Raw genomic sequence first — 114,859 nt, forward strand, 5'->3', positions numbered from 1 at the left:
GCGTGGCGGTGTGGCTGCTGTCCCGCGCGCCGTCCGGCTCCGATGCCGGCCGGACCGCCGCCCCCTGCCCGCGTACACGATCGGTGTCCAGACCGATCTCAGCGGACCTCGTGCGGCGGACGGCCGCGCCCAGGAGCGCGGCGCCCGGCTGGCCGTCGAGCAGTTCAACCGCCGCGCCGACCGCGCCTTCGACCTGGCGTTGAAGGTCCGCGACGACCGCGGTGACGCCGGCGCCGCCGGCGCGGCGGCGCGCGCCCTGGTCGACGAGGGTGCCGTGGCGGTGCTCGGCCCGACCTCGCGGGAGACCGTCGCCGCCGTCGCCGGCACCTACCACAGCCACCACGCCGTGCTGATCAGCGTGGCGACCGGCATCGAGCAGGGCGACGTGTCGCAGGATCTCAACGACCCCAACTACTTCGAGATGCGTCCGCTGCACGACACGTTGGAGGTGCCGTACGTGCGCTACCTCGCGCTGCGCGGGGTGGGGCGGGTCGCCATCGTGGAGGACCGGCACGCCGGCGAGTATTCCTGGCGCATCCTGCGCGGCCGGCGCATGCATCCGCCCAACGGTGCGGCGGTGACCGGTCACCGGATCGCCGCCGGCAGCGAGGACTTCGCCTCCGTGGTGCGCGAGGCCCTGGCCACCCGCCCGGACGGCGTGCTGTACGCCGGCATCTCGCAACGCCGCGCCGCCCTGTGCGCGCGGGCTCTGGCGGCGCAGGGCTTCACCGGCTACCGGGGCGGCGTCGAGTACGCGCTGGGGCCGCAGTTCCTGGCGGAGGCCGGCGAGGCGGCGGAGGGCTGGTTCTTCGGCACCAGCTACGTCGATCCGGCGCGGCTCGACCCGGCACGCCGGTTCGCGGCCGACTACCGCGCCCGGTGGGGGCTCGCGGCGGACGCGCCCGTCGACCGCTTCGCCGCGGAGGCGTACGACGCGGTCCTCGCGGCGGCCGAGGCGATGCGGCAGCTGGCCGAGGAGCACGCGGACGTGGCGGCGGGCGGGCTGCGCAGGAAGCTCCGCCGCATCTCGTACCGGGGGATCACCAAGACGATCGCCTTCCATCAGGGCACCACGGCCTTCGAAGGCACGGGCGCGTTGTTCCTGTGGCAGATCAAGCAGGGTGTCCCGTACTTCCGCGGCCACTTCGAGGAAGCCGCCAAGGCTCCCTGACAGCCGGGCGGCGCACCCGGCGGGAACCCTCACCCGTGCTCCCGGGGCGGTCGTGCCGGAGCGCGGGCGGACACGCGGGGCGTCAGCCCGCGACCATCTCCGCCTCCGGCTCGCGCAGCGGCCACACGGGGTCGACGACGGCGTCCGGTGAGCCCTTGCGGCGCAGGAACGCCTGGAAGTCCGCCGCCCACGCCGCGTACCACGCGACCTGCCGGGTGTGCAGCTCCCCCGGGCTGAGGGCGGCCACCGCGCGGTGCCGCTCGGCTATGGCGCAGGCGACGAGCACCGCGGCCTGCGCGTCGGCGGCCGCCTCGTGGGCGCCGTCGAGCACGACGCCGTACTCCGCGCACACCGCTTCCAGGTTCCGCTTGCCGCGCCGGTAGCGGTCCACGGCCCGGTCGATGGTGTACGGGTCGATGACCGGGCCTATGGCGGCGCCGCCCAGCCGCTCCCCCAGCGACGGCAGGCCGTGCCGCCGCAGTTCGGCGGCGAGCAGGGTCAGGTCGAAGGCGGCGTTGTAGGCGACGACGGGCACGCCGCGCTCCCAGTGCGCGGCCAGGGCGGAGGCGACCTCGTCGGCGACCTCGCGGGCCGGCCGGCCCTCGGCGGCGGCGCGCTCGCTGCTGATGCCGTGGATGGCGGACGCCTGCGCGGGGATGAGGACGCCGGGGTCGGCGAGCCACTCGCGGCGGGCGAGGACCGCGCCGTCCCGCATCTCGACGACCGCGGCGGTGACGATGCGCGCCTCCCCCGGGTCGGTGCCCGTCGTCTCCAGGTCGAAGCCGACCAGTGCCTGCCCATGCCAGCGCATGCGAACCTCCTTCGTGGTGCCGCTCTCCACGCGGCGCCTCCCCCAGTGGGTCTTCACCCTCGCACGCGCCACTGACATCGCCCGGCGGCGATGCTGCGGCACCGTCACGACACAGGGCGCGAATCCACCCAGAACGACTCGAACTCCTCCCGATATGTCTCGAACAGACCGTGTTCGGTGTCGCTGCCCGACGTGACGACCGGGCGCCGCCCGCCCCGCAGCACCAGGACCGGCGCCTCCATACCGCGGGCCCGCCGCAGGTACGACTGGACGACGCCGACGCCGTCCGGCCCGTCACCGTCCACGAGGTAGGCGGTGAACCGGGGCGTCTCGTCGAACACCTGGATCTCGAAGGCGCCCGGGTCGCGCAGCCTGGCGCGGACGCGCCGCATGTGCAGGATGTTCATCTCCACGGACCGGCTCAGCTCGCCCTTCTTGATGCCGAGCTCCCGCTCCCGCCGCTTCACCGCGCTGCTCGCGGGGTTGAGGAACAGCAGCCGCACGCGGCACCCGGACTCGGCGAGGCGCACCAGCCGCCGCCCGGAGAAGTTCTGCACGAGCAGGTTGAGTCCTATGCCGATGGCGTCCAGCCGCCGCGCCCCGCCGAACAGGTCCTCGGCGGGCAGCTGCCGCTGGAGCCGCACGCGGTCGGGGTGCACCGACACCACGTCCGCGTACCGGTCCCCCACGAGGTCCTCGACGGCGTCGACCGGCAGCCGGTGCGCCGACGGCACGCCCGTGCTGCTGCCCAGGATCTCCAGCAGCCGCGCGGAGGCCCGCTCGGACTGGTCCAGGACCGTCCGGGACAGGGCCCGGTTGCGGGAGACCACGTTCCTGGTGACCTCCAGCTCGTCCAGGGCGAGCTCGACCTCGCGGCGCTCGTCGAAGTACGGCGCGAAGCACGGCCAGTGCTGCACCATCAGCTCGCGCAGCTGCGGGAGTGTCAGGAAGCTGAGGACGTTGTCGTCCGCCGGGTCCAGCAGGTAGCCCTTGCGGCGGGACACCTCCCGCACGGCGACCGCCCGCTGCACCCACTCCTGGCCGGCGGGCCCCGCGGCGGCCACCACCCAGTCGTCGCCGTGCATCGGTTCGTAGATGGGCCGCAGCACGGCGGCCACCACCGCCCGCAGCCGCTGTTCGACGAGATTGAGCCAGATGTAGGCGCGTCCCGCCCGCTGGGCGCGGGTGCGGACCTCGCTCCAGTCCTCGGCGTCCCACTCCAGCTCCGCGCCGATCTCCAGGGGCCGGGCGAGGAGACCGCGCCGGGCGGGACATCAGCGGGTTCTGCGGAGTTCCCCTCTTGACCTGCGTCGCCGTGGTCTGCGTCGCCGTGGCCCGAGTCGCCATGACCCGAGTCGCCTGGGGGCAGCTCCAGCCCTCCCGAGCTCACCCGCGCACCGCCTTCTGCTTCTTTCACACAACCGGTCTCCAACGATCAAGGAGAGTACTCCGGGAGAGGGAGCGCGTGCAGCCGGATGGGTGGCCCCACTTTCCCAACATCGTTTCCGGAGGCCGGTGTTCCGGGCCGTACCGGGGGTCGGAGTGAGCTGATTCATAGTGGTGGGGCCGCCCTCCGAGGGGCCGGCCGGCGGAGGGCGCGGGCCGCCGGGCGGCTCGCCCGGGACGTGCGGCCGTTCCGCGCCGCGAGGGACCCGGTGGAACGCGGGATTGACCGGGCCGCCGCCCCCGGGTCACCCGGTAGCACCGTCCGGCATGCTAGGCGGCGGGCCGACTTTGGTGGAGGATCGAGCGGAACCGAGTCGCCGGATCGAAGTGGAAGAGACGCGCCTATGCAGGTCTGGCCGGGACAGGCGTACCCCCTCGGCGCCACCTATGACGGCGCCGGGACGAACTTCGCGGTCTTCTCGGAGGCCGCCGACCGCATCGAGCTGTGCCTGCTGCACGAGGACGGCTCGGAGACCGCGGTGGAGCTGCGGGAGACCGACGCCTTCGTGCGCCACGCGTACCTGCCCGGGGTGATGCCGGGCCAGCGGTACGGCTTCCGGGTCCACGGCCCGTACGCCCCGGAGAGCGGGCTGCGCTGCAACTCCGCGAAGCTGCTTCTCGACCCGTACGCGCGTGCGATGGCGGGGACCATCGACTGGGACGAGGCGGTGTACGGCTACCACTTCGGCCGCCCGGACTCGCGCAACGACCTGGACTCCGCGCCGCACACCATGTCGTCCGTGGTGGTCAACCCGTACTTCGACTGGGGCGACGACCGGCCGCCCCGCACCGACTACCACCGGACGGTGATCTACGAGGCCCATGTGAAGGGCCTGACGATGACGCACCCGGCGCTGCCGAAGGAGCTGCGCGGCACCTACGCGGGCCTCGCGCACCCGGCGATCGTCGAGCACCTCACGGAGCTGGGCGTGACGGCGATCGAGCTGATGCCGGTGCACCAGTTCGTCCACGACCACCGCCTGGTGGACGCCGGGATGGCGAACTACTGGGGGTACAACACCATCGGCTACTTCGCCCCGCACAACGCGTACGCCTCCTGGGGCGACCGCGGCCAGCAGGTGCTGGAGTTCAAGTCGGCGGTCAGGTCGCTGCACAAGGCGGGCATCGAGGTCATCCTCGACGTGGTGTACAACCACACGGCGGAGGGCAACCACCTGGGGCCGACGCTGTCCTTCCGCGGCCTGGACAACCCCTCGTACTACCGGCTGGTGGAGGACAATCCGCGCTACTACATGGACACCACCGGCACCGGGAACTCGCTGCTCATGCGGTCCCCGCACGTACTGCAGCTGATCATGGACTCGCTGCGCTACTGGGTGACCGAGATGCACGTCGACGGGTTCCGCTTCGACCTGGCGGCGACCCTGGCCCGGCAGTTCCACGAGGTGGACCGGCTGTCGTCGTTCTTCGACCTGGTGCAGCAGGACCCGGTGGTCAGCCAGGTGAAGCTGATCGCCGAGCCCTGGGACGTCGGGGAGGGCGGCTACCAGGTGGGGAACTTCCCGCCGCTGTGGACCGAGTGGAACGGGATGTACCGGGACACCGTCCGCGACCTGTGGCGCGGCGAGCCGAGGACGCTCGCCGAGTTCGCGTCCCGGCTGACCGGCTCCTCCGACCTGTACCAGGACGACGGGCGGCGGCCCCTGGCCTCGGTGAACTTCGTGACCTGCCACGACGGCTTCACCCTGCGGGACCTGGTCTCGTACAACGAGAAGCACAACGACGCCAACGGCGAGAACAACCGCGACGGCGAGAGCCACAACCGGTCGTGGAACTGCGGGGTGGAGGGCGAGACCGACGATCCGGGCGTCCGGGCGCTGCGGATGCGGCAGATGCGCAACTTCATCGCCACGCTGATGCTGTCGCAGGGCGTGCCGATGATCAGCCACGGCGACGAGTTCGGCCGGACCCAGCACGGCAACAACAACGCCTACTGCCAGGACGGCGAGCTGGCCTGGGTGCACTGGCCGGGCGCCGCGGCGGCCGAGGCGGAGGAGGACGGGACCGAGGCGGCAGAGGCGGCCGAGGCGCGGGCGCTGCTGGAGTTCACCCGATCGATGGTGTGGCTGCGCCGCGACCACCCGGTCTTCCGGCGCCGGCGCTTCTTCCACGGCCGCCCGGTGGAAGGCACCCACGACGACCTGTCGGACATCGCGTGGTTCACCCCCGAGGGCCGCGAGATGACGGCCCGGGACTGGCAGGCGGCCTCCGCACGGGCGCTGTCGGTGTTCCTGAACGGGCACGCGATCTCGGAGCCGGGGCCACGCGGGGAGCGGATCTCGGACGACTCGTTCCTGCTGCTGTTCAACGCGAGTCCGGACGAGAAGGAGTTCGTCGTGCCGGTCAACCACGGCCGGCAGTGGCAGGTGGTCGTCGACACCGCCGTCCCCGAGGGCGTCGCCCCCGGCCAGGGCGACAAGGTGGCGGCGGGTGACCGGGTGACGCTGGTGGGCCGCAGCCTGGTGGTGCTGCGCCGCCCGGCGTGACCCCGCGCCGCCGGCCGCGGTCCGATCGGCCGCGCCGCAGGGTTGGCCCGTTCGGCGCAGTGGTCGGATGAGAGGATGAGAGACCCGCCGCGCAGCCGGGTACGTACGTCCGCATGACGCCTCACGCGCCTGTCGCCCCCTCGTCCACGTACCGGCTCCAGCTCCAGCCGGAGTTCCCGTTCGCCGCGGCCGCCGGCGCCGTGCCGTACCTGGCCTCGCTCGGGGTCACCCATCTGCACCTGTCGCCCGTGCTGGAGGCCGTGCCCGGTTCCACGCACGGGTACGACGTCACCGACCACAGCCGGGTGCGCGAGGAGCTCGGCGGCGAGGCGGGGCTGCGGGCGCTGGCGGCCACCGCGCGGGCCCACGGGCTGGGCCTCGTCGTGGACCTGGTGCCCAACCACATGGCCGCCGCGCTGCCGCACAACCGGCCCCTGTGGGAGGTGCTGCGGGACGGCCCGGCCTCCCCGTACGCCCGCTGGTTCGACATCGACTGGGACGCGGGCGGCGGCAAGGTGCTGCTGCCGGTGCTGCCGACCCGCATCGGGGACCTCCTCGGCGACCTGCGGGTGGACGCCGGGGAAGGGCTGCTGCGCCACGGCACGCAGGTCTTCCCGCTGCGGGAGGGCACCGCGGGGCTGCCCCTGCCGGAACTGCTCGACGCCCAGTGGTACCGGCCCGTGTGGTGGCGGCTGGCCCGCACGGAGCTGAACTACCGGCGGTTCTTCACCATCTCGGACCTCATCGGGGTGCGGGTGGAGGACCCGGAGGTGTTCGCGGCCACCCACGCCAAGGTGCTGGAGCTGGTGCGGGACGGGGTCGTGGAGGGGCTGCGGATCGACCACCCGGACGGGCTCGCGGACCCGGACGGGTACCTGGAGGCGCTGCGGGAGGCGGCGGGCGGGTCCTGCTGGATCGTGCTGGAGAAGATCCTGACCGGGGACGAGCGGCTCCCGGCGGACTGGCCGGTGGCGGGCACCACCGGGTACGACGCGCTGCGCCGGATCGACGGGCTGTTCGTCGACCCGGCGGGCGCCGAGGAGCTGGCGGAGCTGTACCGGCACGTCGCGGCCCCGGCCGGGGACCGCGGGGGCCACTGGGACGCCACGGCGCGCCGGGCGGCGTACAAGGTGGTGACGCACGAGCTGGCGGCGGAGGTGGCCTGCCTGACCCGGACGGCGGGCCGGGTCTGCGCCGCCTCCCCGGCCCTGCGCGACCACGCGCCGTGGGCGCTGCGGGCGGCGGTGCGCGAGCTGCTGATCCGGGTGCCGGTGTACCGGCCGTACCGGACGGGCGGGGAGCAGGTGCTGACCAAGGAGGCGGCGCTGGCGGCGAAGGGCACCTTCGCGGTGGCGGAGGAGGCGGCGGCGGTCGACGTGGTGCGGGACCTGGCGCTGGGCCGGCTCGGGGACGGGCCGGACCAGCGGGCGTTCCGCGCGCGGTTCGCGCAGACGGCGTCGGCGCTGCGGGCGAAGTCGGTGGAGGACACGGCGTTCTACCGGTACGTGCCGCTGCTGTCGGCGAACGAGGTGGGCGGGGACCCGGGGCGGCCGGCGGTGGCGCCGCGGGAGTTCCACGCCTACTGCGAGCGGATCGCCCGGGACTGGCCGCTGACCGGGACGGTGCTGTCGACGCACGACACCAAGCGCAGCGCGGACGTGCGGGCCAGGATCGCGGTGCTGTCGGAGTGCCCCGGCCGGTGGGCGAAGCTGCTGGGCGACGTGGCGCGGGTGCCGGCGCCCGACGGGCAGCTCGGCTGGTCCGCGTGGCAGACGGCCCTGGGGCTGGGCGGGCCCGGCGGCGACCGGTTGGCCGGTGCGCTGCTGAAGGCGGTGCGGGAGGCGGGGCTGCACACGAGCTGGACGGAGCAGGACCCCGGGTACGAGCGGGCGGTGGCGGAGTTCCTGGCGGCGGGCCCGGCGGGGGCGCTGCAGCACACCGTGGCGGAGCTGGCGCGGGAGCTCGCCCCGCACGTGCGGGCGAACGTGCTGGGCGCGGCGCTGCTGCACCTGGCGATGCCGGGCGTGCCGGACCTGTACCAGGGCACGGAGGCGGTGTACGAGGCGCTGGTGGACCCGGACAACCGGGCGCCGTTCCGGCAGGTGCCGCCCGACGAGAAGACGGCGCTGACGCGGGCGGCGCTGACGCTGCGGCGCCGGCGCCCGGAGGTGTTCGGGGCGGCCGGCACGTACGTGCCGCTGGCGGCGGACGGCCCGGCGGCGGAGCACTGCGTGGCGTTCTGCCGCTCGGGCGGGGTGGTCGTGGCGGTCACCCGGCTGTCGCTGCGGCTCGCGGAGGCGGGCGGCTGGGCCGGTACGGCGCTGGCGCTGCCGCCGGGGCGGTGGCGTGACGCACTGGCGGAGCCGGACGGCGGGGTCCATGCGGGCGGGCGCCCGGTGCCGCTCGCGGAGCTGTTCGCGACCCGGCCGGTGGCGCTGCTGGAAGACACCGAGTGAGCGGGCCTCCCGCCGTACGGCGGGACCGGCGGCGGCACCACCGGGCGACGCGCGGTGTGGCGGGGGCGGTCGGCGTGGCGGGTTCAGTCGGCGCGGCCGAGGCGGGCGGCGCGACGCAGGCGGTCGGCGCGGCGCAGGCGGTCGGCGCGGCGGCGGCCGGCGGTCAGGTACCGCCGAGCGGCCCCGGAGGGGACGGTCCGGCCTGCGGCCGGGAGTCGCCGGGCGCGGCCCGTACGGCGGCGGCCGGCGGTCAGGGGGTGTCGGGGCCGGGGAGGGCCTGGCGGGCGTCGAGGCGGAACGCCATGCGCCCGAAGGAGACCTCGTCGCCGGGGCGGACGACGACGGTGCCGGTCACCCGCCGCCCGTTGACGGTCGTGCCGTTCGTGGAGTTCAGGTCGCGCAGCATCCACAGCCCGCCCTGCCGGCTGAGTTCGGCGTGCAGCCGGGACACCGTCTCGTGGCTGAGCCGCAGTCCGTTCACCGGGTCGCGGCCTATGCGCAGCGGGTGCGGCCCCGGTTCCGGCAGGAGCAGCTTCGGCAGGCGCTCGGCCTGCCAGGCGCGCCCCAGCCGCGCCGTGAACGCGGACATGGCCTCGACCGCGCCGAACAGCCGCCGCGACCAGGGGCCGCCGCCGTCCGACAGATCCGCGGTGAGGGCGTGCAGCTCCTCGGAGTGGCGGGCGACCAGGGCCAGTTCCATGCGCCGCAGGAACGTGTCGTGCGACAGCTTGCCCTGCACCGCGCCCTCGCGCAGCAGTTCCACCGCGCGTTCCCGCTCGGCGTCCGACAGCCGCCTGGCGGGATGGGTCCGGGGCTCGAAGGGCGAGGTCACAAAGGTGATTGTCGGCCGGACACGCCGGAAGTGTCCAGACGAGGCATCGGGCTGTTGCCTGATCGGCGCATAGCCGTGGCCCGCCGATCCCGGTCTTGCCAGGATGGGGGGAGGGAACGCGGGGCGTGTCCGCGCGCCCCGCCGCACACGGGCATGCCGCACGTGCCGGGACTGCCGCAACCGGCAGAGCCGCCGGAGATGCCGGGACCGCAGGGGACCGGCCGAGGACGAGGGGATCGCCAGTGCTGTTCGAGGTGTGGGCGCCGAACGCGCGGGAGCGGGTCGAACTGGAACTGGACGGCGCGCGGCACCCGTTGGAACGGGACCCGCTGCGGGACGGGTGGTGGATGGCGGCGGTGGGCGCGCCCGCCGGGGAGCGCGGTGTGCCGGACGGAGCCCGGTACGGCTTCGCGCTGGACGGCGGCCCGGTCCTGCCGGATCCCCGCTCGCGCCGCCAGCCGGACGGCCCGGACGGGCTGAGCGCGGTCGTGGACCACGCCTCCCACACCTGGCGGCACACGTCTCCGGGGCGCGGTCTGCGGGCCGCCGTCCTGTACGAGCTGCATGTGGGGACGTACACCCCCGAAGGCACCCTGGACGCGGCGGCGGAGCGGCTCGGGCATCTGGTGGAGCTCGGTGTGACGCACGTGGAGCTGATGCCGCTGTGCCCGTTCCCCGGCCGGCACGGCTGGGGGTACGAAGGGGTGTCGCTGTGGGCGGTGCACGAGCCGTACGGCGGCCCGCAGGCGCTGAAGCGGTTCGTCGACACGGCGCACGGTCTGGGGCTCGGCGTGGTGCTGGACGTGGTGCACAACCACCTGGGCCCCTCGGGGAACCACCTGCCCGCGTTCGGCCCGTACTTCACGGACACCCACCACACCCCGTGGGGAGCGGCGGTGAACCTGGACGCGCCCGGTTCGGACGAGGTCCGGGCGTACCTGCTGGGCAGCGCCCTGGCCTGGCTGCGGGACTACCGGGTCGACGGCCTGCGGCTCGACGCGGTGCACGCGCTGGCGGACACGCGGGCGCTGCCGTTCCTGGAGGAGCTGTCGGCCGCGGTGGACGAGCTGGCGGAGGAGCAGGGCCGCGAGCTGTTCCTGGTCGCCGAGTCCGACCTGTGCGACCCCCGCACGACGCGGCCCCGCGCGGCGGGCGGCCTGGGGCTGCACGCCCAGTGGAACGACGACTTCCACCACGCGCTGCACACGGCGCTCACGGGTGAGGCGCAGGGCTACTACGCGGACTTCGCCCGGGCTCCGATGGCGGCGCTGGCCAAGACGACGAGCCGGGTCTTCTTCCACGACGGCACGTACTCCGCCTTCCGGGGCCGGACGCACGGCCGTCCCGTGGACCTGGCGACCACGCCCGCGCACCGCTTCCTCGGCTACGCGCAGACCCACGACCAGGTGGGCAACCGTGCGCAGGGCGACCGGCTTTCGGCGTCGCTCTCCCCCGGGCTGCTGGCCTGCGCGGCGGCGCTCGTCCTGACGGGGCCGTTCACGCCGATGCTGTTCATGGGCGAGGAGTGGGGGGCGGGCACGCCGTGGCAGTTCTTCACGGACCACACGGACCCGGAGCTCGCCGACGCGGTGCGGCGGGGCCGGCGGCGGGAGTTCGCGGAGCACGGCTGGCGGGAGGAGGAGGTTCCGGATCCGCAGGATCCGGCCACGCGGGACCGGTCCTGCCTTGACTGGGCCGAGCGGGAGAGGGAGCCGCACGCCCGGCTCCTGGCGTGGCACCGGCGGCTGATCGCGCTGCGGCTGTCCGAGCCCGATCTGACGGACCCCGACCTGACGGCGGTGCACGCGGTGTTCGACGAGGAGGCCCGCTGGTTCGCGTTCCGGCGCGGCGACGTGCGGGTCGCGGTGAACCTGGCGGACCGCCCGGCCCGCATCCCGCTGGGCGGCGACGGGGTGCGCGTGCTGGCCGCCTGGGAGCCGGTGTCGGTGCCGGACGGCGGGGCCGGCGAGCTGGTGCTGCCGCCGGAGTCGTGCGCGGTGATGGGCCGGGTGGACTGACGGGCCGACCGCGCCGTGCCCCCGCGCCCCACGTCCGGGGGACGGAGCGGCGGGGCTCGCGGGGCATGTCGTTGTGGCCGGGCAGCGGCTCGCGGGGGCTCCGGCACTGCGGCCGGGCAGCGGGCCAGGGCAGCGGCTCGCGGGAGCACCGCCGCCGCGGCCACAGCGACGGTGCTCCCGCGAACCCCGCAGCGGCTTGAGGAACACCGCGCGGCCGGGCAGCCGGGCGAGGCGCCGGGTCAGCTCATGGGCACCACGAGGTCGGCGCGGTCGCGGCCGGGGGCGACGAGCCGGGCGTTGGCCTCGTCGGACTCCCGGACCCAGCGCTCGGCGCAGGCGGGGTCCTTGCCGAAGCGGACGTGGCGCTCGACGAGCCGGCGGACCCGGTGGCGGTCGTCGAGCTCCAGGAACCAGGTCTCGTCCAGAAGGGACCGGACCGGCGCCCAGGCGGGGTCGTCCAGCAGCAGGTAGTTGCCTTCCGTGACGACGAGGGGGACCTCGGGCGGTACGGGGACGCTCCCGGCGACCGGCTCCTCCAGGGCCCGGTCGAAGGCGGGCGCGTACACCGTGACGCCGGGCTGCGGGGCCCGCAGCCGGGCGAGGAGGGCGGCGTACCCGGCGGCGTCGAAGGTGTCGGGGGCGCCTTTGCGCCCTGCGCGTCCGAGCCGGTCGAGTTCCGCCCGGGCGAGGTGGAAGCCGTCCATGGGCACCAGCGCGGCGAGCCCCCGAGCCGGTCCACGAGGCGGGCGGCCAGCGTGGACTTGCCCGCGCCCGGTGCGCCGGCGATGCCGAGCACGCGGCGGGTGCCGGGGGTGGCGAGGCGGCGGGCGCGGGCGGCGAGCGCGTCGAACTGCGGGGCGTCCATGGGCCCATTGTCCCGCCCGCACCGGCCGCCGCCCTCGGGTTGCGGCCGTCTCCGTGCCCATCCGTCCGCGGCGGGCGGTCCGGCGGGCCCACTCGTCCAGTCCTCAATTGCCAGCTACCGACCAGTAGTCGGAATGCCGCCCTCCGTCCACCATGTGACGCGAGCATGCCGAATCGCACCGCTCGCCCCCACGGAGGAGATCCCATGCACGGACGCAGCACCGCCCGACGCGGCACCGTCGCCCTCGCCGCCACCGCCGTCCTCACGATGGCCTGGCCCGCCCAGGCAACCGCCGCCGCGCCCGCCGCGCCCGCGGCCGCCCGGCGTCGCTCGCCGCGACGCACGGCGGCCTCGCCCAGCTCAAGGGCGTGGACTACGCGACCTGGCAGCGCGACGTGCAGGCCGCCGTCGCCCCGGCCCGCCCGTACATCGAGGATCGCACGGCCCGCGCTGCCGGGACCGGCGAGAAGCTCGCCCTGGTCCTGGACATCGACAACACGTCGCTGGAGACGGACTTCCACTTCTTCTGGGAGTACCCGACCCCGGCCGTCGCCCCGGTCCGCGACCTGGCGCAGTACGCCCACGCGCGCGGGGTGGCCGTCTTCTTCGTGACCGCCAGGCCGGGCATCATCCAGCACCTGACGGCCCACAACCTCGGAGCGGCCGGCTACCCGGTGGACGGCCTGTACGTCCGCGACCTGCCGGACCTCTTCGAGGAGGTCTCCGCGTACAAGACGGAGAAGCGCGCCGAGATCGAGGCGAAGGGCTACACCATCATCGCGAACATCGGCAACCGCCCCAGCGACCTCGCGGGCGGCCACGCGGAGCGCACCTTCAAGCTCCCCGACTACGACGGCAAGCTGTCCTGACCACCCCCTGATCCCGGACGGCCCCGGGGCGCGGCCACCGCGCCCCGGGACCCGCGCATCCCACCCGGCGCACACCTGCCGCGCTCCACCCGCATCCGGCCCACGGCGGGGCCCACCGCGGAAGGCCGGGCCGCCGGGCTCCCCGGGACGGCCCTGGCCGCCTGCGCGAGGAGGCGCGGGCGACGTGTCGTCCCCGGGTGCAGTCGTCCCGCCGCCCTCCGCCAGAAGCGGTCGGCCGGTCGGCTCAGGCCCCGCCCCGAGACGGCGCGCCCCTGAGCGCCGGCCCGGCCGCCGTCCTGTCGCCCCGTCAGGAGGCGGCCGCCGCCGGCCCCGCCCCGTGGCGGCGCGTCAGCGGGTTGGAGTCGATGGAGTTGTGGATGGCGAAGCTCACGGCGTCCGGGCGGTAGCGGTCGTCGGAGCACTCGACGGGGCGTCCCTCACGGGTCGTGGTCACCCGCCACACCCGCAGCAGCGGGCTCCCCCGCCGGATCCCGAGCAGGTCGGCGTCCCGTGTGCCCGCGGCGGTCGCGTCGATGGTGTGCTCCCCGTACGCGAAGACCAGCCCCGCGTCCTCGCGCAGCCGCCGGGTGACGGACGGGCAGTCCGGCTCGATCCGCTCGACCGCATCCGCGATCCAGTCCGCGTACACGGTCCGCTCGACGAGCACCCGCTCCCCGTCGAGCCCGCGCACCCTCAGCACGTACAGCACGGGCGCGCCGGTGCGGACGTGGAGGGCCGCGGCCTCCTGGGCGGTCGCCGGGCGGCGCTCGCTCCCCACCACCTCGCCGGTCGCGGTGCGCCCCATGGCGCGGGCCCACTCGGCGAAGCTGCGCAGCTCCGCGAAGCTCTGGCTGCGGCGGCTGGCCAGCACCACGCGCCGGGCGCCCTGGCGGGCACCGACCAGCCCCTCCGCGGTCAGCGCGGCGACCGCCTGCCGCACCGTGCCGCGCGACACCCCGTACCGGGTGGCGAGTTCGGCCTCCGAAGGGAGCCTCGCCCCTACCGGGTACTCCTGGGCGTCGATCGCCTTCCTCAGCTCGTCCGCGATCCGCTCGTGCCGCGCCGCCACGACCCTCCGTCCCCACACCTGCTGTTGTGCGCACCGATGTCCTCGATCGACCAGCGTAGACGAGCCATCACCCGGATGGACGCCGTTCGCGACCGCTCGCCGCCGTCCTGCCGTACCCCCTGTCCCGCCGCCGGTGATACGGGTGCCCGAGTGTTCATCGAGGGCGTTCCGCCCTTCTCTCCATGTTCACTTTCCCGCCATTCCCGGCGGGCCTACTGAGGCCGACTTGTTCAAACAAGTGGCCGTCTTCTTCCCCCAGGAGAGATCGTGAGCGTGTCCGTCCCCAGAGCCGCCCTCCTCGTCAGCGGCCTCACCGCCGCGGCCCTCGGCCTCACCGCCTGCGGCAGCGCACCCGAAGCGAAGGCACCAGCCGCGGGCGCCGGCGGCAAGAGCGCCGCCACCGCCACCTCCGCCGCGGAGTTCGGCGGCATGGAGGCGCTGATCGCGGCCGCCAGGAAGGAAGGCACCCTCCACGCGATCGCCCTCCCCCGCGACTGGGCCAACTACGGAGCCGTGATCGACGGGTTCACCGCGAAGTACGGCATCGAGGTCAAGGTCGAGAACCCGGACGCCAGCAGCCAGGACGAGATCAACGCGGTCACCTCCCGCAAGGGCCAGGACCGCGCCCCCGACGTGCTCGACCTCGGCCAGTCCTTCGCGATCAGCGCCGCGCAGCAGGGCCTGCTGGCCCCGTACCGGGTCGAGGCGTACGACAGGATCCCCGAGGGCCAGAAGGACGCCGAGGCGCGCTGGTACAACGACTACGGCGGCTACGTCTCCATCGGCTGCGACGCCAAGCGCGTCAAGGAGTGCCCGAAGACCTTCAAGGACCTGCTCGAGCCGGTCTACAAGGGTCAGGTCTCGCTCAACGGCAACCCCACCAAGTCCGGTTCGGCCTTCGCCGGGGTGTACGCGGCGGCCCTCGCCAACGGCGGCTCCTTCGACGACATCCAGCCGGGCCTGGACTTCTTCGCGAAGCTGAAGGAGAACGGCAACTACACCCCGGTCGAGGCCACTCCGGCCACCGTCGAGAAGGGCGAGACGCCCATCACCATCGACTGGGACTACCTGAACGCCGGGTACGCCGAGGAGTTCCGGAGCAAGGGCGTCGACTGGCAGGTGCACGTGCCCGCCGACGGAAAGTTCTCGCAGTACTACTCGCAGGCCGTCAACAAGGACGCCCCGCACCCGGCCGCCGCACGGCTGTGGCAGGAGTACCTCTACAGCGCCGAGGGCCAGAACCTGTGGCTGAAGGGGTATGCCCGTCCCGTGCTGCTCCCGGCCATGGAGCAGGACGGCACCGTCGACAAGGCGGCCGCCGCGAAGCTGCCGAAGGTCGACGGCACGCCGTCCTTCCCGACCGAGGCCCAGCAAGCCGCCGCCAAAAAGGCCCTCGCCCAGGGCTGGGGCGCGGCGGTCGCCGGCTGACGACGCCATGACCGACCCCATCCCCACCGCACCGGGCGCCGCGGGCCCCCCGGCGGCCCCGGCGCCCGCCCGGACGGGCTCCGTCCCGTCCGCGGCGGGCCCGGCACAGGCCGCGACACCCCCGGCCGCCGCTCCCGCGCCCTCGGCTCCCGCACAGGCGGGCCCGGCTCAGGTCCCGGCGCCCGGGGGCCGCGGGCCCGCCGCGGCGGCCCCACTCGCCCCGACCGACCCGGCCGTCCCCTGTACCACGACCGACACCGCCGGCTCATATGCCTCCGACACGTCACTCACCGCCACCGCAGCGGCCTCACACAGGCAGGCGGCTGCCGCGGCTTCCGCCGCCGCCCTCAGCCGGTCCACGGTCCCCGCGGCCCGTCCAGGCGGGGCGCAGGGGCCCGCGGTCGCCGCGAGCGAGCCTGCCGACGGCGTGACCGCCCCGCACGGCGGTCCCGCGGACCGGTCGGCTCCGTCCGGGGCGCCGCCGAGGCCGCCCCCTCCCCCACCGCACCCGCCGCGGGCAAGGCGCGGGGGCGGCGGGGCCGGGGCGGAGGGCTCGCCGTGCTGCCGCTGCTCGTGTTCGTCGCCGTCTGCTTCGGGCTGCCCGCGTTCGCCATGGTCACCGGCGCGTTCACCGCCGAGGACCCGGCCACCGGCGCCACCGCCTTCACCACGGGGAACCTCACCGCCTCCTGGGAAGGGGCGTACCTGACCGCGCTCACCGGCAGCGTCAAGCTGTCCGCCACGGCGGCCGTCGTCGCCGGGGTCCTGGGGCTCGTCCTCGCCCAGGCGGTGGTGTCCAGCGGCAGCAGGGCCCTGCGGGACGCGGTGTCCACCGCGTCGGGCGTCCTCGCCAACTTCGGCGGCGTCCCGCTCGCGTTCGCGTTCGTCGCCACCCTCGGCAACTCCGGCGTCCTCACCCGCCACCTGCGCCTCGGAGAGCACGGCTGGAGCCTCTACAGCTTCTGGGGCCTCACCCTCACCTACCTGTACTTCCTCGTGCCGCTGATGGTGCTCGCCATCACCCCCGCCCTCGACGGCCTGCGCACCCAGTGGCGCGAGGCCGCGCGCAGCAGCGGCGCCACCGGGGCGCAGTACTGGCGGCACGTCGCCCTGCCGGTCCTCACGCCCTCCCTGCTCGGCGGGCTGGTCCTGCTCTTCGGCAGCTCGTTCGCCGCGCACGCCACCGCTGCCGCCATCGTGGGCAGCTCCGTGCCCCTCGTCACCCTCCAGATCGCGGACGCCCTCTCCGGCAACGTCCTCGTCGGGCAGGAGAACGTCGCCCTGGCCCTCAGCCTGGACATGGTGGCCATCGCGGGGCTCGTCATGGCCGTGTACATCCCCCTGCAACGACGGAGCACCCGATGGCTGCACTGACGACGACCCGCCCCGCGGCCCGGCGCCCGGCAGCCCGGCGCCCGGCCCTGTGGCGGCTGCTCGTGCTCGGCTGCGCGGGGGTGTACTTCCTGCTGCCGCTGGCCTCCTCGGTGGTCTTCACCGTCGACGTGCCGGGCCGCGGCTTCACCCTGGAGGCGTACGAGCGGATCGCCGGCACCGAGGGCTTCGCCTCCAGTCTGTTGCTGTCCCTGCAACTGGCCGCGGCCACCATCGCCGTCGTCCTGCTGCTGATGGTGCCCGCGATGGTGGCGCTGCGGCTGGGCGCGCCCCGGCTGCGGCCGGTGGTGGAGGCGGTGTGCTCGCTGCCGCTCGTCGTGCCGCCGATCGCGTTCGTGGCCGGGATCGGCACCGTGCTGCGCTGGGGGCCCGACCACCTGGCCGCCACACCGCTGTTCCAGACGTTCGTAGCGGTCCAGAACCCGGACTTCCCCGTCGTCCTCGTCCTCGCCTACGCGGTCATGGCGCTGCCGTTCGTCTACCGGGCGCTGGACGCGGGGCTGCGCGCCGTCGACGTGCGGACCCTCGCCGAGGCCGCCCGCAGCTGCGGCGCCGGATGGCCCCGGGCCCTGGTCGCCGCGGTGCTGCCGAACCTGCGGACGGCGCTGCTGAACGCCTCGTTCCTGACCCTGGCGCTGGTGCTCGGCGAGTACACCGTGGCGCAGCTCCTCGGCTTCGCGCCCTTCGCCGTCTGGATCGTGAACGTGTCCGGCTCGCAGGCGCAGCTGTCCGTCGCGGTGTCCGTGATGAGCCTGCTGGTCACCTGGGCGCTGCTGCTCGCGCTGGCGTTCCTCGCCGGGCGCCGCCCCTCCTCTCGTACGACCCCTCAGGAGTGACTGACCGTGGCAGACACCATGGCGACCCCCACCGCCCCCACCGCGACGGCGGGCCGTTCGGGCCCCGGGCCCGCCTCCGTCGAGTTCCGCGCCCTGCGGCGGGACTTCGGCGGCACCGTCGCCCTGGACGGGCTGGACCTGTCCGTGCGGCCCGGCGAACTCCTCGCCCTGCTCGGGCCGTCCGGCTGCGGCAAGACCACGGCGCTGCGCATGCTGGCCGGCTTCGAGCACCCGGACTCCGGTGAGGTGCTGGTCGACGGAGAGAACGTCACGCGGGTCCCCGCCCACCGCCGGGACACCGGGATGGTGTTCCAGTCGTACAGCCTCTTCCCGCATCTGAACGCGGTGGGCCGCGTCCCGATGGCCGGCCCGGAGCTGCTGCTGCTCGACGAACCGTCGCTCGGGCTGGCCCCGCTGATGGTGGAGCGGATCGCGGACGTGGTGCGGCGCATCCACGCGCAGGGCACGTCCGTGCTGCTGGTGGAGCAGAACGCCACGATGGCCCTCGGTCTCGCCGACGCGGCCTGCGTCCTCGACGTCGGGGAGGTCCGCCTGGCGGGCCCCGCGCGGGAGCTCGCCAGGACCGGCGCCGTGCGCCGCCTGTACCTGGGGGAGCCGCTCGCCGCCGACGCCCCGTCCTCCTCGGGCCGGGGGCGGCGTGACGGGCCCCGCACCGGCGGCCGCGACCGCCGCCCCGCCGCCCCTGCACGTACGCGGCGTGACCGTGCGCTTCGCCGGGCTCACCGCACTGGACGCGGTGTCGTTCACCGTGGCCCCCGGCTCGGTGCACGCCCTGATCGGCCCCAACGGCGCCGGGAAGTCGACGTGCTTCAACGTCCTGTCGGGGCTGTGCCGCCCCGCCGCGGGGTCCGTCCTGCTGGGGGACGCGGACCTGACCCGGCTGGCCCCGCACCGCAGGGCCGCGCTGGGAGTGGCCCGTACGTTCCAGAACATCGTCACCACCGCCGGCACGGTCGCCGACAACCTGCTCCTGGGGCGCCACGCCCTGTCCCGGACGGGGTTCGCCGCGGCCGCGCTGCGGCTGCCCCGGGTGGCCCGCGAGGAGCGCGCCCAGCGCGAGCGGGCCCGCGAGATCGCCGAACTGACCGGGCTGGGCGGGCATTTCCACAGTCCGGTGGCCTCACTGCCGTACGGCGACCGCAAACGGGTGGAGCTGGCCAGGGCACTGTGCCTGGAGCCCCGCGTGCTGCTCCTCGACGAACCGGTCGCCGGGATGAACGCCGCCGAGCGGGCGGCCGCCGTGGAGGTGATCGGGGAGGTGCGCGAGCGGCTCGGCCTGTCCGTGCTGCTCGTGGAGCACGACATGGGCCTCGTGATGCGGCTCGCCGACGAGGTCACGGTGCTGGACTTCGGGCGGCGCATCGCCTGCGGCACCCCGGACGCCGTACGCCGGGACCCTGAGGTCCTGCGCGCCTACCTGGGCGGCGCGGCGGCCGAGGCGGAGGGGACGGCCGCAAAGGACAGTGCCCCTGCGGCAGACGCGATGGAGGCGGAAGCCGCTGCGGAGGCGGCGGACGCGGCACAGGCGGCGGACGCGGCACAGGCGGCGGACGCGGCACAGGCGGTGGACGCAGCAGACGCGGAAGCCGCGGTGGCGGCGGACCGTACGGCGGAGACCCGCGGGACCGCCGGGACGCAGCAGGCCGCCGGGACGCACCGGCACGCCACGGCGCACCGGGCCGCCGGAGCGGACGGAACGCTCCCGGCGGCCGGGGCCGGCGAGGCGGACGGAGCGGCCCGGGCGGACGGCTCCGCCCCTGCGGGCAGGCCGACCGGCGAGGCGGCCGGGGGGCGGCGAGGCGGACGGGGCGGCAGACGCAGCCGGGTCCGCCGAGACCGAGGGGGCGGGCGGATGAGCGGCATGCTGGACATCGTCGTCACGGGACTGTCCCTGGGCTGTGTGTACGCGCTCATCGCGCTCGGCTTCGTGCTGGTCTTCCGGGCGTCCGGCGTCCTGAACTTCGCCCACGGCTCCTTCCTGCTGCTCGGCGGCTACCTCGTGGCCGTGCTGCGGCCCGCCCTCGGGTTCGCCGGCGCGCTGGCGGCGGCCGCCGTGGCGACAGCGGCGGTGGCCGGGGCGGTCGACCTGCTGCTGCGGTACGGGGACGACACGCGGGCCGCCCACGTGCAGACCATCGCCACGATCGGGATCGACATCCTGCTGGTGACGGAGCTGACCCGGCGCATCGGCGGCGACCTGCTGCCGCTCGGCGACCCGTGGGGCGGCGCCGTCCTCACCGCCGGGCCGGTGGGCATCGCCCACAGCCGGCTCGCCGCGATCGCGGTGTGCGCCGCGGCGATCGGCGCGGTGTTCGCGGCGTTCCGCTTCACCCGCTGGGGCCTGGCGCTGCGGGCCGCCGCGGAAGAGCCCGAGGCTGCCGCCCTGATGGGCGTCAGGCTGGGCAGGGTCCGGGCCGCCGCCTGGTGCGTGGGAGGCGCCCTCACCGTGCTGGCGGTGGTCTTCCTGGTCGCGTTCCCCGCGCCCGGACTGGACCGTACGACGGGGCAGATCGCCCTCAAGGCGTTCCCCGCCGCGATCCTGGGCGGTCTCGCCTCGCCGCCGGGGGCGCTGGTGGGCGGGCTGCTGATCGGGCTGACCGAGGCGGCAGCGGGGGGCTACCAGACCGAACTGAGCGCGCTGGGCGAGGGCTTCGGGGACGTCGTGCCGTACGTGGTGATGCTGCTGGTGCTCCTGGTGCGGCCCTCCGGGCTGCTCGGCGGGAAGGGGACGGCCCGTGTCTGAGCTCCGCATCCGGCCCGCGCGGGCCGCGGCCCGGACCGCCGGCGTGGTCGTCCTGTGCGCCCTGCCGTTCTACGCCGACGCGTACTGGCTGCGCACCGGGGTGTTCGCCATGGCCGCCGCGATCGGCGCCGTCGGCCTGACCCTCCTGACCGGCACGGCGGGGCAGCTGTCGCTGGGGCACGCCTTCTTCCTCGCTGTCGGGGCGTACGGCTACGTGTGGCTGGCCGGCGATCCGGGGGCCGGGCTGCCGCCGATGGCGGCGATGGTGCTGGCGGTGCTGCTCTCGGGGCTCGCGGGCGGGCTGTTCAGCCCGGTCGCGGGGCGCGTCAAGGGCGTCTACCTCGGTGTGGCGACGCTGGCACTGGTCTTCGTCGGCCACCACGTGCTGCTGACGGCGGACTCGGCGACGGGCGGCTTCAACGGCCGGTCCGTGCCGCCGATGTCGGTCGGCGGGTTCGCCTTCTCGGCGGACGGTCCGGAGCTGGTCGTGCTGGGCGTGCCCTTCGGAGCCGAGGAGCGGCTGTGGTACCTGGGCCTGGCGCTGCTCGCGGTCACCTGGGTCACCGCGCGGGGCGTCCTGCGGTCCCGGCCGGGCCGCGCGCTGGCCGCACTCCGCGACAGCGAGACCGCGGCCGCCGTGATGGGGGTCGCCGTCGCCCGGCACCGGGCGGCCGCGTTCGTCCTGTCGTCGATGTACGCCGGGCTCGCCGGGGTGCTGCTCGCGCTCGCGTTCCGCCGGGTCGTGCCGGACCACTTCGGGCTGGTGCTGTCCGTGGACTACCTCGCGATGGTGGTGCTCGGCGGCCTCGGCTCCGTGGGCGGCGCCACCGCCGGGGCGGTCTTCGTCACGGCGCTGCCCCTGGTCCTCGCGCGCTACGCGGACGTGCTGCCGCTCGTCGGCGCGGAGGGCACGGACGCCGCGCTCGGCCCGACGGAGGCGGGCCGCTACCTGTACGGGGCGGCGATCGTGCTGGTCCTGCTGTACGCGCCGGAGGGCCTGCGCGGACTCGCGTACCGCCTCCGGTCGCGCCTGTCGGCCGGCGGGGCCGCCGGCCGCCGGAAGGCGGGGCGCAGGCCGTCCGGCACCCCGCCGACCGGGCCGCCCTCCGACCGCGCCGCGCCCGGATCGGGCCCCGATCCCGAACCGTCCACCGCACACGCCAAGGAGCAGCTGCCGTGACCCTCACCCGCTTCCTCCACCGCACCACCGGGACCGCCGCGGCCGCGACCGCCGCCCTGCTGCTCCTGGCGTCCGCCGGGTGCAGCAGCAAGGCGGGCGGCGGGGACACCGGGGACCGCACCGGCGCCGACGGCGTCAGGACCGGCCCCGGTGTGACCTCGACGACCCTCACCCTGGGCGCGCTCACCGACCTGACGGGGCCCTACGCCACCCTCGGCAGGAGCGTCGTGCAGGCGCAGCAGCTGTGGGCGGACGAGGTCAACGCCAAGGGCGGGATCTGCGGCCGGAAAGTCGAGATCCGGGTGAAGGACCACGGCTACGACGTGCAGAAGGCGGTCGCCGCCTACGCCGAGCTCTCCCCCGAGGTGGTCGCGCTGCCGCAGGTCATCGGGTCGCCGGTGATGGCCGCGCTGCTCGACGACCTCACCCGTGACAGCATGCTGACGTTCCCCCAGGCGTGGGCCGGCTCCCTGCTCGGCAAGGAGCCGGTGCAGGTGCTCGGCACCACATACGACGTCGACATGATCGCCGCGGTGGACTTCCTGACCCGCGAGAAGGGCCTGCGGGCCGGCGACACCATCGGCCACGTGTACTTCGAGGGCGACTACGGAGCGGGCGCCCTCGAAGGCTCCTCCTGGGCGGCCGGGAAGGCCGGGCTGAAGGTCACCGGCCTGAAGATCAAGGCGACCGACACCGACCTGTCCGCGCAGGTGTCGGCGCTGCGCACGGCGGGCGTCAAGGCCGTGCTGGTCAGCGCCGGTCCCGCGCAGACCGCCTCCCTGGTGGGCGTGGCGGCCTCCCGGGGTCTGGACGTCCCCGTGGTGAGCAGTGCGCCCGGCTTCGCGCCGCAGCTGATGCGGACCCCCGCGGCGCCCGCGCTCGCCGGGTCGCTCCACGTGGTCAGCGCCGCCCCGCCGGTCGGCTCGGACCTCCCCGGGGTGCGGGCGATGGCCGCCGCGTACGGGAAGGAGTTCCCCGACTCGCCGCTCGACTCCGGTGTCCTGTCCGGCTACAACGCCGCCCGGCTGATGGGCACCGGGCTGGCGGCGGCGTGCGAGGCGGGCGACCTCACCCGGGCCGGTGTGGTGCGCGCGCACCGCGCGCAGAGCAGCGCCGACGCGGGTCTCGGCATGCCGCAGGACTTCTCGGACGTGGCGCGCCCCGCGAGCGTGAAGACGTACGTCCTCAAGCCCGACGCCGAGGTGCCCGGCGGCCTGGTGACGGTCGAGGACGCCCGGGAGGCGCCGGGCGTGCGCGCGTACCTGGACGCGCGCGCGGGCTGACCGCGCCCCCTGGGAGGGGCTGCCCCCGCCCCCGCTGCCCCGCGCGGGGACGCGCGTACGGGCTCGGGCCCCGGCGGCGGCACGGGCCGGCGACCGGCTCCGGGAAGGCTCCGGGGCCGGTCGCCGGCCTTCCTGCGGGCTCGGGCCCGGCCGGCTGCGGCGGCACGCCGTGGAGCCTTCTCCACACCGGCCGCACCCCGGGCAGGGGTGGGTGGCGCCTTCCTGCGGACAACGCGCATGCGAAAATGCCGAGTTGTTCATGCAGGGCGCACGGGCGGGGGACGGCAGTGGAGGAACTGGACGCGCAGGATCCGCGGCGGGTGGGTCAGTACCGGGTCCTCGGGCGGCTCGGCGAGGGCGGGATGGGCCGGGTGTACCTCGCGCGGAACGCGGGCGGCCGGTCGGTGGCCCTGAAGTTCATCCACACCGGGATGGCCGCCGTTCCGGGGTTCCGGGACCGGTTCCGCCGCGAGGTGGAGGTCGTCCGGCGCATCGGCGGCGCCGGCACGGTGCCGGTGGTGGACGCGGACGTCGACGACCGGCATCCCTGGTACGCGGCCCAGTACGTGCCGGGCCCCTCGCTCCAGGAGGCCGTGGACGCGTTCGGGCCGCTGCCGCCCGAAGCGCTCTGGCGGTTCGCGGCCGGTCTCGCCCGCACACTGGAGCACGTCCACCGCCACGGCCTCGTCCACCGGGACCTGAAGCCGTCCAACGTGCTGCTGTCCGCGGCCGGGCCCCGGCTCATCGACTTCGGCGTCGTGCACGCGGCCCTGGACACCGCGCTGACGGTCAGCGGCGCGCGGATCGGCACGCCCCTGTACATGTCGCCCGAACAGGCCTACGGGGAGGCCGTCACGTCCGCGAGCGACATCTACAGCTTCGGGCTGACCGTGGCGTTCGCGGCGAGCGGGCAGGTGCCGCACCGCGGCACCCTGGCGGCTCAACTCCCCGGCGCGGAACCGGCGCTGACCATGCTCGTCCAGCACTGCCTGGACCCCGACCCGGCCCGCCGGCCGGACGCGGCGCAGCTGGTGGTGCAGGCGTCGGTGCACGACACGGCGGGCGACGCGTGGCTTCCCGCGCCTGTGGCGTCCCTCATCGCGCGCCGCTCCGAGGAGCTGCTCAACCTGGAGGCGGGGCGGGAGGGCGGCCCCCGCACCGACCGGGCGGACCCCCGCCGCGCACCGAGACCGACCCGGACCCGCAGGGCTCCGGTGCGGCCGGTGCGGCCGGTGCGGCCGGTGCGGCCGGTGCGGCCGGTGCGGCCGGTGCGGCCGGTGCGGCCGGTGCGGCCGGTGCGGCCGGTGCGGCCAACGAGACCAGCGGGGCTGGCGGGGCCTTCCATGACGCTCCCACCCAGGGCCCGGGCAGGAGTGGCCCGGCCTCGCCCCCGCCGCCCCCGACGCCGCCTCCGCCCCGGCCGTCCGCGCCGCCCCGGACACCGCACGACTCCAGGCAGGGGCCCGCGGCGCCGGCCCCCCGGTCGTCGGACTGGATCCACACGGGGCTCCTCGGGCGTCCCGCCATCGGAGCGGCGTGGCTCGCGCCGCCCACGTTCGCTTCCCTGCTGATCGCGCTGGCCCTTCCCGGCTTCTTCACCTGGCTCCGGGTCCTGGTCGCGGTGGGACTGGCGGGGGTGATGGCCTGGCTGTCGACACCGCACAGCCGCCGGGACGCGGCGCGCTGGTTCCACACCGCCCAGGTCTACTGGACGGTGGTCGCGCTCCTCTGCGTGCAGTGCTGGTTCGCGGCCGGGCAGTACCGCACCGACATCTCCTACGCGCGCCTCCGGCAGGGGCCGTCCGTGTTCCAGGAGGTGGCGGGCGCCGCGCTCGGCTTCCTGGAACTGTTCCTGCTGCTGGGCTCGTTCGGCGCGATCTACCTCCTGCCGGCCGCGGCCGGGCGGTGGATGCGGGCGCGGCGGGAGGGCCTCTGACCGGAGGCCGCCGTCCGTTCCCGGGAGGGCAGGGCCCGCCACCGGGCAGGTGCGTCGCCGGGAGGGCCACCCCGCGCAGACGTGCCACCACCCCCCGCAGGTCCGCCCCGCGCGGACGTGCCGGCGCGGGGCGGACCTGCGGGGAGGCGTCAGAGGTCTGAGCCGGGGGGCGGGGCGCGGTGGCATCCCGCAGGGCCGGGCAGGGCGCAGTCAGGGGGCCGTGTGGCGGCCCTGTCGGCGCTGCTGCGGCTCAGGGCGCTGGGTGGCGGGACCCAGGGGGCTGTTCTGTCGTCTCGGGGGGTTCGGGAGTGCCGGCGATGAGTCTGCGCTCCAGCTCCGTGCGGAGTGCCGGGGGCAAGTTGCCGGTGCGCGCCCATTCCAGGACCAGTTCGGCGACGATGCGGAGCTTGGTGTTGGTCCGCATCGACGCCTCGCGCAGGGCGTCCCACGCCTCCGCGGAGGAGCATCTGCCCACCGCCATTAGGACCCCCATGGCCTGGTCGATCACGGCATGCGACTCGACGGCCTGCTCCAGCTGCGCGATCTCGGACCTGAGGCTCTCCACCAGGAACTCACCGTCTGCCGGTCCGGCGTCGCGGTGTGCGCTCTCCTGCCCTGTCACGCTCGCCTCCGTACTCGTCATGGGATGGTCATCAGCAGAAAACACTTTTCGCCTCGTGCCCGCCATACGCACCCCCATACGTCGTCTTCACCACACTGGCGCGGAACGCGCACACGCGCACCCCGTCCGCGCCGACCCGGTGGCACCGGCAGGAACCCGCACGTCGGAGCGGCCAAAGTGAACGGGTCGGCGCGGATCACCCGCCGCGGGTGATCCGCGCCGACCGGTGGGGCGGTGAGCTGGATCCCACGGCGCGCGGCCGGCCCGGTAGCGGGCACCGGCAGCGCGGCGGGAAGGGCACGAAGGTGCGGAAGGGGAGGTGCGATGCCCGAGTCGGCCCCGGGCAGGGCCCCGGGAGGACCGTTCCGGCGTGCCGGGCGGTTCCGCGGCGGCCGGAGGTCCGCTCTGGGCGCGCTCCTGCGCACGGGCCTCGTCGGAACGTGCGTCGTCACCGCGTACTACCTCCTGCCCATGGCCGGTCCCACCACGGTCCGGACAGCGGCGCTGCTCGTGGGCGGGCTCCTCGCGGTGCTGCTGGTCTTCGCCTGGGAGGTGCGGACGATCATGCGCTCGCCCTACCCCCGGCTGCGGGCCGTCGAGGCGCTCGTCACCACGCTGGCGCTGTTCCTGGTGGTCTTCGCGAGCGCCTACCACCTTCTGGAGTACTCCTCCCCCGGGTCGTTCAGCGAACCGCTGACGCGGACGGACGCCCTGTACTTCGCTCTCACCACGCTCGCCACGGTGGGGTACGGGGACATCGTGGCGCGCTCGCAGGCGGGGCGGGCGGTGGCGATGCTGCAGATGACCGGGGGGCTGCTGTTCGCGGGTGTCGCGGTCCGCATCCTGACCGAGGCGATACGGAAGGGGCTGCGGCAGCAGCCGGACCGCCGGGCCGCCGGGGCCGGCCGACACGGCGGCTCCGAGCCGGAGGACCGCCCCTGACACTCAGGCCGCCGGGACCGCCGCCTCGACGCGCGGGCCGCCCTGAGGCGGGGGCCGCCGGGACCGCCCCCGCCCCCGACGCAGGGGGCCGCCGTGACCGGGGAAGGCGGGTGCCCCCGCCGGGAGCGCGCTCGCCCTGCGCAGTCGGGCTCTCCCCGCAGGAGAGGACTGAGGCCCCGCCCGGTCGCGCTTCCCCACAGGAGACGGCTCAGGCCCCGCCCGGTCGCGCTTCCCCACAGGAGACGGCTCAGGCCCCGCCCGGTCGCGCTTCCCCACAGGAGACGGCTCAGGCCCCGCCCCGTCGCGCTTCCCCACAGGAGACGGCTCAGGCCGCTCAGGGGGCGGTCCCGCCAGGTGGTCGGCGGGGCGGTGGCGGGCGCGGACGGCCGGCGCGGCGACGTCGTCCTCGGCGCGGTCCGCGTCGAGGCGGTCCGGCACCTCCCCCAGCAGCTCCTGGACCGTTCCCCACCGTCGCGTCCTCGCGACCTCGGGGAACGCTCCGCCCGTCATCGGGCGAGCCGCGCCCGGGGGCTCGTCGACCCGTCCCGGCCGCGCCGCCCGGGGCGCGGCCGGCCGCCCTGGCCGCTCGCGGGCCGATGTGCCCAGAATGGTTCAGGAGCAACAGCTTTCCGGCCGCGTTCCAGGACGGTGTCCGCCATGAGCAGTCCGGTGATCGTGGGGGTGGACGATTCGCGGTGCGGTCTGGACGCGGTGGACCTGGCGGCGTACGAGGCGTCCCTGCGGTCCGCCCCGCTGCGGATCGTGCACGCCTTCGGCCGCTCCCCCGCCCACCCGTACTCCGGTGCGGCTCCGTGGCACACGGCCCACCAGGGGCTGGCGCCCATGGTGCACGGCGTGCCGGCCCGCGCCGAGGAGCGGGCGCACGCGGTGGCGCCCGGTATCGAGGTCAGCAGGTCGGTGGTGGCCGGTGACGCCCGGGAGGTCCTGCGGATCGAGTCGCGCAGCGCGGCGCTCGCGGTGGTGGGCGGCGGGGGCCGCTCCGGGCCGGCCGGGCTGCTGTCGGAGTCCACGGCGGTGTACCTGGCGGCCCACGGGCACTGCCCGCTGCTGGCGGTGCGCGGGCGACGGGAGCGTACGGGGCCTGTGCTGCTGGCCCTGGACGGCTCCCCGGCGGGGGCCGCGGCGGTGGAGTTCGCGTTCGCCGAAGCCGCGCTGCGCGGGGCGCCGCTGCTCGCCCTGCACGTGTGGAACACGTGGAGCGAGCGCGCCTACCGGCACCCGAGCGACCCGCTGTCCGCCGCGGTGTCGGACGTCGACCGGCTCCGCACGGCCGAGGAGGACCTGCTGTACGCGACGGTCGCCCCCTGGGAGCGGGCGTTCCCCGGCGTCGTCGTGGAGCGCCGCCTGCTGCGCTCCCGGATCCGGCCCGCCCTGACCGCAGCCAGCGGCGACGCGCAACTGGTGGTGGCCGGTGCGCGGGGGCGCGGCGGTGTGAGGGGGAGGCTGCTCGGCTCGGTCAGCCAGGGCCTCCTGCGCCATGCCCGGTGCCCCGTGGCCGTCGTGCGGGGCGGGGACGGGACGCCGGTGCACCCGGCGCCGTCCTGAGCCCACCGGTGCGGCACCGCGGCGGGCGCGGGCACGGGGGTGCGGCCCGCCGGGCGCCGCGCCGGGCCCCGGGTCAGGGGCGGGCGGGGCCGCGGACCAGGGCGGCGCACTGGTCCGCGATCAGGTCGAGCAGTTCCTCTGCGCGCTCGGGGTCGCCCAGCACCAGGTGGTTGAGCGTGAGTCCGTCCGTGACGACGGCCAGGTAGCGCGCCAGCGTCGCCACCGGCACGAGGAGTTCCAGCCCGGCGGAGTCGCGGAGCCTTTCCACGAGCTGCACGTGGGCGGCGGCGTAGCGCTCGTACTGGCGGCGGGCGAGGTGCTCGAAGCCGGGGCGGCGCAGCGCGTACTGGGTGAGCTCGTAGGTGAGCATGTGCTCGCCGGGGTGGGCGGCGACGTGGTCCCAGTAGGCCCGCAGTCCGGCGCGGATCGTGGCGCGCACGGTGCCCTCCATCCGCACCGAGGGGTCCACCCCGGCGACGGAGTGCTCCGTGATCGTCTCGATGACGGATTCGAACAGCTCCTGCTTCGACGCGAAGCAGTAGTGGAAGACGCTCAGCGACACGCCGGCCTCGGCGGCGATCGAGCGGGTGGTGGCACGGGCGACGCCGTCCCGGGTCATCACCCGGATCGCGGCCTCCACCAGCTGCCGGCGCCGCTCGGCCGACGGCATCCGCCCCATACGTCCCGCGCCTCCTCTCGCCGTCCGGCGCCCCGCAGCCCGGCGGGTCCGCGCCGGCCTCGACCGTGCCCGTTTCCAGGGCAACGGGGGCCCCGGCGGTGCGGAGCGGGTACGGAGCGGCCTCCCTTCCCGTGCCGCTCCGTACCGCCCGGCGGGCCGCGGGCGCCCTGTCCTCATCGGCTCCGGTAGACGCCCATCTCGTGGACCGAATAACCCCAGTCGGTGGCGCGGCGCAGGCCGTGCAGCCGGACGAAGCGGGCCGCGGTGGCGTCGAACCGGGCCGTGTCGAGTCCTCCGTCGCCCTCGGTGGTCGACCACACGGTGCGCCAGTCGGACCCGTCGGTGGACACCTCGACGCGGTACTCCCTGGCGTGGGCCCGCTCCCAGTCGACGACGACCCGGTCGACGCTGCGGACGGCGCCCAGGTCGACCCGGAGCCACTGGTCGTCGCTCCACTCGCTGGCCCAGCGGGTCGCCCTGTCCCCGTCGAAGGCCCGGCCGGCCCGGTGGTCCGCGAAGGGGTTCCACCACTGCGTGGAACTGGCCGTGGCCGGTGCGCCCGCGGCCAGGTTCGTGCCAGCGTGATGCCGTTCTGTGGCCCGCCAGGTGCCGAGGTAGGACTCGGCGCCGCGCAGCAGGTCGTCCACCACGTCCTGCGCGCCGCCGCCGCTGAGGCGGATCTGCTCGATCCAGTCGGGCAGGAGGCCGTTGTGGGCGAGGCCGTCGGTGTTGAGGTCCCAGATGCGCTCGCCGGTGACCTGGCGCTCCAGGACGGAGCCGCCGTCGGCGCTGGTGAACGGGTAGCGCACCGCGTTCGCGGCGTCCTCGCCCACGGGACCGGGCCAGCCGCCGACGCCGTTCATGTCGCTGCCGTAGCCGTAGCCGGCCCCGTAGGTGTCGCGCAGCGCGGCGGTGCGCCGCGCCTCCTGCACGAACCCTTCGGCGGCGTTGGCGTACTGGGCGACGAAGCCGCCGAGCCGGTAGAGGCGCTCGGTCCAGTCGAGGTCCATCCAGCTGTGGCTGGAGATGACTCCGGGGTACGACTCCGACTCCAGGATCTCGAAGGCCCGTCCGGCGGCCTTCACGCTCATGTGGTCGATCTCCAGCATCATGTTGCGCTGCATCATGCCGCGCAGGGCGTACTCGCCGAGGCGGGTGAGGCCGCGGGTGTTGCAGCGGGCGTCGTTGTCGTAGGACGGCATCGCCACCCCGTCGGGCAGCAGGGACGCGGCCTCGGCCGAAGCGGTCAGGCCGATGGGGTTGTCGGTCTGCGGCCCGGTGCACCGCTCCGTCGTCCAGAACGTGCCGGTGGAGAGGAACTGCCCGGCGTTGACGGCGGCGCCGATGGTGCCCGAGTCGAAGCGGACGCCGCACAGCGCGTTGTCGAACTTGTGGCAGAGGAACATGCTGCGCACGCCGAGCGCGTACAGCTCGTCGAGGCCGCGGTCGATGTCCTCCTCGTCGCACTGGGCGATGTCGAGGACCTGCTTGCAGCCGAAGGGTTCGGACGTCTCCACGCCGAGCACCACGGCGAGCCTGCCCTGCCGGACGACGTCGCGGGCCTGCTCCGCGTCGGTGACGACGCGGAACCAGCCTTTGCCCGGGCCGCCGTGCATGCGGTCGATGTGGTCCTGGAGCTCGTAGGTCTTCCGCGCCTGGAGGCGGATGGAGGCCATCTCGTCGCAGCCGCGGTCCTTGTACGGGTAGAGCGAGCACAGCAGGCCGTTGGTGACGAGGTCGTTGACGAGGATGCGCTGGCCGCCGCGCCAGGCACGCTCGACCCACGCGTAGTAGTTCTGCTGGTGGCTCAGCGAGTCGTGGGCCGGCCAGTCCCGGAAGGTGGGCCAGCCGACGGGGTCGTGGTGGCCGTCGGCCCCGCCGGTGACGTTCTCGAAGAGTGCGCGCGCCCCGTCGGGATAGTGCTCGGGGCAGTCCTTGAGGGCGTCGGCGACGCCCTTCTCGGAGAAGACGGAGCCGCAGATGAGGCGGCCTCCGAAGCCCTGGTCGGACATCAGGTGGTTGTGGGCGTCGACGAACCCGCGCACCTTCCCGTCCGCGTCGGTGCCGCCGAAGGGCTCGCCCGTCACGTTGACGCCCGAGTCGGGGCGGGGGCGGGCGGCCGGGTCCCACCAGTCCCCTCCGGTCGCGGCGGAGGAGCCGGGTCCCGCACCGAGGAGGGTGGCGGCCACGGCGAGGACCAGGACGAGGACACGGGTCCGTACGGGTCTTCGCGGTGCGTTTCCGGTCATGGTCACACCTCCGGGGCGTGGGGGAACGTGCCGGCCCGCAGCCCGGCCCGCCGCCGAAGGGCTCCAGGGCAGCGGCGGTGCAGGGCAACTCACTTGCGGGCGGGGCGAGTTCACCGCAGGATCGCGACCGGTGCCGGCAGAGTCAAGGGTCCGGGACGGGTGACCTGCTCCGGTGCTCGTGCCGGAGCAAGAAGCGGGGTGGGCGGGCAGCCGGGTCGTGCGGGCGTGCCGTTCCGGCCGGACGAGGGGCCGCGCCGTCGTATCGCTTGTGCAGCGCCTCGCGCGCACGACGAGGGTTGGGAGCCGATTGCCGGTGTGCCGCCCGAGCGCCCCACGGGCCGGCCTTGACGACAGCACGTGCCGCCGCGACCGCCCTGGCCGCACCACGCCACTTGCCACCGCAGCGGCGGGGCACACGCCGTCGCAGCCCGTGCACGCGGCGGCGCGGACGTCGGCGCGGGAGAGGCGCCCCGTACGGACCGGCCTGCGGGCCCCGCCCGACCCGCCCGCACGGCAAGAAGTTTCGCAAGGAGACAGCAAGATCTTGCCGAGCCGGGGCGGCGCCTGCTTGACTCGGCCGCTGCCGGCGGTGGCCGGCAGCCCGCCCGCGCCCGAGAGGAACAGCCATGAGCAGCGAGTACGACGTCCTCGCCCTGGGAGGCTCGGGCGTCGACACCATCGTGTACGTGCCGGAACTGCCCCTCCCGTACGCGGACAGCTATCTGGTCCGCCCCGGCATCGAGACCCGCGCGGGCCAGACGGGGGACTTCGTGGCGCTGGGGCTCAGCTCCCTCGGGCTGCGCACGCACCACATCGACATGGTCGGGGACGACCACGCCGGGGACCTCGTGCGCGCCTTCCACCGCGACCGCGGCATCGACTTCACCGAGGTGCCGCAGCCCGCCGGCACCAAACGGGCCGTCAACCTCGTCGGCCCCGACGGCCGCCGCCTCTCCCTCTACGACGACACCCGCTCCCGGGAGTCGGACCGCCTCCCCGAGGACCGGGTCCGCGCGCTCGCCGCGGTCAGCCGCCACGCGCACGTCTCGATCACCCCTCCGTGCGCGTTCGCCCTGCCGCTGCTCCACGAGGCGGGCCTGACCGTCTCCACGGACCTGCACGACTGGGACGGCGAGAACCCGTACCACGAGCCCTTCGCCTTCGGCGCCGACCTCGTCTTCGTCTCCGCCACCGCCCTTGCGGACCCCGAGCGGACCATGCGGCGCGTCCTGGAGCGCGGTCGCGCCGAGACGGTCGTCGCCACGGCCGGGGCCGAAGGCTCGTACCTCCTGACCTCCGGCGGTCCGCTCGTCCACGTCCCGGCCGTCGCGCCGCCCGGTGCCGCCGTGGACTCCAACGGGGCGGGCGACGCCTACGCCGCCGGTTTCCTCTTCGGCCGCCTGTCCGGCGAGGATCCCGCACGGTGCGCCCTGTACGGTGCCGTGGCCGGCGCCTACGCCTGCACGGTGCCCGCGACCGGCGGCGACGCCATCGACCGTACGGCCCTGCTCGGACAGGTCGCCGCCCTCGCCGGCGCCGCCGAAGCCGTGGAAGCGGGCGCATGACCGGCTCCCCCGGGCGGGGGTCCGCCGCACGGAGCCGCCCGCGCACCGCCGCCCCGAGGCGGTGGGCGGTGCGACGGCCCGCGGGTTCCCGCCGACGCGGGGCTCCGGAGCGCCGGACCCCTCGGAGGGCGGCGGCCCGCCGCCCGGCGCGGCCTTCGGCGGACGGAACGGCCTTCGGCGGACGGAACCGGCACACCGGCCCCGCCGCCTCCACCACCACAGACACACAGCACGCCGCACACACCACACACCACGCACCACGCACCACGCACCACGCACCACGCACCGAAGGAGCAACGCTCATGACCCCGACCGCCCGCCCGGCCGGCGGACGCCTCATGTACGGCTGCATGGGGCTGGGAGGCGCCTGGGACACCCTCCCCTACGGTGCGCAGGACATCGCCCGCGCGGAGGCGGCCGTCGAAGCGGCGCTCGGCATCGGCGTGACGGTCTTCGACCACGCGGACATCTACCGGCACGGCAAGTCGGAGTCCGTGTTCGGCGAGGTGCTGTCGCGGTCGCCCGGCCTGCGCGAGCGGATCACGCTCCAGACCAAGTGCGGTATCCGGCTGCCCGAAGGCGGCGGGCCGGGGCTGTACGACCTGCGGGGTGCGAGCGTGCTGCGTCGGGTCGAGGAGAGCCTGACCCGGTTGCGCACGGACCGCGTGGACGTGCTGCTGCTGCACCGGCCCGACCCGCTGGCCGATCCGGCGGAGCTCGCCGGGGCGCTGTCGTCCCTGCACCGGCAGGGCCTGGTCCGCCGCTTCGGCGTGTCCAACATGCACGCTGCCCAGATGGCGCGCCTCCAGTCCTTCCTGGACGTCCCGCTGACCGTGAACCAGCTGGAGATGAGCCTGCACCGGCGGGACTGGGTCGAGGAGGGGGTGCTCGTCAACACCGCGGCGGGGGCCGGTGTGGGCTTCCCCTCGGGGACCGTGGAGTACTGCGTCGAGCGGGGCGTGCAACTCCAGGCGTGGGGTGCGCTGGCCGGCGGGCGCTTCTCCGACCCGGAGAACGGCCCGGCCGCCGCCGTGGTGGCGCGGCTCGCGGAGGCCCGGGGCACCACCCCGGAGGCGATCGTGCTGTGGTGGCTCCAGCGCCACCCGGCCGGCATCGTGCCGGTGATCGGCACGTCCCGCCCCGAGCGGATCCGCGCCTGCCGCGACGCCGTGTCGCGTGAGCCCGAGCTCGGCCACGAGGACTGGTACGAGCTGTGGACGGCGGCCCGCGGCGCGCCGCTGCCCTGAGCGGCCCGCCGCCCCCGCGCCCCGGCGGATCCACTGCGCCGGGGCGGCCGGCGGGCGGGACCGGTCGTCGCTGTCCGCGCCGAAGGAGCGGGGACTGGTCCGTATGGTCATGTTTCGCCGGCATGAGTGCGGATAGTCGGTCCTGCGTGAAAGGCCCCTTGGGGGAGGTCCGAGGGGCGAAGGCGCCGAACCGCCGCAGCATGGCGGACCCGGCGCTCCGCCCCCGGGCCCGGCCCGCGCGCGGGGCCGGCGCAGCGAGAGACGAGGAGACACATGACCACGGGAAACGCTCCTGTCCTGAAGAAGATCAGCGAGACCGATCAGACGGTGGCCGCGGCGGACGAGGACGTGCGCGGCCGGAAGGTCGTCAACGGCGAGGGCGACGAGATGGGCAAGGTCGACGACCTGCTCGTCGACGAGCAGGAGGGCAAGGTCCGGTTCCTGCTCGTGGAGCACGGCGGCTTCCTCGGGCTGGGCGAGAAGAAGACGTTCGTTCCGGTCGACGCCGTCGTGGACGTGCGGGACGACGTCGTGGTCGTCAGCCAGTCGCGCCGGCAGATCGCCGACGCCCCTCCCTACGACCCGGAGCTGGTCGACGAGTCCCAGTACTCGGAGGACGTCTTCCGGCACTTCGGCATGGCCCCGTACTGGGGCGCCGGATACGTGTACCCCCCGTACCCGTACTACCGCTGACACCGGGCGGGGGCACTGCGGGCGCCGACCGGCGGACGGTGCGGCCCGGCGGTGCCCGGCGCGGCCCGTACGCACGGACGGCGGGCCGCGCCCCTGCGGCGGGCGGCCCGGCCGCCTCAGTACCCGATGTCGTGGCCGCCGACTTCGACGAGTCCGCTCTCGTACGCGAAGATCACGACCTGGGTGCGGTCGCGGAGCCCGAGTTTGGCGAGGATGCTCGACACATGTGACTTCACGGTGGCCGGGCCGATGTCGAACCGCTCGGCGATCTCGCCGTTGCTGGCTCCGCGGGCGACGGCGGCCACCATGTCGCGTTCCCGTCCGGTGAGCCGTTCCAGGCGGGCGGCGACGGCGGGATTGACGGTGCGCCCGTCGGCGAACCGGCCGATGAGGCGCCGGGTCACGGACGGCGCGAGCAGCGCCCCGCCCTCGGCCACGGTCCGCACCGCGTCGGCGAGTTGCTCCGGCGGCGTGTCCTTGAGGAGGAAGGCGCTGGCACCGGAGCGCAGCGCCCGGTAGACGTACTCGTCCGGGTCGAAGGTGGTCAGGATGAGGACCCGCACGTCCCAGTCCGCCTCCTCCAGGATCCGGGACGTCGCTTCCAGTCCGTCCATCTCCGGCATGCGGATGTCCATGAGGACCACGTCGGGCCGGTGCAGTCGCGCCGCCCGCACCGCCTCCGCCCCGGTGCCCGCCTCGGCGGCCACCTCGATGTCGCGGGAGACGCGCAGGATCATCGCGAAGCCCCGGCGGACCAGCGCCTGGTCGTCGGCGACGACGACGCGGATGGTCACTGCGCCTCACCCCCCAGCGGCAGCCGGGCCACCACGCGGAAACCGCCGCCGGGGAGCGGCCCGGCGTCCAGGCCGCCGCCGAGCAGCAGGGCGCGCTCGCGCATGCCGACGATCCCGTGGCCCGGCGCCGACCGGTCGGGGTCCGGTGCGGACCCGGTTGCGGCGGCGCCGCGGCCGTCGTCGCGGACCTCGACGGTGAGTCCCCCGCCGGACGGCTCGCGGCGGACGACGACCTCCGCACGCGCGCCCGGGCCGCTGTGCTTGAGGACGTTGGTGAGCGCCTCCTGCACGATGCGGTACACCGACAGTTCCACGCGGGCCGGGAGCGGTTGCTGCGGGCCGCATCGCACGGACACCTCCAGGCCCGCTTCCCGTACCTGCTCGACCAGCGGCCCCAGGTCGGCGAGGCCGGGCTGCGGGCCGAGGCCGTCGCGGTCGGCGCTCGGCCGCAGGACGCCGAGCAGGTGGCGCAGTTCGTCCAGGGCCTGCCGCCCGGCGTGCTCCACGGCCGCCATCGCTTCGAGCGCCTCGCGCGGGTCGTCGGCGGCCACCATCCGGGCCGCGCCCGCCTGCACCGTCATCATGCTCACCCGGTGGGCGACGACGTCGTGGAGTTCGCGGGCGATGTGGGTGCGTTCCTCGGCGACGACCCGGCGGGCCTCCGCGAGCTGCTGCCGGCGCCTCCGGTCGGCGCGCTCCGCACGCATCCGCAGGCGCCGTCCCACGTACCAGGCGCCGGCCATGACGGCGGCGCCGAAGGCGGTCTCCCCAGGGCGCCGGCTGCAGCAGGCCGTCGAGCACGAGCGCGCCGATCGCCGCGGCGGCGCCGCCGCCGTGCCGCCCGGCCGCGCCGGGTGTCCGGGGCGTACCGCCCCGCGCCGTACAGCGCCACGAGCACGCAACCGCCCGCCGTGGCGTAGCTGCTGCCCAGCGTGGGGAGCCAGGCCGCGACGACCAGCGCCAGCGTCAGGAGCGGTCTGCGGCGGCGCAGGAGCAGGGCGCCGCCGGACACGGCGAAGAGCAGCAGGACCGGCAGCGGAACGGCGGTGAGCGGGCGGAGGGCGAGCGCGTCGCCCTCCGCCTCCTCGACGAAGACGGTGAGCAGGAACATGACCGCGGCGAGGACGGCGTCCGCGCTCCTGGGCCAGCGGGTGAAGGGGCCGCGCGGCCGTCCGGGCCTGGCGCGGGCGGCGTCGGCGCGGGCGGGTCCGTGCGGTTCATCGTCGCTCCGTCAGGAAGTTCGGGCGCCCTGTGCCGGGGGCCCGGCGGCCGGGCAGGCCATCGTAGGCCCGGCTCGGCAGCACGGTCACCCGCCCTGCGGCGGAGCGCCCCCTCCCCGCCGGGAGGAGGCGCCGCGGCCGTCGCCCCGTCCGGCGCGGGGGCCGCGGGCCCGTCCCGCGCCGGGAGACGGCGGGGCCCTGCGCCACCACGATGGGACCCCTCACTCGTCCGCCCCGGCGCTTCGCGGCCACCCGGCGGATCCCTCGCCTCTCATGGGAGCCCACTCGTCATGAACCGATTCACGCGCCGCGTCGGCGGTGCGAGCGCTCGCCGCCCCTGGGCCACGATCGCCGCCTGGGCGGTGATCCTGCTCCTGGTGCTGCCGTCGGCCGGGGCGGTCGGCGGCCCGTTCGTCGACGACCTCGTCGCTCCCGGCAGCCAGAGCGAGGAGGCGGGACGGCTGCTGGAGGAGCGCTTCCCCGAAGCGTCGCGGGGAAGCGCCGTCGCCGTGTTCGCGGCTCCGGAAGGGCAGCGGCTCGAACGCTACCGGCCCGCGGTGGAGGCCGCGGTGGCCCGTGCCGTGGAGGTGGGCCATGTCGCGGCGGTGACCGGCCCGTTCACGGACGGCGGGCTGTCGGCCGACGGGCGCATCGGACTCGCCCGGATCACCTTCGACGTGCCGTCGATGGAGGTGGGCCCCGAGGAGATCGGCGCCCTGGCCGACGCGGTGCGGCCGGCCCCCTCCCAGGGATTCACCGCCGAACTGGGCGGTGACGCCGTGTTCGTCAACGCGGACTCGCAGACCTCGGGGGCGGAGGCGGCGGGGCTGGTGGCCGCCGCGGTGATCCTCGTCGTCGCGTTCGGCACGATCGTGGCCGCGCTGGTGCCGATCGTGCTGGCCCTGGTGGCCATCGCCGCGGGCCTGGGCGGCATCGCGCTGCTGGCGAACGCCATGGACGTGTCCACGGCGGCCCCCACGATCGGCGCGATGATCGGTCTGGGCATCGGCATCGACTACGCGCTGTTCATCGTGGCCCGGTACCGGGAGAACCGTGCCGCCGGCCAGGAGGGTTCCGCGGCGCTGGCGGACGCGATGGGTTCGTCGGGTGCGGCCGTCCTCTTCGCCGGGGGCACCGTCGTCGTCGCGATGGGTGCACTGGCGCTGACCGGACTGGGCTTCCTGACGTCGATCGGCCTCGGCACGGCGCTGATCGTGCTCGTCGCGGTGGCGGCCGCCCTGACCCTGCTGCCGGCCCTGCTCACGCTGCTGGGCGACCGCGTGCGGCCGCCCGTCGACCGGACCTTCCGCGGCCGACGCCTGCGCAGGCCGGTGGCCGGCCTCGTCCGGAAGGCCGCGGGCACGGCGTGGTCGCGTCCCCCTCGGGCGGGGGCGGGGGCGCACCGGGAGCCGACCCCGCCGGGACGCCGGACGGCACACCGGAAGTGGCGCCCGCGGGAGGGGCCGGGGTGCTCAGGGCGAGGCTCCCGCAGGGAAGGCCGCGGGCGCGCCGGGCGTCGGGCGCGCGGCGAAGGCGGACGGCACGGTGTGGTCGCGTTTCGCCCGCCGCGTGTCCGGTCGGCCGCTGCGCCATCTGCTCGCCGCGACCGCCGTGCTGCTCGCCCTGGCCGCGCCGGCGCTGGACATGGAGACCGGCTTCCCCGACGCGGGCAACGACTCCGCGCACACCACCCACCGGCGTGCCTACGACCTGGTCGCCGAGGGCTTCGGTCCCGGGGCCAACGCCCCGCTGCTGCTCGTCGCCGACCTCACCCGGCCGGGGGTGGGCGCGGAGGGGATCACGGCGCTGGCCGAGCGGGTCGCCGCCGATCCGGGCATAGCCTCCGTGGGCGAGCCGCGGACCTCCCGGTCGGGGGACACCGTCGTCCTGCCCACCCTGCCCACCACCGCGCCCGCCGACGCAGCGACGTCGCGGACCCTCGCGCGCGTCCGCGGGCTCGTGCCGGGGAACGTCTCGGTGTCGGGTCTGACCGCGATGACCGACGACCTCACGACGCAGCTCGTCAGCACCCTGCCGGTCTTCGTGGCCGCGACCCTCGGGGCTTCGTTCCTGCTGCTGCTGGTGGTGTTCCGCTCGGTCGCGCTGCCGCTCAAGGCCGTCGCCGTGAACCTGTTCTCCATCGCGGGGGCGTACGGAGTGGTGGTGGCGGTCTTCCAATGGGGCTGGTTCGGTGGGCTGTTCGGCTTGGAGGAGACGCTTCCGATCGCCTCTCCGCTGCCGACGGTGTTCTTCGCGGTGCTGTTCGGCCTGTCCATGGACTACGAGGTGTTCCTGCTGTCGCGGGTCCGCGAGGAGTACGACGCCACGGGTGACACCACCGAGGCCGTGGCGCGGGGGATGGCGGCCACGGGCCGTGTGATCACCTCTGCCGCGCTGATCATGACGGTGGTGTTCCTCGGCTTCGTGGGCAACCCTTCGCCGCTGGTGAAGATGATGGGCCTGGGGCTGGCGACCGCCATTGTGCTCGACGCGACGATCGTGCGCCTGGTGCTTGTGCCCGCGTCGATGGCGCTGCTGGGACGCGCGGCCTGGTGGCTGCCGCGCTCCCTCGACCGCCGGCTGCCCCGATGGGGGCTGGGGCACGACACCGCCGCGGGGCCGACCGCCGACCCGGCCCCCGTGAGGGGCGCGGGGGCGGCATGGAGCCGAGCCCCGGCACGGCGCACGCGGAGGCGCCACGAGGGGCATGACGAGGCAGGCTCCGCCTCGTCCCGGGGGGCCCGTCCGTCCGGGGCCGCGCACCCCGCGGTCCCGGCCTCCGTCCACCTGCGCCGACTCTCTGCCGACGGCCGGCCGTTACGCGCGGCTCAGGGGCCTCCCCCTCCCCGGCTCCCGCACCCGAATGCGGTCACCTCACGCACACCAACGATCACACTTGATCCGATCATCTGCTTTTTCGATCTTCTGCGGTCATCCCTAGAACAAGCCGACCATACGTCCGACGACAGTGCGTAAGGTCCACGTCACGGATTGGGGCCGTACGCCCCGGACGGAACCGGCACTGGAGGACATACCGATATGGCCAACGTGGAGATCTCGCTCAAGGAGACGCTGACCTCGATCGAGGGGGCCCTCGGCGTCGCCCTGGTCGACTACACGAGCGGGATGGCGCTCGGCACCCTCGGCGGCGGCAAGGACCTGGACCTGGCCGTCGCGGCCGCGGGCAACACCGACGTGATCCGGGCCAAGGCCCGCACCATGGAGCACCTCGGCCTGAAGGACGAGATCGAGGACATGCTTATCACGCTCGGGAGCCAGTACCACCTGATCAGGCTGCTGACGGGCCGAGGCGGCAACGGGCTGTTCCTCTACCTCGTCCTGGACAAGGCGAAGTCCAATCTGGCGATGGCCCGGCACCAGCTCAAGCGCATCGAGGCGGAGCTGGAGATCTAGACGCGCCGCCGTCCGGGCCCTCGCACACCCATGAATTGAAGATTTCTTCATGTAGCCACATACAGATCGACCCAATCCATGAGGTGTGCGGGGCCCGGACCAGGGAAAATCGTGGTGAACGACGTCGCCGCAGCGGTCGGCCGCAGGCCGCCGCTGAGGACGCAGCCCGTCAACCGCGGCAGGGAGCGAGCAATCCACCATGCAGGTGCCCCTCTACCAGGCCAAGGCCGAGTTCTTCCGCATGCTCGGACACCCGGTGCGCATCCGGGTCTTGGAGCTACTGCAGAATGGGCCCGTTCCCGTGCGCGACCTGCTGGACGACATCGAGATCGAACCCTCCAGCCTGTCGCAGCAGTTGGCCGTGCTGCGCCGCTCCGGCATCGTCGTGTCCATCCGCGAGGGCTCCACGGTCAGCTACGCCCTCGCCGGCGGCGACGTCGCCGAACTCCTGCGGGCCGCCCGCATGATCCTGACCGACCTCCTGGCCGGGCAGACCGAACTGCTCGCGGAGCTCCGGCAGGCAGAGGGGGTGTGAAGCGCGGCGCCGCGCAGGGCGGCCGAGGGCTGCAACACGGCGGTGCAAAGGGCGGACGGGCTGCGGCCGTCCGCCCTTCTGCACCGCGTGCCCGACCGGCGCCCCGCCGCGGCACCGTCGACCGTGCCTGGTTCTGCCGCGACCGGATAGTGGTACGCGGACGACCGCCCGGCGGACGAAAGACCCGGCGGACGACCGCCCCGGGCGTGAGTGGTCCGCCCTCCCCGCGGCCCGCCGGCCGCGACTCGCGCAGCTCCTGCGGCTCCTGCGGCTCCCGCGGTTCCCGCGGCGGGCGGCGGCACCGGTCCGTAGGCAGGCCGCGTAGGCGGCGCCGCTCCCCGCGGCGCGTCGGCCGCGGCTCGCGCAGCTCCTGCCGCCCCTGCCGCCCCCGCCGCTCCTGCGGCCCCTGCGGCTCCTGCGGCTCCTGCGGCTCCTGCGGCTCCTGCGGCAGCAGCCTCTGACCTGCACCGGCGCCAGGCGGCGCGTATACGGTCCCCCTTGCGGCCCAGGCGTGCCCCGCTCAGGCCACGCCCAGTCCCCCCGTGCCGACCCGCCGACTCCGCGCCGGGGCGGGGCCGTGCGGGTCCCCGCGGGTCCGCCGCCTGCGGTCCGCCCCCACCGGCGTCGGCCTCAGGGCGCGCTGTGCAGGTCGGCGGCGCGCCGCAGCACCTCCCCGCGGCGTCCAGGGCCGCTTCCCGGTCGTGCGGCACGAGCCCGATGCGGGTGCGCCGGTCCAGCAGGTCGCTCTCGTCGAGGGCCCCCTCGTGGCGTACCGCCCACAGCAGTTCGGCCCCGGTGACCGGGTGCCCCGGCACCACGGGCCGGGCCAGGTCCGGGTCGGCCAGGCCGAGCGCATGGACGGGCGGGGCCTCCGTGCCGTAGCGGCGCACGAGGCGGCGGGGCGCCTCCAGCGTGGCGAGCCGCGACGGGCGCGCCGCGCCGACCAGGGGCAGGGATGCGGTGCGGCAGGGCCCGGCGGGCAGACCGCGGGCGCGGACGGCGGCGTCCACCGCGTCCTGCGCCATGCGCCGGTACGTGGTGAGCTTGCCGCCGACCACAGTGACGACGCCCTCCGCGGACGTGAGCACCGCGTGCTTGCGGGAGATGTCCGCCGTCCGGGCCCCGTCCGCGTCCGCCGCGGTGTCGAGGAGGGGCCGCAGTCCGGCGAAGGCGCCGATGACGTCGTCGCGGCCGAGCGGGACGTCCAGGGCCGAGCACAGGACGTCCAGGAGGAAGCCGATGTCGGTCTCGGGGACCTCCGGTACGTCGGGGATGCCGCCGTCCACCGGCTCGTCGGTCAGGCCCACGTAGACCCGCCCGTCGCCCTGGGGCAGGACGAGGACGAACCGGTTGGCCTCGCCGGGGATCGGGATGTGCAGGCCGGCGGTGAGGGACCCCAGGTCCTCCGAGCGCAGGACGAGGTGGGTGCCGCGGGAGGGCCTGAGCCGGATGTCCCCGGCCAGGCCGCCCGCCCAGACGCCGGTGGCGTTGACGACGGTGCGGGCGCGCAGGCGCATCTCGGCGCCGGTGAGCTCGTCCCGTACGAGGGCCCCGTCGCCGTCGAGCAGGAGGGCCCGGGCGCGGGTGACGACGCGCGCCCCGTGGGCGGCGGCGGTGCGCGCCAGGGCGGTGACGAGGCGGGCGTCGTCGCTGAGTCGGCCGTCCCAGGACAGCAGGCCGCCGCGCAGCCCGGTGGGCCGCAGGGCGGGCGCCATGTGGCGGGTCTCCACGGACGACAGGGTGCGGGGGGCGGGCAGGGTGGTGCGGGAGGTGCGGGCGGCGGCGCGCAGCACGTCGCCGGCCCGGAAACCGGCGCGGGCGAGGGCTGCTTGCGAGCGGGTCACCAGGGGGGTGAGCGGGAGGACGAAGGGCTGGGCCGCCACGAGGTGGGGGGCGGTCCGCTCCATCAGGACGCCCCGCTCGACGGCGCTCTCGTAGGCGACGTCGAGCTCTCCGGTGGCGAGGTAGCGCAGCCCGCCGTGGACCAGTTTGGAGCTCCAGCGGGAGGTGCCGAACGCCAGGTCGTGCGCGTCGATCGCGGCGACGCTCAGACCGCGTGAGGCCGCGTCCAGGGCGGCGCCCGCCCCGGTGGCGCCGAGGCCGACGACGAGCACGTCCACCACGGTGCCGTCGGCGAGTTCCGCGAGGTCGCGGCGGCGGCGGGAGGCGTTCAGGGAGGAGGCGGCCCCGGCAGGCGGGGCGGAGGTGCTCGGGCGGCTCATGGGGTGAGGGTCCTTTCCAGGATGGTCCGCAGCTCGCCGAGGAAGGCGGCCTCGCCGAGTGCTGCCGCCGCGTCGGACCCGGGACCGGCGTCCGCGCCGGACCCGGTGGCGGCGTGCGGGCCGGACCCGGTGGCGGCGTGCGGGCCGGGCCGGGAGGCGGCGCCGGAGCCGTTCCCGGTCGGCGCGCCGGGGCCGTCCTCGGGTTCCTCGGTCATGGTGCGCAGCGAGAGCGTGAAGGACTGGACGACGAGCAGCAGCGCGCGGGCCTGGAGCTCGGGGTGGACGCGGCGGACGGAGCCGTCCGCGTGCCCCTCCTCCAGCGCGTCGCGGAGGAGGGCCAGCAGCGCGTCCTGGCTGGCGCCGCGGCGGTCCAGCACGTACGGCAGCAGCAGTTCGGGGTCCACGTCGAGGATCTTGTGGAAGAGCGGGTGGGCGCGGAACGCGGCCACGCCCGCGACCAGGCCGTCGACGATCCTGGGCCGCGCGGGTGCGCCGGGGCGCCGCTCGGGCATCGCGGAGAGCGCCACGCCGACCCACTCGCGGGTCATGAGGTCGCCGACGAGGGTGCGGACGTCCGGCCAGCGGCGGTAGAGCGTCATGCGGGAGACACCGGCGCGGCGGGCCACGTCGGTGAGGGTCGTGCGGCGCACGCCGACGGCCAGGACGCAGTCCCGGGCCGCGTCGAGGACCGGGTCCGCATCCGAATGGTTGTGACGAATGGGCGTCATCTGTCACAGTGTAATGCCTGCGGGGCCCCGGGCGCCGGGAACACCCGTGAAACCGACGGTGAGGACGAAGCCACGTGGACATGTTGTGGAGCGGCTGGGGCGACCCGGCCAAGGCGGCACCGCTGCCCGACACGGTGATCGGACTGCTGCGCGACCTGCTGGGGGTCACCCCGCGCGAGGACGGGCCCGCCGCGCTGGACGAGATCGCCGTCCCCGAGTCCACCCTCACCGCCGCGGCGCACCGCGCCCTCGCCGGGTGCCTCGGCGGCAGCGCGTACGTCCGCACGGACGCCGAGAGCCGCATCCGCCACACCCGCGGCAAGTCCACCCCCGACCTGCTGCGCATCCGCGCAGGGGACGTGGACGACATCCCCGCGGCCGTGCTGCTGCCCGCCGGCCACGACGAGGTCCTCGCGGTGCTGCGGGTCTGCACCGAACACCAGCTGGCCGTCGTGCCGTTCGGCGGCGGCACCTCCGTGGTCGGCGGCCTGGCGCCGGAGCGCTCCCGGTTCGTCGCCCTGGACCTGCGGCGCATGGACGCGCTGCTCGACGTGGACGAGGTCTCCCGCACCGCCACCCTCCAGCCCGGGCTCAGGGCGCCGCAGGCCGAGGCACTGCTCAACGCGCGGGGCTTCACGCTCGGCCACTTCCCGCAGTCCTACGAGTGGGCGACCATCGGCGGCTTCGCCGCCGCCCGCTCCAGCGGCCAGGCGTCCGCGGGCTACGGCCGCTTCGACGAGATGGTCCTCGGCCTCACCGTCGCCACCCCCGAAGGCACCTGGGAGACCGGCCGCGCGCCCCGCTCGGCGGCGGGCCCCGACCTGCGCCAGCTCGTCCTGGGCTCCGAGGGGGCGTTCGGCGTCATCACGTCCGTGACCGTCCGCGTGCGGCCGCTGCCGGCGACCAGGGTCTACGAGGGCTGGCGCTTCCCCTCCTTCGAAGCGGGCACCCGCGCCCTGCGCGCCCTGGCGCAGGACGGCCCCCGCCCGACGGTGCTGCGCCTCTCCGACGAGACGGAGACCTTCATCGGCCTCGCCCACCCCGACCGCATCGGCGGCACCGACGGGGCGGCCCCGGCCGGCTGCATGGCCGTCGTCGGGTACGAGGGGACGGAGGCGGACACGGCGCTGCGCCGGGCCGGGGCCCGCGAGGTGCTGCTCGCCGCCGGGGGCGAGTACGCCGGGGAGGAGCCGGGCGAGCGCTGGGCGCGCGGCCGCTACGACGCCCCCTACCTGAGGGACGCGCTGCTCGACGCGGGCGCCTTCGCGGAGACCCTGGAGACCGCCGCGTTCTGGTCGCGGCTGCCCGGGCTGTACGCGGCCGTGCGCGAGGCCCTGACCTCCGCGCTCACCGATGCGGGCACACCGCCCCTGGTCATGTGCCACATCTCCCACGTGTACGAGAACGGCGCCTCGCTGTACTTCACCGTGGTCTCGGCCCAGGGCGACGACCCGGTCGCCCACTGGGAGCCCGCCAAGCACGCGGCGAACGAGGCGATCACCGCCGCGGGCGGCACCATCAGCCACCACCACGGCGTGGGCACCGACCACCGCGACTGGTTCGCCAGGGAGGCGGGACCGCTCGGCGTGCGCGCCCTGCGGGCGGTCAAGGCCGGCCTCGACCCGGCGGGGATCCTCAACCCCGGCATCCTCATCCCCCTCCCCTGACCCGGCCGCCGGCCCCGGTCCCCGACCCCCTCACGGAGGCGCGCCCATGAGACAGTTCACCGCCGTCGTCAATCCCGCCGCGGGAAGCTCCAGCGGCACGGCGGCCCTGCTGCCCGTCGCCCGACTCCTCAGGGAGGCCGGGGCCCGGCTCGACACCCGCTACAGCCGCAGCCTCGACCACGCCCGCGCCCTGGCGCGGCAGGCGGCCTCCGACGGGCGGACCGTCCTCGCGGTCGGCGGGGACGGATGGCCGGCGCCGTCGGCGGGGAACTGAGCGGCACCGGCGCGGTGCTGGGCCTCGTGCCGTCGGGCCGCGGCAACGACTTCGCCCGGGCGCTGGGGCTGCCCGGCGACCCGCGGGCCCTCGCCGAGGTGCTCCTGCACGGCTCGCCCCGCAGGGTCGACACCATCGCAGTCGCCTCCGCGGCGCACGGCGGGGTGTCGGTGCTGGGCAGCGTCTACGCGGGCGTCGACGCCGTGGCGAACCGGCACGCCAACCGCTCCCGGCTGCTGCGGGGCTCCGCTTCCTACTACGCGGGCGGCCTGCGGGCGGTGGCCGCCTGGCGGCCCGCCGCCTACCGGATCACCGTCGACGGGGCGCTGCTCGAACGGCACGGCTACACGGTGGTCGCCGCCAACTCCGGCTTCTACGGCTTCGGCCGGCTCATCGCCCCCGACGCCCGCGTGGACGACGGGCTGCTGGACGTCGTGGTGGTGCGCGACGCCCCGAAGCGGCTGTTCTTCACGATGATGAACGAGCTCAAAACCGGTGCCCACCTGGCCCGCCCGCAGGTGGAGGTGGTGCGCGGCAGGGAGATCCGCATCGAGGCCGACCGCGGACTGCCGTACGGCGCGGACGGCGAGGTCGACGCAGCGCTGCCGGTCACCGTACGCGTCCAGCCGGGCGCGCTGAACGTCCTCGCCTGAACCCCGCCGGCCGCACGTCCCCGCTTGCACGTCCCCGGGGAGGTCGGAACGTACGGGGCGTCCCGGCCCGAGGCGCGCAGCCGCTCCAGGACCGCCGGGAAGTCCGTCGCGGCAGCGTCCGCGGCCCGCGGTGCGCCCGTCTCGCCGACCGCCTCGGGGCGCCAGGTCGCCCATGAGCGGGTCGCCCGGCTTGCTGCAAGGCGGGGGCGGCCTGGTGCCGGCCGCGGGTGCAACCTCTCTGCCTGGTGGGTGCGTCGGCCGCCGCGCCGGCGGCGCCGCGGACTCGGGGGTCCCGGTCGCGCGGTCGCGGGTACGTCCGCGGGACGCGCGGCGATCGACCCGGCAGGTCGCCGACCGACCGGCCACCGCAACCGTTTTGCCCCCTTGTATCCGGATAGCCATTCCCCATGGACAGTCTGAGAAGCCGGTCCGGACGGCCGCTGCTTACGGCAGCGGTGGTGCTGCTGTCCGCCGCCGTGCTCACCGGATGCCAGAGCGGGGGCGACGTGCCGCCCGACGCCTTCGAGGGGGTCGAGGTGGACTACCGGCAGGCGGTCCGGGCCTCGGCGGCGGAGGTCGCGGGCGGCGAGGTCGTGGCGACCGAGCTGACACGGCCCGAGTCCGCGGACCCGGTGTGGGTGACGCACGTGGCGGCTCGGAGCGGCCGGACGCACGCCGTCCGCGTGGACGCAGCGACCGGCAACGTCCTTCACACGGCCCGGGCGCAGCGCGCCTGGGAGGGGATGGCGCCCGAGGAGCTGCGCGCCCTCCTGGACGAGGCGGCGGTCCCGGTCGACGAGGCGGCCCGTGAGGCCCGCGGTGCCGTCGAGGGTCCGGTGACGGCCATCCGGCTCGACGCGCACGACGGTGACCCGCTGTGGGCGGTCGACATTGTCAGCGACGTGCCGGGCGGCGAGGTCACCACTCGCCTCGTGGACGCCCGCACCGGCGAGGTGCTGGACCGGCCGTGAGCTGCGGCGCGCGGCGGCGGGCCCCGGCCGACCGCGCCCCGATGCCCGGCCCCGAGACCGGACGCGTTCCGCTTCCCGTGGAGCGGCGCTTCAAGGGGGCGCCGCTCCATGCGCCGTCCCCAGCGGCCGGCGGGCGCTTCGCAGCAGGGCGCGCCCAACCGCCTTCCGCGGGCCCGGTACCGCGCGGGCGGGCGGCGCAGTACCGTGCCCGCTCGCGATCCGGCCTCCGGCCCGGCCTCACGCCGTACGGACGGAGCGGGGCGGCATCAGCCCGTCACCGGTCGGAAGCGCCGGGCTTCCCCCGTGCCAGGGCCAGGGAAAGGAACGACAGGGCGATGAGCGCGCTGCCCACCGCGATCAGGAACGTGACCGGCCCGTCCCGCAGGCCGCGCCGAGGTCCCTGCCCGGTGGGCGGACTCGTCAGGGCGGTGACGTGGAGTCGGTACGGGACATGACGGCCTCCTTCCCGCGCGTCTCCCCGCCGCGTGGGCTCGTACACCGTGCGGGCCCCCCGTCAGCGCGCTTCGGACAGCGAACGGCGGTGCTTTGCCGGAGCGGCACTGATCCCGCGCGCCCCGCCCGACCGGGGTGCGGGGGCTCGGCCGTGCGGCGGGCGGGGGCGCGCGGCCGTGCGGCGGGCGGGGGCTCGGCCGTGCGGCGGGTCACTGCTCCGGAGAGGGCGGGGTGAGACCGGGTGTCGCGTCCTCGTCGACGTACGTGGGTGTTTGCGCGTGCATCTGGAGCGCCACCTCCCCGGCCCGCTCGAACCGCAGCGTCACCCACGCGTAGTCGCCGCCCCGCAACTCCTCCTTGACCCCGCGCAGCAGCAGGTGCGGCTGCCCCTCCGACAACTCCACCAGCTGCCGCGGCGGCACGTCCAGCGCGCCCCGGGGGGACCCGTCGGCGGTGACGATGTCCACCGACTCCGCGATCGTCGTCGCACCGCCGAGGAGCCGGTCGGCGGTCTGCGCCTCGTTGTAGAGCCACAGGTGCACGGGGACGTCGGCGCCCACCTCCCACGGGCCGTTCGGCGGCTCGGCCATGTGGGCGTAGCGGATCAGCATGGCCCCGACACGGGCATGGGCACCGGGCGGGTGGTACTCGCCGGACGTGGAGTCGCAGCCGACGAGCACCGCGGCGGCGAGACAGCCGCTCACCAGCCCGCAGGCCGCCCGACGCAGACGGAGACCGAGACGTCCGCGGCTCTTCATAGAGTGGTCCTCACCTTGGTGCGCGGGTACGGATTCGCCTGCACGTATGCCCGAGCGCCCGCCCGGGCTGTCGGCGGTTGGGCCGGATGGCGGGCAGAGGCGCCACGGAGGTGGCAGCCGACCCACCGCGTCGCGCGCCCCCGGCGGCGCGGACTCGACCGAGGCCCGGGCGGCGGTGGCCGCCGGCGGGCACGGGCCGACCGGCGGACCGCCGCGCGGGGCGGCGCCGGCGGTCCCGCGGAGGCGTCCGAGCAAGCGGGCCGGAGGAAGGCCCGGCGCCGCCGCCCGGAGGCTCCTTCCGGCCGGCGCGGAGCCGCGCGCGGCTGCGCCCGGCTCAGGGTTTCCCTCACCGGGCGCAGGAAAGGTCGAAGGGCATGCACGCGGTGGCGCGGCCGGCCCGCCCAGGAGGTGCCGCAGGCCGACCGCGCCGCGCGTGCCCGCGCTGCCGGGCGGAGCGGCGCCGGCCTGCGCGGCCTGCGTACGGACCGGTGCCGCCGCCCTACCCGGTTGCGCTGCGGGCCCTGAGGGCTCACGCCCGCTCGGGGGTCACGCCCGCTCGTCGGGGTCGTCCTCGAAGTCGGCCTCGATGCGCTCCTTGCGCACCCGGCCCTCCACCGTCTCCTCGTCGGTGTACTCGTCGGTGGTCAGCCGCACCCGCTCGACGGGCTCGGTGCGCTTCTCCACGACCGGCCGCTCCTCGTGCAGGGTGACCTCGTGCTCGGCCTCGGAGATCTCCGGCCCGGACAGCGCCGCGTCACGGTTGCCCTCCGTGATGGGCTCGCGCTCCAGGCGGACCTCCTCGTGGCGCACCGGGATCGTCTGCTGCACCTCCTCGGTCACGACGTACTTCCGCAGCCGCGCCCGGCCGGCTTCCCGGCGCTCGACGCCCACGTGCATCGACTCCTCCGAGAGGGTCATGGCGTCGTCGCGGCCGCCCCGGCTCTGCTGCCCGTCACCCCAGTCGACCTCGAAGTAGTCGTACAGGCGGCGCTCCTCGTCGGCGGAGAGGTGTCCGCCGGCTTCGACGTCCGTCTTCGGGGCGCCCTTGACCTTCTCCTTGTCGTACGGCACCTCCAGGTGGTCTTCCACCACGTCGGCGTCGTGCACGGGGACGAAGGACTCACGCGACCCGAAGAGCCCGGTCGAGACCGTGACCCACTCCGGCCGGCCCGTGGCGTCGTCGAGGAAGACGTGCTTGGCCTCTCCGATCTTGCTGCCGTCCCGTGCGTAGACGGGCCGGTCCAGAACTGCTGGTACCTGTTCGCGGGTAAGCACGATGGCTCTCCTCAGCATCGGTGTCTTCAGGGTCTCTGCGACGCGTATCCCCGCCCAAAGCCGACGAACAGGATGAAATCCGTACATCTAAGCACTTCAAGACGAGGTGTCAGGGGCACGCGTCGGCCGGCGGCCGCCCTGTCGCGGACCCGCCGCGCCCGCCCGCGCGGGAGGCCGGCCCGCCACCCGTACGGCCCTGGCGGCCCCAGTCGCCCGACTTGCGCCTTCCCGCAGGTCAGAGCGTCCGCGGCACGTGCGGTCGAGGGCCTGTTCGCGTGGCGTGCCGGTGTGCCGCGTGTGCCCGACGTAGCGTCGGAGGCGGCGTCCCGGGCAGTTGGGCCGGGGGCGTTCGGTGATGGCACGAGGAGCAGCAGATGCCGACGGGAACGGTGAAATGGTTCAACAGCGAGAAGGGCTACGGCTTCATCGAGCAGGACTCGGGGGCGCCTGACGTCTTCGCCCACTACTCGGAGATCAACGGCAGCGGCTTCCGCGAGCTGCAGGAGGGCCAGAAGGTCTCCTACCAGGTCGCCCAGGGCGACCGCGGGCCGCAGGCGACGGATATCACCGGGCACTGACCCGGTCCTCCCGGCGGGGCGCCGTGCCGGTGGCCCCAGCGGGAGAAAGGGGTGACGGCTCCGCTTCCGGAGCCGTCACTTCGCAGGTCACCGCGGTGCCGACCGCCTGACCGCGACCGTCGCCCCGGCGGCCGCCATACCGAACACGCAGACGGCGGCACCCGTCGCCACGTTGTTCCAGATGACGCCCGCGCCGGCCCCGTGGTCCACCGTGGCCACCCACGGCGCGATGATCAGCCAGATGCCCAGCGGGACGGCCGCCCAGGCGACCCTGGCCATCCGCTCCGGTGCAAGCGCCAGGCACAGGCCGAGCAGTGCGACGGCGATACCGGCGATCAGGTTGTTGACCGCGAGGCTCGCCTCCGTACCGGAGAAGTGCACCACCCACGGTGAGACGGCCGCATAGACACCCGCCAGCATCAGAAGCCCCTCGGCGGCCGCGGCGGTCCCGCGCGCGGCGGTCTCCTCCCTCGGAGCCCGCGTCTCCGCGTGCTCGTAGTGCCTTCCTGTGTCAGCTGACTGCCGCGAGTACGCCATGTCACTCGCATCCTTCCGCGACTCGACTGACCGGTTCTCCACACCGGACGGGGTACCCGCGCGGGCACGGTCCACCCGCGGCGGCGCGTCGTCGCGGCTGCGGGGCCCGCCTCCGTGCTTCACCGCCGCCGGCGGGCGTCGTCGCGCCGCCGGCGGGCACGCAGGCCGTTCAGCTTGGCCGTGCCGCAGTGGACCTGCCGGATGACGCCGCTCTCCCGCAGGACCCGGAACTGGTGCGTGCTCGTCGACTCGGCGACGGGCTCGCCGTGGCGGGGGCCGGCCCCGAACCGCAGGTCCACCCGGCCCGGCAGGCGCCTGGAGCGGCTACGGCCCATCGGCCTGCCGGGCCGCGGCGGACAGGACGGCGTCCAGCAGGCCGGGGAAGAGCGCGTCCAGATCGTCGCGGCGCAGGCCGTTCAGCTTGGCCGTGCCGCAGTAGGTCTGCCGGATGACGCCGCTCTCCCGCAGGACCCGGAAGTGGTGCGTGCTCGTCGACTTGGCGACGGGCAGTTCGACGTGCGAGCAGGAGACCTCCGACCCGGCCGCCGCCAGTTCGCGGACCACGCGCAGCCGCATCGGGTCCGAGAGGGCGTGGAGCACGCCTTCGAGGCGGATCTCGTCACGGGCGGGGTGCGCGAGCTCGCGCGGACCGGTCGCGGCGGGTGTCATGCGGGCTCCAGGGGGGTCGACTCCCCACCATTGTACGAAACTCATCGTAGTTTGACATCTGCCGTACTACGAGGGCTATCGTACAAGCCCTGCACCGGTCCCGCCCGAATGGAGTCCGCCGTGAGCGCGCTGTTCGAACCCCGCACCCTGCGGTCCCTGACCGTCCCCAACCGCGTCTGGATGGCGCCGATGTGCCAGTACAGCGCCGACGCCGCCGGACCCGGCACGGGCGCCGCCAACGACTGGCACTTCGCCCACTACGCCGCCCGAGCGGCGGGCGGCACCGGACTGATCCTGCTGGAGGCCACGGCGGTGTCCCCGGAGGGGCGGATCAGCCCGTACGACCTCGGCCTGTGGAACGACACCCAGGCCGAGGCGCTGCGCCGGATCACCGCGTTCCTCAAGGACCAGGGCACCATCCCGGGCATCCAAATCGCCCACGCGGGCCGCAAGGCCTCGACCGACCGGCCCTGGAAGGGCGGCGCTCCCGTCGGCGAGGAGGCACACGGCTGGCAGCCGCTGGCCCCCAGCGCGGTGCCCTTCGACGAGGGCCACCCGGTCCCCGCGGAGCTGGCGCAGGAGGACATCGACCGCGTGGTCGCGGATTTCGCCGCCGCCGCGCGGAGGGCGCTCGCCGCGGGCTTCCAGGTCGTCGAGATCCACGGCGCCCACGGCTACCTCATCGGCGAGTTCCTCTCCCCGCACAGCAACCACCGCTCCGACGCGTACGGAGGATCCTTCGAGAACCGCACGCGGTTCGCGCTGGAGGTCGTGGACGCCGTGCGGCAGGTGTGGCCCGACGACCTGCCGCTGTTCTTCCGCATCTCGGCGACCGACTGGCTGGAGGACCGGCCGGGTTGGACCGCCGACGACACCGTGCGGTTCGCCGCGCTGCTGCGGGAGCACGGCGTCGACCTGCTCGACGTGTCCAGCGGCGGGAACGCCCCGCGGGTCCGCATCCCGGTCGGGCCGGGCTACCAGGTGCCCTTCGCGGCCCGTGTGCGTGCCGAGACGGGCATGCCGGTCGCCGCCGTCGGCCTGATCACCGAGGCCGAGCAGGCCGAGAAGATCGTGTCCAACGGAGAGGCGGACGCGGTGCTGCTCGGACGGGAACTGCTGCGCAACCCGTCGTGGGCGCAGCAGGCGGCCCGGCGCCTGGGTGCCGAGCCGCACGTCCCGGACCCGTACCACCGGATGGTGTGACCACGGCGCCCCCGCCGGCATGCGGAGGACCGCGAGGGCGGGGGCGAACCGCGGCCTGAAGTGGCGACTGCAAAGCTGCAGGAGCGGGCCGTCGCCGGCGGCCCGCGGAACGCGCGGCGCACCCGGCGTCCGCGGTGCGGCGGGGGTGCGCGGCGACGGGCGCGGAAGCCCGTGCGACCGTCACCGCGCCCTGCGCGCCGAGGGCGCGAGGGAAGGGGTGCCGCGGAGGACAGCCGGACGCCGCGACGCGCCGCAGGTGGCGGGGGTGCGGCGTACGTCACGGGGCGCCCGGAAGCGGCTGCGGGCTGCGGTCGGCCGGGCCGGACGGCGAACGGAACCCCGGCAGGCGCCGCCAGGGCCGACGGCGGTGCCTCCGGCACGGGGGATTCCGGCCAATCCCCGGATGCCGCTGCCTGGTCATCGGTGAAGAACACCCCCGCGCGGTCGCCACGGGGCGTTGACATCGCGTGAGCGAAGTGTGAAGGAGCGGCCTCCGCCCTCCACCGACCCTACGAAGGACTCCACGGGCGCGGGGGGTTCGCGGCGCCGGTCGACTCTTCGCGCGGGCGGGGAGAGACGGCCGCCGCGCGGTGGTGACCCCTCCCGCGGCACCCTGCCCCCTCCCGCGCCCCAGCGGCCCGGTCCCCGCGGGCGCATCGGCCTCAAGCCGCAGCTCACGCAAGGGTGGGCGCCTTGCCGGTGCGGGCTCTGGAGGGGCCTCCTTCGCCCGCCGCACCGGCGCGGCCGGGCCGTGCGCGGCGGGTGGTCGCCCGATGCCGACCACCCGGCGGCGAGCCGCATCCCGGACGGTGCCGCATCCTCGGGGGACGTGCGGGCCCGAGCCGCTCCCGCACCCCTGCCGGCATGGCCGGATCATGTCGGCCGAGAACTCTCCTCACGCAATAGCGGAAAACTTTTGCGCATGATTCGGCGTGAGCGGGTAAGCGGCCCCATGTCCCCCTGGGGCGTCCGCGAAACGAGCGCAACCGAGAGGAGTCGAGGTGAGCCCGACCATCACGGCGACGGCGGAGACCAGTGTCGGCGAACTTGCGGAGGCGCCCGGACTTCCGGAAGTAGCCGACCCGAGTGCGGTCAGCCCCCGCGACGCGCGGGAGCTGTCGAGACTGTTCTTCGACCGGCTGGCCGAGCTGGAGGAAGGGACGCCGGAGTACCAGTACATCCGCAACACCCTCATCGAGATGAACATGTCCCTCGTCCGCTACGCCGCCGGGCGGTTCCGCAGCCGCGGCGACGAGATGGAGGACATCGTCCAGGTCGGCATGATCGGGCTGATCAAGTCGATCGACCGGTTCGACCTGGCGCGGGGCGTGGAGTTCCCCGCCTTCGCCGTTCCGTACATCGTCGGTGAGATCAAGCGGTTCTTCAGGGACACCACCTGGGCCGTGCACGTCCCCCGCCGGCTGCAGGAGGCGCGGGTGACGCTGGCCAGGGCCACCGACGAGCTGACCACCCGGCTCGGCCGCAGCCCCACGGTGCGGGAGATCGCCGAGCTGACCTCGATGAGCGAGGAGGAGGTCATCGAGGCACGCGTGGCGTCCAACGGCTACAACTCCGTCTCGCTGGACGCGCCCCTCGGGGCCGACGGCAACGACGACGACTTCGCCCTCGCCGACTACATCGGTGTCGAGGACACGACGATGGAACTCGTGGAGGACTTCCACTCCCTGGCTCCGCTCATGTCCACACTGGACGACCGCGCCCGGCGCATTCTGCACCTGCGTTTCGTGGAGGAGAAGACGCAGGCGGAGATCGGCAAGGAGATCGGCATCTCGCAGATGCACGTCTCCCGCCTGCTCTCCCGCACGCTCGCGCACCTCCGCTCCGGTCTGCTCACCACCCGCTGAGAACCGGCGGGACGGGAAGGCGTCCGGCCTTCCGCATCCCTGCACGCACCCTTCCGGGTGGTGTGCGCCCCCTACGGCCCATCAGAGCCATGGGCACGCGGTCCGCGGCCGTGCGGCGCATCCGCCGTGGACTCCCCCGGCGCATCCCCCCGCCCTCAGGTCGGACCCCGTCCGTCGTCCGTGCGGACGAGAGGACCCGGGTCGCACACCCCACACGCTCGCGTCCCGTTGTCTCCTTGCACCTTCGCGACGCGTGGAACGGAGACAGACGCGTGGAACGAAGACAACGGAGAAGGGGCCCCGAGCGGGCCGGGCGGCGTCCCGGCCGCGGGCCCCGGTGACGTGGCCCCCGGGGCGGTGGCGGGCCCGGCACGGGGACCGCGGGCCTCGAACCCGCGGCCCCCTAGCCGGACGGCCCCCACCGACCGGCGCCCCTGTCGGTCGGCGCGGACCGTCGGCACGACAGCGAACGACGACACGGAAGGACCAGGCTGTGCGGAAGATCGGCGTCGAGGAGGAACTCCTGCTCGTGCATCCGGACACCGGCGAGCCCAAGGCCGTGGCCGGGGCGATCCTGGCCGCGAGCGGCCCGGCGGACGCCTTCGAGGCGGAACTGCACCGCGAGCAGCTCGAGTTCGCCACTGAGCCGCACACCCGGATGCGCGCCCTGGAAGCGGAGGTGCGCAGGTGGCGCGCGTCCGCCGCGCGGCACGCCCTGGAGGCCGGTGCCCGCCTCGCGGCCCTGGCCACCTCCCCCATGGAGGTCGCCCCCACGATCGGTTCGGACAAGCGGCACCGGTGGCTGGCGGAGGAGTTCGGGCTGACCACGCAGGAGCAGCTGACCTGCGGCTGCCACATCCACGTGGAGGTGGAGTCGGACGAGGAGGGCGTGGCGGTCATCGACCGGGTCAGGCCGTGGCTGGCCACGCTGCTGGCGCTCAGCGCGAACTCCCCGTTCTGGCAGACCGTGGACAGCGGCTACAGCAGCTACCGGAGCCGGGTGTGGGCCCGCTGGCCTTCGGCGGGGCCGGTGGAGGTCTTCGGTTCGGCCGAGCGGTACCACGAGCGGGTGCGGGCGATGCTCGACACCGGGGTGCTCCTGGACGAGGGGATGGTCTACTTCGACGTCCGGCTGTCCCACCGCTACCCCACCGTGGAGTTCCGGGCCGCCGACGTGTGCCTGGAGGCCGATGACACGGTCCTGCTGGCCATCCTGGTCCGCGGGCTCGTGGACACGGCGGCGCGCGAGTGGCGGGCCGGCGAGGCGCCGCGGCCGGTGGGCGTGAGCGAACTGCGGCTGGCGTCGTGGCGGGCCGCGCGCTCGGGTCTGTCCGGACCGCTCCTCCACCCGGAGTCAGGCGTCCCTGCCCCGGCGGAGGTGGTGGCGCACGCCCTGCTCCAGCATGTGTCGGACGCGCTGTCCGACACGGGTGACCTCGGTGAGGCGCGGGAGCGGCTGTCCGAGCTGCTGGGCCGGGGCAACGGAGCCGACCGCCAGCGGCGCGTGAGGGAGCGGGAGGGCGACCTGTCCGCCGTGGTGGCGGACGCGGTGTCCAGGACGGTGGCGTGAGCCGGGGCCGCCCCGCCCCACCGCACACGCCCCGCACCGGCTCCGGGTCCGCACCCGGCCCCGTCGCCGGTTCCGCCTGCGCCCCAGCCCGGGGCCGCTCCGACGCCCGTCCCGGCTTCCCGCCGGGGTTCGGTTCCCGCAGCGGCCACGGCTACCGGCCCTGGTGCGGGCCTGGCGCCGCCGCGGAACCGGCCCGCGGGCCGGGCCCCGGCGCCGGTTCAGCGGCGGATCCCCACTGCTCCCTGCGCCCCGACCGCCGGTGTGCACGCCGCCGCGTCGGGGCGCCGGCGTCCGCACGGCACCGCGTGGATGCCGGCAACGGGCCGGGCGCACCGCGGCGGCCCGCTGCCCGGCGCCGCCGCGGCCCGTTCAGGCACATGGGCGCCTCCACGGCCCTTCAGGCGCACGGGCGCCGCGCGTAGCAGAAGAGGTGCTCCTCCGGGTGCCCCGCGGGCGCGTCCGGGCGGAACTCGGACACGGCGTGGTGCAGCACGTCGAGGCCGCAGTCCTCGCGCAGCAGGCGCACGTACTGCTCGGCCGGGAAGCTGGAGACCCGGGCCCGGCGCCCCATCCACACGATCTCCGCGTCCTCGACGTCCGCCGGCACGGTCGCGCTCACCAGGTAGCCGCCCGGGGCGAGCCAGCCGGCCATGCGCCGCAGCGCCGAGGACGCCTCCGCCCGGGTCATCATCAGCAGCGGGAAGAACGCGCACACCGCGTCGAACCCGCCTTCCGGCGCCTGGTAGTCCCGCACATCGCACTGCTCGAACCGCGCGGCGGGCACGCGCTGCCGGGCGAGGGCCACCATCCGGCCGGACACGTCGATGCCGGTGACCTCGTGACCGGCCCGTGCGAGGGCCCCGGCCACCGGGAGCCCGGTGCCGCTGCCCACGTCCAGGATCCTGGCGGCCGGACGCAGCCGCGCGGCGAGCCACTCCACGGCCGCCCGCTGCTCCGGCAGGTGGCCGAAGGCCCTCTCGTAGTCAAGGCCGAGGTCGTCGAAGAGTTGCGCTGCCGACAGGGCCCGCTGGGCGGGACCGCCTTCCCCCATGGCTGCTCCTTCCGCAGGACCGGCCGTGCGCCGGTGCCGGACGACCTACCCGCGGGGCGGCGCCGCCATGTCGGCGGCGAGGAGCGCCGCGCTCCGGTGCGCAGGCGGGGGACAGCCGCGGGGTTGGATCGGGCAGCAGGGGCTACCCGCCGCGTATGGGAGCACACGACAGCAACGCACACGGCAAGCCTCCGGAAGAACGTCCGGAGCAGTACGGTCCCGGGCCCGAGGTCGAGCGCCGCGCGCCGGACGGGCTCAGCGACATGCCGAAGCGGTCCTGGCGCGAAGTGCTGCGCGGGACGCTGAAGGAGTTCAAGAAGGACGAGCTGACCGATCGGGCCGCCGCCCTGACCTACTACGGCATCCTGTCCGTCTTCCCCGCGATCCTCGTGCTCGTCGCGGTGCTCGGCCTGATGGGCAGGTCGACCACCGACGCCGTGCTGGACAACATCCGAGAGCTGGCGCCCGGCCCGGCACGGGAGGTCCTCACCGAGGCGGTGCAGCAGCTCCAGGGCAACGCCGGGTGGGGTTCCGCCATGGCGATCCTGGGCGTGGCGCTGGCGGTGTGGGCCGCGTCCGGCTACGTGGCCGCGTTCATCCGCACCTCCAACGCCGTCTTCGACGTGCCGGAGGGCCGGCCCGTGTGGAAGGTCCTCCCGCTGCGGCTCGCGCTGACGGTCCTGCTGCTGGTGCTCGCGGTGATCAGCGCCGTGATCGTGGTGTTCACCGGTGGGCTGGCGCGCCGGGCCGGTGAGGTGCTGGGGCTCGGCGACGCGGCGGTGACCGCGTGGTCGATCGCGAAGTGGCCGGTGCTCGTCCTGCTCGTGGCCCTGCTGATCGCCCTCCTGTACTGGGCGTCCCCGAACGCCAGGCTCCAGGGCTTCCGGTGGGTGACCCCGGGCAGTCTCCTCGCGCTGGCCCTCTGGCTGCTCGCGTCCGCGGGGTTCGCCCTCTACGTGGCGAACTTCGGGTCGTACAACAAGACCTACGGCACCTTCGCCGGTGTGATCATCTTCCTGATATGGCTGTGGATCACGAACATCGCCATTCTCCTCGGCCTGGAGTTCGACGCGGAGACGGCGCGGCAGCGCGTCATCGCGGGCGGGCACCCGCCCGAGGACGAGCCGTACACGGAGCCGCGCGACACCGCCAAGTGGGACGAGGACGACCGGCGGCGGCTCGAATGACGGCGGCCCGCGCGGCACCGCGCGGGCCCAGGCCGTGGCCTGCGGGCCCAAGCCGTGACGCGCGGGCCCAAGCCGTGGCCTGCGGGCCCAAGCCGTCACGCGCGGGCCCAAGCCGTCACGCGCGGGCCCAAGCCGTCACGCGCGGGCCGCCCCGGGCGGCCCGCGACGGACCGGAAACGCGGGCGGCCGGGCCGCAGCCCCGTGCCGCAGCCGCCGCTACGCCGGGGTGATCATCCGTGCGAGTTCGTCGCCGAGCTCGTCGAGCCGGCGGCGTTCGGTGGCGGGGAACTCGTGGCGCGCGATCACCGTGCGGATCTCGCGGTGGTAGCCGTGCAGGAGCGGGTGGTGCTCCGGCGCCACGATCCAGGCGAGCTCCTGGAGCAGCCGCAGCAGCCGCGCCAGCACCTCCGGTTCCGCACCGCCGTAGCGCAGGGGCTGGTGCACGGCGAGGTCCAGCAGGTCGGAGAGGCGGGGGCGGTGCAGCACGGCCCGGAGGCGGTGGTCGTCGTCGTACAGGAGCCGCGGCCCCAAGGGGCGGCCCGCGAGGTCGCACAGCAGGGCCGAGGAGTGCGACAGGGCGTGCACCGCGGTCGTCGGGTCGTTGACGCCGGGCGACAGCGCCCGGACGGCGACGTCGGTGAGCTGGCGCAGGGGGAAGGCGATGTCCTGCCGGTCGGTGCGCTCACGCGCGGTGGAGACGGCTTGTGCCGCCTTGTGCAGGATCCGCTCCTGCTCGTCGGCGGGAAACGGCGTGCCGTCCCGCCGCCAGACGCGCCCGATGGCCGTGCCGGCGATGATCGAGCTGCCGGGGAGCCGGTCCACGACCACGATCCCGTCCGCCTCGGCGGCGGCCTCCAGCAGCGACCGCTCGTGGACCCGGTCCAGGAACCCCGACCGGGCGGCCGGCAGCGGCACCGCGTGGGGCGGCGGCTCGGGGACCTCGCCGCCCGACTCGGCCCGCGGGCCGCCCTTGAAGACCCGGGCGGCGGTCTGCTCGGCGTCGTGATGGACGCGGGCGATGAGGGTCTCCACCCGCAGTTCCAGCGCCAGGTGGGACAGGAACTGCACGAGAGCCACGACACTGGCCAGCGCCAGGACGAAAGCGAGCGTCACCGACGCCTGCGGCACGAAGGGCTGCTGCCCCTCCTCGGCGGTGCGCACCGTGCGCAGCACGGTGAGCGCGTACGTGAACGTCGCGAGGAACAGCGCCAGGGTGACCTGCACGTTCCGGTCGGCGGAGAAGGTGCGCAGCAGCCGCGGTGAGTACTGGGAGCTGGCCAGCTGGAGCGCCACCACGGTCAGCGAGAACGTCAGCGCCGTGACGCTGATCAGCGACCCGGCGATCGCTTCGAGCACCGTGCGGGCGGCGGCCGATCCCCCGCCGAACAGGTAGGTGGCGGCGTCCCCGGTCCCGGTGCCGATGCGCTTGTCCAGCTCGGGCAGGGCCACGCCGACGACGACGGCGAGGACCACGCCGACCGCGGGCAGCGGCCACAACTGCGTCCGGAGGGCCTCACGCATGGCGGCGGGGGTGCCGTGCGCGCCGTGTGCAGCGCCCGCGCGGGACGGGGGCGTGCCATGCGGAGACGTGCCCTGCGGAGACGTGCCGTGCGGGGGCGCGCGGTCCGCCGCGGGCGGCTGCGGGAGGGCGCTCCGCGCGGGCGGGCGTCCTATGGGGTACGGGGCGGCGGGCCGTGCCGGGTTTCCGGTGCTCCATGGAAGGCCACTATGCAGCGGCGCCGTGTGCGCGGCGGTGTTCGACCCGCCGGGTACGTCGAACAGACTCGGACGGCGCCGGACCGCACGCCGCGTGGATGCGCGGCCGTGACGGCACGCCGTCCGGCGCGTTCATCCGCCGGCTCGGTCGGCCCGGGAGGGTCGGCCCCGCGGCTCAGTCCGTCACGACGGTGGCGTACGGGCCCACTTCGAGGAGGTGGTCCCCGGGGATCCGGCCGTCCGTCGTGATGAGGTGGCGGACCTCTCCGGTGGCCTCGTCGAAGTCGATGTCCACGAGCGTGCCGCCGCCGACTCCCGTCTCGGCCAGGACCGGCTTGTCGAGCGGGTCGTGGCGGAAGTGGGCGGGATCGGCCGGTTCGATGTCGCGCTCGTCCCTGATGCGGTCGGAGGCGTCGACCGTGACGGCGTCGGAGCCGAACGCGTGGATCCGGTCCCACTCGACCTCCGGCCGGGCCCGCCCCTTCGCCTTGAGGCGCAGGCCCGTGATCCGTGCGGGGGATCCCGCCACGGTGCAGGTGCTGACGGTGCCGACGGCCTCCGCCGTGGTGAGGTCGACGACGGGTCGCCCTTGGGCTTCGCTGAACAGCATCGCTACCCCTCCTGTCCGGCGTCGTCGGCGCCGGTGCGCCGCAGTGCTTCGGCGGCGGACTCGAACCCGTCGAGGTCTCCGGCCCTGTGCCGGGCCGCGGCGTCGGGCACGACGATCCGGTCGCCCGACACGGCGACGGGGCCGGCCACCGGCACCAGGACCCTGCGCCGCTCCCGCGTCTCGACCTCGTAGCCCGCGACCACCGGGTCCCGGCCCGTCTCGATGATGACGTCGGTGACCGTGCCCATGAGCGTGCCGTCACGGGTGATCATCGTGGCGCCCAGCACGCCGACGCCGGAGCCGCTGCGGGACGCCTTCTTCCTCGTCTTCCTGTTGTCCTCTTCGAGCGTGTCCTCGTCGCGGACCATCACCGCGTCAGGGCCGAGGCCGTGCACGTCGGCCCAGGACAGGGTGCGGTGCAGCGGTCCGGCGAGGAGGCCGCGACCCGACAGCGTGAAGGCCGACACGGAACCGCGGGCGGGGTCGAAGACGACGTCCTTGACCTGCCCGACGTCCTCGCCGTGCAGGGTGACGACCGGGGTGCCGCTGATGTCCCGCGCCCTCGTGTACGTGGTCATCGCGGGCCTCCTTCCTTGCCGTCCCCCGACCCTCCGCGGGCGATCACCCCGCCGGCGCGGCGCCGGGCCTGTACGGCGAGGGCGGCCGCGGCGACCACCAGGAGGACCGCCGCCGCGATGACGAGCCAGATCCACCACTCCATTGCCAGCTCCCTCCGGCCGTCGGGCCGGCCCCGCGTGCGCAGCGGGCACCCGACCGCGTGATGCCCACCGGGTACCCGTCCGGGGCCGCCCACACCTGCCCCTTGCCCGGTCCCGTCCGGGCGAGGGGCGGCCGGGGCACGCCCCGGCGGCCAGTGGGCGGCGGCCGGGCCCCCTCAGCGCGGGCCCGCAGCGGGGGCCTGCCGCAGCCGCGGAACGCCGGCAGGTCGGGACAGCGGCCGCCGGGACCACCGCGGGCGCCACGACCGTACGCGGCTCCGGCTGCCACGACCGTACGCACGTACGCACGGTGCCGCCGCCGAGGACCGTGCGGCCTTGGACCGCGCCTCAGCGCCGGATGGTCGCGGCCACGCGCGCGGACGACGGCACCGTGGAGGCCCTGGAGTACGCGGACGTGCGGTTCGCGCTCTCAGCGGTGCCAGCCGGCGAATCGGCTACGCCAGTGTGACGGCGGCCGGCGCCCAGCGCAGCACGGCCGCGCAGAGGGCGGCTCCGAGCAGGAGCGAACCGGCCGCGAGCGCGGCGGTCTCCGTGCGCACCCGCGCCCTGGAGGGCGGCGCGGGGCGGGGCCGCCTCCGCGAGCGGAACGCGGAGCGGCCCCGCCACTCCACGCGGACCTCGGGGGCGTACCGCCGCACCGCCGCGGCCAGTTCCTCCCCCCTGGTGCGCCACACCTGGCCCGGTACCCGCACGGTTCCCGAGTCCGTGCCGATCACCACGTGGTAGGCGCGGAACGTGGGCCTCCCTTCGGCGTTGCCCTCCAGTCCGGCCTCGACGGCCTCATAGCCGAGGGCGACCGTCCGGACGGTGCCCCACGGATGGGTGTCGTCCCCGACCGCGAGGCCTTCGGGGGTGCACCGGACGAGCACCCGGTCCGCGTCCCATCCGAGCATCAGAGGCACCAGGACGCCCACCGTGAGCATGGCCCCGGCCAGGATGTACAGCGCCCCGAAGAGGAGCAGCCCGAACCAGTCGTCCACGGAGCCGGCGGAGCGGACGGCGGCGAACAGCACCACCGTCCCCAAGGCGCCCACGAGGACGGCGGCGGCGACGGACCCGCGGGAGTGGAGCCAGTCGTCCCAGAACTCCGCCGCGCCGCCGTGCGCCCCGGTGCCGTCGGCTGCCGCCCGCTCCCCGTGCCTCTCCGCGCCCATGTGCTCCCCCTCGCCCTGCCGGACAGGCACGGCCCGGCGCCCACGTCGATGGTGCGGCTGCCCCGGGCGTCCGGTCAATGCCCGACCGGACCGGCGTGCGGGGCGGCGGACGGCGGGCGCTTCCCGGCGTCGCGCGCCGGAGAGACCGCCGGCCGTGCCTGACTGACGGCTCGTCAGAATATGGTCTCCGCAGGTGAGTCGAGCGGAATCCCGGCCACCTCTGTCCTCTGTCCGAAGCCGCCCCTACACTTCTGCTCCCTGCACCTGACCCCGTCGCAGGTGCCTCGCGCTGTGGGGGTGGTCGGATTGAGTGGCGGAGCGTTGCCGCGGGAGTACCGGGTGGGTGCCGGGCGAACGGTCCCGGTGGTCGTCGCGGTGGTCCTCGCGACGATCGGCGTGCTGTTCCCCGTGTGGACGGACGAGGAGATCGCGGGCTGGGTGAAGTGGCTTGTCACCCTCGGCCTCGTGGCCTTCTTCGCCTGGCTGGTCATCGGATCCGCGCGGGCGGCGACCGTGGCGGACGCCGCCGGCCTGCGGGTGCGCGGCCTCGTGCGCGTACGCCGCCTGGCCTGGACGGAGATCCAGGACATCCGCGTGGAGGTCAACCACGGTGCGGCGATGAACCGCAACGCGCCGGGCCTCGTGTCGTACGCCTACGGCCCGCGCGGCAGGCAGGTGCAGTTGATGTACGTGGACGACGCTCACGTGGACCTCGACCGCGAGATCGGGTTCCTGCGGCGCGTGTGGGAGGAGCGGCGCGGCGACGCGTGGGCCCCGGACGCAGGGGCCGCGGACCGGATCGGCCGGGGCGAGGCCAGGCGCCTCGCGGTGATGTCCGGCATCTCGTGGGCGATGCTGTCCTTCATCCCCCTGACGCTGCTCATGCTGCTGGCGCTCTTCACGAAGGTGCCGGACGCGCTGAAGGACGTGCTGACGCCGTGGATCATCATGGGCGTCGGCGTGCCGGTGGCGTTCCTCGTCGGCACGTGCCTGTCGTACCTGCGGGAGCGCCGGACCGGCTGAGTCCCCGGGCGTCCACGAGGTGGCCGGCCCCGCGGTCGGCCGTCTTCCCGGCGGGGCAGGGCGGGGCTGCGCTGCCCTGGGTCCGGTGCGGGGCCCGTGCGCGGACGGCCCGGTGCGTGGACAGCCCGATGCCCGGACAGCCCGGTGCGTGGACGGTCCTCCGGCTGGCGGGTGCGGGGCGGCGCGTCTGCCAAGCAGTCGCAGGTGGCAGGCGGGTGCAGGACGGCCGTGGCTGCAACGCCGCCGGTATGCGACGGTGGGCCGCATGGGCACCGAGCACGCATCCGGCCGCGGCCGGGACCGGCGGCACGAGCACGGCCAGGGGCGGCCGCGGCGGCAGCACAACCAGGGGCGCGGACACCCTGAGCATCCGTCAGGCGGCGGCCGGGCGGGGCTGCGCCACCGCGCGGTGCACCTGTTCAGGCCGCACTCGCACGCGACGGCGGACAAGGTGGACGGGGCGCTGGAGTCGTCGGCACAGGGCATGCGGGCCCTGTGGGTGTCGCTCGCGGTGCTGGGGGCGACCGCGGGTGTGCAGGCGGTGGTCGTGGCGCTCTCGGGGTCCGTGGCGCTGCTGGGCGACACCGTGCACAACGCCGCGGACGCGCTGACGGTGCTGCCGCTCGGGGTGGCGTTCGTGCTGGGCCGGCGGGCCGCCACACGACGCTTCACCTACGGGTACGGCCGGGCGGAGGACGTGGCGGGCATCGTCGTCGTCCTGGTCATCGCGGCGTCGGCGGCCTTCGCCGCGTACGCCGCGGTGGACCGGCTGTTCGCCCCCCGGGAGGTCGGCCACCTGCGGGCGGTCGCCGCCGCGGCGGTGGTCGGCTTCCTCGGCAACGAGTGGGTGGCGCGCTACCGCATCCGGGTCGGGCGGCGGATCGGCTCCGCGGCCCTGGTCGCCGACGGGCTGCACGCCCGCACCGACGGGTTCACGTCGCTGGCGGTGCTGCTGAGCGCGGGCGGCACGGCGGTCGGCTGGTCGCTCGCCGACCCGGTGGTGGGCCTGGCCATCACCGCCGCGATCCTGCTGGTGCTGCGCGACGCGTGCCGGGAGGTGTTCCGCCGGGTCATGGACGGCGTGGATCCGGCCCTGGTGGACCAGGCCGAGCAGGCCCTGCTCACGGTCCCCGGGGTACTGGCGGTGGGAGAACTGCGGCTGCGGTGGATCGGGCACCGGCTGCGCGCCGAGACAGCCGTCGTGGTGGACGGCGCGCTCTCGTTGCGGGAGGCGCACGCGGTGGCCGTCGAGGCCGAGCACGCGCTGCTGCACGCGGTGCCGCGGCTCACCGCCGCACTGGTGCACGCCGACCCGGCACCGGAGCCGGGCGGTCCTGACGCCCACGCCGCACTCGCGCACCACATGCCCTGACCCGCGCGCGTCCGGCGGTGTGCGGGCGCGGGAGCGCCGGAGGGCGGACGGTACGGCCGCGGTGTTCCGCCAGGCGGCACAGCCGGTGGCCGGCAGGCGGGCGGTACGGCACGGGGCACTGGTGCGGCGACCGGTACGGGCCCGGCGCGGCGGGCGGTACGGTACGGGCCCGGCGCGGCGGGCGGTACGGGGACCGGTGCGGCGGCCGGTACGGGCCCGGCGCGGCGGGCGGTACGAGGACCGGTGCGGCGGCCGGTACGGGCACTGGTGCGGCGGCCGGGCACGGCGGCGGGCCGCCGATCCGCCGGGGGGCCGACCCGCCGCCGTGCGCTGCGCCGCTCATGCCGCATTCGCGAAGGCCGCGGCCGCGATGGCGATGTCGGCGCGGGCGTTGATCACCAAGTGGACGCCGCTGAGGGCCGCTTGGGCTTCCAGGGCCCGCCGCACCGGCGCGCTGCGGGCGGTCACCGTCATCAGAATCCCCAGGCGCCTGCACAGGCGGTGGGCCCGCAGGACCACGCCGGTCGCGGCCGCGTCGGCTTCCGCTCCGTCGAATGCGATGACGACGGGGGCCGGGCTGTGGCCGCGGGCCAGGTCGCCGATCTCCTTCACGAGCGCGGCGCGGTCCCGTACGTCCGGTTCGCGCTCCAGCCTGATGACGAGCACACCGTGCTCCCACGCGTGGGTGAGCATCCGGCTCGCCCCCCTTCCGAGGCCTGTGCCGTGCCCTCTCCGGCTACCCCGTACGGAGCAGGGAATGCGGCCGGAGCAGCCTGCCGCCGCTGCGGCAGGGCCCGGCCGGGCCGCCGCCCCGGCGGACGGGAGGCGGCGGGCCCGGTCGGCCGCCGCCGTCATGCGGCGGCCGGCGGCGGGGGCGCACAGCTGACGGCCCCCGCAGCCGCGGCGCGGGCGCGCCGGGCTGCGCGGGGCCGCGGTTCGAGGTCAGCGCGCGGCCTTGCGGGCCACTCCGACCGTCATCCCGGCTGCCGCGAGACCGACCAGGCACACCACGGCTCCGGTGACCACGTTGTTCCAGATCATCCCCGCGTCGGCGCTGTGGGTGGCCGTGGCCGTCCACGGGGAGATGATCAGCCAGATGCCCAGCGGGACCGCCGCCCAAGCGAGCCGGAACAGCCGGTCGGGCGCCGCGGCCAGACCGAGGGCGAGGACCGCCACGGCGATGCCCACGATCAGGTTGTTCAGGGTGAGGTTCGGTTCCGTACCGGAGAAGTGGACGACCCAGGGGGAGATGGCCGCGTAGACGCCTGCCAGCATCAGCAGCCCCTCGGCCGCCACGGCGCCTCCGCTGGACGCCGTGCGTTCCAGACGCGCCCGCATCTCGGCGAGCTCGGGGTGGCCTCCGATGTCGGCCGGCTGTCGCGAGTACGACATGGTCCTCGCTTCCTCTCACAACGGGGTTTACGCGCTTCTTACACCCCGCCGGGTTACCCGCACCGCCCGCCCCACGCGTCCGCCACACCCTGAATATGCCTGCGCACGATGCCGTGCGCCCGTCCGGCGTCGTCGAGGTGCGGACGGAGAGGCCCACCCGGTCGCCACCGACCCGGCGGGATGGTCCCGCGACCACCTGCGGCCCCTCGCCGAGACGGGCGGCCGCTGCGGCGTCGACCTCGCCGGCCCGCCCGGCGGCAGCTCCGGTGGACCTCTGGCCTCGCTGAGGTAGAAGGCATCCGATCGGGTGGGCAGCCGCCCGGAACCGGCCCTGCCGCTCCTGCGGGACCTGCGCGAGGCCCACCTGGCGGCCGCGCGCGTCGCTGCACTGGGAGACGCCCGCCCAGGCGCCCAGGCGCACCCGGCTTCCCGGCCCCGCCTCCTCCTGCCACCCGCAGGCCCCGCGGCAGCTGCGCTGGACCAACACCATGCCCAAGAACCTGGCGCCGCAGGCACTCACTTCCCTGGAGCCGGCCCCGCGGAAGCACCGACCAACCGCTCGCGGTCCGGGCGGTAGAGTCGGTGCACAGCAGGCGGGACATACGGAGAGGTGCGGCGTGAAGCGGCCGACGATGGCGGACATCGCGCGCCGCGCGGGCGTGTCCAAGGTGGCGGTCTCGTACGCGCTGAACGACCTGCCGGGGGTGTCCGAGGCGACCCGTGCCTCCATCAAGAGCATCGCGGCGGAGCTGGGCTGGCGCCCCAACAGCGCCGCCCGCGCGCTGACCGGGGGCCGGGCGCAGGCGGTGGGGCTGGTGGTGCGCCGGCCGGCCAGGACGCTCGGCGTCGAGCCGTTCTTCATGGAGTTCATCAGCGGTGTCGAGGGCGTGCTCTCCGAGCACGGGTACGCGCTGATGCTGCAGATGGCCACCACGCAGGAGAACGAGATCGAGGTGTGCCGCCGGTGGTCCGGTGAGCGCCGGATCGACGGGGTCCTCCTCATGGACCTGCTCACCGACGACGCCCGACTCCCCGCGATCCGGGCGCTCGACCTGCCCGCCGTCGCGATCGGCCCGCCGCACGCGTCCGGCGGGCTGCCCGCGGTGTGGTCGGACGACGCGGCGAGCGTCCACGAGATCGTCCGGTACCTCGCGATGCTGGGGCACCGGCGGATCGCCCGCGTCGCCGGGCCGGCGGAGCTGGCCCACACGGCGGTGCGGGACGCCGCCCTGCGCGACGCGTGCCGGGAGGCCGGCATCCCCGAGGCAGCGGTGGTCCACACCGACTACACCGGTGAGGAGGGAGCACGGGCCGCGCGGGCGCTGCTGATCGCGCCCCGGCGGCCGACGGCGCTCGTGTTCGACAACGACATCATGGCCGTGGCGGCGCTGTCCGTGGCGCAGGAGCTGCACCTCTCCCTGCCCGCCGACCTGTCGATCGTGGCGTGGGACGAGTCGCCGCTGACCCAGGTGGTCCGCCCGATGCTGTCGGCGGTCACCCGGGACATCGCCGCCTACGGCGCGCGTTCGGCGGCCGCGCTGCTCTCCCTCATCGCCGGCGAGGAGGTCGGCGACATCCGCGCGGGCTACGCGCACTTCGTGCCGCGCGCCAGCACGGGCCCGCCGCCCGGCGAGCCCCCGGCCGGGCCCTGACCGGTCAGGGCAAGGGAGGAGCCGGCTTCCCTTCCTGGGCGCGGACCCTGCTCACCAGCGGTCCTGCTCCCCGGGGGGTCCTGCACCTCGGGGCCCTGCCCGCCGCGTCGGGTCCCGCCGGGACTGGACACGCCTACTTGGTGGCGCCCTGGGCGAACCCGTTGTAGATCCAGCGCTGGAGCAGCAGGAAGATCACCAGTGTCGGCAGGATGACGAGGACCGCACCGGCCGAGATGGCCTCCCAGTGCGCTCCGAAGGGCCCCTTGAAGCGGAAGAGCGCGGTCGAGATCGTGCCGAGGTCCTCGGAGTGCATGTAGAGGAACGGGATGTAGAAGTCGTTGTAGGTGGTGATCCCCTTGATGATGACGACGGTCGCGATCGCCGGTTTGAGCAGCGGAAAGATGATCTTCCGGTAGATCGTGAAGGCGTTGGCCCCGTCGAGGCGTGCCGCCTCGTCCAGCGACACCGGGATGCCCCGGATGAACTGGAGGAAGATGTACACGGAGACGATGTCCGTGCCCATGTAGAGCAGGATCGGCGCCCACCGGGTGTCGACCAGCCCGAAGCTGTTGATGACCTGGAAGGTCGCGACCTGGGTGGTGACGCCGGGCACCAGCGTGGCGACGAGGAACAGCGCCATGACGGCCTTCTTGGCCCGGAAGTCGAAGCGGTCCACCGCGTAAGCGGTCATCGACCCGATGAGCACGGTGCCGCCGATGGAGAAGAAGAGGATGAACGCGGTGTTCCCGAAGGCCATGAGCATGTTGCCGTCGCGGAACGCGGTCACGTAGTTGTCGAGGTGCAGCCAGTCCCCGGGCAGCGAGAGCGCGCCGCCGTCGGCCACCTCCTGGGAGGTCTTGAGCGACGTCAGGAACACGACGGCGAGCGGCAGGAGGACCACCGCGGCGGCCGCGAGCAGCGACAGGTAGGTCAGCGCGGTGCCCACGGGCAGGCGGCGGCGCGGGGCGGGACGGCCGCCGCGTGCCGCGTGGGGAACGCCGGCCGCCCGGGAGGAGTGGGGCGGAGCCGGGGTGGCGGTGAGGTCGGAGGTCATACGAGGTCCACCTTGTCGTCGGGCACGAGGCGGCGCTGGATCCAGGTGATCAGCAGGATGATCAGCAGCAGCACCACGGCCGCGGCCGAGGCCAGGCCGGTCTTGTTGAACTGGAAGGCGAGCTTCACCGTCTGGATGACGAAGGTCGAGGTGCCGGTCGCGCCGCCGGTCATGATGTACGGGATCTCGAAGACGGACAGGGAGCCGGAGATCGCCAGGATGACGCTGAGGCTGAGGACGGGCTTGATGCTCGGCGCGATGATGTGGCGGAACTGCTGCCACTTGCTCGCGCCGTCCAGTTGCGCGGCCTCGTACAGCTCTCCGGGGATGGACTGGATGGCCCCGAGGAAGAGCACGAAGTTCAGTCCGGTGAAGCGCCACACCGAGACGCCGGCCAGCGACATGTTGGCGGAGGCGGGGTCGCCCAGCCAGGCGTGGTCGGTGGTCACGCCGAGCCAGGACAGGACGGAGTCGAGGGTGCCGCCGTCCTGGAAGAAGTAGAGGAAGACGAACCCGATGGCGACACCGTTGATCAGGTAGGGGAAGAACAGGATCCCCTTGAAGAGGTTGCGGAAGCGCAGGTCGAAGCTGAGGACGGTGGCGAAGTAGAGCGCGACGGCGATCTGCACCACGGACGCGGCGAGGTAGTAGCCGCTGACGAGGAACACCCGGAAGAGCTCGGGTCGGGTGAAGATCTGCACGTAGTTGTCGACGCCCACCGCGTTCCGGTCCGGGCTCACCCCGTCCCAGTCGGTGAAGCTGTACGAGACCATGCTCGCCACGGGAACGTACGTGAAGGTGATCAGCAGCGCCAGGGGTCCCGCCAGGAAGAGCCACGGGGTGATCCTCCGCAGCGGCGATCGCCTCCAGGACGGGGGCGCGGCCCCGGCGGGCGCGCGGAGCCGGCCCGCCGGGCGGCTGCCGCCGTGTTCCGGGGCGGGCGGTCCCTTCATGGCGGCGCTTCCGGGTGTGGGATCGGTGTTCGCGTTCATGTCGGCCTTTCGTGTCCGCGGCTGCGGAGAGGTCGTCGAGGCTGCCGGACGTCGTCACGGCAGCGGAAGGTCATGGCGACCGCCGGACGGACGTCGTCACGGCAGCGCAAGTCATGGCGACCGCCGGAAGCCATCGCGGCTGTGCACGCCGTCGCGGCTGCGGCGGTCGTCGCGGTCGCCGGACTGCGCCGGGCTCCGGGACGGCGCCACCACGGCGGGCACCGTCCCGGCACCGGGACCGCGCCACGACCGCGGGTCTCGTGGCGGCTGCCGGAACCGTCCCGGCTGCGTGACGCCGTCGCGACTGCGGGACGTGATCGCCGCTGCGAAACGTGATCGCGGCCGGTCGGCGCTGTCGAGCTTGCCGGCGCCGTCTCGGCCGCCCGACCCCGTCACGGGGCAGGCAGCCGACCGCAGCACCGCCGCCTGATGCCGTCACGGATCACCGGGCGCCGACACGGCCGGCTGGCCACGCCGCCCCGGGCGGGTAGCCGGGCGCCGGCACGACCACCCGATCCCGTCCCGGGCAGACCCCTGACGCCATCGCGGCCACCCGCCCCTGTCCCGGGCAGACCCTCGACGGCATCGCGGCCACCCGCCCCCGTCCCCGGGCGGACCCTCGACGGCATCGCGGCCACCCGATCCCGTCCCGGGCGAACCCCGACCGCGGCACGGCCGCCCCATCCCGTCCCGGGGCAGGCAGCCAATCCCAGCACGGCCGTCCGACCCCGTCCCGGTTCGTCGCACGCCCTCACGGCCGGCTGAGCGGGATCCGGGTCACCGGGACGCCAGGCGGCGGTCTTGCTCCCTCCGCCGGCTGCCGGAGATCGCCGTCGCGGTTGCGGGTCGGGGGCCCCGGCCGGTGTCGTACGGTCCGGGCCCGCTCCGCCGGTCGTCAGGAGCCGGCGCTCCTCGCCGCCTCGTCCCACCTCTTGTTCAGGTCGGCGAAGAAGTCCTCCAGGCTGCCCTTCTGCACACCCCGGGCCGTGTCGACGAGCTTCTGCCGGTAGTCGGGCTTGTTCAGGCCGATCTCCGCCGCCTCGTCGATGTCGTTGACCACGCCGGTCCCGGCCTCGGAGCGCTCCACCAGCTTGACATCGTTGTCAACGAAGTGCTTGAGCGCGTCCGGCAGAGGGGCCGTCTTGACCGCCGAGACGGCGCCCTCCGAGGCCGCGTAGCCGGACTTCTCCGTGAACCAGTCGATCCAGGCGCGGGCCGCCGGCTTGTTGCCGGAGTGGATGTTCACCGCCTGCTGGTAGTCGGACACCACGGTGGCGCAGAACGCGCCGTCCTTCTGCGCGGGGAACGGCATGAAACCGATGTCCGAGGCGGATCCGCCCGCGTCCTTCGCCGCCTGCTGCATCTGCGTGATCGACCACGAGCCGAGCATCATGGCACCGATCTCGCCCTTGGCGAGCATGCCCTTGGACGCCTCCCAGTTGGTGGTGGCCGGGTCCTTCTCCGCCAGGCCCTGCTTCACCACGTCGTGGAGGAGCGTGTCGATGGTGCGCAGCTCGCCCCCGTCGGCCCAGGGGGAGACGGGTCCGGCCAGGCCGTTGCTCGCCTGCGTGTCGCAGGACACCGAGCCGACGTTCGCGGTCCACTGGACCAGCGGCCAGCCGTCCTTGAAGTTCGTGTAGTACGGAATGGCGCCCGTCGCGTCCTTCACGGCCTTGAGGTCGGAGAGGAACTCCTGCGGAGTCGTGGCCCAGTCGGCGATCCCGGCCCGCTTCCACAGCGCCTTGTTGTAGACAAACCCGTTGACGGTCCCGAACTGGGCGATCCCGTAGACCTTGCCGCCGACCTCGGTCTTGTCGCTGAAACGGTACTTCGACAGCTCGGCGGACGTCCCGAGGGGCGCGAAGAACTTGGGGTAGTCGTTCTTGGCGACCGCGCCGGGGATCAGGAGCACGTCCCCGTACTCCTTCGTGTTCATCCGGATCTTCACCTCCCCCTCGTAGTCGGTGATGCCCTCGAACGCCACCTTGACCTCGGGGTAGACCTTGTTGAACGCGGCGGCGTACCGCTTCATGGCGCCGCTCTGGACGAGGTCCGTGCGCTGGGTCAGCACCTTGATCTCGCCCGAGACCTTCCGGGGGTCCGAGGGCGCCGCCGCCACCTCGCCGGTGACCCCTCCCCCTCCCCCGCTGCAGGCCGCCGCGGACATCATCGCTGCGGCCACTACTGCGCCCGTGAGCGCCGTCGACTTCTTCCCCATGGCCCAACTCCTTCAGGGTTACGGCTCAGGTCTTCGGTGGGATGTCGGCACTATGTCAGTCGACGATGAACCGGTAAAGTCAAGGTTTCCAGCGCGATGCGCAATCGTTACCCATCACCCGTCGGCCCCCTAGATGAAACAACGACAGGCGACGGAAGAGTCACTTTCCGTCACATAAACATTACTTGACCGGTTCATGGACAGTCCCGTCACTGCACGGCTAGTTTGTCGATCCGCACACGCACCCGCCCACTGCCAGGCGATAGGAGCCGCACACATGAAGGACGTCACCCGGCTGCACGACGGCTGGAGTCTCCGGCACGAGGACGCAATGCTGCCCGCCCGCGTCCCCGGCTGCGTCCACACCGACCTGCTCGCCGCCGGCGCCCTACCGGACCCGTTCCTCGGGCTCAACGAGACCGGGACCGCCTGGGTGGGCCGGAAGGCATGGACCTACGTCACGGACCTGGGCCACGCCGGCGGCCACGAGCGCGCCGACCTGGTCTTCGAGGGCCTGGACACCGCCGCCGAGGTCGTCCTGGCCGGGGAGAGGCTCGGCGCCACGCGCAACATGCACCGCGTCCACCGGTTCGACGTCACCGGCCGCACGGGCCGACTGGAGGTCCGCTTCGCGTCGGCGTACGAGGAGGCCGACCGCGTCCGCGCCCTGACCGGCGAGCGCCCGAACGTCTACCCGGAGCCCTTCCAGTACATCCGCAAGATGGCCTGCAGTTTCGGATGGGACTGGGGCCCCACCGTCGTGACCGCCGGCATGTGGCGGCCCGTGCGGCTGGAGCAGTGGTCGACCGCCCGGCTCGCCGAGGTCCGGCCGCTCGTCACCGTGGACGGCGCCGCGGGCCGGGTCGAGCTGCGGATCCGCACCGAGCGCACCGCGAGCGGCGCCGGGCGGCCGCTGACCGTGCGCGCCGCCGTCGCCGGGGCCGCCGCCGAGGCGGTGTTCGCGACGGACGAGGCCGTGCTGGTGCTGGACGTCGAGGAGCCGGAGCTGTGGTGGCCCCGCGGCCACGGCGGCCAGCCGCTCTACTCCCTCGACGTGGAACTCCTGGACGAGGGCGGGTCGGCGCTGGACACCTGGACGCGCCGCGTCGGCTTCCGCACGGTCGCGCTCGACCGCTCCGCCGACGAGCACGGGACCGCCTTCGCCTTCGTCGTCAACGGCGTGCGGATCTTCGCCCGGGGGGTCAACTGGATCCCGGACGACGTGCTGCCCTCCCGCGTCACGCCCGAGCGCTACCGGACCCGCCTGGCCCAGGCCGCCGAGGCCAACGTCGACCTGGTCCGGGTGTGGGGCGGCGGCATCTACGAGGACGATGCCTTCTACGACGCGTGCGACGAGCTCGGACTCATGGTCTGGCAGGACTTCCTCTTCGCGTGCGCCGCCTACCCCGAGGAGCAGCCGCTGCGCGGCGAGATCGAGGCCGAGGCCCGTGACAACGTTGTCCGCTTGATGCCGCACCCCAGCCTGGTGCTGTGGAACGGCAACAACGAGAACCTCTGGGGCTTCCGCGACTGGGACTGGGAGGGCCCCCTCGCCGGCGACTCCTGGGGAGAGGGCTACTACCTGGGCCTCCTGCCGCGGGTCGTCGCCGAGCTGGACCCGACGCGGCCGTACACGGCGGGCAGCCCCTGGTCCGGTTCCTGGGAGCACCACCCCAACGACCCGCGCCACGGCACCCACCACTCCTGGGAGGTGTGGAACCGGCGCGACTACGCCGACTACCGCGCGAGCGTGCCGCGTTTCTGCGCCGAGTTCGGCTGGCAGGCCCCGCCGGCCCTGGCGACCCTGCGCCGCGCACTGCCCGGGGAGGAGCTCGCCCCGGACTCGCCCGGCATGCTGCACCACCAGAAGGCCGAGGACGGCAACGGCAAGCTGAACCGGGGCATCGCGCGGCACTTCGCCCTGCCCGAGGGCGACTTCGACCGGTGGCACTACCTCGCGCAGGTCGTCCAGGCGCGCGCCGTCGCCGCGGGCATCGAGCACTGGCGGGCGAACTGGCCGGTGTGCGCCGGCACGGTGGTGTGGCAGCTCAACGACTGCTGGCCGGTGAGCTCGTGGGCGGCGATCGACGGCGACGGCCGGTTCAAGCCGCTCTACCACGAGCTGCGCCGGGTGTACGCGGACCGCGTGCTGTCCCTCGTACCCGCGGACGGCGGCCCGGTGCTCGCCCTCGACAACCAGTCAGGCACCCCGTGGCGCACCACGGTGGTCCTCCGCCGCCTGGACGCCGACGGCACGGTACTGCGCGAGGCGGGCCTCACACTGGAGGCCGACGCGCGCACGGTCGTGCGGCTGGTGGTACCGGCCGTACTGCTCCCGGAGCAGGGCTCGTGCAAGGAGTTCCTCGTCGCCGACGCCGACGGGCTGCGCGCTGTCCACTTCCCCGTCCCGGACAAGGACTTCGCCTACCCGCCGGCGGACTTCGACGTGCGGACCGAGGCCGGCGGCGAGGACGCGGTGGAGGTGGTCGTCACGGCCCGCAGCCTCCTGCGGGACCTGCTGCTCCAGGCCGACCGGCTGGCGCCGGGCGCAGTGGCCGACCGCGGGCTGACCACCCTGCTGCCCGGCGAGGAGGCCCGGATCACCGTGACGGGCTGGTCCGGTGCCGACCCCGCCGCCGTCCGCGGCGCGCTGTTCAGCGCGGGAGCGGCGTGAAGGCTCCCGCGCCGCGCGTCACCATCAACGACGTCGCCGCCCGCGCCGGGGTGTCCAAGGGCGCCGTCTCCATGGCGTTCAACGACCGTCCCGGCGTGTCGCGGGCGACCCGGGAGCGCATCTTCGACGCCGCCCGCGAGCTCGGGTGGACGCCGCACCAGACGGCGCGGAGCCTTTCCCGGCGGCGCGTCGGCATCGTGGGCCTGGCGATCTGCCGCCCGGCCCGGCTGCTGGGGCTCGAACCGTTCTACATGGAGTTCATCTCGGGCATCGAGGACGTCCTCACCGGGCGTGCCTGCTCGCTGCTGCTCCGGCTGGTGCGCGACCTCGACGAGGAGACCGCCCTGTACGAGGAGTGGTGGCGCAGCCGGACGATCGGCGGGGCCATCCTGGTGGACTTCCAGCGGGAGGATCCCCGGATTCCGTCCCTGCGCGCGCTGGGCCTGCCCGCCGTGGCCGTCGGCCACCCGTCGCTGACGGGCGGCTTCCCCTCGGTGTGGACGGACGACGCGTCGGCGACGGCGGAGGCGGTGCGCTACCTGGCGGCGCTGGGGCACCGCCGGGTCGCCCGCGTGGGCGGGCCGGCGGGTCTGGGGCACAGCGCGATCCGGGCGGCGGCGTTCGAGGCGGCCATGGCGGAACTGGGCCTGGACGGCCGGCGCCAGGTGTCGACGGGGTTCTCCGGGGAGGACGGGGCGCGGGCGACCCGGGGTCTGCTGCTGGCACCGGACCGTCCGACGGCGCTCGTGTACGACAACGACATCATGGCCGTCGCAGGGGCGGCCGTGGCGTCGGAGATGGGCCTCGTGGTGCCGGACGACGTGTCCCTGCTGGCCTGGGACGACTCGCAGCTGTGCCGGCTCACCCATCCTCCGCTGTCCGCCATGAGCCATGACGTGCACCGCTTCGGCAAGGCGGTCGCACGCGCCCTGTTCGGGGTGATCGAGGGCACGTACGACGGGGCCCAGCGGGTGTCCACGCCGTGCCTCACGCCTCGGGGGTCCACGGGTCCGCCGCGGCGCGGAGCGCGGGTGTGACGAGAGGCCGTACCTTCCGCTCGGGGGTACGGCCTTCTGCTGCGCAGTGCGGGGCGGTCGGCCCTCCGGCCGGGCGGACGGGTCTTTTCCGCCCGCCCGGGCCTACGGGCCGGTACGCCGACGGGCCGACCCGCCTTCGGCGCCACGGGCGCCCCGCCGCGGGCGGTCCGGTGGCGGGCGGGCGGCCGCGCCCGCCCCGGGCTGGGCGGACGCGGCCGGAGAGGTGTCGCGGCCGGCGCGGTGTCGCTCAAGGCGCGGTGGCGTACCTGGCGCGGGGCGCGGCATCGCGGCTGGTGCGAGTGGTGCGGGTGGTGCGGAGTGGGGTCCGGGAGGTGCCGGGGCGGTGCGGCCCGCGGGCCGCCGTGACGCCCCCGCCAGCAGCAGGGGCAGGGGCGCCGCGGGGTTCATTCCTTGGCGCAGGGGGCGCCGTTGAGCGTGAAGGCGTCGGGGACGCCGTTGCCTCCGGTGGAGGAGGCGCTGAGCCCGAAGCTCACCGTGCCGCCCGCCGGGATGGTCTCGGTCCACGACTCGTGGGTGGCGCGGATCCGGTTCCCCTCCTGGACGAGCTCGGCGTTCCAGGCGGAGGTGAGGGTCTGACCTCCGGGGAACGCGAAGTCGAGCCGCCAGCCGGTCACGGGCGCGGTGCCGGTGTTGCGGATGGTGACGTGGGCGTTGAAGCCGCTGCCCCAGTCCTCCAGGCGGTAATGGACGGCGCAGTGGCCGGCGGACTGCCCTTCGGAGGTGGTCACGGCCACGGTGGCGGAGCGGGCGGAGCGGTTGCCCGCGGCGTCCCGGGCGTAGACGGCGAAGGTGTACGCCGTGGCGGGGGTGAGCCCGGTGAGCGTGGCGGCCGTGCCCGCGGTGGCGGTGACGGGCGTCTCGGTCGCGCCGTCGACCCGTACGACGTCGTAGCCGGTCACCCCCGTGTCGTCGGTGGCCGCGGGCCAGGTCAGCCGGGCGCCGGTGGCGGTGACGTCCGAGGCGGTGGGTGCGCCGGGGGCGGTGGGTGCCTGGGTGTCGCCGCCGGTGCCGCCGTAGACGCTGGCCTCGCGGGAGGTCTCGCGGATGCCGTCGGCGCCGTGGAAGAGGCGCTGCCCCCAGGCGGTGAGGCGGCTCGCGTCGAAGCCGGTGGCGAGGTCGAGGTACTCGACACCGCCGCCGTTGCCGCTCCACGACCAGCCGAGGTAGCCGACGCCCAACTGCCGGGCGGTGGCCAGGATGGCGTCCTCGTCGGGGTTGCCGTCCGAGTGGTCGTGACCGAACTCCCCTACGACGAGGGGAAGTTTTCGACTGGTGAAGCTGTTCAGGTAGGACTGGACCTCGGCTGCCGTGTCGTAGACGCCGTACATGTGGATGGAGAAGACGGTGTTGCGCTCGGGATCGGCGGCGAACACCTCCGGAGCGTTGTCCCGCATGGTGTGCGACCAGTCCTGGCCCCAGTTCGGGGCGTCGACCATGAGGGTGTGGTCGAAGCCGGCGGCGCGCAGACGCCCGATGGCGTCCTTGGTGTCCTGCGTCCAGGCGCTGTAGCCGGTGTTGCCGTGGGGTTCGTTGCCGAGGTTGATGACGACGTACTTCTCCTGGCCCTTGACCGCGTTCGCGACCTCCAGCCAGTAGTCGACGGCGTCGGCGAGGGAGACGGCGCCGCTCTGCTCGCCGTATCCGGTGGTGTCGTGCGCTTCGAGGACGCAGACCAGCCTGTTCGCCTTGCACTGGTCGACGACGGCGGCGACGTCGGCTGCGCCGTTCTTGGTCCAGCGGTCGCCGGTGCTGAGCACGATCCGCGCGGAGTTGGCGCCGAGCTGCTTGAGGTCGGCGAGGGCCCGGGGTGTCGTGGCCGGGTACCAGGTGTGGGCGTGGTTGACGCCGCGGAGGACGAAGTCCTGTCCGTTGGCGTCGAGGAGCCGGCCGTCGGCCACACGGAAGCCCGTGGCGGTCGCGTCGGCCGCCTGTGCGGTCGCCGGTGCGGTGAGCGTCGCGGCGGCGAGGGCGAGCAGCGCTCCGGTCGCGGTGGCCAGTTTCCTGTTCATGTGGTGCTCCCAACTCGGTCGCGCGCAGGCCGCGGTCCGGGACCGGGCGTGCGGGCTTGCCTGACATGGAGGGTGCGGTGCTGCCGGGTCCGCGCGGACGGTCGCCGCGGCTGCGTACGGGCGGTCGCTGCTGCCGTGTGCGGGCGGAGCCGGTGGAGTCCCGCCGCCCGGTGCGTGTCTGCGGCTCTCACCGGGCGGCGGGAAGGGTGCGCCGGACCGAGGTGGGGAATCCCCGCGGCCCTGGGGTGGCGGTTTCGGGAACCGCTCGGCGTCGAGACGAGGCTAGAGGGCCTCCGGAGCGAAAAACAAGGGTCGGAACATAACCGGTTAAGTTCAGTGGTCGGTGGCGTTCTCCGCACCGGCGGACGGCGTCCGCTGCACAGCCGCCGGCGCGGGCGGCAGGCCGACCGTCGCCCGGAAGACGGTTCCCTCCCCGGTGATCCGCACGTCCTCGGCGGCGGGGGCGTACACCGATCCGCCGGGCCGGAGGGCCACCGCGCTGCCCGGCCCCTCGGCCCGTATCCCGCCCTCCGTGCACAGCAGGATCTGCGGGGCGCCGCCGGCGAGGAGCAGCGGCGGCTCCCCGGCACGCAGCCGGAGGCGCGACAGCCGGAAGTCGTCCACGGGCGCCGGGTAGACCTGCTCGCCCGCAGCGCCCTCCCGGGGCACGAGGATGCGGGGCGGCGTCGCTTCGAAGGCCACCACGGCCGCCAGCTCCGCCGCGTCGACGTGCTTGGAGGTCAGGCCGCAGCGCAGCACGTTGTCGGAGCTCGCCATGATCTCCACGCCGAGACCCGACAGGTACGCGTGCGGCACCCCGGCCCCCAGATACAGGGCCTCCCCCGGTCGCAGCACGACGTGGCGCAGCATCAGCGCGGGCAGCAGACCGGCGTCCCCCGGGTGCGCCCGCGCGATCTCCGCGTAGGCGCGGACGTCCTCGCCGTACGGGCCGGAACGGCCGGCGGCGGCCGCGACCGCGTCGGCCACCGCGGAGAGGAGGCCGGCCGGCGGGTCGAGGAACGCCGTGAAGACCTCCGCGAGGGCCGCCTCCTCGGGGCCGGCGCGCAGGATGTCGGCGTGGGCGCGCAGCGCCGGCACGGCCAGGGCGTCCAGCAGGTCGGCACCGTCGCGCGGCGGGCGGAAGCCGCACAGCCCGCGGAAGCGGGTGAGCGCGACGATCATCTCGGGCTTGTGGTGGGGGTCGCGGTACGTGCGGTGCGGTGCGTCGACGGGGACGCCGAGCGCGTTCTCACGCCGGTAGCCGGCCTCCGCCTGGGCGGGGTCCGGGTGGACCTGGACCGACAGGGGCGCGTCGGCGGCCAGCAGCTTGAGCAGGAACGGCAGCCGGGAACCGAACCGGCGCAGCACGGGGGCGCCGAGCTGCCGGACGGGGTCGCGGGCGATGACGCGGTCCAGCGGCTCCGGCCCGTGCGGGCGCACCACGAGCGACGGAGCCGCGGGGTGGGCGCCCATCCACAGCTCGGCCTGCGGGGCCCCGGTCGGAGCCGTCCCCATGAGCTGCGGGAGGGCGGTCAGGGAGCCCCATGCGTAGGGCTGGACGGTGTTGCGGAGAAGGTCCACGGGCACTTCCTCGGGATGATCGCTTGCGGGCGGGGCGGGACGCTTGCGGTAAGTGGTCGCGTGCAGGGGGGCGATGGCGTACGGGCGGGGTGGCGGTGGCATGCGGGCGGGTGGCGGTGGCGTGCGGGCGGGTGGCGGTCGCAAGCGGGCGAAGTGGCGGTCGCCTGCGGGCGGAGTCGCGTACGATCCGGGGCCGCACGCGGACGGAATCGAGGGCGGGCGGGGGCGCTTGCGGCGGAGTCGCTCGCGGGCGGGTCGCTTACGGCTGGTTCGCGGTCACTTGCGACCGCGGCCGCGTACGACAGCCCGGCGCGGGGTCGCGGCCGCTTGCCCGTGGTCGCGTACGGGCGTGGTCGCGTACGGCGGGTCGGCCGCCGCGGCAGGGTGTGCCGCGTACGGCGGTCAGGTGCCGGGGGTCGGCAGGGGGTCGGGCGCCCCCGGTCCCGCAGGGCCGGCGGCCGGTCCCGCCTGGCCGGCACCATGCGCGCCGGAACCTCCCGCACCGGTACGGGGAAGGCCGGACCCGGCCGGGCCGGTGCCGGACCGGACGGCGACCGCTCCCGACCCGGCCGCCGCGGCGCCGATCAGCCCGGCGTCGAGGTCCAGGGCGGCGCGCACGACCGGCACGCCGCGGGTGAAGTCCAGGACCGCGTAGTCGGCCAGGTGGCGGCGGAGCGGGCCGAAGAGCGTCTCCCCGCCTGGGCGACACCGCCGCCGACGACGACGAGGTCCAGCTCGACGAGAGCCGCCGTCGCCGCGACGGCGGCCGCCAGGGCGCGTCCCGCGCGGTCGAAGGCGGCGCGCGCATCGGGATCGCCGCCGCGGGCCGCGACGGCCACCGCCGCGGCCGTCGGGGCGACCCCGGGTGGCGGCGTCCACCCCGCCTCCAGGGCATGGGCGGCGATGGCCGTGCCGCTGGCGAACCGCTCCACGCAGCCGCGGGCGCCGCACGGGCAGAACGGGCCGTTCTGCTCCACGCTGATGTGCCCGATGTGCCCGGCATTCCCCGACGGCCCGGCATGCACCGCCCCTCCCAGCACGAGACCGCCGCCGACGCCGGTGGAGACGACCATGCACAGCGCGTTGTCCACGCCCCGTGCCGCCCCCTTCCAGTGCTCGGCCGCGGTCATGGCGACGGCGTCCCCCACCAGCACGGGCCGCAGCCCCACGGGGGTCCGCGGGTGCGCGGCGACCCGCTCGGCGAGGGGGAAGCCGCGCCAGGCGGGGATGTTCACCGGGCTGACCGTGCCCGCCACCGTGTCGACGGGGCCCGCACTGCCGATGCCGAGGCTCGCGAGGTGCGCCCACCGCGGGTGGCGGGACAGCTCGTCCAGGACCGAGGAGACGGCGGCCATCAGCTCCTCTGCGGAGCCCTGAGCCGGGGTCGGGCGCCGGGCCCTGGCCACCAGTGCGCCGTCGGCGCCGACGAGTGCCCCGGCGATCTTCGTGCCCCCGATGTCGAGCGCTCCGTACACCATGTGCGTCCAGCCTTTCCTCAGCGACGTTCCGCGAAGTCGGGGGCCACTCTGCCCGGCTGATGACAACGTTGTCCACTTAACCGCTCAAGTTCAGTCATGGTTCAGTAAAGGACCCGCCGCTTCGGCCTTCCTGACCGCCGGAGCGGTTCCGTTGCGCGGCGCACCGCATCGGCGGTCCGGACGGTCGGCCAGAGGGGCATGGTGTTCTGCGGGCTCGACTGCGGACCCCGCCGGCGCGAGCACCGGGCCGTTCGTCGCTCACCAGGCCCGGCGGCTCGGCGGGCAGTGGGTCCCCCTGCCAAGCCCTGCGACACAGCGGGCAGTAGGTCCTCCTGCCGGGCCCGCCAACACAGCGGTTCAGTAGGCCCCCTGCCAAGCCCGGTGGCACGGTGGGCAGTACGTCGCCACCAGGCCGGGGCGAACCGGGTTCGAGCCCCGGGCGGCCACGGCCGTCACCTCCCGGGCGCGGGCGGCGGTGCGTCACCGCCGTCGCCATCGGCCGCGGCATTCCCGTCGGCAGACAGGCGTCCGTCGCGCGTAGGGGCCCCGGCGCCGGCGGGCGGGCGAACCGGCAGGGTCGCCGCGTGGTCCGGTACGTACCTCTGGAGGTCGCGCGGCGGGCGTGCGTAACCGGTCGACGGCGGGCGCTGCGGGAGTTCCAGAACCGGCGGCACCACCTCCCGGTAGGGCACCGACGCCAGCAGGTGGGCGATCATGTTCAACCGGGCCCGGCGCTTGTCGTCGCTCTCCACGACGAACCAGGGGGCCTCCGCGATGTCGGTGTGGACCAGCATGGCGTCCTTGGCGCGGGAGTACGCCTCCCAACGGGTGATCGACTCCAGGTCCATCGGCGACAGCTTCCAGCGGCGCAGCGGGTCCTCCAAACGGCGCCGGAACCGCTCCTGCTGCTCGCCGTCGCTGACGGAGAACCAGTACTTGCGCAGCAGGATCCCGTCCTCCACGAGCATCCTCTCGAAGATCGGGCACTGCCGGAGGAAAAGCCGGTGCTCCTCCTGGGTGCAGAAGCCCATCACGTGCTCGACACCGGCGCGGTTGTACCAGGACCGGTCGAAGAGCACGATCTCACCGGCGGCCGGCAGGTGCTCCGCATAGCGCTGGAAGTACCACTGGGTGCGTTCGCGTTCGGTGGGCTTCGGGAGCGCCGCGATCCGGGCGACCCGGGGGTTGAGGTATTCGGTGACGCGCTTGATGGTGCTGCCTTTGCCCGCCGCGTCGCGGCCCTCGAAGACGACGACCAGGCGTGCGCCCTCGGCCCGCACCCACTCCTGGAGCTTCACCAGCTCCGTCTGGAGGCGCAGCAGTTCCGCCTCGTACACCGCCCGCGGCACCTTCGCGGTGCTCCCGGGCCCTGCGCCCTTCCCCGGCTTCGCAGCCCGATTCCGCGACTGCCCCGTCTTTTCTGGCTTCGCGGCCCGCTCCCCCGACTGCCCCGTCTTTCCTGGCGTCGCGGCCCGCTCCCCCGACTGCCCCGTCTCGCTCTTCTGTCCCGCCTCCCCCGTCTTTCGCGTCGCTCCCCTCCGGTTCCGCTCCGTGCCCGCCGTCTCCTCCTGAAGTGCGGGCCGCGCGTCCTGCGCCTTGGCCTTCGCCTTCGCCTTCTTGCCACCTGCCATGTCGCCTCCGTTCCGACGGCTCGCGGTCGCCGCCCCGTGGTGCGCCGGCCGGCGGGACGTCGGGCGGGACCGCGCGTCTCCCCCGGCCACGGTATGCCGCCTGCGCGCTCACGGCAGGGCGGCCGGGCGTCCTCCGGTCGCCCCGGGAGGCCGGCGGAGGCGGCTCCGGCTCCGGCTCCGGCTCCGGCTCCGGCTCCGGCTCCGGGGGCGTACGGCGCCCCGCACCCGGTCAGGGTTCCGGTTCGGCGTTGCGGAGCAGGAGGACGGCGATGTCGTCGGTGTGCCGGCCCTGCGGCCAGGTGCGGTCGAGGAGCGCGTCGATGAGGCCGTCGAGGTCCTCCCCGCCGGTCAGGAGGCCGGCGAGGCCGGCGATGGTGAGGTCGAGATCCGCACCGGGCACCTCCACCAGGCCGTCGGTGTAGAGGGCGAGCGTGGTCCCGGGGGTGAACGGCAGGGTGGTGACGGGGTACGGAGCGTCGAGGTCGATGCCGAGCAGGGGAGCCGGGTCGAGTGGCGGGGCACCGGGCGGGTGGCCCGGGCGGTGCAGGAGCGGTGGGGGGTGGCCGGCGCTGGCCAGGGTGATCTGCCGCCGGGCGAGGTCGAGGTGCGCGTAGAGGCAGGAGACGAGGAGGTCGGTCCCCAGGTCGGCGAGGACGCGGTTGGTCCGGGTGAGGACGTCGCCCGGTGAGGCGCCCGCCGTGGCGTGGATGGCGGTGCGGACCTGGCCCATGAGGGCCGCGGCCGCGACGTTGTGCCCCTGGACGTCGCCGATGACGGCGGCGGCCGTGGTCGCGTCGAGGCGGATCAGGTCGTAGAAGTCGCCGCCGATGTCCATGCCGTGGCTGGAGGGGAGGTAGCGGGCGGCGACCCGGAGCCCGGGCAGGGCGGGCAGGCTGCGCGGCAGGAGGGCCTGCTGCAGTCCGTGGGCGAGTTCGTGCTTGGCGTCGTAGAGGCGGGCGCGGTCGAGGGACTGGGCGATCACCCCGGCGAGTGAGGTCAGGACGGCGCGTTCGTCGGCGCTGAAGGCGTGCGGGTGGTCGTACGACAGGACGCAGCAGCCCACAGGACGGCCGGAGATGACCAGCGGCAGGAACGCCCATGCCTTCTTGTCGCTGATGCGCGGGGCGCTCGGGTAGCGGCGCGCCATCTCCTCGGGGCTGGCGAAGAAGGAGGGCGTCCCGTCGACCAGTACCTGTCCCGCGGGGGTCACGTCGGTGTCCAGCGGCAGCCCGTCGAGCCGGTCGATGATGTCCTGGTCGTAGCCGCGGTGGCCGGTGATCCGCAGGCGGCCGGCGTCGGCGGCGGACAGCACCAGGCCGTCGGCGCCGAACGCGGGCAGGACCATGTCGCCGATGAGGTCGACGACGTCCCGGACGGCGACGGTCTCCGTCAGGGCGGCCGCGAGGTGCATCAGCTGGTACAGCCGGCCTGCCTGGGCCCGTTCGGCGGGGAGGGCCGCCGCGACGCCCGGGGCGGCGGCCGTCGGCGGTGCGCCGCCGTCGCCGCCGTCCGGGGCCGGAGCCCGCGTGATGCGTACGCTGATACCGCTGGCGTCGGGATAGAGGTGGAAGCGCAGCCAGGACTCCGGGGGGCGCAGGGCGGTGAAGGCGACCGGGTCGCGGCTGATGACGGCGGTGCGGTAGTGGTCCTCGACGACGGGGTCGTCCAGCCAGGGCAGGGACTGCCACGGCCGGGTGCCCCGCAGGTGGTCGCCGTCCCGGCCCAGCAGCTTCGCGGCCGTCGCGGTCAGGTACGTGATCCTTCCCTCCAGGTCGAGGGCGACCGCGCCCTCCGGCAGGCGTTCGAGGTAGTCGGCGGCGGCCTGCGCGTTCTGGGCGCCGCGGGGGCGGAACCCGCCGAGCGGTACGAGGCGGGGCTGATCGGGCACCGTCGGCGGGCGTGGGCTCTCGTCCAGGACGTGGGCGATCCGGCGGGCCGTCGCGGCGATGTGGCCCCGTTCCCGTCTGCCGGCTTCCGCGGGGTGGCTGGCCGGCCACATGAGGAGCAGGGCGCCCCGGCCTTGGGCGCGGCCGGACAGGGGCGCGGCGGCGAGGGCGAAGCGGTAGGGCAGGCCGGCGGCGACGCGCGGGTAGGTACGGGCCAGGTCGTCGTGCGACGCGACCCACACGAAACGGTCTTCGCGTACGGCCTCGGCGACCGGGACGGGGGCGGTCAGCGGCAGCCGTGTCCACGGCAGCGCCATCTCCGTCGGCACACCGCAGACCACCACGAGGCCGAGCACCTGCGTGGACTCGTCCAGCAGATAGACGCCCCCGGCGGAGGCCCCGGTGCGGCGCACGGTGTCCACCAGCACGTCGTCGAGGAACCCGGCCTGCCCCAGGTCCGCACCGCCGCCGCCGGCCATCACCACACCCTTCCCGTCCCCGTGGGCGGCAGTGCCGCCCCGGCGCCTACGGGCACCGCCACGCGGACGCCGCGCCACGCGTCCTGGTCTCCGCGGCGGCTCGGTGCGACCCGCGGCCGTACGCGACAGGCGGCCGGGCACCCTTCCCCGCGGCGCGCGGCGTCCGCGGCCACACCGCCACCCGTCTGCCGCGTGCGGCTCCTCACGGCCGCCTGCGCAGGGCCGTGACGGCAGCCGACGGCAGCAGAGCCGCCTCTTTCCAGGGTGCGCCTCTCGGCGGCCGCACGCACGTGCGCGTCCGCGCCCAGGGCGCGGTGGACACCGGCGCCGAGCGGTGCGGCAGGGTGTCACGCGGTGCGGCAGGGCAAGGGCGCCCGCAGTGCGGCACGGCACCCGCGCACCGCAGTGCCGCACGGCACGGGCCCACCGCAGTGCAGGACAACTCCGGGCCCGGTGGTGCGGCACGGCGTCGGCGCCCGGGGTCCGAAATGACCCAGCAGCCGGGACTGCGGCACGGCACTGGCCCACCGCGGTGCAGGACAACTCCGGGCCCGGTGGTGCGGCACGGCGTCGGCGCCCGGGGTGCGGCATGCACCAGCAGCCGGGACTGCGGCACGGCACCAGCGCCGTGCGGTACGGCACACAGCCCGCGGCCAGGAGTGCGGCCCGGCACCAGGGCCGGAAGGCGCGGTGCAGCCCAGCCCCCGCCCCCGGACGCTGGACGGTCCCCGAGCCCACGGGACGGGCGCGGGACCCGGCTCGGTTCCCGCCGCGGGCTCCCGCTAGAAGACTGCTGAAAATGTTGGGTTCTGGCCTCGCCGCGTCAGCGGCGGGGCCAGACTCGTCTTGTGGTGCAAGGGGAGTGGGTTGGGGAGACGATCGGGCCGGATGTGTGGGAGACCTGCCGGGAGTTGATCCCGGCTGGGAGTGTCTTCGCGTTCCTGGCCGAGCATCGTGGGCAGCTGTTTCCCGCGGTGATGTTCGAGGACATGTATCCGTCGGCGAACGGCCGTCCGTCGATGCCTCCGCAGGTCCTGGCCGCGGCGATCACGCTGCAGGCCCTGCATGGGATGTCGGACTTCGAGACGGTCCAGGAATTACGCTGTGACCTGCGGTGGAAGGCCGCGTGCGGGCTCGGCTTGCACGATATGGCGTTCGATCCTTCGCTGCTGGCCTACTTCCGCCGTCGTCTGGCCCGCTCGGCTTGCCCGAACCGGGTCTTCGAGGCGGTGCGCGAGGTCGTGAAGGCCACCGGCGTGCTGAAGGGAAAGCACCGGCGGGCACTGGACTCCACCGTCCTCGATGACGCGGTGGCCACCCAGGACACCGTCACCCAGCTGATCTCCGCCGTGCGGGCGGTGATCCGTGAGGTCCCCGGCGCCGGACCTGCCGCGGCCGTGCAGTGCACCGCCCACGACTACAGCGACCCTGGCAAACCGAGGATCGCCTGGAACGACCGGCAGGCCAGGGCGGACCTGGTGGACGCCCTCGTCGGTGACGCACTGCGGCTGCTGGGCCACCTGCCCGAACAGGAACTCGGCGAGAAGGCCGCGAACGCGGCCGGCCTGCTGGCCCTGGTCGCAGGCCAGGACGTCGAACCGGCCCAGGAGTCCGACGGCCGTGACGGACGCTGGCGCATCACCCGGGGGACCGCACCCGACCGCGTGGTTTCCACGGTTGATCCCGAGGCCCGGCACATCCACAAGAACCGGACCCGCCACCAGGAGGGCTTCCGTGCGCATGCCGCGTTCGAGCCCGAGGCGGGACTGTTCACCGAGGTCGCTCTCACCGCCGGCAGCGGAGCCGGCAACCACGAGGCCGCCGTCGCCCAAGACCTCCTCGCCGACGAGGACCAGGACCTGACCGTCCTCGGTGACACCGCCTACGGAACCGGCGAACTCCGCGAAGCCCTCGAAGCCGACGGCCACACCCTCGTGATCAAGCCCCCGCCCCTGCGGCAGGCCATCCCCGGCGGCTTCACGACCGACGACTTCCACGTCGACACCCAGGCCGGCCACGTCACCTGCCCGGCCGGCCACACCAAAGCCCTCGGCCGCCCCCTCTCGGGCGGCAACCGCCAGGCCCAGTTCAAAAAACTCTGCCTCGATTGCCCTTTGCGCGAACGCTGCACCAGGTCCAAGACCGGACGCGTCTTCAGCGTCCATCCCCAGTACGACCTCCTCAAAACCGCCCGGGACCAGGCCGCCACCAGCCAGGAATGGCAGGACGAGTACCGCCGCTGGCGACCACCCGTCGAACGCGCCATCGCCTGGCTCGTCGCCAAAGGCAACCGCCGCGTCCCCTACCGAGGCGTCCTCAAGAACAACACCTGGCTCCACAACCGGGCAGCCGCCCTCAACCTCCGCCGCCTCATCAACCTCGGACTCACCCACACCGGCACCACCTGGACCCTCACCCCCACCACCACATAGACCAAAGGGCCGCCCGGCCTACGGCCGGACAGCCCCCCAACAAGATCTTCATCGGCCTTCTAGATGAATGAGTCCGATGTCTTCAGTGGTCGTAGGCGATCAGTGATCGCTTGACGGGAGCGTTGGTGGCCCAGTTGTGCCAGATGCCGGCGGCGAGGGCGAGGAGTCGTTGGCCGGTGCGGGCGAAGACTCCGGCCGTGGTTCTGCCGCCGTGCTGTTCGAGGCAGAGCTGGCCCTTGAGGGTGTCGATGACGGCTTCGATCCACTGCCGGACCCGGGCGATCTTTCCGTGCCGGGCCGGTTCGTCCTCGCGGTCCGGCCGCACCAGATGAACCCCGAGCCGCTCGGAGCAGAACGCTTCGAACTCCTTCCCGGCGAAGCCCTTGTCGGCGAGGATCACCTGTCCTTGGCGGACGAGGTGGTGGTCGCGTTCGAGTAGCGCGGCCATCACCTCCCGTTCGCCGATCTTGGGGTTGGCCAGGCACCAGGTGACGGGCATGCCTTCGGCGGTGGTGACCAGGTAGAGGCGGAAGCCCCAGAAGAAGCGGGAGTGGCTGCGGCAGTAGCCGTAGTCGCAGTGTCCGGCCAGGTCGGAGCGTTTGACGGTCTCGCGGGAGGCCGCGCAGGGCAGTGGGGTGGAGTCGATCAGCCGCAGGTCGTCGTTCCAGGTCGGCACCTGCCGGGCCAGTGCCTCGATCACGCGGCTGATCAGGGGGCCTGCGGCGTTGAGGCGCTTGTTGTAGGCGGACTGCTGGGGCAGGTAGCGGAACAGGTGGCCGAGGCGGGCGTGGGCGAAGCGGATCCAGTGCCGGGCCGAGGGAGAACCGAGCAGGACCTGGGCGACCGCCAGGCACAGCAGTTCGGCGTCCGTCAGTTTCGGGGGTCGCCCGATCCGGCGACAAGGCGCCACATGGTCGTCGATGAACACGTACAGTGCCGCCAGAAGGGCGTCCAGGTTTGTCTTCACACACTGACCAACGGGCGCCCTTCGCCATGGTCGCGACCAGCACGAACATCGGACTCATTCATCTAGAAGACTGCTGAAAATGTTGGGTTCTGGCCTCGCCGCGTCAGCGGCGGGGCCAGACTCGTCTTGTGGTGCAAGGGGAGTGGGTTGGGGAGACGATCGGGCCGGATGTGTGGGAGACCTGCCGGGAGTTGATCCCGGCTGGGAGTGTCTTCGCGTTCCTGGCCGAGCATCGTGGGCAGCTGTTTCCCGCGGTGATGTTCGAGGACATGTATCCGTCGGCGAACGGCCGTCCGTCGATGCCTCCGCAGGTCCTGGCCGCGGCGATCACGCTGCAGGCCCTGCATGGGATGTCGGACTTCGAGACGGTCCAGGAATTACGCTGTGACCTGCGGTGGAAGGCCGCGTGCGGGCTCGGCTTGCACGATATGGCGTTCGATCCTTCGCTGCTGGCCTACTTCCGCCGTCGTCTGGCCCGCTCGGCTTGCCCGAACCGGGTCTTCGAGGCGGTGCGCGAGGTCGTGAAGGCCACCGGCGTGCTGAAGGGAAAGCACCGGCGGGCACTGGACTCCACCGTCCTCGATGACGCGGTGGCCACCCAGGACACCGTCACCCAGCTGATCTCCGCCGTGCGGGCGGTGATCCGTGAGGTCCCCGGCGCCGGACCTGCCGCGGCCGTGCAGTGCACCGCCCACGACTACAGCGACCCTGGCAAACCGAGGATCGCCTGGAACGACCGGCAGGCCAGGGCGGACCTGGTGGACGCCCTCGTCGGTGACGCACTGCGGCTGCTGGGCCACCTGCCCGAACAGGAACTCGGCGAGAAGGCCGCGAACGCGGCCGGCCTGCTGGCCCTGGTCGCAGGCCAGGACGTCGAACCGGCCCAGGAGTCCGACGGCCGTGACGGACGCTGGCGCATCACCCGGGGGACCGCACCCGACCGCGTGGTTTCCACGGTTGATCCCGAGGCCCGGCACATCCACAAGAACCGGACCCGCCACCAGGAGGGCTTCCGTGCGCATGCCGCGTTCGAGCCCGAGGCGGGACTGTTCACCGAGGTCGCTCTCACCGCCGGCAGCGGAGCCGGCAACCACGAGGCCGCCGTCGCCCAAGACCTCCTCGCCGACGAGGACCAGGACCTGACCGTCCTCGGTGACACCGCCTACGGAACCGGCGAACTCCGCGAAGCCCTCGAAGCCGACGGCCACACCCTCGTGATCAAGCCCCCGCCCCTGCGGCAGGCCATCCCCGGCGGCTTCACGACCGACGACTTCCACGTCGACACCCAGGCCGGCCACGTCACCTGCCCGGCCGGCCACACCAAAGCCCTCGGCCGCCCCCTCTCGGGCGGCAACCGCCAGGCCCAGTTCAAAAAAACTCTGCCTCGATTGCCCTTTGCGCGAACGCTGCACCAGGTCCAAGACCGGACGCGTCTTCAGCGTCCATCCCCAGTACGACCTCCTCAAAACCGCCCGGGACCAGGCCGCCACCAGCCAGGAATGGCAGGACGAGTACCGCCGCTGGCGACCACCCGTCGAACGCGCCATCGCCTGGCTCGTCGCCAAAGGCAACCGCCGCGTCCCCTACCGAGGCGTCCTCAAGAACAACACCTGGCTCCACAACCGGGCAGCCGCCCTCAACCTCCGCCGCCTCATCAACCTCGGACTCACCCACACCGGCACCACCTGGACCCTCACCCCCACCACCACATAGACCAAAGGGCCGCCCGGCCTACGGCCGGACAGCCCCCCAACAAGATCTTCATCGGCCTTCTAGGCGGCTTGCGCGAGTTGGGCGCGGCCGAAGAGCAGGGCGTAGCCCTGCGGGAGCCGGCGCAGGAGCCGGTCGGTGAGGTCGGGTCCGGCCACATGGGCGACGGTGGTGAGGACGGACCCCACGTCCCAGCGGGTGGTGGCCAGGGACGCGCCGGTGCGGGTGGCGATGTCCTTGACGAAGGCCCAGCCGGTGAGGCACTCGTTCTCGGGTGGCTGGGCGGTGAAGATCCTGGCGGCCGGGCGGGGCAGGCAGGCGGCGAGCGCGACCCGCTCCTCTCCGGTCACCTGCCGCCCCAGCGCGCCCAGGACGGTGCGGACGACCTCTTCGGCGCGTTCGCGAGTGGGGTAGACGCCTTCGTAGCGGACGCGTTCGAGCATCTGCCGGTACGACACGGCCGGCCGGGCGGCGGTGGGCTGCGGCAGGGTCTGCATGGACGGAAGGTCCTTTCTCGTGCGCGGTGTTCTGCTGTTGTGCCGTTGTGCGCGCTGGCCGTCCCGCCGGTGGGGGCTCCGGCGGGACGCGGCTCAGCGCGGTCGGGGGCCCGGCGCCGGGGGTCGGGCCGGGTGTGGCGGGGGGCGCCGAAGAGCAGGTCGTAGCCCGGCGGGAGCTGGAGGAGTATCCGCTGGGTCAGGTCGTCGCCAGCCACGTCGGCGGCCACGCTCAGGACGGCGCCGACGTCCCACAGGGCGGTCGTCTCGGTGGCGCCGTCGATCCACGCCGCGGTGGCGCGGACGAACCGCTCGGCGGACAGGGGCTCCGCCGCCTGCAGGGGGTTGAGCAGGATCAGGGCGTAGCCCTCGGGGAGCCGGGCGGCCAGTTCCGTCCGGACGTCTCCGACGAGGTGGGCGCCCAGGAGAGCCAGCACGGTGCGGGCTGCCCGGTCCGCCTCGGCCTGCGTCCGGTACTCGCCGCGCTCCCGTACGTGTTCGAGGAACGCTTCGCGCCGCAGTGTCATCGCTGGGTTTCTCCCTCCCGGTGGGCCTGGCGGCGGAGGGCGGCAAGGAGGGGGATGCCGCCCTTCGCCGACGGCAGGCGAGGCGGGTCACCGGTGACCGGTCACGGCGGGGGTGTCAGCCCTGGATCTCCTTGCGTCCCCCGGCGGTGGTGATGGCCACCTTGCGGGGCTTGGCCCGTTCGGCGATCGGGATGCGCAGGGTGAGGACACCCGCTTCGTAGTCGGCGCTGATGTGTTCGGTGTCGAGGGTGTCGGCCAGCATCACCTGACGGGAGAAGACGCCCTGCGGGCGTTCCGCCAGCTCCATCTGCACCTCGTCACCGGTGGGCGCCGGCCGCCGCTCGGCCTTGACGGTGAGCATGTTGCGCTCGACGTCGATGTCGATCGCGTCCGGCTGCACGCCCGGGATGTCGAAGGCGATGACGTACTGCTCACCGTCACGGAAGGCGTCCATCGGCATGGCCGAGGGCCTTGACCAGGTGCCCGACGGTGCGTCGAGGAGCCGCTGGGTGAGCCGGTCGAGTTCACGGAAGGGATCGGTGCGCATCAGCATCGTGAGAACACCTCCGATTCGCTTCTGCTGTATGCCCATGCGCTGTCGGTTGATTCCGTTGTACCATGTCATCGAATCGATGACAAGCATGAGCGTCATCCATTCGATGACGACCGGAGGGATGGCCATGACCGCTGACGACCGCGTGGACGCCGACGGGCAGGCACCGCCCGCCCGGGCGCTTCCACCGTCGGTTCCCGCCGCGCAGGCCGCCCTTGAGGCGATCACCGCCGCCCTCGCCACGGCCGAGACGCCCGGAGCGCGCGCCGGGGCAGCGGGGCAAGGGGAGGCGTCCCCGGCCGAGCAGGCACTCGCGGCACTGCTGCTGCTCCGGCTGACCAGGGAGCGGCTGGCCGGCTGGGAGACCCGCCTGATCGAGGCGGCACGGCACGCGGGGGCCAGCTGGACGGACCTGGCAGCCCCGCTGGGCGTGGCCAGCCGGCAGGCCGCGGAGCGCCGTTACCTGCGGCTGCGCCCGGGCGCTCCCGGTACCACCGGCGAGCAGCGCGTCCAGGCCACCCGCGACCGGAGGGCGTCCGACCGCAGGGTCGCCGCCTGGGCCCGTGACAACGCCTCGCGCCTGCGCCAGCTCGCCGGGCAGCTCTCAGCGCTCGACGACCTTCCCGACGAGACCCGCACCCTCCTGGGCCGGGCCCTCGGCGACCACGACCCGGCCGCCCTGCTGGCGCCGCTCGCGGACGCCCGCGCGCACCTGGACGGCGGCCACGCGGAACTGCGCGGCCGCCTCGACGCCGTCAGCGAGCACACCGCCGGCCTGCGCCGTCCCCCCGGCGATGCGGAGGGGCCCTGATCCCGACACGGCGCGGCGCGGCGGCCCCACAGGAAAGCGGCGGTCGCCCGGCCTGCGCCGCGGCGCGGACGGACCGCTCCGACACCGCGGAGGGCCTGCCTGCGGGATCAGGGCCGGGATCAGGGCCGGAGTCGGCGCCGGCATCGCCCGCGCGGCCGCCGCGCAAGGCGTGACCCGCGGGGCCGGCGCTCCGGGTTGCCGGGGAGCCCGCGGGAGCACCGCGTACGGCGGCGGCCCACCGCGTGGAGCCGCCGGCGCTCACGTCACTGCCGCGGGAGAACGTGTATGCGTACGGGGAGGGGCGGTGCCAGGATGGGGCGGGGAGGCGAGGTGCCGTGGACGCTCTGGGGCAGTTCCGCCTGGCGGTCGGCGCGTGGGCGGCCGGCGGGCCGGGGGCGGCGGAGGCCGCCGCGGTGGCCAGGGCACGGGCCGGCGGGGTGCGCAGGGTCGTGCTGGTCGAGGGGGACAGCGACCGCGTCGCCCTCGAAACCCTGGCCGCCCGCCACGGCCGGGACCTCGGGGCGGAGGGTGTGGCGGTGGTGCCGCTGGGAGGCGCGACGAGCATCGGGCGCTTCCTCGACGTGTGCGGGCCCGCCGGGCTGGGACTGCCGTTGGCGGGGCTGTGCGACGTCGGTGAGGAGCGGCACTTCCGACGTCACCTGGAACGCGTCGGTCTGGCCTCGCAGCTCGCCCCGTCCGACCTGGAGGACCTCGGATTCCATGTGTGCGTAGCGGACCTTGAGGACGAGCTGATCCGCGCCCTCGGGGCCGACGGCGTGCGGCAGGTGATCGAGGCCCAGGGCGAAGCCCGCCCCTTCCACACCTTCCAGAACCAGCCCGTGCAGCGGGAGTGGCCCGTGGAACGCCAGTTGCGCCGCTTCATGGGCACGCACAGCGGCCGCAAGGCGCAGTACGCACGGGCACTGGTCACCCACCTGGACCTCGGCCGTGTTCCCGGGCCACTGCAGCGGCTCCTCGGATGCGTCTGACGCACCGGACGCCCGCCGGCACGGGAACCGCCCGGACGGCGACCACCCCACGCCGGTCTGCCGGTCTGCCGGTCTGCCGGTCTGCCGGTCTGCCGGTCTGCCGGTCGCGGATACCGCCTGGACGGCGACCCGCCACACCGGGCCGCCGGTCCGCAGGGACAGCCCCCTCGTACGGCCATCCTCAGCTCCGCCCGCCCAGGGGCCGGGCGGACCACAGGCTGAGCGCGACGAGCAGCACCAGGACGGCGGCGAGCAGGATCACGACGGACAGAGGCAGCCCCGCGGCGAGGAGCGCAGCGCCCAGGAACCCGCCGGCGAACATGCCGAGGACGGAGAACGCGCGCCGCGCCCAGGAGCCCTTGCCGTAGCCGAGAGCCGGGTCGCGTCCGAGCGGTGACGCGGCGACCAGGCCGGTGAGGGAGCGGGTGACGAGCGTGGTCGGCATGTCGGGGACGGGCAGCCGGAGCGTCGTGACGTTGCGTACCCCCATGGCCAGCGCCAGGCCGGCGATGACGAGCAGGTGGCGTCCTGTGGGGGTGCCCCCGGCGTCCCCGAGCCCCCAGCCGGTGAGCGCGGCGGCTGCGAGCAGCAGCGCCTCGGTGACGAGCGCGGTGGTGAGCCAGCGCCGCCGGCGCTCCTCCGCACCGGACTCCAGCCGCGCTCCGAGGACGGCGCCGAGGGTGAACGCGGCGAGGGAGACCCCGGAGGCGGCGGGCGGCAGCCCTCCGCGGCCCGCCGCCGTGAACGCGAGGAAGAGGACGTTGCCTGTCTGCATGGCGATGAACACGGGCCCCAGCGCGAGGAAGCTGACGGCTTCGATCGCTCCGGTCGACAGGGTCAGCAGTGTCATGCGCGAGGTCGGCACGGTCGGGGTGTCCTGCGGCATTCTGCTCCTCGGACAGGCGCTTCACCCCCGGCGGCATTGTTCCGCCTTCCACGCGTACGGACGCGGCACCGGTCCGCACCCGGGGCCGCGACCCGCACGACCGGCCCAGTGCGGCAGGTGCCGGCGGGTCCGGACGGCGTAACTCCGGGTGGGACGGGCCCCCGACAGGGGCAGCAGAAATCCGGCCCTCCGAGTCGGCGGCATCGCGTTCCGAGGACGGCACGACCACACGGCCGCACGACACCCTGACACCGCGCCACCGCGCCACCGCGCCACCGCGCCACCGCGCCACCGCGCCACCGGAAGCATCACAACACCGGGAGCATCACGACACCGGGGCGCCGCGACACCGGGGCGCCGCGACACCCGTGCGCCCGGGAGCCGTCCAGGTCCGCTCCACGACTTGCCGCATCTATCGTTTCTCGATAGATTTCCATCGCCTTACGATTGAAGGAGTCGCCATGGGGAAACTCACGCTGTTCGCTCTGCGCGCCGTGATCGCGGTGCTGCTCGCCGGTTCGGTGTTCGGGCAGACCGTCATGGTCGCGCTGCTGGGCGCCGACCTGGACGAGAGCCCGCTGGCCGACCGGAGCATCCCGATCCTCGTCATCACGGTGCTCGGGATCGTGGCGGCTCAGGCTGTCCTCGTGTGCGTGTGGCGACTGGCGGCCATGGTGCGCCGGGGGACGGTGTTCTCGCCGGACGCCTTCCGCTACGTACACGTGGTGATCGGCGCGTTCACCGCGGCCGCGGTCCTGGTGTTCGCGCTCGGAGTGGTCCTGGCGCCCGGTGAGGCCGTCGCGCCGGGCATCGTGCTGCTGCTCGGCGGGGTGTCGCTCGCGGTCTTCGGAGTCGCGCTCGTCGTCCTGGTCCTGCGGATGCTGCTCGCTCAGGCCGTGGCGCGGGACGTCGAGGCGTCCCGGATGCGGGCCGAGCTGGAGGAGGTGATCTGATGCCGATCGTCGTGGACGTCGACGTCATGCTGGCGAAGCGGAAGATGTCCGTGGGCGAGCTGGCCGACCGCGTGGGCATCACCCCGGCCAACCTGGCCGTGCTGAAGAACGGCCGCGCCAAGGCGGTCCGCTTCACCACGCTTGCTGCCCTGTGCGAGGTCCTGGAGTGCCAGCCGGGGGACCTGCTGCGCTGGGAGCCCGACCCTCCGGCCGGTCCCCCGGCGCATCAGCCGGGCCGCCCGCAAGCGGAGTCGGCCGACGGGGTGCGGGCCTGACACGGAGCGAAGGGCAGCCGGAGGTCGGCGGGGCGGTGCGCCCGAGGCGCCGATGGTCGGCTCCCGGCAAGGGACCCGCGCGCGCAAGAGGTGTGAGGCACCGAAGCCGCCACCCCCGCACCGAAGCCGCCGTCTCCACGCCGAAGCCACCGCCCCCGCACCGAAGTCGCCGTCTCCACGCCGAAGCCACCGCCCCCGCACCGAAGTCGCCGCCTCCGTGCCGAAGCCACCGCTCCCGCACCCAAGCCGCCACCCGCGCGCGGCAGTTGCCGCTGAAGTGCACAGCTGCCGGCCCTCCGCCGGCGGGCACAACCGGTCCGCCACCGGTACGCACAAACAGAAAGGGCAAGGAGGTCACCGTCTCCTTGCCACTCTCAACGTATAGCGCAAGGGGGGCCTTGCGGCAAGGCCCCGGCCCTGCCCCAGAATGGCCGACCACGGCCGGAACCCACGGAAATGACCGGTTGGGCGCGTTCCTGCACTGCTCCCGGTGCAGACGGCGCCCACGCAGGTGGGGCGGCCGTTCCGAATCCCCTCGGCGAACGGGCCTTCTGATGATTGACGTGATCGTGGTCGGTGGCGGACCGACCGGCTTGATGCTGGCCGGCGAACTGCGGCTGCACGGTGTGGACGTGGTCGTACTGGAGCGACTGGCGGAGCCGACCGGCGAGTCCCGCGGGCAGGGCCTGCACACGCGCAGCGTGGAGATCATGGATCAGCGCGGACTGCTGGACCGGTTCCTCGCCGTGAGCGAGAAGTTCCAGGTGGGCGGCATCTTCGGCGGCATCATCAAGCCGTGGCCGGACACGCTGGACACGGCCCACCCGTACGGCCTCGCCACTCCGCAGCCGGTGACCGAGCGGCTGCTGACGGAGCGCGCCCTCGAAGTCGGCGCCGACCTCCGGCGCGGCCGGGACGTGGTGGGCGTGCGGCAGGACGAGGACGGGGTGACGGCCGAGCTGGCGGACGGCTCGCAGCTGCGCGCGCGGTACCTCGTCGGGTGCGACGGCGGCCGGAGTGCGGTGCGCAAGCAGCTCGGTGTCGCCTTCCCCGGCGAGCCGTCCAGGGTCGAGACGCTCCTCGGCGAGATGCGGCTGACGGAGGATCCGGAGACCATCGCCGCCATCGTCGAGGAGGTCCACAGGACCCACCGGCGGTACGGGGCCGTCCCGCTCGGCGAAGGGTGGTACCGCGTGATCGTTCCCGCGGAGGGCGTGGCCGAGGACCGCACGGCCCCGCCGACCCTCGACGAGTTCAGGCACCAGCTGCGGACGTACGGGGGCACGGACTTCGGGGCGCAGGAGCCGCGCTGGCTCTCGCGGTTCGGTGACGCCACCCGGCAGGCCGAGCGCTACCGCGTGGGCCGGGTGCTGCTGGCCGGCGACGCGGCCCACATCCACCCGCCGACCGGAGGGCAGGGGCTGAACCTCGGTGTGCAGGACGCGTTCAACCTCGGCTGGAAACTGGCAGCGGCGGTGGACGGCTGGGCCCCCGAAGGGCTCCTGGACAGCTACCACGCCGAACGGCACCCGGTGGGCGCCCGGGTGCTGGAGAACACGCGCGCCCAGATGACCCTGCTGAGCACGGACCCCGGCGCGGTCGCGCTGCGGGGGCTGCTGTCGACGCTGCTGGACATCGAGGAGGCGAACCGCCTCGTGACCGGGATGATCACTGCCGTCGGCGTGCGCTACGACTTCGGCGAGGGACACGACCTGCTCGGCCGGCGGATGCGGGACGTCACGCTGGGACAGGGCAGGTTGTACGAGCGGATGCACGGCGGCCGCGGCATCCTGCTCGACCGGACCGGTCGGCTCTCCGTGGCCGGTTGGGCCGACCGGATCGACCATCTGCCGGACACCGAAGCGGAACTGGACGTGCCCGCCGTGCTGCTGAGGCCGGACGGCCATGTGGCGTGGGTCGGTGACGACCAGGACGAGCTGACCGCTCACCTGCCCACGTGGTTCGGCGCCGCCGCCTGACGGAACGGCCTCCGCGGGGGCCCTGCCCTCCCGCCGCCGCACCCGCCCGCCCGCGATGCCCCCACCCCGGGGGCGCCGCGCTGGGCGCCGCCTCCGGGGAGCGCCGCGCCCTGCGGCCGCATCCGGACGCCGCTCCCGCCCGTCCGCGAGACACCGCGCCGGGCGGCCGCCGGGCCCCGCGTGACTCCCGACCGCCGGCCCGGTTTCCGCGTCCTGCTGCCCGTACGGCCCCGCCAGGCACGCGCCGGCGCCGCACCCGCGGGGCCCTGCGCTTCCGCCACCCGCACCCACCCGCCCGTACGGCCCGGTGTCCCGCACCCACCCGCCGCCCGCACGGTCCCGGAATCCCGCGCCCCCAGCCTGTAGGGTCCCGGAATCCCGCCCCCAGCCCGTACGGCCCGGGGATCACGCGGCCACCCGCTGCCCCGCCCGTACGGGCCCGGCGCCCGGGCGCAGCGAGCGCGCCGGACGGCCGGTCGTGTCACGCGGTTCGCGGCGGGTGCGGCGGGAGGGCGGACAGCAGGGCGGAAAGACCGCGTTCGAAACCGCGGTCGTCGAGGCCGGCGAGGCCGCCGGGTTCGGTCGCGGCGGCGTCGAGGGCGCCGGCCAGGCCGGGGTAGTCCGGGCGGTAGGCCCCGGGGCTGCGGGTGAAGCCCGCGGTGAAGGTCTCCAGGGCGGAGCCGAGGACGAGGTTGTCGAGGGCGGCGGCGGTCTCGGCCGCCTCACCGGGCGTGCAGCCGGCGCGGACCAGGGCGGCCAGCAGCCTGTCGTAGCCGCGGAGCGCACGGTCGGCCTCGACGCGCCGCCGGGCGACGAGCGGGATCACGTTCCAGTGGCGGACGTACACCCGGCGGTAGCCGCGGGCGTAGGCGGCGATGCCGGCGCGCCAGTCGGGGTCGTCGAGCGGTGCGAGGTCGATCTCCTCGTTGATCAGTTCCGAGGCCGCGTCCAGGAGGTCCTCCTTGGACGCCACGTGGTGGTAGAGCGACGCTCCGCGTACCCCAAGGCGGTCGGCGAGGGCGCGCATCCTGAGCGCTTCGGGGCCCTCCTCCCGCAGGAGTTCCAAGGCCGCCCTGGCGATGATCTCGCGGCTCAGCAGTGCCCGACTCGGTCGCCCCACGGCCGCACCCTCCCTCTCGACCGGGTCAGGTTACCGGTCGGGAGGGGTTCACATCCGGCCACCCGGCGGGCTAAGGTCCCGGCCAGCACGATACCTAACAACGTTAGATTTACGGTCCGCCCGGCCCGTCACCGCGCCCTGCCCGCCCGTCAGGGCGCCGTGTCCGGCGGCGGCCGTCCCGCCCGGGCCGGAACGCCCGCCTCCCCGAAGGGCTCCCATGACTGCTCCCCCCTCCCCCGACCGCGACCTGGACGCCGCCCGCCTGAAGGACCTGGGCTACCGCCAGGAGCTGCGCCGCAGCCTCGGCGTGCTCGGCAACGTCTCCATGGGCTTCGCCGTGGTGTCGCCTGTGGTGGCGCTGTACGCGGTGGCCATGGTCGGTACGGTCGTCGCCGGCCCCGCGTGGATCTGGGCGCTGCCGCTGGTCCTGCTCGGTCAGTGCCTCGTGGTGAACGTCTACTCCGAGCTGGCCTCCCAGTGGCCGCTGGCGGGCGGGCCGTACCAGTGGGGACGCCGACTGCTCGGCCCGGCCTTCGGCTGGTTGGGCGGCTGGGTGTGGCAGTTCGCCGTGATGTTCGGCAACACGACGGTGGCCTACCTGGCCGCGCCCTGGGTGTTCGCCCTCACCGGCATCACACCCACGCCCGGTCGGCTGGTGGCCTGCTCGGTCGCCGTGCTGCTCGGCTGCATGCTGGTCAACGCGTACGGGATCAGGGTGCTGCGGCTGTTCGTGTCGCTGGGCATCGCCGCGGAGGCGGTCGCCTCGGTGGTGGTCGGCATCGCGCTGCTGCTGTTCTTCCGCGAGCACGGGTTCGTGCTGTTCACGCGGACCATGGGCGCGGAAGGGCTGTCCGGCGGGTCCGTCGCGATGGCCTTCCTGGCCGCCGTCGCCGTGGCCGGATGGGCCTTCATCGGCTTCGACGCGTGCGTCTCCGCCTCCGAGGAGACGAAGGACGCGGGCCGGCAGGTGCCGCGCGCCATGCGGTGGGCGCTGGTCAGCGTCGGCGCGGTCGTCATCCTCAACGCCCTGGCGGTCGCCCTGGCGCACCCCGAACCCGCGGCGGTCGTCGCCGGTGAGGACCTCGATCCGGTGACCACCGCGGTGGTGCACTCCTTCGGATCGTGGTCCGACAAGCCGTTCGTGGCCGTCGTCCTGGTCGGCTTCCTCGCCTGCGCGATGGCCTCCCAGGGCGGTGCGGCACGCGGCCTGTACTCGCTGGCCCGGGACGGGGTCTTCCCGTTCTCCCGCCACGTGAAGCGGGTCAACCGGCGCAAGGCCCCCATCGGCGGGCTGGTCGCCTCCACGCTCGTGAGCTGCGCGGGGCTGCTGCTGGGGCTGGACGCCACGGCGATCGGCAGCCTCATCGCCTTCGGTACGGCCGCCACCTTCCTGCCGTTCTTCCTCGTGTCGCTGGCCGCGCTCGTCGCCCGCCTGCGCGGGACGTGGGTGCCGGCCGGGCACATCCGGCAGGGCCGGCGCGGCACGTTCCTGAACGTGCTGGCCGTGGTGTGGACCGGCTTCGAGGTGGTCAACGTCTGCTGGCCCAGGGCCATCCTCACCGCGCCGGGCGCGCCCTGGTACCAGGTGTGGGCCGGTCTGCTGGGGACGGCAGCGACGCTGGTCGTCGGTGTCGGCTACCTGCTGGCGGCCCGCCCGCACGACAGGTTGCGGGCCGCGGACGCCGCGCGCCACGCGGGCGCCGCGGACGGGCGCGGCGCGGCCGAGCCTGCGCCCAGCCGCGCCTGACACCGCACGGACGGGCCCGCTCCGCCCCCCTTCGCGGGCGGCGCGGGCCACGCCGCTCGGACGCGTCCGAGCCGCGTGCCGTCAGGGGGCGGGCGGGCGGCGGAAGAGCGCCGTCCAGAGGAACGGCTCGCCGAAGTACGGTGATGCGGGCGGCTCCTGGCTCATGCGGCGCAGGTCGACTTCGGTGAGGTCGCCGAAGACGTGGCGCAGCGACTCCGCGGTGTAGGCGAGGCCGCCGCGGGGCGCCCCGCCCCGGTAGACGTCGGCGTCGTCGACCTCCCAGCCCATGCCGCCGGCCGCGAAGCAGCTGAGGGAGAAGAGGCCCCCGGGGGCGAGGACGCGGTCGAGCAGGGCGAGGTAGCCGACCCTGCGGTGGGGAGGCAGGTGGTGGAAGCAGCCCGAGTCGTGGACGAGGTCGTACGGGCCCTGGAGGGGGCCGCCGGGCCGGGTGAGGGTGAAGGCGTCGCCGTGGTGGAAGCGGACGGCGGCGCCGGCGCCGCGGCCGCGCTCCTCAGCCCAGGCGAGTGCCTCACGCGAGAGGTCCACCGCGTCCGTGTCGTAGCCGAGCGAGGCGAGGTACAGGGCGTTGCGGCCGGGCCCGCAGCCGAGGTCCAGGGCGCGGCCCGGGGCGAGGAGCCCTGCGGCGGCGTGGTCGGCCAGGCTCCTGTCCGGTTTCGCGGCGAAGAACGGCACCGGTGCGTCGCGGTCCTGGTAGAAGGCGTCCCACCAGTCGGCGGCGGCCGGGGTCGAGCGATCCGCCTCGGGGCCGACCAGCGTGTCGAGCAGGGCCATGACATCGTCGTATGTGCGGATACTCCGGTCCATCCGGGTCCCCCTTTCACACCTCCTGTGATCTTACGCGGTTGGGGGTAAACGTGCTGGTCAGAGCGGGTGCGGCGGGGGGCTGTACGGCCCTGCGGCGCGGCCGCGGCAGGCCGGTGCCCCGTACCCGCGGGAGGTGGCGGAAGGGGCGCGCACGGTCCCTTCAGCGGCGCGCAGGGGGGCACGGAGGCGCACGCCGGAGTGGCTTTCCGGTCCGTTCGGCAGCGGGAGTAGGCGTGCAGCCGCCCGACGGTCGTGAAGCCCCGGCGCGCGTACCAGTGGCGCGGGCCGGTCGGCCGCGTCGGCCGTCAGGAACCGGGTGGTGGAGCCCGCGTCCGCGGCCTGGCGCAGCGCCGTGCCGAGGACCGCGGCCGCGTGGCCGCGGCGGCGGTGCGCCCGGTCGGTGACGAGGTCCTCGATCTGCGCCACACCGGCCGCCGGGTCGAGGTACAGGTCGGCCCAGGCGGCCGCGTCTCCCCGGGTGTCGGCGAGGCGAGGAAGCGCACCGCGGGAGCGCCGCGCAGACGGGCCGCGCGGCGCTCGACGAGGTCCCGGACGACATCGTCGCCGACGGCCGGGAGGTCGGCGCGCCAGACCCGGGCGAGCGGTTCCCGGAGGACGTCGAGCGGCACCCCCTCCGCTCCGCCGCCGGCCGGGACGGGGCCGGTGTGCCGCATGGCGAGGTAGGTGGCGGCGAAGGCACCGGGGAGGTCGGCGGTGCGCTCCGCCGCCCGGCGGGCGAAGGCGGTGAGGAAGGCGGTGCTCCGCCGCAGGTCGTTGTCCGGCATGGGGAGAGCCTTGGCCGACGGATGGCGCTCCGCAAGGGGTCTGCGCCTCTTCCGGGGGTGCGGCCCGGCGCCTGCCGGGAGGACCGTGTCGTCTCGCCGCCGGGGTCGTTGCACAACCCAGCCGCAAGCGGCTTTTTCCCATGATGAACGCCATGAAGGAGTGGAAACCATGACCGCACGCCGTACGGGACGTCTGGCCGCCGTGTGTGCCGGGGTGGCCGGTGTGGGGATGGCGGCGGCCGCGCCCGCCGTCGCCGACGCCCACACGCCGACCGCGGTGGGAGCGCCGGTGGTGAGCAACCTCAACAGCACGGGGCCGCTCGGCGGGCTCACCGGGGACGGGAAGGGCGAGCAGGCGCAGCAGGACGGCGGCGCCAAGGCCGCGGGGCTGCCGGTCGCGGGCGGCCTGCTGGGCGGACTGCCCCTCGGCGGCTGACCGGGTCCTGGCCTGGCGCACGGGAGCGGGGGCGGCGATCGGGCCGCTCCCGCTCCCGTGTGCGCGTCTTCCGGACGATCTTCCGCCGCGGCGGCACCGAGGCGGCCGGGCGTCCCCCTCGGTGCCGCCGTCGCCGGCCCTGGCGGCGCCCCCGGCCGCCCGGACGGTCGGAGCGCCTTTCCCGCAGGTCAAAGCAGGGCGGGCGGGCCGTCCCCCCGGTCCGGCCCGGCTGCGAAGGGGAGGGGCAGGGGTTTCCCCTCTTTGCGGGAGTGGCCGCCTCGGGCTTCACTTTCGGTCACCCCCCACAGGAGCACCATCGTCCTCGCACCGTCCGGTGGCGCTCCTCCAGGGGGCGCCGCGGGCAGCCCATCCGGCGGCGAACGGGTGAATCGGCGGGGTGGGAGACCTCCTCGCCGTGACGGGGGCCGCGCTCGGCGGTTGGGCAAGGGGACCCGCCGGCAGGGTCCCCGACACGGAGGAAAGCAGAATGATCAAGAAGGCTCTCGCCACGGCCGGTCTGGCCGCGGCGGTCCTGGGCGCCTCGGCGCCCCTCGCGACCGCCGTGGGGGACGACCGGGTGAGCACGCAGAACGGCAACTTCTCCACGCAGTCCTACGGCAACACGGGGTCCGTAGGGGCGGACGCATCCGAGGGGCCGGCGAGGACGCTGGAGCGGGGGGAGGGCCTTCTGCGGGCGCTGCGGTGAGGAGGGCCGCGCGGGCGGCCGGCAGGTGACGTAGGGGATGGCACGCCGCAGGGGGTGTGCCGTAGGACGTCACGGCCGGCAGGGTTCGCGCGGTTTCCGCGGGCGCCGACGTCGGGCCCCGGCTTCCCGAGTGGGAGGCCGGGGCCTTTCGCGTGAACGTGGGGCGCCGCGGCGCGTCGCGCGGCGGTTCCACCATCGAAGCTGTGACGGGATGGGCCTGCGGGGCAACCGGTTCCGTGTGAGCGTCATCTTCCCTGTGTGGCGGCCCGCCGGGGCCGCCCTTCCCGGGCCAGGGTGCATGGAGACAGCAATGGTGGACCTCTCGATCGTCGTTCCGTGCTTCAACGAGAGCGAGGTGATCGACTCCTTCCACACGGCCATGCTGGACGCGCTGCGGCCCACGCGGCTCTCGTTCGAGGTGTGCTACGTCGACGACGGCAGCGCCGACGGGACGGTGGAGCGGCTGCGGGCGCTGGCGCGGACCGACCCGCGGGTGCGGTACACGTCGTTCAGCCGCAACTTCGGCAAGGAAGCCGCGCTGCTGGCGGGCATGCGGATGGCCCGCGGCGGTGCGGTGGTCCTGATGGACGCCGACCTGCAGCACCCCCCGGAGCTGGTGCCGCGCATGGTGGAGCTGCACCGCCAGGGCTTCGACCAGGTGATCGCGCGGCGCGACCGGTCGGGTGAGGGCGCGGTGCGCAAGGCGTTCAGCCGGGCGTACTACCGGCTGGTGCGCCGGTTCATGGAGGTGGAGATCGCGGACGGCGCCGGGGACTTCCGGCTGCTGTCGCGGCGGGCGGTGGACGCGCTGCTGTCCCTGCCGGAGAGCAACCGGTTCTCGAAGGGCCTGTTCTCCTGGATCGGCTTCGAGACGGTGAGCTTCCCGTACGAGAACGTGGAGCGGGCAGCGGGCGCCTCCAAGTGGGGTGGCAGGCGGCTGCTGAACTACGGCATCGACGGGCTGCTGTCCTTCAACAGCCGGCCGCTGCGCCTGGCGATCCACACGGGTCTGTGGCTGTTCGTCTCCGCGCTGCTGTACGCCCTGTGGATCGTGGCGAACGCGCTGGTCAGCGGTGTGGACACGCCGGGATACGCGACACTGATCACCGCCATAGTGGGTCTCGCGGGGGTGCAGCTGGCGACGCTGGGCGTGATCGGCGAGTACGTGGGGCGGATCTACCACGAGGTGAAGGGCCGCCCCCACTACGTGGTGCGGGAGACGGAACGCGGCGACGCGCCGGACGCCGCGGCGGTCGGGGCCGGGGACCGGGCCGCCCAGCACGCGGGCCGCCCGTCCTGAACCCCGGCCCGGGAACCGGCGGGCGAACCGGGTGCGCGGGTCCCGGCTCTCCGCCCCGCACCGCCCCGCACCGCCGCCGCGCGGTGGTCGCGGTGGTCGCGTGGTCGCGGTGGTCGCGTGGTCGCGGTGCCGGCCGGCGCGACGGCCCCGTCACCGGCGTCATGCCGGGGCCGTACTGGTGCCGGGGCCGATGCCGTGCCGTGTGGGGCCGGTCACTTCGGGAAGGGCGCGCCCTGCGTGATGTCGTCCACGCGGTAGTAGTCGGCGATGCACTGCGCCGCCACTTGTGCGCCCGTTCCGGCCGAAGGGCTCCAGCATGCGGCCGACGCGGTTGGGCCGGTACGGGAGGGTGGTGGCGCCGGCGGCGGCCTGCTCCCGCAGCCACCGGTCCTGCCGGTCCCAGCGGTCGGCCCGGGTTTCCATGGCGGAGCCCAGCCGCAGCAGCGGCGGGTACAGCGAGACGACCGCGGTCGCCGTGAGCGCGGCGGCGGCCACCGCGACGACGGCCGTGCGCACGGCGGGGCGCCGCCCCTCGGCCGGGCGCAGGGCACGCCCGAGGAAGGCGCCGGCGGCGACGAGCAGCAGGATGTAGAGGAGCAGGTAGTCGTTCCAGGTCCGCTCGGTGGTGATGAGGGAGTCGCCGAACGCCGGGTACGTGATGACGGCGCACAGGTAGCCGGTGACCAGGAACGTCAGGAAGCCGAGGCCCAGGACCGGCAGGGGGCGCAGCGGCAGCAGGGCCGTGCCGGGGCCTGGCCGGCGGCGGGCGAGCAGACCGAGCACGACACCCGCGGCGAGCGCACCGAGGTACTGCCAGGTGGTGAAGACGGTTTCCAGGATGAGGACGTACTGGCGCAGGGCGCCGATCAGCGAGTCGGGCGCCAGCATGGAGACGGTCTCGGCGTCGTAGCGCTCACGGCGGTTGCGGGAACCGGGCGACGTCATCAGGACGAGCGTGCCGGCGGCGATGCCGGCCATCCCGGCGAGGGACCAGATCCTCGCGTGGCGGCGGGCGCCCGGGACGAACACCCAGCGGGCGCACACGACCGCGGCCCCGAGCACGACGAGGGCGACGACCGACGCCTCCTCCGACAGCGTGCCCATGAAGGCCCCCGCCAGGAAGACGGCGGCCACGGCGGCCTTCCTGCCCCGCGGCGTGCGGGCGGACAGCAGAGGAAGCGCGGCGGCGCAGGCCAGCACCGGGGCGAGGGTGTGGGAGACGGACGCGGCGGGCCAGTAGAACGTCTTGTACGTGTTGGTCGTCGCGAAGAGGAACAGGGCGGTCACCACGGAGGCGGTGGCCAAGGCGGTGCCGGGAGGCGTCCGCCGGCGGGTGCGGCGCAGGACCAAGGCGAGGAACGCCCACAGCACGAGGAGGATGACGACCCCGCTGACCACGCCGTACCACTGGTGGCCCGCCACGGGGAACTTCGTGTAGAGGCCGACGAGGACGCCGTTGGCGAGCCGGCCGTTGTCGACGGAGTAGAACTTGTCGACGAGGCCGAGGACGCCGTGGTCGCGGACATGCGGGATGAAGCACCACTCGTCGGCGGAGGGCCGCACGTGGCGGCCGAGCCAGGAGGCGAGGGCGAGCAGCGCCAGGCCCGGAAGGGCGAGCAGCGGCACCCAGCGGGTGAACCGGCCGCCGGGTCCTGCGGCCGGGTCCGGGGGTGCGTCCGCGGGACCGCCCGCGGGGTCGGTGTCGCTGACGCGGGATGCGCCGACGGCCATGCTCACCACTGCCTTTCGCAGAGAGGTCCTTGATCCGAAACCCTAAGAGGCGGGTTCGCGCGCCGCCGTTCCCCAGTGATGACCACGTCACATCCCTACCATCGGGAAACACCATGAACCCGGACGAAATGGGCACCCATCACGTAATCGGTGCAGGATGGGACGAGAGCGAGGGACCCGGGGGCGGGTACGGCGACGCGCGAGCGACTTGGGGACGGTTTGCACATGACCAGAGATCCGGCCGCCACTGCGGCCTCCGGCAGGACGTCGACCAGCGCGGTCTTCGGCGCGCCGTGCTGGGTGAGCCTGATGACCCGGGACCTGCGCGCGGCGCACGACTTCTACGGCGCCGTGCTGGGCTGGGAGTTCCGCCCCGCCCGGCTCGGGGAGGAGTTCAGCGTCGCGCTGTCGGGCGGCAAGCCGATCGCGGGCATGGGGGCCCTGGCGTCGGCCTTCCACGTGGCGGTGGCGTGGACGCCGTACTTCGCGGTGCAGGACGCGGACGCGACGGCGGCGCGGATCCGGGAGCGCAGCGGGACGGTGGCGGTGGGGCCGGTGGCGTTCGTGCTGGGGCGCGGCGCCCTGGCGGCGGACCGGGACGGCGCGGTCTTCGGGATCTGGGAAGGCGAGCTCCCGGCGGGCTGGGAGATGTGGCGGGCGGTGGCCCCGGCGTGGGTGCGCCTGCACACGCGCGACGCCTTCGAGGCGGCGATCTTCTACGGGGAGGTGCTGGAGTGGGCGTGCGGCAGGCCCGGCTGCTGCGAGGTGGAGTACGAGGGTGACGAGGTGGTGCTGCGCAGCGGCGGGCACGCGGTGGCGCGGCTCAGCTCGGGCGCGCTGGAGCAGGCGCCGGACCCGGCGATCCGGCCCCGCTGGCAGGTGCACTTCCCGGTGTCCGACGTGGAGGCGCGGGTGACGGCGGCGCTCCAGCACGGCGGCACGGTGATCGCCCACGAGCCCGGCGTGCAGGCGACGCTGCGGGACCCGGACGGGGGCATCTTCACCCTGACGGCGCCGGGCTCGGCCGAGCCCCGGCCGGCGTAGCGCGCCCGCCGGAGCCGGCCTGCCGCCCGGAGGCGCGCCCGGCCCCGGAGGCGCGCCCGGCCCTGGAGTGCGCCCGCCGCCGGACGGGGCTGCACCGGGTTGCGGGGCGGCCACCGGGTTCCGTCGCTGCCGGGGAAAAGGGGTGGAGGCCGCGCGGGCGCGGATGAGAGCGTGGCCCCATGAGCATGATCGACGACGTCACTGCCCTGGCCGCCGCCCACGGCCTGCACCTGTCCCCGAAGGACACCGCGGTGAACGAGGCGGGGTTGGACTACCGCGTCGTCATGGCCTCCGACGCGACCGGCCGCAGGTGGGTGCTGCGCGTACCGCGCCGCCCCGACGTCTCCGAGGGCATGGCCGCCGAGATGCGCATCCTCGACCTGGTCGCGCCCGTCCTGGCCGAGGCCGGCGTCGCGGTCCCCGACTGGCAGATCCGCTCCCCCGAGCTGATCGCCTACCCGGCGCTGCCGGGCGCCCCGGGCCTTACCCTCACCGATGCGGGGAAGCCCGAGTGGCACATGGACCCTGCCAGCCCGGACTACGCCGAGCGCCTGGGCCGCCTGCTGGCCCGTCTGCACTCCGTCACCCCGGAGCAGGCCGCGGCCGCGGGCGTGGAGGTCCGCAGCCCCGCCCGGGTACGTGAGGCGTGGCGGGACGACATCGCCCGCTTGAGCGAGGCCTTCACCGTCTCCCCCGCTTTCACCGCGGCGTGGCAGGCGTGGCTCGACGACGACACGTGCTGGCCCGAGCGGACCGTGATGACCCACGGCGAGATCTATCCCGCGCACGTGCTGCTCGCCGAGGACGGCACGATCACCGGGGTCCTCGACTGGACCACCGCCCGCGTGGACGACCCCGCCCGTGACCTGTCCGCCCAGTACGGCGCCGGGGGCGAGGAGATGCTGCAGGCCACCCTCACGGCGTACGAGCAGGCCGGCGGACGCACACACCCCGGCCTGGCGGTCCAGGCGAAGCACCTGTGGCACGCCTTCCCGGTCGGGTACGCGCTCTACGCGCTGACCACCGGCGCGGAGACCGACCTGGCCACGGCGGCGGGGATGCTGAACCCCGAGGAGTGAGGGCCCGCCGGGGCGGACGGCGCGCTTTCCCGATGCGGGGAGGCGCGCCGTTCTCGTTCCGGCACATCCGTGGAGGCGCGGCAGGGCGGTCACGCGCGCCCCGGTGCCACCGGCCGGCCGGTCATGGCGGGCCGGTGGGCGGTGAGCACACGGGGCAGCCGTCGGAGGCGGTCCCGGTGGGGCGCCGAGCGCCTTTCGGTGCCGTGACCGGTCGGTGCCGTGACCGGTCGGTGCCGTCCGGAGCGGCGGCGGTCAGGGCCTTGGGCGGGTGGCTCCGTCACGTGTCGCGGCCGCGCCCACCGCCCCGGCCCGGCCCGAGTGGTGGTGAGCGTCGCTGGGGGGAGTGTCCGTGCTCTGGTGTCAGCCGCGGTACGCCCTGTGCGGCGTCCGCAGGCGGAAGGAGTCGCCGCCCGCCCGTGCTGGAGGCTACCTGTCCGGCTCGGCCGGCAGGGCCAGCTCCGCGGCGATGCGGGCGTGCTCTATCGCGTCCTCCAGCGAGCGCGACAACGACGCGGCTTCGTGCACGGCCGGGTCCGGCTGCGCCGTGGTGGAGGACGCCTCGCCGGCGGAGGCCAGCAGGTTCAGATAGGCGTCGTTGGCCTCCTGGAGTGCCTGTACCTGTGCGTGCTGCTCGGCGAGCCTGTCGAGGGATCTGACGCTTTCTGCGTACTGCTCAAGTGCCTCGACGCGCTTTTCGATGGCGGCGCGGCCGGCATGGAGCGCGGCGGCCTGCGTCTCCAGCACGGCGTCCACGGCACCGCCGGCGCTGCTGCTCTTCGCTTCGCGATGACGTACGGTCAGCTCACTCAGGCTGCGCAGGTCCTTGGCGATCTTCCAGAGGCGGTGGGGCAACTCGACCTCGTTGCGTGCGCGGTCGACGGCCCCGTCCCGGTGAGCGGCCGAGGCGAAAACGGTGTCCACGGCGCTCGCTGCGCGCATGAGCAGCGTGCCCGCATCCGCTTCCAGGTCGGACGGGCGAACGCACTGGTGGCGATGGTTCCGGGCGGTGCCGACGGGGTCCGTCGTCTTTTCCTCTTGTCGTGCCATCCAGCGCACCCCGACGATGACCGTGGCGATCACCAGGCACACGACGGCGAACCGTGTCGCCGGTCCGATGAGCAGGACCCCGAGGAGGAACAGCACGACCGTGCACCCGTTGAGGCAGCCCGACCCCTGCTGCGTCTCCCCGGCTGCCTCACCGCCGGTCGGTCGACGAGCTGCGGACGCCGGAGCCCGGGTGAGCTGCTTCCGGATGCGTTCGGGCAGCTCCGGGTCGCATACCGCCCGGTCGCCCATGGCGATGTCCCTGTCCTCCACGAATCCCCCCACGCAGCGGCCACTTCGGCAGCACAATGTATCCGCCGACGCGACGGGTTCGGGTTGCGGGTGGGTGCCCGGCCCGCTGTCGCCGCGGGCGCTCTGCGGCCCCGCCGAGCAGGCAGAGGCGCAGCAGGCGGGAAGCCGCCGGTCCACGTACCCGCCCCGCGGGAAGGGGTCCGGTCCACGCACGCCTCCCCGCGCCGCCCGCCCCCGGGACATCGGCGGCCGCCGGGGAAGGCTCCGGCCCCCGTACGCCCCCGCCGGGAAGCCGCCGGTTCACGGGCGTACCCCCGCAGGCAGCCGGTCCTCAACTGCCACCCGAGCCGCACTGCCCGAAAGGCCCCATCCTGGCCGCCCCGCCCCACGCTCGCGGGCGCGCCCGGACCGCGGCCCTCCCGGAGGCCTCGCGGGCTCAGGCGACGCGGCGGCCCGTCATGGGGGTGTCGGCAGGCCGGAACCGCGGCGCAGACCGGCGAGGAGTTCCTGCAGTGCCTCCAGGCCGGTGCGGCGCGGCCGCCAGTCGAGTTCCGCGTGGGCGCGGGCGCAGTCCATCAGGGGCAGGCGCAGGAACGCGTCCAGCAGGTGGGGCGACGACGGCAGCAGGCGCATGCTCCAGCCGGCGGCCACCGCGGTGCGCACGGCCCCGCGGGGGACGCGTACGACCCGGGCGTCCAGCAGGCCGGCGAGTTCCTCGGGCCCGATGGGCGGGTCGGCGGCGATGTTGAAGGCGCCCCGCACGTCGTCGCGCAGGACGGCGAGCCGGTAGGCGTCGGCCGCGTCGTCGGTGTGGGTCGCCTGGAACACCAGGCCGTCGATGTCCGGCACCACCGGAATGAAGCGCGGGTCCGCCAAGGGCCCCGGCAGGAACCGGCCGGCGAAGATGCGGCGCTGCTCGCTGGCCGAAGCCTCCTTGAAGAGGAACGACGTGCGCATCCGCACCACCCTGATCTGCGGGTTCCGCAGTTCGTACGTGTCGAGGACGCGCTCCAGATAGGCCTTCTCCCGGCAGTACGCGGCCTCCGGCCAGCCGTGGGTGGGCCACGACTCGTCGACGGGGCGGTCCGGGGGGCCCGGCGAGTAGGCCCCGACCGACGAGGCGTGGACGAGCGCGGGCACCCCGGCGGCGGCCGCCGCCCGGAAGACCTTCAGGCTGCCCAGCACGTTGGTGCGCCAGGTGGCCAGGGGGTCGTGGGTGGGCTGGAACGCCCAGGCGAGGTGGACGACGGCGTCGGCGCCCTCGAAGTGGGCCGTGAAGGCCCGGTCCCCGTCCTTCTCGACGTCGGCGGTGACCCACGTGGTGCGGGGAGGGGCCCAGTCGGGGCGGCGGCGGGCGAGGCCCACGACGGATCCGACCTCCGGGTCGTCCGCGAGAGCGGCGACGACGCTGGTGCCGACGTTCCCGGTCGCTCCGGTGACGACGATCCTCTTGCCTGCTTCCATGCTGACCGCTCCTGCTCTGCCGGGTACGCCGGCGTCCGTGCGGCCGCGCGGGCCCGGGCCCGTGTGCACCCGGTCGGCGCGCGGCGCGCCCGTGCGAGTACCCCCGTCGCCGCGTTTCAACGTCGTGCGGCGGTCCCGGCCGGCGGAGCTGCCGGGAGCCGCGCGGCTCCGGGCCCCGCGCCCCGGTTCGTACCGGGGAGCAGGGGTCGGGTGGGGGCTGATCGGCCCGGGAGGAGGGCGGGCAGGAGGGCGTCGTGCCTGTTCCGGCCAGCGTGACCGGATCCCGCTTGGCCTTTGGCATATGCCGCGAGCACCACCGGATCGAGTGTGGCCAAATCCCTTACGGGCCCTGCGCGCCTGTGCGACAGTCGTAGCCGGTCCCTGCTCTTCCAGGCCCTGGCCGCCGCGCCCCTCCGGAGTACGACATGCCGTCCCATCTGTTCGCGGACCGTCCCAGCCAGCAGCCGCCCGAGCGCGGCGCGGTGGACGCGCTCATCTCGCAGACCCGCAGGCTGCGCGGAGAGGTCGACGCCGTACGCAGGGACGCCGCGGCGGACGAGGACGACCCGCGGGGCCGCTGGCAGCGGGCCCTGTGCGACCTGGCGGTCCATCAGCTCGACGACATCGGCGCGCACCTGGGGCAGCTCAGGGACGGGGTTCCCGCGGGCCTGCCCGAAGGGGGCGCACCCGAGGGTCGCGGGGCGGCGCACGGAAGCACAGGGGGAGCGTGTCGTGAGGCGCACGCCACCGCCGGCCGCGCCGCGTACGTGCCCGATGCGCGTGTTCCGGCCGACGGCGCGCTGACGGACCGTACGGAATCGGACAGCGGCGGCGCGGGCGGCAGCCCCGACGGGCGCCCCTCGGAGGAGCGGACGACCGGGTCGCTGCTCCACCGGGTCGGCAGCGCGGAGTGGAACCTGCTGACCGACGAGGTCAGCTGGTCGGACGAGCTGTTCGGCATCCTCGGGCGGGACCCCGCGGCGGGCGCGATGACCCTGGACGAGCTGCCCTCCCTGGTGTTCGTCGAGGACCAGGCGCTGCTGACCCAGATGGTGACGGGGTGCCTGATCGACGGCAGGCCCCTGGACGGGGAGTTCCGGATCGTGCGCGGCGACGGAGCGGTCCGCACGGTGCACATGACGGGCGAACCCGTCCTCGACGGGGACGGCTGCACCGCCTCCATGTGGGCGGTCTTACGCGACGTCAGCGAGCTGCGGCGCAGTGAGCGCGCGGTGCGGGAGTCCCGCGAGTCGCTGCACCGCCGCCGGGAGGCGGAGCGGGCCGAGCACCGGGCGGCGGCGGACGTGCACGACGCGGTGCTGCCGTCGTGGCACGGGCCCCTGAGGCTGGCCGGCGGCGGCCCCGCGGCGCTCGACGTGGCGGGCCACCACCTGCCGTCCCGCACCGGGGAACGGCACGGCTCCGGCTGGTACGACGCGCTGGAGCTGCCGGACGGTGACGCCCTGCTGACGGCCGGGGACCTGCCGGGCCAGGGGGTGCCGGCGGCCTCCGCGATGGCGATGCTGCTGGGCGCACTGCGCGGGCTGGCGGTCGCCGGGTTCCACCCCGGAGCGCTCCTGGGCCATCTGAACGCCCTCATCGACTCCGCGGCGCAGCCCGCCCCGGGCGGCGCTGTCTGCTGCCGCTACGAGCCGGCGACCCGGACGCTGCGCTGGGCGCAGGCCGGCCACCCCGCCCCGCTGCTGTTCCGCGACGGGCGCGGGCGCGTGCTGCCGCGGCCCGAAGGCGCCCTGCTGGGCGCGACCGCGTCCGGTGGCGCCTACGCCGAGGCCGAGGTGCGGCTGGCGCCCGGCGACGTGCTGCTCCTGCACACCGGCGGGCCGGACGCGGACGCCCCGGTGGAGAGGCTGCTCGGGCTGGGGAAGCGGTTCGCCAGGGCGCGTGACGCGCAGGACTGCGTGCGCGCGGTGGTGGAGGAACTCGGCGGCCGTGCGGGGGTCGCCGGCGGGTGTGCGGTGGTCGCCAGGGTGGGCGGCCTGCCCGGATAGGGGTGCGCCGCGGGCGCGGGGGGACGGCGCTGCGGCGGGGTGCGTGGGACGGGCCTGCGGGTGCCGTGGCCTGGGTGCTCGTCGCCCGCCGTCCGGCGGGTGCGGGTACGGGGAGACGGGCGGACTGGCAAGTGGGACGGCCCGCCCGCGGCTACGCCTGCTTCGTGCCGAGCTTCTTCACCTGCTCCTTCGGCATGGAGACGAGGATCTCGTCGCGCAGGTCGTCGATCTTCGTGTAGTTCGCGTAGCGGGCGGTGAGCCGGTACATCTCGCGCAGCCGGTCCCAGGTGCGCTGCGACGAGTTCGCGCTCATCGAGTTCAGCGCGAGCCGGGCGTAGCGGTCCGCCTGCTCGGGGTCGTCCGCGATGAAGCAGGCCGACGCCATGGACAGGTTGTCGAAGATCTTGGAGCGTTCCCGGCCGTCGACCCGCAGGTCCAGGGCCTTCTGCGCGTAGTACTGGGCCTGCTTGGCGGCGTTCGGGTCGTGCTCGGCGAGGGTGCGGTAGGCGAGCGCCTGCATCCCGTACAGGTCCTCGTCCTTGAACGTCTGCATCCAGTTCGGCAGGGCCTCGTCGTTGCGGTGCGCGACGAACAGGTCCTCGGCCTCGCCCAGGGTGCGCCGCATGGCCTGACCGCGGCCGAGGGCCGCCTGCGCCCACGCCTCGATGGTGTGGAGCATCGCCTGTGTGCGCGGCAGGATCTCCGCGCCGGCGCCGGCGCGGGCCAGTTTCATCAGGTCGAGGGCCTCGTCGGGGCGGCCCAGGTGCACCATCTGGCGGGCGGCGCGGGACAGCGCCTCGCCGGCGCGGGGCCGGTCGCCCCCTTCGCGGGCCGCGTGAGCGGCGATGAGGAAGTACTTCTGGGCGGTCGGCTCCAGGCCGACGTCGTGGGACATCCAGCCGGCGAGGACAGCGAGGTTGGCGGCGACGCCCCACAGGCGCCGCTGGATGGCGTCGGGGTGGCGGTAGGCGAGCATGCCGCCCACCTCGTTGAGCTGGCCGACGACGGCCTTGCGCTGGAGCCCGCCGCCCTTGGCGGCGTCCCAGCGGCGGAACACCTCGACGGAGGTCTCCAGCTCGTCGATCTCCTGCCAGCCGATCGGGGCCGCCTCGTAGCGGTCGAAGCCGACGGGTTCGGCGTGCAGGGCCTCGGTGCGGGCGTGGGGGGGCTTCTGGTGCGGGGTGTCGGTGCGGAACCAGTCGTGGAGAGCGCCGGTGATGACGGAGCCACCGGTGATCGCGGCGCCTGCGGTCACCAAGCCGCGTCGGTTGAGCATGAGGTCCATTCCCGTGAATTCGGTGAGGACCGCGGCCATACGGTCGGGCGCCCAGGGCAGCCCGTCAGGGTTGTCGGTGCTCCTGACGTCCCGCCGTTTCCCGGCGCGCCCGCGTCGTACGAACCCGAGGTCCTCGATGGTCACGACACGGCCGAGTCGCTCGGTGAACAGGGCTGCCAGCACCTTCGGTACCGGATCCCGGGGGATCTCCCCCATGTCGATCCAGCGCCGCACCCGCGAGGTGTCGGTGGCCAGCTGCGGGTGGCCCATGGCCGCCGCCTGCCGGTTCACCAGCCGCGCGAGTTCGCCTTTCGACCAGCCGGACAGTCCGAAGAGGTCGGAGAGGCGGGTGTTGGGTTGTCCTGTCACGTCAAGCCCCCAGGTTCTCGGCTGAGTTGACAGTAGCCCTCCGCCAGGGGGGTGGCGACTATTCGCCAGGGTTCGCCAGGGTGCGCAAGCTGTTTAGCCACCCGCAGCCCGGTGTCAGGTAGGAAAGCGCCACCCCGTCCCGACGACGGCCCTCATTCCCCAGGGTGTCGGCAGGCGGCGGGACGGGGGAGCGTACGGAGTCGTCGGCACGCGAAGGGATCTGTCTCGCCCATGTACACAGCATCGTCCTCCGTGTCCGCCCCGCCCCGTCCCCGTACCGCGCCGGTCGGCGGCGGACCGTACCTGGACCCCGCCGCGGTGGGGCGC

General features: G+C 74.7%; 85 protein-coding genes and 13 pseudogenes (1 of these 98 cut by a window edge). 52 read left to right on the forward strand and 46 right to left on the reverse strand.

What is annotated here, in order from left to right:
• Nucleotides 1-1,171 (forward strand): ABC transporter substrate-binding protein (locus tag L6E17_RS27900; protein ID WP_236243435.1); only part of this gene is annotated, 1,171 nt, incomplete at its 5' end.
• Between the two features lie 82 nt (nt 1,172-1,253).
• Here L6E17_RS27900 and L6E17_RS27905 read toward each other — a convergent pair.
• Nucleotides 1,254-1,982, reverse strand: coding sequence for a 3'-5' exonuclease (locus L6E17_RS27905; protein ID WP_236243436.1), 729 nt, complete (start codon nt 1,980-1,982; stop codon nt 1,254-1,256).
• Nucleotides 1,983-2,086: 104 nt separating this feature from the next.
• Nucleotides 2,087-3,372, reverse strand: a pseudogene (locus L6E17_RS27910) (SAV2148 family HEPN domain-containing protein).
• 400 nt (nt 3,373-3,772) lie between these two features.
• Here L6E17_RS27910 and glgX point away from each other — a divergent pair.
• Nucleotides 3,773-5,935: a glycogen debranching protein GlgX gene (gene glgX / locus L6E17_RS27915; RefSeq protein WP_236243437.1), complete on the forward strand. Its 2,163-nt coding sequence runs from the start codon at nt 3,773-3,775 to the stop codon at nt 5,933-5,935.
• A gap of 113 nt (nt 5,936-6,048) precedes the next feature.
• Entirely contained in the window at nt 6,049-8,391 is a 2,343-nt protein-coding gene (gene treY / locus L6E17_RS27920) for a malto-oligosyltrehalose synthase (protein ID WP_236243438.1), read from the forward strand.
• Nucleotides 8,392-8,641: 250 nt separating this feature from the next.
• Here treY and L6E17_RS27925 read toward each other — a convergent pair whose 3' ends face one another.
• Nucleotides 8,642-9,223, reverse strand: coding sequence for a DUF1707 and FHA domain-containing protein (locus tag L6E17_RS27925; RefSeq protein WP_236243439.1), 582 nt, complete (start codon nt 9,221-9,223; stop codon nt 8,642-8,644).
• 242 nt (nt 9,224-9,465) lie between these two features.
• On the opposite strand from L6E17_RS27925, the gene treZ reads away from it, so the two are divergent.
• Nucleotides 9,466-11,241 (forward strand): malto-oligosyltrehalose trehalohydrolase, encoded by a 1,776-nt coding sequence (treZ, locus tag L6E17_RS27930; RefSeq protein WP_236243440.1) that lies wholly within the window; start codon nt 9,466-9,468, stop codon nt 11,239-11,241.
• 239 nt (nt 11,242-11,480) lie between these two features.
• Here the strand turns inward: treZ and L6E17_RS27935 are convergent.
• Nucleotides 11,481-12,106: pseudogene (locus tag L6E17_RS27935) on the reverse strand (nucleoside/nucleotide kinase family protein).
• 368 nt (nt 12,107-12,474) lie between these two features.
• Here L6E17_RS27935 and L6E17_RS27940 point away from each other — a divergent pair.
• A complete protein-coding gene (locus L6E17_RS27940) occupies nt 12,475-12,975 on the forward strand; it encodes an HAD family acid phosphatase (protein ID WP_374109169.1) in 501 nt (166 codons plus the stop codon).
• A gap of 307 nt (nt 12,976-13,282) precedes the next feature.
• Here the strand turns inward: L6E17_RS27940 and L6E17_RS27945 are convergent, their stop codons facing one another.
• On the reverse strand, nt 13,283-14,044 hold the full coding sequence (locus L6E17_RS27945) for a GntR family transcriptional regulator (RefSeq protein ID WP_236243441.1): 762 nt from the start codon (nt 14,042-14,044) through the stop codon (nt 13,283-13,285).
• A 267-nt stretch (nt 14,045-14,311) separates the two neighbouring features.
• Here L6E17_RS27945 and L6E17_RS27950 point away from each other — a divergent pair, with 267 nt between their 5' ends.
• The 10 genes and pseudogenes from L6E17_RS27950 to L6E17_RS27995 all read left to right on the forward strand — a co-directional run bounded on the left by L6E17_RS27950 (nt 14,312) and on the right by L6E17_RS27995 (nt 24,863).
• A complete protein-coding gene (locus L6E17_RS27950) occupies nt 14,312-15,472 on the forward strand; it encodes an ABC transporter substrate-binding protein (protein WP_236243442.1) in 1,161 nt (386 codons plus the stop codon).
• 558 nt (nt 15,473-16,030) lie between these two features.
• Nucleotides 16,031-16,846 (forward strand): ABC transporter permease subunit, encoded by an 816-nt coding sequence (locus L6E17_RS27955; RefSeq protein ID WP_308315944.1) that lies wholly within the window; start codon nt 16,031-16,033, stop codon nt 16,844-16,846.
• Nucleotides 16,834-17,700: an ABC transporter permease gene (locus L6E17_RS27960; protein WP_236243443.1), complete on the forward strand. Its 867-nt coding sequence runs from the start codon at nt 16,834-16,836 to the stop codon at nt 17,698-17,700. Before L6E17_RS27955 ends, L6E17_RS27960 begins: the two co-directional genes overlap by 13 nt.
• 18 nt (nt 17,701-17,718) lie before the next feature.
• Nucleotides 17,719-17,982, forward strand: a pseudogene (locus L6E17_RS27965) (ATP-binding cassette domain-containing protein); the annotation flags it as partial.
• A gap of 376 nt (nt 17,983-18,358) precedes the next feature.
• Nucleotides 18,359-19,144, forward strand: a pseudogene (locus L6E17_RS27970) (ABC transporter ATP-binding protein); the annotation flags it as partial.
• 429 nt (nt 19,145-19,573) lie between these two features.
• Nucleotides 19,574-20,464, forward strand: coding sequence for a branched-chain amino acid ABC transporter permease (locus L6E17_RS27975; protein WP_236243518.1), 891 nt, complete (start codon nt 19,574-19,576; stop codon nt 20,462-20,464).
• The gene (locus L6E17_RS27980; protein ID WP_236243444.1) at nt 20,457-21,644 is read left to right on the forward strand and encodes a branched-chain amino acid ABC transporter permease; all 1,188 of its coding nucleotides are present in this window, start codon (nt 20,457-20,459) and stop codon (nt 21,642-21,644) included. The genes L6E17_RS27975 and L6E17_RS27980 overlap by 8 nt, the downstream gene beginning before the upstream one ends.
• Entirely contained in the window at nt 21,641-22,927 is a 1,287-nt protein-coding gene (locus L6E17_RS27985) for an ABC transporter substrate-binding protein (protein ID WP_236243445.1), read from the forward strand. Before L6E17_RS27980 ends, L6E17_RS27985 begins: the two co-directional genes overlap by 4 nt.
• 320 nt (nt 22,928-23,247) lie before the next feature.
• Nucleotides 23,248-24,498 (forward strand): serine/threonine-protein kinase, encoded by a 1,251-nt coding sequence (locus L6E17_RS27990; RefSeq protein ID WP_236243446.1) that lies wholly within the window; start codon nt 23,248-23,250, stop codon nt 24,496-24,498.
• Nucleotides 24,499-24,548: 50 nt separating this feature from the next.
• The gene (locus L6E17_RS27995) at nt 24,549-24,863 is read left to right on the forward strand and encodes a hypothetical protein (protein ID WP_236243447.1); all 315 of its coding nucleotides are present in this window, start codon (nt 24,549-24,551) and stop codon (nt 24,861-24,863) included.
• Between the two features lie 250 nt (nt 24,864-25,113).
• Here the strand turns inward: L6E17_RS27995 and L6E17_RS28000 are convergent, their stop codons facing one another.
• Nucleotides 25,114-25,506, reverse strand: coding sequence for an ANTAR domain-containing protein (locus L6E17_RS28000; protein ID WP_236243448.1), 393 nt, complete (start codon nt 25,504-25,506; stop codon nt 25,114-25,116).
• Nucleotides 25,507-25,809: 303 nt separating this feature from the next.
• Between L6E17_RS28000 and L6E17_RS28005 the strand changes: the two genes are divergently transcribed.
• Together L6E17_RS28005 and L6E17_RS28010 are read left to right on the forward strand one after the other, a co-directional pair.
• Nucleotides 25,810-26,427, forward strand: coding sequence for a potassium channel family protein (locus tag L6E17_RS28005; RefSeq protein ID WP_236243449.1), 618 nt, complete (start codon nt 25,810-25,812; stop codon nt 26,425-26,427).
• 657 nt (nt 26,428-27,084) lie between these two features.
• A complete protein-coding gene (locus tag L6E17_RS28010; RefSeq protein ID WP_236243450.1) occupies nt 27,085-27,993 on the forward strand; it encodes a universal stress protein in 909 nt (302 codons plus the stop codon).
• A 73-nt stretch (nt 27,994-28,066) separates the two neighbouring features.
• On the opposite strand, the gene L6E17_RS28015 is transcribed toward L6E17_RS28010, so the two are convergent.
• Both L6E17_RS28015 and L6E17_RS28020 read right to left on the reverse strand, forming a co-directional pair.
• Complete coding sequence (locus tag L6E17_RS28015) at nt 28,067-28,672, reverse strand: TetR/AcrR family transcriptional regulator (RefSeq protein ID WP_236243451.1); 606 nt, start codon at nt 28,670-28,672, stop codon at nt 28,067-28,069.
• Nucleotides 28,673-28,845: 173 nt separating this feature from the next.
• Nucleotides 28,846-30,921 carry a discoidin domain-containing protein gene (locus tag L6E17_RS28020; protein ID WP_236243452.1) on the reverse strand — a complete coding sequence of 692 codons (2,076 nt, stop codon included), beginning with the start codon at nt 30,919-30,921 and terminating at the stop codon, nt 28,846-28,848.
• Nucleotides 30,922-31,547: 626 nt separating this feature from the next.
• Between L6E17_RS28020 and L6E17_RS28025 the strand changes: the two genes are divergently transcribed.
• The 3 genes from L6E17_RS28025 to L6E17_RS28035 all read left to right on the forward strand — a co-directional run bounded on the left by L6E17_RS28025 (nt 31,548) and on the right by L6E17_RS28035 (nt 34,426).
• On the forward strand, nt 31,548-32,486 hold the full coding sequence (locus L6E17_RS28025; RefSeq protein WP_236243453.1) for an adenosine kinase: 939 nt from the start codon (nt 31,548-31,550) through the stop codon (nt 32,484-32,486).
• A 302-nt stretch (nt 32,487-32,788) separates the two neighbouring features.
• Nucleotides 32,789-33,733, forward strand: a complete 945-nt coding sequence (locus L6E17_RS28030; RefSeq protein ID WP_236243454.1) for an aldo/keto reductase family oxidoreductase — start codon at nt 32,789-32,791, stop codon at nt 33,731-33,733.
• 273 nt (nt 33,734-34,006) lie between these two features.
• On the forward strand, nt 34,007-34,426 hold the full coding sequence (locus L6E17_RS28035) for a PRC-barrel domain-containing protein (protein ID WP_236243455.1): 420 nt from the start codon (nt 34,007-34,009) through the stop codon (nt 34,424-34,426).
• Nucleotides 34,427-34,542: 116 nt separating this feature from the next.
• Here the strand turns inward: L6E17_RS28035 and L6E17_RS28040 are convergent, their stop codons facing one another.
• From L6E17_RS28040 to L6E17_RS28050, 3 genes are read right to left on the reverse strand one after another with little or no spacing between them, the layout of a single operon-like run.
• Complete coding sequence (locus tag L6E17_RS28040; RefSeq protein WP_236243456.1) at nt 34,543-35,220, reverse strand: response regulator transcription factor; 678 nt, start codon at nt 35,218-35,220, stop codon at nt 34,543-34,545.
• The gene (locus L6E17_RS28045) at nt 35,217-35,804 is read right to left on the reverse strand and encodes an ATP-binding protein (protein ID WP_308315945.1); all 588 of its coding nucleotides are present in this window, start codon (nt 35,802-35,804) and stop codon (nt 35,217-35,219) included. The genes L6E17_RS28040 and L6E17_RS28045 overlap by 4 nt, the downstream gene beginning before the upstream one ends.
• Nucleotides 35,805-35,806: 2 nt before the next feature.
• A complete protein-coding gene (locus tag L6E17_RS28050; protein ID WP_236243457.1) occupies nt 35,807-36,331 on the reverse strand; it encodes a hypothetical protein in 525 nt (174 codons plus the stop codon).
• Between the two features lie 399 nt (nt 36,332-36,730).
• On the opposite strand from L6E17_RS28050, the pseudogene L6E17_RS31710 reads away from it, so the two are divergent.
• The 4 genes and pseudogenes from L6E17_RS31710 to L6E17_RS28070 form a co-directional block, all read left to right on the forward strand.
• A pseudogene (locus L6E17_RS31710) lies at nt 36,731-37,711 on the forward strand (MMPL family transporter); the annotation flags it as partial.
• Nucleotides 37,712-37,985: 274 nt separating this feature from the next.
• On the forward strand, nt 37,986-39,416 hold the full coding sequence (locus tag L6E17_RS28060; RefSeq protein ID WP_236243459.1) for an MMPL family transporter: 1,431 nt from the start codon (nt 37,986-37,988) through the stop codon (nt 39,414-39,416).
• A 63-nt stretch (nt 39,417-39,479) separates the two neighbouring features.
• Nucleotides 39,480-39,854: a hypothetical protein gene (locus L6E17_RS28065; RefSeq protein WP_236243460.1), complete on the forward strand. Its 375-nt coding sequence runs from the start codon at nt 39,480-39,482 to the stop codon at nt 39,852-39,854.
• Nucleotides 39,855-40,053: 199 nt separating this feature from the next.
• The gene (locus L6E17_RS28070) at nt 40,054-40,389 is read left to right on the forward strand and encodes a helix-turn-helix transcriptional regulator (RefSeq protein WP_236243461.1); all 336 of its coding nucleotides are present in this window, start codon (nt 40,054-40,056) and stop codon (nt 40,387-40,389) included.
• A 674-nt stretch (nt 40,390-41,063) separates the two neighbouring features.
• On the opposite strand, the pseudogene L6E17_RS28075 reads toward L6E17_RS28070, so the two are convergent.
• A pseudogene (locus tag L6E17_RS28075) lies at nt 41,064-42,611 on the reverse strand (glycerol-3-phosphate dehydrogenase/oxidase); the annotation flags it as partial.
• A gap of 188 nt (nt 42,612-42,799) precedes the next feature.
• Nucleotides 42,800-43,339: pseudogene (locus L6E17_RS28080) on the reverse strand (TetR/AcrR family transcriptional regulator); the annotation flags it as partial.
• A 74-nt stretch (nt 43,340-43,413) separates the two neighbouring features.
• Here L6E17_RS28080 and L6E17_RS28085 point away from each other — a divergent pair.
• From L6E17_RS28085 to L6E17_RS28095, 3 genes and pseudogenes are all read left to right on the forward strand, one after another.
• Complete coding sequence (locus L6E17_RS28085; protein WP_236243462.1) at nt 43,414-45,006, forward strand: FAD-binding oxidoreductase; 1,593 nt, start codon at nt 43,414-43,416, stop codon at nt 45,004-45,006.
• A gap of 46 nt (nt 45,007-45,052) precedes the next feature.
• A pseudogene (locus tag L6E17_RS28090) lies at nt 45,053-45,933 on the forward strand (YegS/Rv2252/BmrU family lipid kinase).
• 407 nt (nt 45,934-46,340) lie between these two features.
• The gene (locus tag L6E17_RS28095; RefSeq protein ID WP_236243463.1) at nt 46,341-46,904 is read left to right on the forward strand and encodes a PepSY domain-containing protein; all 564 of its coding nucleotides are present in this window, start codon (nt 46,341-46,343) and stop codon (nt 46,902-46,904) included.
• Nucleotides 46,905-47,566: 662 nt separating this feature from the next.
• On the opposite strand, the gene L6E17_RS28100 is transcribed toward L6E17_RS28095, so the two are convergent.
• Both L6E17_RS28100 and L6E17_RS28105 read right to left on the reverse strand, forming a co-directional pair.
• A complete protein-coding gene (locus L6E17_RS28100; RefSeq protein ID WP_236243464.1) occupies nt 47,567-48,115 on the reverse strand; it encodes a copper chaperone PCu(A)C in 549 nt (182 codons plus the stop codon).
• A gap of 546 nt (nt 48,116-48,661) precedes the next feature.
• A complete protein-coding gene (locus L6E17_RS28105; RefSeq protein ID WP_236243465.1) occupies nt 48,662-49,390 on the reverse strand; it encodes a DUF2382 domain-containing protein in 729 nt (242 codons plus the stop codon).
• 374 nt (nt 49,391-49,764) lie between these two features.
• Between L6E17_RS28105 and L6E17_RS28110 the strand changes: the two genes are divergently transcribed.
• Nucleotides 49,765-49,968, forward strand: a complete 204-nt coding sequence (locus L6E17_RS28110; protein WP_236243466.1) for a cold-shock protein — start codon at nt 49,765-49,767, stop codon at nt 49,966-49,968.
• An 87-nt stretch (nt 49,969-50,055) separates the two neighbouring features.
• Here L6E17_RS28110 and L6E17_RS28115 read toward each other — a convergent pair whose 3' ends face one another.
• The 3 genes from L6E17_RS28115 to L6E17_RS28125 all read right to left on the reverse strand — a co-directional run bounded on the left by L6E17_RS28115 (nt 50,056) and on the right by L6E17_RS28125 (nt 51,174).
• Nucleotides 50,056-50,505, reverse strand: a complete 450-nt coding sequence (locus tag L6E17_RS28115; protein WP_236243467.1) for an SPW repeat protein — start codon at nt 50,503-50,505, stop codon at nt 50,056-50,058.
• Between the two features lie 119 nt (nt 50,506-50,624).
• Nucleotides 50,625-50,804, reverse strand: coding sequence for a hypothetical protein (locus L6E17_RS28120; RefSeq protein WP_236243524.1), 180 nt, complete (start codon nt 50,802-50,804; stop codon nt 50,625-50,627).
• A gap of 25 nt (nt 50,805-50,829) precedes the next feature.
• The gene (locus L6E17_RS28125) at nt 50,830-51,174 is read right to left on the reverse strand and encodes a helix-turn-helix transcriptional regulator (RefSeq protein WP_236243468.1); all 345 of its coding nucleotides are present in this window, start codon (nt 51,172-51,174) and stop codon (nt 50,830-50,832) included.
• Nucleotides 51,175-51,294: 120 nt separating this feature from the next.
• On the opposite strand from L6E17_RS28125, the gene L6E17_RS28130 reads away from it, so the two are divergent.
• The 3 genes from L6E17_RS28130 (at nt 51,295) to L6E17_RS28140 (ending at nt 55,812) form a co-directional block, all read left to right on the forward strand.
• Nucleotides 51,295-52,377 (forward strand): NADH:flavin oxidoreductase/NADH oxidase, encoded by a 1,083-nt coding sequence (locus L6E17_RS28130; RefSeq protein ID WP_236243469.1) that lies wholly within the window; start codon nt 51,295-51,297, stop codon nt 52,375-52,377.
• 1,013 nt (nt 52,378-53,390) lie between these two features.
• Nucleotides 53,391-54,242 (forward strand): RNA polymerase sigma factor SigF, encoded by an 852-nt coding sequence (locus tag L6E17_RS28135; RefSeq protein WP_236243520.1) that lies wholly within the window; start codon nt 53,391-53,393, stop codon nt 54,240-54,242.
• Between the two features lie 493 nt (nt 54,243-54,735).
• Complete coding sequence (locus L6E17_RS28140) at nt 54,736-55,812, forward strand: glutamate--cysteine ligase (RefSeq protein WP_236243470.1); 1,077 nt, start codon at nt 54,736-54,738, stop codon at nt 55,810-55,812.
• Nucleotides 55,813-56,209: 397 nt separating this feature from the next.
• Here L6E17_RS28140 and L6E17_RS28145 read toward each other — a convergent pair whose 3' ends face one another.
• Nucleotides 56,210-56,863 (reverse strand): bifunctional 2-polyprenyl-6-hydroxyphenol methylase/3-demethylubiquinol 3-O-methyltransferase UbiG, encoded by a 654-nt coding sequence (locus tag L6E17_RS28145; RefSeq protein ID WP_236243471.1) that lies wholly within the window; start codon nt 56,861-56,863, stop codon nt 56,210-56,212.
• 155 nt (nt 56,864-57,018) lie between these two features.
• On the opposite strand from L6E17_RS28145, the gene L6E17_RS28150 reads away from it, so the two are divergent.
• Entirely contained in the window at nt 57,019-58,050 is a 1,032-nt protein-coding gene (locus tag L6E17_RS28150; protein WP_236243472.1) for a YihY/virulence factor BrkB family protein, read from the forward strand.
• Nucleotides 58,051-58,266: 216 nt separating this feature from the next.
• Here the strand turns inward: L6E17_RS28150 and L6E17_RS28155 are convergent, their stop codons facing one another.
• The 5 genes from L6E17_RS28155 to L6E17_RS28175 form a co-directional block, all read right to left on the reverse strand.
• A complete protein-coding gene (locus L6E17_RS28155) occupies nt 58,267-59,571 on the reverse strand; it encodes a DUF2254 domain-containing protein (RefSeq protein WP_236243473.1) in 1,305 nt (434 codons plus the stop codon).
• Between the two features lie 370 nt (nt 59,572-59,941).
• Nucleotides 59,942-60,376 carry a PRC-barrel domain-containing protein gene (locus L6E17_RS28160; RefSeq protein WP_236243474.1) on the reverse strand — a complete coding sequence of 145 codons (435 nt, stop codon included), beginning with the start codon at nt 60,374-60,376 and terminating at the stop codon, nt 59,942-59,944.
• Nucleotides 60,377-60,378: 2 nt separating this feature from the next.
• On the reverse strand, nt 60,379-60,954 hold the full coding sequence (locus tag L6E17_RS28165; protein WP_236243475.1) for a PRC-barrel domain-containing protein: 576 nt from the start codon (nt 60,952-60,954) through the stop codon (nt 60,379-60,381).
• Nucleotides 60,951-61,097, reverse strand: coding sequence for a hypothetical protein (locus L6E17_RS28170; protein WP_236243476.1), 147 nt, complete (start codon nt 61,095-61,097; stop codon nt 60,951-60,953). The genes L6E17_RS28165 and L6E17_RS28170 overlap by 4 nt, the downstream gene beginning before the upstream one ends.
• Before the next feature lie 453 nt (nt 61,098-61,550).
• A complete protein-coding gene (locus L6E17_RS28175) occupies nt 61,551-62,270 on the reverse strand; it encodes a hypothetical protein (RefSeq protein WP_236243477.1) in 720 nt (239 codons plus the stop codon).
• Between the two features lie 339 nt (nt 62,271-62,609).
• Between L6E17_RS28175 and L6E17_RS28180 the strand changes: the two genes are divergently transcribed.
• Nucleotides 62,610-63,293 carry a PH domain-containing protein gene (locus L6E17_RS28180; protein ID WP_236243478.1) on the forward strand — a complete coding sequence of 228 codons (684 nt, stop codon included), beginning with the start codon at nt 62,610-62,612 and terminating at the stop codon, nt 63,291-63,293.
• A 265-nt stretch (nt 63,294-63,558) separates the two neighbouring features.
• Nucleotides 63,559-64,665, forward strand: coding sequence for a cation diffusion facilitator family transporter (locus tag L6E17_RS28185; RefSeq protein WP_236243479.1), 1,107 nt, complete (start codon nt 63,559-63,561; stop codon nt 64,663-64,665).
• A gap of 339 nt (nt 64,666-65,004) precedes the next feature.
• Here the strand turns inward: L6E17_RS28185 and L6E17_RS28190 are convergent, their stop codons facing one another.
• Both L6E17_RS28190 and L6E17_RS28195 read right to left on the reverse strand, forming a co-directional pair.
• Complete coding sequence (locus tag L6E17_RS28190; RefSeq protein ID WP_236243480.1) at nt 65,005-65,358, reverse strand: hypothetical protein; 354 nt, start codon at nt 65,356-65,358, stop codon at nt 65,005-65,007.
• Nucleotides 65,359-65,607: 249 nt separating this feature from the next.
• Nucleotides 65,608-66,057 carry an SPW repeat protein gene (locus L6E17_RS28195; RefSeq protein ID WP_236243481.1) on the reverse strand — a complete coding sequence of 150 codons (450 nt, stop codon included), beginning with the start codon at nt 66,055-66,057 and terminating at the stop codon, nt 65,608-65,610.
• Between the two features lie 617 nt (nt 66,058-66,674).
• Here L6E17_RS28195 and L6E17_RS28200 point away from each other — a divergent pair.
• On the forward strand, nt 66,675-67,709 hold the full coding sequence (locus tag L6E17_RS28200) for a LacI family DNA-binding transcriptional regulator (RefSeq protein WP_236243482.1): 1,035 nt from the start codon (nt 66,675-66,677) through the stop codon (nt 67,707-67,709).
• A 133-nt stretch (nt 67,710-67,842) separates the two neighbouring features.
• Here the strand turns inward: L6E17_RS28200 and L6E17_RS28205 are convergent, their stop codons facing one another.
• From L6E17_RS28205 to L6E17_RS28215, 3 genes are all read right to left on the reverse strand, one after another.
• Nucleotides 67,843-68,763: a carbohydrate ABC transporter permease gene (locus L6E17_RS28205; protein WP_236243483.1), complete on the reverse strand. Its 921-nt coding sequence runs from the start codon at nt 68,761-68,763 to the stop codon at nt 67,843-67,845.
• Nucleotides 68,760-69,716, reverse strand: coding sequence for a carbohydrate ABC transporter permease (locus tag L6E17_RS28210; protein ID WP_236243521.1), 957 nt, complete (start codon nt 69,714-69,716; stop codon nt 68,760-68,762). The genes L6E17_RS28205 and L6E17_RS28210 overlap by 4 nt, the downstream gene beginning before the upstream one ends.
• 934 nt (nt 69,717-70,650) lie before the next feature.
• On the reverse strand, nt 70,651-71,973 hold the full coding sequence (locus L6E17_RS28215) for an ABC transporter substrate-binding protein (protein WP_236243484.1): 1,323 nt from the start codon (nt 71,971-71,973) through the stop codon (nt 70,651-70,653).
• Between the two features lie 277 nt (nt 71,974-72,250).
• Between L6E17_RS28215 and L6E17_RS28220 the strand changes: the two genes are divergently transcribed.
• Nucleotides 72,251-74,647: a glycoside hydrolase family 2 protein gene (locus L6E17_RS28220; protein ID WP_236243485.1), complete on the forward strand. Its 2,397-nt coding sequence runs from the start codon at nt 72,251-72,253 to the stop codon at nt 74,645-74,647.
• Nucleotides 74,644-75,684 carry a LacI family DNA-binding transcriptional regulator gene (locus L6E17_RS28225; RefSeq protein WP_236243486.1) on the forward strand — a complete coding sequence of 347 codons (1,041 nt, stop codon included), beginning with the start codon at nt 74,644-74,646 and terminating at the stop codon, nt 75,682-75,684. Before L6E17_RS28220 ends, L6E17_RS28225 begins: the two co-directional genes overlap by 4 nt.
• A 404-nt stretch (nt 75,685-76,088) precedes the next feature.
• On the opposite strand, the gene L6E17_RS28230 is transcribed toward L6E17_RS28225, so the two are convergent.
• The 5 genes and pseudogenes from L6E17_RS28230 to L6E17_RS28250 all read right to left on the reverse strand — a co-directional run bounded on the left by L6E17_RS28230 (nt 76,089) and on the right by L6E17_RS28250 (nt 84,769).
• The gene (locus L6E17_RS28230; protein ID WP_236243487.1) at nt 76,089-77,714 is read right to left on the reverse strand and encodes a cellulase family glycosylhydrolase; all 1,626 of its coding nucleotides are present in this window, start codon (nt 77,712-77,714) and stop codon (nt 76,089-76,091) included.
• 333 nt (nt 77,715-78,047) lie between these two features.
• Nucleotides 78,048-79,295: a mannose-6-phosphate isomerase, class I gene (gene manA / locus L6E17_RS28235; RefSeq protein WP_236243488.1), complete on the reverse strand. Its 1,248-nt coding sequence runs from the start codon at nt 79,293-79,295 to the stop codon at nt 78,048-78,050.
• Between the two features lie 531 nt (nt 79,296-79,826).
• Nucleotides 79,827-80,773 (reverse strand): annotated as a pseudogene (locus tag L6E17_RS28240) (ROK family protein); the annotation flags it as partial.
• Between the two features lie 572 nt (nt 80,774-81,345).
• Nucleotides 81,346-82,122, reverse strand: a pseudogene (gene ppk2 / locus L6E17_RS28245) (polyphosphate kinase 2); the annotation flags it as partial.
• Nucleotides 82,123-82,633: 511 nt separating this feature from the next.
• Nucleotides 82,634-84,769, reverse strand: coding sequence for a SpoIIE family protein phosphatase (locus L6E17_RS28250; protein WP_236243489.1), 2,136 nt, complete (start codon nt 84,767-84,769; stop codon nt 82,634-82,636).
• 851 nt (nt 84,770-85,620) lie between these two features.
• Here L6E17_RS28250 and L6E17_RS28255 point away from each other — a divergent pair.
• Complete coding sequence (locus tag L6E17_RS28255) at nt 85,621-87,201, forward strand: IS1182 family transposase (protein ID WP_236239647.1); 1,581 nt, start codon at nt 85,621-85,623, stop codon at nt 87,199-87,201.
• Between the two features lie 82 nt (nt 87,202-87,283).
• On the opposite strand, the gene L6E17_RS28260 is transcribed toward L6E17_RS28255, so the two are convergent.
• Nucleotides 87,284-88,168 carry an IS982 family transposase gene (locus L6E17_RS28260; protein WP_236243490.1) on the reverse strand — a complete coding sequence of 295 codons (885 nt, stop codon included), beginning with the start codon at nt 88,166-88,168 and terminating at the stop codon, nt 87,284-87,286.
• A 131-nt stretch (nt 88,169-88,299) separates the two neighbouring features.
• Here L6E17_RS28260 and L6E17_RS28265 point away from each other — a divergent pair.
• Nucleotides 88,300-89,881: pseudogene (locus L6E17_RS28265) on the forward strand (IS1182 family transposase).
• A gap of 59 nt (nt 89,882-89,940) precedes the next feature.
• On the opposite strand, the gene L6E17_RS28270 reads toward L6E17_RS28265, so the two are convergent.
• From L6E17_RS28270 to L6E17_RS28280, 3 genes and pseudogenes are all read right to left on the reverse strand, one after another.
• Nucleotides 89,941-90,375, reverse strand: a complete 435-nt coding sequence (locus tag L6E17_RS28270; RefSeq protein ID WP_236243491.1) for a DUF2267 domain-containing protein — start codon at nt 90,373-90,375, stop codon at nt 89,941-89,943.
• A gap of 131 nt (nt 90,376-90,506) precedes the next feature.
• A pseudogene (locus tag L6E17_RS28275) lies at nt 90,507-90,899 on the reverse strand (DUF2267 domain-containing protein); the annotation flags it as partial.
• A 115-nt stretch (nt 90,900-91,014) separates the two neighbouring features.
• Nucleotides 91,015-91,452, reverse strand: a complete 438-nt coding sequence (locus tag L6E17_RS28280) for an Hsp20/alpha crystallin family protein (protein WP_236243492.1) — start codon at nt 91,450-91,452, stop codon at nt 91,015-91,017.
• A gap of 127 nt (nt 91,453-91,579) precedes the next feature.
• Here L6E17_RS28280 and L6E17_RS28285 point away from each other — a divergent pair, with 127 nt between their 5' ends.
• Together L6E17_RS28285 and L6E17_RS28290 are read left to right on the forward strand one after the other, a co-directional pair.
• A complete protein-coding gene (locus L6E17_RS28285; protein WP_374109171.1) occupies nt 91,580-92,263 on the forward strand; it encodes a type III effector protein in 684 nt (227 codons plus the stop codon).
• 335 nt (nt 92,264-92,598) lie between these two features.
• Complete coding sequence (locus tag L6E17_RS28290; protein WP_236243494.1) at nt 92,599-93,252, forward strand: TOPRIM nucleotidyl transferase/hydrolase domain-containing protein; 654 nt, start codon at nt 92,599-92,601, stop codon at nt 93,250-93,252.
• Between the two features lie 181 nt (nt 93,253-93,433).
• Here the strand turns inward: L6E17_RS28290 and L6E17_RS28295 are convergent, their stop codons facing one another.
• Complete coding sequence (locus tag L6E17_RS28295) at nt 93,434-94,138, reverse strand: YoaK family protein (protein WP_236243495.1); 705 nt, start codon at nt 94,136-94,138, stop codon at nt 93,434-93,436.
• Between the two features lie 461 nt (nt 94,139-94,599).
• On the opposite strand from L6E17_RS28295, the gene L6E17_RS28300 reads away from it, so the two are divergent.
• The 3 genes from L6E17_RS28300 to rox all read left to right on the forward strand — a co-directional run bounded on the left by L6E17_RS28300 (nt 94,600) and on the right by rox (nt 97,345).
• A complete protein-coding gene (locus tag L6E17_RS28300; protein WP_236243496.1) occupies nt 94,600-95,091 on the forward strand; it encodes a DUF2975 domain-containing protein in 492 nt (163 codons plus the stop codon).
• Nucleotides 95,091-95,366, forward strand: a complete 276-nt coding sequence (locus tag L6E17_RS28305) for a helix-turn-helix transcriptional regulator (protein WP_236243497.1) — start codon at nt 95,091-95,093, stop codon at nt 95,364-95,366. The genes L6E17_RS28300 and L6E17_RS28305 overlap by 1 nt, the downstream gene beginning before the upstream one ends.
• Nucleotides 95,367-95,920: 554 nt before the next feature.
• Nucleotides 95,921-97,345, forward strand: a complete 1,425-nt coding sequence (rox, locus tag L6E17_RS28310; RefSeq protein ID WP_236243498.1) for a rifampin monooxygenase — start codon at nt 95,921-95,923, stop codon at nt 97,343-97,345.
• Between the two features lie 481 nt (nt 97,346-97,826).
• Here rox and L6E17_RS28315 read toward each other — a convergent pair whose 3' ends face one another.
• On the reverse strand, nt 97,827-98,465 hold the full coding sequence (locus L6E17_RS28315) for a TetR/AcrR family transcriptional regulator (protein WP_236243499.1): 639 nt from the start codon (nt 98,463-98,465) through the stop codon (nt 97,827-97,829).
• 217 nt (nt 98,466-98,682) lie between these two features.
• Here L6E17_RS28315 and L6E17_RS28320 point away from each other — a divergent pair, with 217 nt between their 5' ends.
• Nucleotides 98,683-100,212 carry an APC family permease gene (locus L6E17_RS28320; protein WP_236243500.1) on the forward strand — a complete coding sequence of 510 codons (1,530 nt, stop codon included), beginning with the start codon at nt 98,683-98,685 and terminating at the stop codon, nt 100,210-100,212.
• A gap of 81 nt (nt 100,213-100,293) precedes the next feature.
• On the opposite strand, the gene L6E17_RS28325 is transcribed toward L6E17_RS28320, so the two are convergent.
• Together L6E17_RS28325 and L6E17_RS31715 are read right to left on the reverse strand one after the other, a co-directional pair.
• Entirely contained in the window at nt 100,294-101,037 is a 744-nt protein-coding gene (locus L6E17_RS28325; RefSeq protein WP_236243501.1) for a class I SAM-dependent methyltransferase, read from the reverse strand.
• Between the two features lie 57 nt (nt 101,038-101,094).
• Nucleotides 101,095-101,976 (reverse strand): GNAT family N-acetyltransferase, encoded by an 882-nt coding sequence (locus L6E17_RS31715; RefSeq protein ID WP_374109170.1) that lies wholly within the window; start codon nt 101,974-101,976, stop codon nt 101,095-101,097.
• A gap of 15 nt (nt 101,977-101,991) precedes the next feature.
• On the opposite strand from L6E17_RS31715, the gene L6E17_RS28335 reads away from it, so the two are divergent.
• From L6E17_RS28335 to L6E17_RS28345, 3 genes are all read left to right on the forward strand, one after another.
• Nucleotides 101,992-102,258, forward strand: a complete 267-nt coding sequence (locus tag L6E17_RS28335) for a hypothetical protein (protein ID WP_236243503.1) — start codon at nt 101,992-101,994, stop codon at nt 102,256-102,258.
• Between the two features lie 487 nt (nt 102,259-102,745).
• Nucleotides 102,746-102,964: a hypothetical protein gene (locus tag L6E17_RS28340; RefSeq protein WP_236243504.1), complete on the forward strand. Its 219-nt coding sequence runs from the start codon at nt 102,746-102,748 to the stop codon at nt 102,962-102,964.
• Nucleotides 102,965-103,274: 310 nt separating this feature from the next.
• Entirely contained in the window at nt 103,275-104,264 is a 990-nt protein-coding gene (locus tag L6E17_RS28345) for a glycosyltransferase family 2 protein (RefSeq protein WP_268985739.1), read from the forward strand.
• Between the two features lie 159 nt (nt 104,265-104,423).
• Here the strand turns inward: L6E17_RS28345 and L6E17_RS28350 are convergent, their stop codons facing one another.
• Nucleotides 104,424-105,995, reverse strand: coding sequence for a DUF6056 family protein (locus L6E17_RS28350; protein ID WP_236243505.1), 1,572 nt, complete (start codon nt 105,993-105,995; stop codon nt 104,424-104,426).
• A 225-nt stretch (nt 105,996-106,220) separates the two neighbouring features.
• On the opposite strand from L6E17_RS28350, the gene L6E17_RS28355 reads away from it, so the two are divergent.
• Together L6E17_RS28355 and L6E17_RS28360 are read left to right on the forward strand one after the other, a co-directional pair.
• Nucleotides 106,221-107,039, forward strand: coding sequence for a VOC family protein (locus L6E17_RS28355; protein WP_236243506.1), 819 nt, complete (start codon nt 106,221-106,223; stop codon nt 107,037-107,039).
• A 179-nt stretch (nt 107,040-107,218) separates the two neighbouring features.
• Nucleotides 107,219-108,118 (forward strand): macrolide 2'-phosphotransferase, encoded by a 900-nt coding sequence (locus L6E17_RS28360; protein ID WP_236243507.1) that lies wholly within the window; start codon nt 107,219-107,221, stop codon nt 108,116-108,118.
• A 426-nt stretch (nt 108,119-108,544) separates the two neighbouring features.
• On the opposite strand, the gene L6E17_RS28365 is transcribed toward L6E17_RS28360, so the two are convergent.
• Nucleotides 108,545-109,435, reverse strand: a complete 891-nt coding sequence (locus L6E17_RS28365) for a hypothetical protein (protein WP_236243508.1) — start codon at nt 109,433-109,435, stop codon at nt 108,545-108,547.
• A gap of 415 nt (nt 109,436-109,850) precedes the next feature.
• Nucleotides 109,851-110,878, reverse strand: a pseudogene (locus tag L6E17_RS28370) (NAD-dependent epimerase/dehydratase family protein).
• A 425-nt stretch (nt 110,879-111,303) separates the two neighbouring features.
• Between L6E17_RS28370 and L6E17_RS28375 the strand changes: the two are divergent.
• On the forward strand, nt 111,304-112,887 hold the full coding sequence (locus L6E17_RS28375) for a PP2C family protein-serine/threonine phosphatase (RefSeq protein ID WP_236243510.1): 1,584 nt from the start codon (nt 111,304-111,306) through the stop codon (nt 112,885-112,887).
• A 151-nt stretch (nt 112,888-113,038) separates the two neighbouring features.
• On the opposite strand, the gene L6E17_RS28380 is transcribed toward L6E17_RS28375, so the two are convergent.
• Nucleotides 113,039-114,532 (reverse strand): hypothetical protein, encoded by a 1,494-nt coding sequence (locus tag L6E17_RS28380; protein WP_236243511.1) that lies wholly within the window; start codon nt 114,530-114,532, stop codon nt 113,039-113,041.
• A gap of 231 nt (nt 114,533-114,763) precedes the next feature.
• Between L6E17_RS28380 and L6E17_RS28385 the strand changes: the two genes are divergently transcribed.
• A protein-coding gene (locus L6E17_RS28385; protein ID WP_236243512.1) for an aminoglycoside phosphotransferase family protein crosses the window boundary here: on the forward strand, nt 114,764-114,859 show its 5' portion. It continues 1,020 nt past the right edge of the window; 96 of the gene's 1,116 nt are visible here — the first part of the coding sequence; the start codon lies at nt 114,764-114,766; the stop codon falls past the right edge of the window.

Source organism: Streptomyces sp. CC228A, from assembly GCF_021390935.1.
Lineage (GTDB): Bacteria > Actinomycetota > Actinomycetes > Streptomycetales > Streptomycetaceae > Streptomyces.

What these genes read in the sequence shown, in the direction of transcription:
- L6E17_RS28045 (WP_308315945.1), bottom strand. Translation starts at nt 35,804, where the DNA reads ATGATGACGGTGCAGGCGGGCGCGGCCCGGATGGTGGCCGCCGACGAC.
- L6E17_RS28025 (WP_236243453.1), top strand. Translation starts at nt 31,548, where the DNA reads ATGAGCAGCGAGTACGACGTCCTCGCCCTGGGAGGCTCGGGCGTCGAC.
- L6E17_RS28115 (WP_236243467.1), bottom strand. Translation starts at nt 50,505, where the DNA reads ATGGCGTACTCGCGGCAGTCAGCTGACACAGGAAGGCACTACGAGCAC.
- L6E17_RS28360 (WP_236243507.1), top strand. Translation starts at nt 107,219, where the DNA reads ATGAGCATGATCGACGACGTCACTGCCCTGGCCGCCGCCCACGGCCTG.
- L6E17_RS28375 (WP_236243510.1), top strand. Translation starts at nt 111,304, where the DNA reads ATGCCGTCCCATCTGTTCGCGGACCGTCCCAGCCAGCAGCCGCCCGAG.
- L6E17_RS28050 (WP_236243457.1), bottom strand. Translation starts at nt 36,331, where the DNA reads ATGTTCCTGCTCACCGTCTTCGTCGAGGAGGCGGAGGGCGACGCGCTC.
- L6E17_RS28170 (WP_236243476.1), bottom strand. Translation starts at nt 61,097, where the DNA reads ATGGAGTGGTGGATCTGGCTCGTCATCGCGGCGGCGGTCCTCCTGGTG.
- treY (WP_236243438.1), top strand. Translation starts at nt 6,049, where the DNA reads ATGACGCCTCACGCGCCTGTCGCCCCCTCGTCCACGTACCGGCTCCAG.
- L6E17_RS28340 (WP_236243504.1), top strand. Translation starts at nt 102,746, where the DNA reads ATGATCAAGAAGGCTCTCGCCACGGCCGGTCTGGCCGCGGCGGTCCTG.
- L6E17_RS28155 (WP_236243473.1), bottom strand. Translation starts at nt 59,571, where the DNA reads ATGCGTGAGGCCCTCCGGACGCAGTTGTGGCCGCTGCCCGCGGTCGGC.
- L6E17_RS28195 (WP_236243481.1), bottom strand. Translation starts at nt 66,057, where the DNA reads ATGTCGTACTCGCGACAGCCGGCCGACATCGGAGGCCACCCCGAGCTC.
- L6E17_RS28005 (WP_236243449.1), top strand. Translation starts at nt 25,810, where the DNA reads ATGCCCGAGTCGGCCCCGGGCAGGGCCCCGGGAGGACCGTTCCGGCGT.
- L6E17_RS28100 (WP_236243464.1), bottom strand. Translation starts at nt 48,115, where the DNA reads ATGAAGAGCCGCGGACGTCTCGGTCTCCGTCTGCGTCGGGCGGCCTGC.
- glgX (WP_236243437.1), top strand. Translation starts at nt 3,773, where the DNA reads ATGCAGGTCTGGCCGGGACAGGCGTACCCCCTCGGCGCCACCTATGAC.
- L6E17_RS28270 (WP_236243491.1), bottom strand. Translation starts at nt 90,375, where the DNA reads ATGCAGACCCTGCCGCAGCCCACCGCCGCCCGGCCGGCCGTGTCGTAC.
- L6E17_RS28145 (WP_236243471.1), bottom strand. Translation starts at nt 56,863, where the DNA reads ATGGGGGAAGGCGGTCCCGCCCAGCGGGCCCTGTCGGCAGCGCAACTC.
- L6E17_RS28230 (WP_236243487.1), bottom strand. Translation starts at nt 77,714, where the DNA reads ATGAACAGGAAACTGGCCACCGCGACCGGAGCGCTGCTCGCCCTCGCC.
- L6E17_RS28210 (WP_236243521.1), bottom strand. Translation starts at nt 69,716, where the DNA reads ATGAAGGGACCGCCCGCCCCGGAACACGGCGGCAGCCGCCCGGCGGGC.
- L6E17_RS28010 (WP_236243450.1), top strand. Translation starts at nt 27,085, where the DNA reads ATGAGCAGTCCGGTGATCGTGGGGGTGGACGATTCGCGGTGCGGTCTG.
- L6E17_RS27960 (WP_236243443.1), top strand. Translation starts at nt 16,834, where the DNA reads ATGGCTGCACTGACGACGACCCGCCCCGCGGCCCGGCGCCCGGCAGCC.
- L6E17_RS28160 (WP_236243474.1), bottom strand. Translation starts at nt 60,376, where the DNA reads ATGCTGTTCAGCGAAGCCCAAGGGCGACCCGTCGTCGACCTCACCACG.
- L6E17_RS27905 (WP_236243436.1), bottom strand. Translation starts at nt 1,982, where the DNA reads ATGCGCTGGCATGGGCAGGCACTGGTCGGCTTCGACCTGGAGACGACG.
- L6E17_RS28175 (WP_236243477.1), bottom strand. Translation starts at nt 62,270, where the DNA reads ATGGGCGCGGAGAGGCACGGGGAGCGGGCGGCAGCCGACGGCACCGGG.
- L6E17_RS28325 (WP_236243501.1), bottom strand. Translation starts at nt 101,037, where the DNA reads ATGGACCGGAGTATCCGCACATACGACGATGTCATGGCCCTGCTCGAC.
- L6E17_RS28220 (WP_236243485.1), top strand. Translation starts at nt 72,251, where the DNA reads ATGAAGGACGTCACCCGGCTGCACGACGGCTGGAGTCTCCGGCACGAG.
- L6E17_RS28110 (WP_236243466.1), top strand. Translation starts at nt 49,765, where the DNA reads ATGCCGACGGGAACGGTGAAATGGTTCAACAGCGAGAAGGGCTACGGC.
- L6E17_RS28185 (WP_236243479.1), top strand. Translation starts at nt 63,559, where the DNA reads ATGGGCACCGAGCACGCATCCGGCCGCGGCCGGGACCGGCGGCACGAG.
- L6E17_RS28030 (WP_236243454.1), top strand. Translation starts at nt 32,789, where the DNA reads ATGACCCCGACCGCCCGCCCGGCCGGCGGACGCCTCATGTACGGCTGC.
- L6E17_RS28215 (WP_236243484.1), bottom strand. Translation starts at nt 71,973, where the DNA reads ATGGGGAAGAAGTCGACGGCGCTCACGGGCGCAGTAGTGGCCGCAGCG.
- L6E17_RS28250 (WP_236243489.1), bottom strand. Translation starts at nt 84,769, where the DNA reads ATGGCCGGCGGCGGCGGTGCGGACCTGGGGCAGGCCGGGTTCCTCGAC.
- L6E17_RS28335 (WP_236243503.1), top strand. Translation starts at nt 101,992, where the DNA reads ATGACCGCACGCCGTACGGGACGTCTGGCCGCCGTGTGTGCCGGGGTG.
- L6E17_RS28165 (WP_236243475.1), bottom strand. Translation starts at nt 60,954, where the DNA reads ATGACCACGTACACGAGGGCGCGGGACATCAGCGGCACCCCGGTCGTC.
- L6E17_RS28305 (WP_236243497.1), top strand. Translation starts at nt 95,091, where the DNA reads ATGCCGATCGTCGTGGACGTCGACGTCATGCTGGCGAAGCGGAAGATG.
- L6E17_RS28035 (WP_236243455.1), top strand. Translation starts at nt 34,007, where the DNA reads ATGACCACGGGAAACGCTCCTGTCCTGAAGAAGATCAGCGAGACCGAT.
- L6E17_RS28190 (WP_236243480.1), bottom strand. Translation starts at nt 65,358, where the DNA reads ATGCTCACCCACGCGTGGGAGCACGGTGTGCTCGTCATCAGGCTGGAG.
- L6E17_RS28150 (WP_236243472.1), top strand. Translation starts at nt 57,019, where the DNA reads ATGGGAGCACACGACAGCAACGCACACGGCAAGCCTCCGGAAGAACGT.
- L6E17_RS28125 (WP_236243468.1), bottom strand. Translation starts at nt 51,174, where the DNA reads ATGACACCCGCCGCGACCGGTCCGCGCGAGCTCGCGCACCCCGCCCGT.
- L6E17_RS28205 (WP_236243483.1), bottom strand. Translation starts at nt 68,763, where the DNA reads ATGACCTCCGACCTCACCGCCACCCCGGCTCCGCCCCACTCCTCCCGG.
- rox (WP_236243498.1), top strand. Translation starts at nt 95,921, where the DNA reads ATGATTGACGTGATCGTGGTCGGTGGCGGACCGACCGGCTTGATGCTG.
- L6E17_RS28015 (WP_236243451.1), bottom strand. Translation starts at nt 28,672, where the DNA reads ATGGGGCGGATGCCGTCGGCCGAGCGGCGCCGGCAGCTGGTGGAGGCC.
- L6E17_RS28350 (WP_236243505.1), bottom strand. Translation starts at nt 105,995, where the DNA reads ATGGCCGTCGGCGCATCCCGCGTCAGCGACACCGACCCCGCGGGCGGT.
- L6E17_RS28345 (WP_268985739.1), top strand. Translation starts at nt 103,275, where the DNA reads ATGGTGGACCTCTCGATCGTCGTTCCGTGCTTCAACGAGAGCGAGGTG.
- L6E17_RS28320 (WP_236243500.1), top strand. Translation starts at nt 98,683, where the DNA reads ATGACTGCTCCCCCCTCCCCCGACCGCGACCTGGACGCCGCCCGCCTG.
- L6E17_RS28065 (WP_236243460.1), top strand. Translation starts at nt 39,480, where the DNA reads ATGGCCAACGTGGAGATCTCGCTCAAGGAGACGCTGACCTCGATCGAG.
- L6E17_RS28300 (WP_236243496.1), top strand. Translation starts at nt 94,600, where the DNA reads ATGGGGAAACTCACGCTGTTCGCTCTGCGCGCCGTGATCGCGGTGCTG.
- L6E17_RS28070 (WP_236243461.1), top strand. Translation starts at nt 40,054, where the DNA reads ATGCAGGTGCCCCTCTACCAGGCCAAGGCCGAGTTCTTCCGCATGCTC.
- L6E17_RS28000 (WP_236243448.1), bottom strand. Translation starts at nt 25,506, where the DNA reads ATGACGAGTACGGAGGCGAGCGTGACAGGGCAGGAGAGCGCACACCGC.
- L6E17_RS28295 (WP_236243495.1), bottom strand. Translation starts at nt 94,138, where the DNA reads ATGCCGCAGGACACCCCGACCGTGCCGACCTCGCGCATGACACTGCTG.
- L6E17_RS28355 (WP_236243506.1), top strand. Translation starts at nt 106,221, where the DNA reads ATGACCAGAGATCCGGCCGCCACTGCGGCCTCCGGCAGGACGTCGACC.
- L6E17_RS28285 (WP_374109171.1), top strand. Translation starts at nt 91,580, where the DNA reads ATGACCGCTGACGACCGCGTGGACGCCGACGGGCAGGCACCGCCCGCC.
- L6E17_RS28095 (WP_236243463.1), top strand. Translation starts at nt 46,341, where the DNA reads ATGGACAGTCTGAGAAGCCGGTCCGGACGGCCGCTGCTTACGGCAGCG.
- L6E17_RS31715 (WP_374109170.1), bottom strand. Translation starts at nt 101,976, where the DNA reads ATGGCGTTCATCATGGGAAAAAGCCGCTTGCGGCTGGGTTGTGCAACG.
- L6E17_RS28280 (WP_236243492.1), bottom strand. Translation starts at nt 91,452, where the DNA reads ATGCTGATGCGCACCGATCCCTTCCGTGAACTCGACCGGCTCACCCAG.
- L6E17_RS28020 (WP_236243452.1), bottom strand. Translation starts at nt 30,921, where the DNA reads ATGACCGGAAACGCACCGCGAAGACCCGTACGGACCCGTGTCCTCGTC.
- L6E17_RS27975 (WP_236243518.1), top strand. Translation starts at nt 19,574, where the DNA reads ATGAGCGGCATGCTGGACATCGTCGTCACGGGACTGTCCCTGGGCTGT.